At 35.0% G+C, this 115,343-nt stretch carries 101 protein-coding genes and 1 pseudogene; 55 read left to right on the forward strand and 47 right to left on the reverse strand.

The window, feature by feature from the left end:
* Window positions 1-224: hypothetical protein (locus tag ACU1LP_RS02100; protein WP_445735434.1), on the reverse strand; the 224-nt coding region annotated here is incomplete at its 3' end.
* A 229-nt stretch (window positions 225-453) separates the two neighbouring features.
* On the opposite strand from ACU1LP_RS02100, the gene ACU1LP_RS02105 reads away from it, so the two are divergent.
* The 16 genes and pseudogenes from ACU1LP_RS02105 to ACU1LP_RS02180 all read left to right on the forward strand — a co-directional run bounded on the left by ACU1LP_RS02105 (window position 454) and on the right by ACU1LP_RS02180 (window position 25,597).
* A complete protein-coding gene (locus ACU1LP_RS02105) occupies window positions 454-1,938 on the forward strand; it encodes an SLC13 family permease (RefSeq protein WP_445733565.1) in 1,485 nt (494 codons plus the stop codon).
* 19 nt (window positions 1,939-1,957) lie between these two features.
* Window positions 1,958-3,172: an aldolase/citrate lyase family protein gene (locus tag ACU1LP_RS02110; RefSeq protein ID WP_445733566.1), complete on the forward strand. Its 1,215-nt coding sequence runs from the start codon at window positions 1,958-1,960 to the stop codon at window positions 3,170-3,172.
* Between the two features lie 9 nt (window positions 3,173-3,181).
* Complete coding sequence (citF, locus tag ACU1LP_RS02115; RefSeq protein WP_445733567.1) at window positions 3,182-4,744, forward strand: citrate lyase subunit alpha; 1,563 nt, start codon at window positions 3,182-3,184, stop codon at window positions 4,742-4,744.
* Window positions 4,745-4,923: 179 nt separating this feature from the next.
* Window positions 4,924-5,835, forward strand: a complete 912-nt coding sequence (gene rbsK / locus ACU1LP_RS02120) for a ribokinase (RefSeq protein WP_445733568.1) — start codon at window positions 4,924-4,926, stop codon at window positions 5,833-5,835.
* A 38-nt stretch (window positions 5,836-5,873) separates the two neighbouring features.
* Window positions 5,874-8,816 carry a SusC/RagA family TonB-linked outer membrane protein gene (locus tag ACU1LP_RS02125; RefSeq protein ID WP_445733569.1) on the forward strand — a complete coding sequence of 981 codons (2,943 nt, stop codon included), beginning with the start codon at window positions 5,874-5,876 and terminating at the stop codon, window positions 8,814-8,816.
* 15 nt (window positions 8,817-8,831) lie between these two features.
* The gene (locus tag ACU1LP_RS02130; RefSeq protein ID WP_445735435.1) at window positions 8,832-10,340 is read left to right on the forward strand and encodes a RagB/SusD family nutrient uptake outer membrane protein; all 1,509 of its coding nucleotides are present in this window, start codon (window positions 8,832-8,834) and stop codon (window positions 10,338-10,340) included.
* 2 nt (window positions 10,341-10,342) lie between these two features.
* Window positions 10,343-12,343 (forward strand): ADP-ribosylglycohydrolase family protein, encoded by a 2,001-nt coding sequence (locus ACU1LP_RS02135; RefSeq protein WP_445733571.1) that lies wholly within the window; start codon window positions 10,343-10,345, stop codon window positions 12,341-12,343.
* 95 nt (window positions 12,344-12,438) lie between these two features.
* On the forward strand, window positions 12,439-14,013 hold the full coding sequence (locus tag ACU1LP_RS02140) for an ADP-ribosylglycohydrolase family protein (protein WP_445733572.1): 1,575 nt from the start codon (window positions 12,439-12,441) through the stop codon (window positions 14,011-14,013).
* Between the two features lie 12 nt (window positions 14,014-14,025).
* The gene (locus ACU1LP_RS02145; RefSeq protein ID WP_445733573.1) at window positions 14,026-15,594 is read left to right on the forward strand and encodes an ADP-ribosylglycohydrolase family protein; all 1,569 of its coding nucleotides are present in this window, start codon (window positions 14,026-14,028) and stop codon (window positions 15,592-15,594) included.
* A 23-nt stretch (window positions 15,595-15,617) separates the two neighbouring features.
* Window positions 15,618-17,234: an alpha/beta hydrolase-fold protein gene (locus ACU1LP_RS02150; RefSeq protein WP_445735436.1), complete on the forward strand. Its 1,617-nt coding sequence runs from the start codon at window positions 15,618-15,620 to the stop codon at window positions 17,232-17,234.
* A gap of 15 nt (window positions 17,235-17,249) precedes the next feature.
* Window positions 17,250-18,797: an alpha/beta hydrolase-fold protein gene (locus tag ACU1LP_RS02155; protein WP_445735437.1), complete on the forward strand. Its 1,548-nt coding sequence runs from the start codon at window positions 17,250-17,252 to the stop codon at window positions 18,795-18,797.
* A gap of 48 nt (window positions 18,798-18,845) precedes the next feature.
* Window positions 18,846-19,646 (forward strand): hypothetical protein, encoded by an 801-nt coding sequence (locus ACU1LP_RS02160; RefSeq protein WP_445735438.1) that lies wholly within the window; start codon window positions 18,846-18,848, stop codon window positions 19,644-19,646.
* A 70-nt stretch (window positions 19,647-19,716) separates the two neighbouring features.
* Window positions 19,717-20,715 (forward strand): GRP family sugar transporter, encoded by a 999-nt coding sequence (locus tag ACU1LP_RS02165; protein WP_445735439.1) that lies wholly within the window; start codon window positions 19,717-19,719, stop codon window positions 20,713-20,715.
* Window positions 20,716-20,789: 74 nt separating this feature from the next.
* Window positions 20,790-21,427 (forward strand): annotated as a pseudogene (locus ACU1LP_RS02170) (transaldolase family protein).
* Window positions 21,428-21,618: 191 nt separating this feature from the next.
* On the forward strand, window positions 21,619-22,677 hold the full coding sequence (locus ACU1LP_RS02175; RefSeq protein WP_445735440.1) for an ISAs1 family transposase: 1,059 nt from the start codon (window positions 21,619-21,621) through the stop codon (window positions 22,675-22,677).
* A 496-nt stretch (window positions 22,678-23,173) separates the two neighbouring features.
* The gene (locus ACU1LP_RS02180) at window positions 23,174-25,597 is read left to right on the forward strand and encodes a CehA/McbA family metallohydrolase (protein WP_445735441.1); all 2,424 of its coding nucleotides are present in this window, start codon (window positions 23,174-23,176) and stop codon (window positions 25,595-25,597) included.
* A gap of 33 nt (window positions 25,598-25,630) precedes the next feature.
* On the opposite strand, the gene ACU1LP_RS02185 is transcribed toward ACU1LP_RS02180, so the two are convergent.
* On the reverse strand, window positions 25,631-30,649 hold the full coding sequence (locus ACU1LP_RS02185) for a LamG-like jellyroll fold domain-containing protein (protein WP_445735442.1): 5,019 nt from the start codon (window positions 30,647-30,649) through the stop codon (window positions 25,631-25,633).
* 230 nt (window positions 30,650-30,879) lie between these two features.
* Between ACU1LP_RS02185 and ACU1LP_RS02190 the strand changes: the two genes are divergently transcribed.
* Together ACU1LP_RS02190 and ACU1LP_RS02195 are read left to right on the forward strand one after the other, a co-directional pair.
* Entirely contained in the window at window positions 30,880-31,839 is a 960-nt protein-coding gene (locus tag ACU1LP_RS02190) for a tetratricopeptide repeat protein (RefSeq protein ID WP_445735443.1), read from the forward strand.
* A gap of 452 nt (window positions 31,840-32,291) precedes the next feature.
* The gene (locus tag ACU1LP_RS02195; protein WP_445731125.1) at window positions 32,292-33,281 is read left to right on the forward strand and encodes a tetratricopeptide repeat protein; all 990 of its coding nucleotides are present in this window, start codon (window positions 32,292-32,294) and stop codon (window positions 33,279-33,281) included.
* A 14-nt stretch (window positions 33,282-33,295) separates the two neighbouring features.
* Here ACU1LP_RS02195 and rsmG read toward each other — a convergent pair whose 3' ends face one another.
* Window positions 33,296-33,937, reverse strand: coding sequence for a 16S rRNA (guanine(527)-N(7))-methyltransferase RsmG (gene rsmG / locus ACU1LP_RS02200; protein ID WP_445734941.1), 642 nt, complete (start codon window positions 33,935-33,937; stop codon window positions 33,296-33,298).
* A 128-nt stretch (window positions 33,938-34,065) separates the two neighbouring features.
* Between rsmG and ACU1LP_RS02205 the strand changes: the two genes are divergently transcribed.
* Both ACU1LP_RS02205 and ACU1LP_RS02210 read left to right on the forward strand, forming a co-directional pair.
* Window positions 34,066-35,166 carry a fatty acid desaturase family protein gene (locus ACU1LP_RS02205; protein ID WP_445735444.1) on the forward strand — a complete coding sequence of 367 codons (1,101 nt, stop codon included), beginning with the start codon at window positions 34,066-34,068 and terminating at the stop codon, window positions 35,164-35,166.
* Window positions 35,167-35,184: 18 nt separating this feature from the next.
* Window positions 35,185-36,369, forward strand: a complete 1,185-nt coding sequence (locus tag ACU1LP_RS02210; RefSeq protein WP_445735445.1) for a pyridoxal phosphate-dependent aminotransferase — start codon at window positions 35,185-35,187, stop codon at window positions 36,367-36,369.
* Window positions 36,370-36,478: 109 nt separating this feature from the next.
* Here ACU1LP_RS02210 and ACU1LP_RS02215 read toward each other — a convergent pair whose 3' ends face one another.
* From ACU1LP_RS02215 to ACU1LP_RS02290, 16 genes are all read right to left on the reverse strand, one after another.
* Complete coding sequence (locus tag ACU1LP_RS02215; RefSeq protein ID WP_445731121.1) at window positions 36,479-36,634, reverse strand: hypothetical protein; 156 nt, start codon at window positions 36,632-36,634, stop codon at window positions 36,479-36,481.
* A gap of 32 nt (window positions 36,635-36,666) precedes the next feature.
* Window positions 36,667-36,828, reverse strand: coding sequence for a DUF1328 domain-containing protein (locus tag ACU1LP_RS02220; RefSeq protein WP_445731120.1), 162 nt, complete (start codon window positions 36,826-36,828; stop codon window positions 36,667-36,669).
* 89 nt (window positions 36,829-36,917) lie between these two features.
* Window positions 36,918-37,376, reverse strand: a complete 459-nt coding sequence (locus tag ACU1LP_RS02225) for a ferritin-like domain-containing protein (RefSeq protein WP_445735446.1) — start codon at window positions 37,374-37,376, stop codon at window positions 36,918-36,920.
* 82 nt (window positions 37,377-37,458) lie between these two features.
* The gene (locus ACU1LP_RS02230; RefSeq protein ID WP_445735447.1) at window positions 37,459-37,950 is read right to left on the reverse strand and encodes a hypothetical protein; all 492 of its coding nucleotides are present in this window, start codon (window positions 37,948-37,950) and stop codon (window positions 37,459-37,461) included.
* Between the two features lie 31 nt (window positions 37,951-37,981).
* Entirely contained in the window at window positions 37,982-38,647 is a 666-nt protein-coding gene (locus ACU1LP_RS02235) for a hypothetical protein (protein WP_445731117.1), read from the reverse strand.
* 83 nt (window positions 38,648-38,730) lie between these two features.
* Window positions 38,731-38,988 carry a YtxH domain-containing protein gene (locus ACU1LP_RS02240; protein ID WP_445731116.1) on the reverse strand — a complete coding sequence of 86 codons (258 nt, stop codon included), beginning with the start codon at window positions 38,986-38,988 and terminating at the stop codon, window positions 38,731-38,733.
* 61 nt (window positions 38,989-39,049) lie between these two features.
* Window positions 39,050-39,202, reverse strand: a complete 153-nt coding sequence (locus tag ACU1LP_RS02245; protein WP_445731115.1) for a lmo0937 family membrane protein — start codon at window positions 39,200-39,202, stop codon at window positions 39,050-39,052.
* 13 nt (window positions 39,203-39,215) lie between these two features.
* Window positions 39,216-39,755, reverse strand: coding sequence for a DUF4142 domain-containing protein (locus tag ACU1LP_RS02250; protein ID WP_445731114.1), 540 nt, complete (start codon window positions 39,753-39,755; stop codon window positions 39,216-39,218).
* A gap of 198 nt (window positions 39,756-39,953) precedes the next feature.
* Entirely contained in the window at window positions 39,954-41,738 is a 1,785-nt protein-coding gene (locus ACU1LP_RS02255; protein ID WP_445735448.1) for a CHASE3 domain-containing protein, read from the reverse strand.
* Window positions 41,738-42,184 carry a response regulator gene (locus tag ACU1LP_RS02260; protein ID WP_445735449.1) on the reverse strand — a complete coding sequence of 149 codons (447 nt, stop codon included), beginning with the start codon at window positions 42,182-42,184 and terminating at the stop codon, window positions 41,738-41,740. Before ACU1LP_RS02260 ends, ACU1LP_RS02255 begins: the two co-directional genes overlap by 1 nt.
* 21 nt (window positions 42,185-42,205) lie before the next feature.
* Window positions 42,206-42,769: a helix-turn-helix domain-containing protein gene (locus ACU1LP_RS02265; RefSeq protein WP_445735450.1), complete on the reverse strand. Its 564-nt coding sequence runs from the start codon at window positions 42,767-42,769 to the stop codon at window positions 42,206-42,208.
* Between the two features lie 63 nt (window positions 42,770-42,832).
* The gene (locus tag ACU1LP_RS02270) at window positions 42,833-43,951 is read right to left on the reverse strand and encodes an AI-2E family transporter (protein ID WP_445731110.1); all 1,119 of its coding nucleotides are present in this window, start codon (window positions 43,949-43,951) and stop codon (window positions 42,833-42,835) included.
* A gap of 207 nt (window positions 43,952-44,158) precedes the next feature.
* Window positions 44,159-44,344: a CsbD family protein gene (locus ACU1LP_RS02275; RefSeq protein ID WP_445731109.1), complete on the reverse strand. Its 186-nt coding sequence runs from the start codon at window positions 44,342-44,344 to the stop codon at window positions 44,159-44,161.
* Window positions 44,345-44,452: 108 nt separating this feature from the next.
* The gene (locus ACU1LP_RS02280; protein ID WP_445731108.1) at window positions 44,453-44,656 is read right to left on the reverse strand and encodes a hypothetical protein; all 204 of its coding nucleotides are present in this window, start codon (window positions 44,654-44,656) and stop codon (window positions 44,453-44,455) included.
* Window positions 44,657-44,923: 267 nt separating this feature from the next.
* On the reverse strand, window positions 44,924-45,943 hold the full coding sequence (locus tag ACU1LP_RS02285) for an FAD:protein FMN transferase (RefSeq protein ID WP_445734384.1): 1,020 nt from the start codon (window positions 45,941-45,943) through the stop codon (window positions 44,924-44,926).
* Window positions 45,944-45,998: 55 nt separating this feature from the next.
* Entirely contained in the window at window positions 45,999-46,376 is a 378-nt protein-coding gene (locus ACU1LP_RS02290; RefSeq protein WP_445731106.1) for a Na(+)-translocating NADH-quinone reductase subunit F, read from the reverse strand.
* 85 nt (window positions 46,377-46,461) lie between these two features.
* On the opposite strand from ACU1LP_RS02290, the gene ACU1LP_RS02295 reads away from it, so the two are divergent.
* From ACU1LP_RS02295 to ACU1LP_RS02345, 11 genes are all read left to right on the forward strand, one after another.
* Window positions 46,462-47,151 carry a hypothetical protein gene (locus ACU1LP_RS02295; RefSeq protein ID WP_445731105.1) on the forward strand — a complete coding sequence of 230 codons (690 nt, stop codon included), beginning with the start codon at window positions 46,462-46,464 and terminating at the stop codon, window positions 47,149-47,151.
* Window positions 47,152-47,308: 157 nt separating this feature from the next.
* A complete protein-coding gene (locus ACU1LP_RS02300; RefSeq protein ID WP_445734385.1) occupies window positions 47,309-48,565 on the forward strand; it encodes a hypothetical protein in 1,257 nt (418 codons plus the stop codon).
* Between the two features lie 166 nt (window positions 48,566-48,731).
* Window positions 48,732-49,064 carry a hypothetical protein gene (locus tag ACU1LP_RS02305; RefSeq protein ID WP_445731103.1) on the forward strand — a complete coding sequence of 111 codons (333 nt, stop codon included), beginning with the start codon at window positions 48,732-48,734 and terminating at the stop codon, window positions 49,062-49,064.
* A 165-nt stretch (window positions 49,065-49,229) separates the two neighbouring features.
* Window positions 49,230-49,868, forward strand: coding sequence for a porin family protein (locus ACU1LP_RS02310; protein WP_445731102.1), 639 nt, complete (start codon window positions 49,230-49,232; stop codon window positions 49,866-49,868).
* A gap of 115 nt (window positions 49,869-49,983) precedes the next feature.
* Complete coding sequence (locus tag ACU1LP_RS02315) at window positions 49,984-51,069, forward strand: hypothetical protein (RefSeq protein WP_445731101.1); 1,086 nt, start codon at window positions 49,984-49,986, stop codon at window positions 51,067-51,069.
* Between the two features lie 90 nt (window positions 51,070-51,159).
* The gene (locus tag ACU1LP_RS02320; RefSeq protein WP_445735451.1) at window positions 51,160-51,732 is read left to right on the forward strand and encodes an RNA polymerase sigma factor; all 573 of its coding nucleotides are present in this window, start codon (window positions 51,160-51,162) and stop codon (window positions 51,730-51,732) included.
* 6 nt (window positions 51,733-51,738) lie between these two features.
* Window positions 51,739-52,470, forward strand: a complete 732-nt coding sequence (locus tag ACU1LP_RS02325; protein WP_445735452.1) for a tetratricopeptide repeat protein — start codon at window positions 51,739-51,741, stop codon at window positions 52,468-52,470.
* A gap of 670 nt (window positions 52,471-53,140) precedes the next feature.
* Window positions 53,141-55,699: a CHAT domain-containing protein gene (locus tag ACU1LP_RS02330; RefSeq protein WP_445735453.1), complete on the forward strand. Its 2,559-nt coding sequence runs from the start codon at window positions 53,141-53,143 to the stop codon at window positions 55,697-55,699.
* Between the two features lie 165 nt (window positions 55,700-55,864).
* Window positions 55,865-57,304 (forward strand): SLC13 family permease, encoded by a 1,440-nt coding sequence (locus tag ACU1LP_RS02335; RefSeq protein WP_445735454.1) that lies wholly within the window; start codon window positions 55,865-55,867, stop codon window positions 57,302-57,304.
* A gap of 62 nt (window positions 57,305-57,366) precedes the next feature.
* Entirely contained in the window at window positions 57,367-57,828 is a 462-nt protein-coding gene (locus ACU1LP_RS02340) for a Na(+)-translocating NADH-quinone reductase subunit F (protein ID WP_445735455.1), read from the forward strand.
* A gap of 530 nt (window positions 57,829-58,358) precedes the next feature.
* Window positions 58,359-63,158 carry a RecQ family ATP-dependent DNA helicase gene (locus tag ACU1LP_RS02345; protein ID WP_445735456.1) on the forward strand — a complete coding sequence of 1,600 codons (4,800 nt, stop codon included), beginning with the start codon at window positions 58,359-58,361 and terminating at the stop codon, window positions 63,156-63,158.
* A gap of 466 nt (window positions 63,159-63,624) precedes the next feature.
* Here ACU1LP_RS02345 and ACU1LP_RS02350 read toward each other — a convergent pair whose 3' ends face one another.
* Both ACU1LP_RS02350 and ACU1LP_RS02355 read right to left on the reverse strand, forming a co-directional pair.
* Entirely contained in the window at window positions 63,625-64,668 is a 1,044-nt protein-coding gene (locus ACU1LP_RS02350) for an RluA family pseudouridine synthase (RefSeq protein ID WP_445735457.1), read from the reverse strand.
* Window positions 64,669-64,711: 43 nt separating this feature from the next.
* On the reverse strand, window positions 64,712-65,317 hold the full coding sequence (locus ACU1LP_RS02355) for a PASTA domain-containing protein (RefSeq protein ID WP_445735458.1): 606 nt from the start codon (window positions 65,315-65,317) through the stop codon (window positions 64,712-64,714).
* Between the two features lie 209 nt (window positions 65,318-65,526).
* On the opposite strand from ACU1LP_RS02355, the gene ACU1LP_RS02360 reads away from it, so the two are divergent.
* The 3 genes from ACU1LP_RS02360 (at window position 65,527) to ACU1LP_RS02370 (ending at window position 67,685) form a co-directional block, all read left to right on the forward strand.
* Window positions 65,527-66,507 carry a D-alanine--D-alanine ligase gene (locus ACU1LP_RS02360; RefSeq protein WP_445735459.1) on the forward strand — a complete coding sequence of 327 codons (981 nt, stop codon included), beginning with the start codon at window positions 65,527-65,529 and terminating at the stop codon, window positions 66,505-66,507.
* 91 nt (window positions 66,508-66,598) lie between these two features.
* Window positions 66,599-67,054, forward strand: a complete 456-nt coding sequence (gene coaD, locus ACU1LP_RS02365) for a pantetheine-phosphate adenylyltransferase (protein ID WP_445735460.1) — start codon at window positions 66,599-66,601, stop codon at window positions 67,052-67,054.
* A 46-nt stretch (window positions 67,055-67,100) separates the two neighbouring features.
* Window positions 67,101-67,685, forward strand: a complete 585-nt coding sequence (locus tag ACU1LP_RS02370; protein WP_445735461.1) for a DUF4256 domain-containing protein — start codon at window positions 67,101-67,103, stop codon at window positions 67,683-67,685.
* A 121-nt stretch (window positions 67,686-67,806) separates the two neighbouring features.
* Here the strand turns inward: ACU1LP_RS02370 and ACU1LP_RS02375 are convergent, their stop codons facing one another.
* A complete protein-coding gene (locus tag ACU1LP_RS02375) occupies window positions 67,807-69,474 on the reverse strand; it encodes a SulP family inorganic anion transporter (protein WP_445735462.1) in 1,668 nt (555 codons plus the stop codon).
* Between the two features lie 263 nt (window positions 69,475-69,737).
* Between ACU1LP_RS02375 and ACU1LP_RS02380 the strand changes: the two genes are divergently transcribed.
* From ACU1LP_RS02380 to ACU1LP_RS02390, 3 genes are read left to right on the forward strand one after another with little or no spacing between them, the layout of a single operon-like run.
* Window positions 69,738-70,322: a zeta toxin family protein gene (locus ACU1LP_RS02380; RefSeq protein ID WP_445735463.1), complete on the forward strand. Its 585-nt coding sequence runs from the start codon at window positions 69,738-69,740 to the stop codon at window positions 70,320-70,322.
* The gene (locus tag ACU1LP_RS02385) at window positions 70,309-70,455 is read left to right on the forward strand and encodes a hypothetical protein (protein ID WP_445735464.1); all 147 of its coding nucleotides are present in this window, start codon (window positions 70,309-70,311) and stop codon (window positions 70,453-70,455) included. The genes ACU1LP_RS02380 and ACU1LP_RS02385 overlap by 14 nt, the downstream gene beginning before the upstream one ends.
* 40 nt (window positions 70,456-70,495) lie before the next feature.
* Window positions 70,496-70,984 carry a hypothetical protein gene (locus ACU1LP_RS02390; RefSeq protein WP_445735465.1) on the forward strand — a complete coding sequence of 163 codons (489 nt, stop codon included), beginning with the start codon at window positions 70,496-70,498 and terminating at the stop codon, window positions 70,982-70,984.
* Here the strand turns inward: ACU1LP_RS02390 and ACU1LP_RS02395 are convergent.
* A complete protein-coding gene (locus ACU1LP_RS02395; protein WP_445735466.1) occupies window positions 70,981-71,562 on the reverse strand; it encodes an NUDIX hydrolase in 582 nt (193 codons plus the stop codon). The genes ACU1LP_RS02390 and ACU1LP_RS02395 overlap by 4 nt on opposite strands.
* A 172-nt stretch (window positions 71,563-71,734) precedes the next feature.
* Here ACU1LP_RS02395 and pyrE point away from each other — a divergent pair, with 172 nt between their 5' ends.
* Together pyrE and ACU1LP_RS02405 are read left to right on the forward strand one after the other, a co-directional pair.
* Window positions 71,735-72,382, forward strand: a complete 648-nt coding sequence (pyrE, locus tag ACU1LP_RS02400) for an orotate phosphoribosyltransferase (RefSeq protein WP_445735494.1) — start codon at window positions 71,735-71,737, stop codon at window positions 72,380-72,382.
* A gap of 112 nt (window positions 72,383-72,494) precedes the next feature.
* Window positions 72,495-72,890 carry an SRPBCC family protein gene (locus ACU1LP_RS02405; protein WP_445735467.1) on the forward strand — a complete coding sequence of 132 codons (396 nt, stop codon included), beginning with the start codon at window positions 72,495-72,497 and terminating at the stop codon, window positions 72,888-72,890.
* A gap of 105 nt (window positions 72,891-72,995) precedes the next feature.
* Here ACU1LP_RS02405 and ACU1LP_RS02410 read toward each other — a convergent pair whose 3' ends face one another.
* Window positions 72,996-73,727: a biotin--[acetyl-CoA-carboxylase] ligase gene (locus tag ACU1LP_RS02410; RefSeq protein WP_445735468.1), complete on the reverse strand. Its 732-nt coding sequence runs from the start codon at window positions 73,725-73,727 to the stop codon at window positions 72,996-72,998.
* Between the two features lie 93 nt (window positions 73,728-73,820).
* Here ACU1LP_RS02410 and rsfS point away from each other — a divergent pair, with 93 nt between their 5' ends.
* The 6 genes from rsfS to ACU1LP_RS02440 all read left to right on the forward strand — a co-directional run bounded on the left by rsfS (window position 73,821) and on the right by ACU1LP_RS02440 (window position 78,752).
* A complete protein-coding gene (rsfS, locus tag ACU1LP_RS02415; protein WP_445732778.1) occupies window positions 73,821-74,192 on the forward strand; it encodes a ribosome silencing factor in 372 nt (123 codons plus the stop codon).
* Window positions 74,193-74,198: 6 nt separating this feature from the next.
* On the forward strand, window positions 74,199-76,142 hold the full coding sequence (gene ftsH / locus ACU1LP_RS02420) for an ATP-dependent zinc metalloprotease FtsH (protein ID WP_445732777.1): 1,944 nt from the start codon (window positions 74,199-74,201) through the stop codon (window positions 76,140-76,142).
* A 170-nt stretch (window positions 76,143-76,312) separates the two neighbouring features.
* Window positions 76,313-76,921: an LUD domain-containing protein gene (locus ACU1LP_RS02425; protein WP_445732776.1), complete on the forward strand. Its 609-nt coding sequence runs from the start codon at window positions 76,313-76,315 to the stop codon at window positions 76,919-76,921.
* 104 nt (window positions 76,922-77,025) lie between these two features.
* A complete protein-coding gene (locus ACU1LP_RS02430) occupies window positions 77,026-77,847 on the forward strand; it encodes a phosphatidate cytidylyltransferase (protein WP_445732775.1) in 822 nt (273 codons plus the stop codon).
* Complete coding sequence (locus ACU1LP_RS02435; protein ID WP_445732774.1) at window positions 77,837-78,493, forward strand: phosphatidylserine decarboxylase family protein; 657 nt, start codon at window positions 77,837-77,839, stop codon at window positions 78,491-78,493. Before ACU1LP_RS02430 ends, ACU1LP_RS02435 begins: the two co-directional genes overlap by 11 nt.
* Window positions 78,486-78,752: an acyl-CoA-binding protein gene (locus ACU1LP_RS02440; RefSeq protein ID WP_445732773.1), complete on the forward strand. Its 267-nt coding sequence runs from the start codon at window positions 78,486-78,488 to the stop codon at window positions 78,750-78,752. The genes ACU1LP_RS02435 and ACU1LP_RS02440 overlap by 8 nt, the downstream gene beginning before the upstream one ends.
* A gap of 20 nt (window positions 78,753-78,772) precedes the next feature.
* On the opposite strand, the gene argS is transcribed toward ACU1LP_RS02440, so the two are convergent.
* The gene (argS, locus tag ACU1LP_RS02445; RefSeq protein ID WP_445735469.1) at window positions 78,773-80,548 is read right to left on the reverse strand and encodes an arginine--tRNA ligase; all 1,776 of its coding nucleotides are present in this window, start codon (window positions 80,546-80,548) and stop codon (window positions 78,773-78,775) included.
* A 451-nt stretch (window positions 80,549-80,999) separates the two neighbouring features.
* On the opposite strand from argS, the gene ACU1LP_RS02450 reads away from it, so the two are divergent.
* The gene (locus ACU1LP_RS02450) at window positions 81,000-83,051 is read left to right on the forward strand and encodes a tetratricopeptide repeat-containing sensor histidine kinase (protein ID WP_445735470.1); all 2,052 of its coding nucleotides are present in this window, start codon (window positions 81,000-81,002) and stop codon (window positions 83,049-83,051) included.
* Window positions 83,052-84,132: 1,081 nt separating this feature from the next.
* Here the strand turns inward: ACU1LP_RS02450 and nqrF are convergent.
* From nqrF to ACU1LP_RS02485, 7 genes are all read right to left on the reverse strand, one after another.
* Window positions 84,133-85,440: an NADH:ubiquinone reductase (Na(+)-transporting) subunit F gene (nqrF, locus tag ACU1LP_RS02455; RefSeq protein WP_445735471.1), complete on the reverse strand. Its 1,308-nt coding sequence runs from the start codon at window positions 85,438-85,440 to the stop codon at window positions 84,133-84,135.
* A gap of 1 nt (window position 85,441) precedes the next feature.
* Window positions 85,442-86,188 carry an NADH:ubiquinone reductase (Na(+)-transporting) subunit E gene (gene nqrE, locus ACU1LP_RS02460; RefSeq protein ID WP_445733651.1) on the reverse strand — a complete coding sequence of 249 codons (747 nt, stop codon included), beginning with the start codon at window positions 86,186-86,188 and terminating at the stop codon, window positions 85,442-85,444.
* Between the two features lie 135 nt (window positions 86,189-86,323).
* Complete coding sequence (locus ACU1LP_RS02465; protein WP_445733652.1) at window positions 86,324-86,992, reverse strand: NADH:ubiquinone reductase (Na(+)-transporting) subunit D; 669 nt, start codon at window positions 86,990-86,992, stop codon at window positions 86,324-86,326.
* 84 nt (window positions 86,993-87,076) lie between these two features.
* Window positions 87,077-87,430, reverse strand: coding sequence for a four helix bundle protein (locus ACU1LP_RS02470; protein WP_445733653.1), 354 nt, complete (start codon window positions 87,428-87,430; stop codon window positions 87,077-87,079).
* 152 nt (window positions 87,431-87,582) lie between these two features.
* Window positions 87,583-88,332, reverse strand: coding sequence for a Na(+)-translocating NADH-quinone reductase subunit C (locus ACU1LP_RS02475; protein ID WP_445732339.1), 750 nt, complete (start codon window positions 88,330-88,332; stop codon window positions 87,583-87,585).
* 129 nt (window positions 88,333-88,461) lie between these two features.
* Window positions 88,462-89,688 (reverse strand): NADH:ubiquinone reductase (Na(+)-transporting) subunit B, encoded by a 1,227-nt coding sequence (locus tag ACU1LP_RS02480; RefSeq protein WP_445732340.1) that lies wholly within the window; start codon window positions 89,686-89,688, stop codon window positions 88,462-88,464.
* Window positions 89,688-91,043 (reverse strand): Na(+)-translocating NADH-quinone reductase subunit A, encoded by a 1,356-nt coding sequence (locus ACU1LP_RS02485; RefSeq protein WP_445732341.1) that lies wholly within the window; start codon window positions 91,041-91,043, stop codon window positions 89,688-89,690. Before ACU1LP_RS02485 ends, ACU1LP_RS02480 begins: the two co-directional genes overlap by 1 nt.
* A gap of 155 nt (window positions 91,044-91,198) precedes the next feature.
* Between ACU1LP_RS02485 and ACU1LP_RS02490 the strand changes: the two genes are divergently transcribed.
* The 3 genes from ACU1LP_RS02490 (at window position 91,199) to rlmN (ending at window position 94,163) form a co-directional block, all read left to right on the forward strand.
* Window positions 91,199-92,452, forward strand: a complete 1,254-nt coding sequence (locus tag ACU1LP_RS02490) for a type IX secretion system plug protein (protein WP_445732342.1) — start codon at window positions 91,199-91,201, stop codon at window positions 92,450-92,452.
* A 105-nt stretch (window positions 92,453-92,557) separates the two neighbouring features.
* Window positions 92,558-92,944, forward strand: coding sequence for a Co2+/Mg2+ efflux protein ApaG (apaG, locus tag ACU1LP_RS02495; RefSeq protein WP_445732343.1), 387 nt, complete (start codon window positions 92,558-92,560; stop codon window positions 92,942-92,944).
* 178 nt (window positions 92,945-93,122) lie between these two features.
* Entirely contained in the window at window positions 93,123-94,163 is a 1,041-nt protein-coding gene (gene rlmN, locus ACU1LP_RS02500) for a 23S rRNA (adenine(2503)-C(2))-methyltransferase RlmN (protein ID WP_445734223.1), read from the forward strand.
* A 55-nt stretch (window positions 94,164-94,218) separates the two neighbouring features.
* Here the strand turns inward: rlmN and ACU1LP_RS02505 are convergent, their stop codons facing one another.
* A complete protein-coding gene (locus ACU1LP_RS02505) occupies window positions 94,219-95,247 on the reverse strand; it encodes a T9SS type A sorting domain-containing protein (RefSeq protein ID WP_445734224.1) in 1,029 nt (342 codons plus the stop codon).
* Window positions 95,248-95,400: 153 nt separating this feature from the next.
* Here ACU1LP_RS02505 and ACU1LP_RS02510 point away from each other — a divergent pair, with 153 nt between their 5' ends.
* The 3 genes from ACU1LP_RS02510 (at window position 95,401) to ACU1LP_RS02520 (ending at window position 98,374) form a co-directional block, all read left to right on the forward strand.
* Window positions 95,401-96,378, forward strand: coding sequence for a polyprenyl synthetase family protein (locus tag ACU1LP_RS02510; RefSeq protein WP_445732346.1), 978 nt, complete (start codon window positions 95,401-95,403; stop codon window positions 96,376-96,378).
* A gap of 56 nt (window positions 96,379-96,434) precedes the next feature.
* Window positions 96,435-97,049, forward strand: coding sequence for a SprT-like domain-containing protein (locus ACU1LP_RS02515; RefSeq protein WP_445732347.1), 615 nt, complete (start codon window positions 96,435-96,437; stop codon window positions 97,047-97,049).
* Window positions 97,050-97,291: 242 nt separating this feature from the next.
* A complete protein-coding gene (locus ACU1LP_RS02520) occupies window positions 97,292-98,374 on the forward strand; it encodes a mannose-1-phosphate guanylyltransferase (protein WP_445732348.1) in 1,083 nt (360 codons plus the stop codon).
* 383 nt (window positions 98,375-98,757) lie between these two features.
* On the opposite strand, the gene ACU1LP_RS02525 is transcribed toward ACU1LP_RS02520, so the two are convergent.
* Both ACU1LP_RS02525 and ACU1LP_RS02530 read right to left on the reverse strand, forming a co-directional pair.
* Complete coding sequence (locus ACU1LP_RS02525) at window positions 98,758-99,525, reverse strand: ABC transporter ATP-binding protein (RefSeq protein ID WP_445734225.1); 768 nt, start codon at window positions 99,523-99,525, stop codon at window positions 98,758-98,760.
* The gene (locus ACU1LP_RS02530) at window positions 99,525-100,262 is read right to left on the reverse strand and encodes an MlaE family ABC transporter permease (protein ID WP_445735472.1); all 738 of its coding nucleotides are present in this window, start codon (window positions 100,260-100,262) and stop codon (window positions 99,525-99,527) included. The genes ACU1LP_RS02525 and ACU1LP_RS02530 overlap by 1 nt, the downstream gene beginning before the upstream one ends.
* A gap of 108 nt (window positions 100,263-100,370) precedes the next feature.
* Here ACU1LP_RS02530 and pafA point away from each other — a divergent pair, with 108 nt between their 5' ends.
* The gene (pafA, locus tag ACU1LP_RS02535) at window positions 100,371-102,029 is read left to right on the forward strand and encodes an alkaline phosphatase PafA (RefSeq protein ID WP_445735473.1); all 1,659 of its coding nucleotides are present in this window, start codon (window positions 100,371-100,373) and stop codon (window positions 102,027-102,029) included.
* 1 nt (window position 102,030) lies between these two features.
* Window positions 102,031-102,840, forward strand: coding sequence for a DNA/RNA non-specific endonuclease (locus ACU1LP_RS02540; RefSeq protein WP_445732436.1), 810 nt, complete (start codon window positions 102,031-102,033; stop codon window positions 102,838-102,840).
* Window positions 102,841-102,885: 45 nt separating this feature from the next.
* On the opposite strand, the gene ACU1LP_RS02545 is transcribed toward ACU1LP_RS02540, so the two are convergent.
* From ACU1LP_RS02545 to gcvP, 5 genes are all read right to left on the reverse strand, one after another.
* Entirely contained in the window at window positions 102,886-103,734 is an 849-nt protein-coding gene (locus ACU1LP_RS02545) for a glycosyltransferase (RefSeq protein ID WP_445732437.1), read from the reverse strand.
* Between the two features lie 23 nt (window positions 103,735-103,757).
* Window positions 103,758-104,279: a methyltransferase gene (locus ACU1LP_RS02550; RefSeq protein ID WP_445732438.1), complete on the reverse strand. Its 522-nt coding sequence runs from the start codon at window positions 104,277-104,279 to the stop codon at window positions 103,758-103,760.
* Window positions 104,280-104,410: 131 nt separating this feature from the next.
* Complete coding sequence (locus ACU1LP_RS02555) at window positions 104,411-104,596, reverse strand: hypothetical protein (protein ID WP_445732439.1); 186 nt, start codon at window positions 104,594-104,596, stop codon at window positions 104,411-104,413.
* A gap of 233 nt (window positions 104,597-104,829) precedes the next feature.
* Window positions 104,830-105,888: a 3-oxoacyl-ACP synthase III family protein gene (locus ACU1LP_RS02560; RefSeq protein ID WP_445732440.1), complete on the reverse strand. Its 1,059-nt coding sequence runs from the start codon at window positions 105,886-105,888 to the stop codon at window positions 104,830-104,832.
* 99 nt (window positions 105,889-105,987) lie between these two features.
* Window positions 105,988-108,837, reverse strand: a complete 2,850-nt coding sequence (gcvP, locus tag ACU1LP_RS02565; RefSeq protein WP_445732441.1) for an aminomethyl-transferring glycine dehydrogenase — start codon at window positions 108,835-108,837, stop codon at window positions 105,988-105,990.
* Window positions 108,838-108,957: 120 nt separating this feature from the next.
* On the opposite strand from gcvP, the gene ACU1LP_RS02570 reads away from it, so the two are divergent.
* Window positions 108,958-109,791 carry a hypothetical protein gene (locus ACU1LP_RS02570; protein ID WP_445732442.1) on the forward strand — a complete coding sequence of 278 codons (834 nt, stop codon included), beginning with the start codon at window positions 108,958-108,960 and terminating at the stop codon, window positions 109,789-109,791.
* On the opposite strand, the gene ACU1LP_RS02575 is transcribed toward ACU1LP_RS02570, so the two are convergent.
* From ACU1LP_RS02575 to purE, 7 genes are all read right to left on the reverse strand, one after another.
* Window positions 109,784-110,050 (reverse strand): hypothetical protein, encoded by a 267-nt coding sequence (locus ACU1LP_RS02575; protein WP_445732443.1) that lies wholly within the window; start codon window positions 110,048-110,050, stop codon window positions 109,784-109,786. The genes ACU1LP_RS02570 and ACU1LP_RS02575 overlap by 8 nt on opposite strands.
* On the reverse strand, window positions 110,050-110,607 hold the full coding sequence (locus tag ACU1LP_RS02580; RefSeq protein ID WP_445732444.1) for a sigma-70 family RNA polymerase sigma factor: 558 nt from the start codon (window positions 110,605-110,607) through the stop codon (window positions 110,050-110,052). The genes ACU1LP_RS02575 and ACU1LP_RS02580 overlap by 1 nt, the downstream gene beginning before the upstream one ends.
* A 226-nt stretch (window positions 110,608-110,833) precedes the next feature.
* Complete coding sequence (locus ACU1LP_RS02585) at window positions 110,834-111,532, reverse strand: DUF2071 domain-containing protein (protein WP_445735474.1); 699 nt, start codon at window positions 111,530-111,532, stop codon at window positions 110,834-110,836.
* Window positions 111,519-111,872, reverse strand: a complete 354-nt coding sequence (locus ACU1LP_RS02590; protein ID WP_445735475.1) for a hypothetical protein — start codon at window positions 111,870-111,872, stop codon at window positions 111,519-111,521. The genes ACU1LP_RS02585 and ACU1LP_RS02590 overlap by 14 nt, the downstream gene beginning before the upstream one ends.
* 53 nt (window positions 111,873-111,925) lie before the next feature.
* Window positions 111,926-112,429 carry a GbsR/MarR family transcriptional regulator gene (locus tag ACU1LP_RS02595; RefSeq protein ID WP_445735476.1) on the reverse strand — a complete coding sequence of 168 codons (504 nt, stop codon included), beginning with the start codon at window positions 112,427-112,429 and terminating at the stop codon, window positions 111,926-111,928.
* Window positions 112,430-112,559: 130 nt separating this feature from the next.
* The gene (locus ACU1LP_RS02600) at window positions 112,560-114,596 is read right to left on the reverse strand and encodes a M3 family metallopeptidase (RefSeq protein WP_445735477.1); all 2,037 of its coding nucleotides are present in this window, start codon (window positions 114,594-114,596) and stop codon (window positions 112,560-112,562) included.
* Window positions 114,597-114,743: 147 nt separating this feature from the next.
* Window positions 114,744-115,226 carry a 5-(carboxyamino)imidazole ribonucleotide mutase gene (purE, locus tag ACU1LP_RS02605; protein WP_445735478.1) on the reverse strand — a complete coding sequence of 161 codons (483 nt, stop codon included), beginning with the start codon at window positions 115,224-115,226 and terminating at the stop codon, window positions 114,744-114,746.
* Window positions 115,227-115,343: the final 117 nt, after the last annotated feature.

Raw genomic sequence — 115,343 nt, forward strand, 5'->3', positions numbered from 1 at the left:
CTAGCCTTGGCAATATTATCAAATAATAAAAAATTTGGATTTTGATATTTTCGTAATTCTAAAATAGCGTTTAATAAATGCTTATGAAGGTAAATTACAGAGGTTTCAAAAGATGTGTTTTCACAAATAGTATCATATTCTTGTCGAACCAAATCTGCTGTAATATTTTTCTTTTTTAGAATAATGTTATACAGCTTCTCGAAGTTTGATGTGGAGTTCATCATAGAACTACTAATGGATTTCTTTTCAGCCTTTGTTAGCGAGTTTATTAAATATATTAGAGATTCAGTTTTTGTCATCTTAGAAAATAATTATATTGAATATATTTTATTTAAATAATTGTTTTTCAGTATTTTGTTTAAAATAGCCTTTGTTTAAAAATATAAAAATAATTTATTTTTTGATGATTATTGGTGTTTATTTCAAATATATTTGAGAATAAACATATTGATTTTGAAAAAAAATATAGGAATAATTGTAGGTGTTTTGCTTTTTATTATCATTCTGCTTTTGCCTACTCCAGATGGTATGAGTGATGTAGCGAAAGCTGCAGCTGGCGTAGTCGTGCTTATGAGTGTTTGGTGGATTACAGAAGCTGTTCCTGTTTATGTAACTGCTTTTGTGCCTCTAGTGCTATTTCCCTTTTTTAATATATTAACACCAGCAGAAACGGCTTCAAATTACGGGCATAATTATGTGCTCATGTTTTTGGCAATCTTTTTTTTGGCTAAAGCTATAGAGATTCAAAACTTGCATAAAAGGATTGCTTTGAAAATTTTAAGTTTTTTTGGCACAAGTCGTTCGCGTATTATTTTAAGCATGATGGTGGCTACTGCTTTTATATCCATGTGGATTGCCAATATAACAACTGCCTTAATGATGCTTCCTATAGGGTTGTCTATTATTGAAAAAGATGAAAATATTACTGCGGGTAAAAACCGTTTTGCACCCGCTTTGATGCTTGCTATTGCTTATTCTGCTTCCATAGGTGGGCTTGCTACTCTAATAGGATCTCCAACAAATATGATTTTTATTGGCATTTTTGAAAAGCTTTTTCCTGATGCTCCGACATTCAATTTTTTTAAATGGTTAAAAATAGGAATGCCTGTTGTATTTATATTTCTACCTATATTTTGGTTGTTTATAATCAAGTATTTTAAAATTGATGGTAAATTAAGTGATAATTTAAATGTGGTTAAAAAAGAATTAGTAAGTCTGGGTGCTATGAAATTAGGCGAAAAACGTGTGCTATTTGTAGCTGTTTTTACAGTTTTAGCTTGGGTTTTTAAAGATGCCATTTTTATTGGAGATTTACATCTATACGGTTGGACTGAATTGTTTGGCGTTTCAGGAAGAATCCATGATGGCACTATAGCCATGACTTCAGCAATATTATTATTTATTATACCCGCCAATAAAGAAAGGAAATTATTAAATTGGAAAGAGGCTAGTCAAGTGCCTTGGGGAGTTGTTATTATTGTTGGTGGTGGCTATGCAGTTGCTAATGGATTCGATTCTACTGGTTTGGCGAATTGGTTAGGAAATCAACTCACTTTTGTGAGTAATTTTTCTTTTTTCACCATTCTAATTGTTATAATTGCGTTTGCTTTAATATTTACAGAATTTAATTCTAATACAGCTAGTGCAAATATTCTTTTACCTATTCTGGCAAGTACAGCTTTGGCGGCTCACATGAACCCGTTGCTTTTCATGATTCCGGCAACTGTGGCATGTTCGAGTGCATTTATGATGCCAGCTGCTACAGGGCCAAATACTGTCGTTTTTGCTAGTAATCGTGTTTCGGTTCCTGAGATGATTAAATGTGGATTTTGGCTGAATATAATAACCATGATATTGTTACCTTTAATATTCTATTTTGTTATTATTCCGTGGCTTGGGATTGAATTAGAAATGCCTGTTTGGGCGTTGAAAGAGTAAAATAGTATTTAAACTTATTATGAAAAAAACCAATATATATTCTGTAGGAAATAAAGGCGAGAGGGTAAGGTCTGATTGTTTTATTACTTTAGAATTAAAAGAACAGGGTGGTATTAAAATAAATTTAGTAAGCAAGGTTAAATCTATTTACGGTAAACATATTGAGTCTATTTTTTTTGAGATTCTTGCTTTTTTTGAAATAAATCATGCTGTTTTAGATATAGAAGATAGTGGTGCTTTAGATTTTGTAATAGCAGCAAGACTAGAGGCTGTTATAAAACTTGTTAAGCCTAGCGATAAAGAATTTTTGTTAAATCAGATTTCACAAAATAAACTACCATCTCTAAAAAAAGGACCACGAGTTACCAGACTGTATCTGCCAGGGAATACACCAAGTTTAATGATTAATTCTGGTATTCATAAACCGGATGGTGTCATTTTAGATTTAGAAGATGCGGTCGCGTTTTCAAAAAAGCATGAAGCCCGTTTCTTAGTTAGAAATGCATTAAGAAATCTGGATTTTTTAGGTGTGGAAAGAATGGTTAGAATCAATCAATTTCCAGAAGGTTTAAAGGATTTATCATTTATTGTACCACACAACGTTAATCTTATTTTAATACCTAAATGTGAAAGTGCGCGCCAAATAACTACGATTATTGAGCATATTGAAAAAATTCAGAAAGCATCAAATTCCAATCATCCCATTTGGTTAATGCCTATTATTGAAAGTGCTAAAGGCATATTGAATAGTGTTGAAATTGCTAAATCTTCAGATTTAATTATAGGAATGGCGATAGGCTTAGAGGATTATACTGCAGATCTTGGTGTAAAAAGAACGCCGTTAGGTATGGAATCATTATTTGCAAGAATGCAACTTATTACAACATGCAAGGCATTTGGAATACAGCCTATAGATTCTGTATTTAGTGATGTTGAGGATTTGGACTCTTTAAAGGAAAATGTTTTAGCATCAAAAGCAATTGGTTTTGAAGGTATGGGGTGTATTCATCCTAGACAAATAGAAATAATTAGTGCGCATTTTGCACCAACTGAAGACGAAATAGAAGAGGCAAAAACTATTGTTTTAGCATTTAATGAAGCTACTAAAAATGGATTTGGTGTGGTCTCACTTGGTACAAGAATGATTGATGCTCCAGTAGTCGAAAAAGCCAAATTTATAATTGAACAAGCGATTGCTTTAGATAAATTGAATAAAAATTGGACCAGTATTTAGCTTAAGCGTATGGAAAAAGAGAATAATATACTTGTAAATGCTGTCAATAGGGAAGTGCCTCGTTTTGTAAACGGGCTTAAGGTTATCCCTTATAAAGGGGTTAATAAACACAAACCAGAAGGTTATAAGCATGCGCCTAGAATTCCTACTTGTGTAGACTTTCCGTCAGATGGAAATAAGCAGGTTTCAAATTTAAAAGATGCGTTAATCAAGTCAGGTTTAAAAGACGGCATGACAATTTCTACACATCACCATTTTAGAAATGGAGACCTTATAGCTAATCAAGTTTTTAAAATAGCATCAGAATTTGGTATTAAAGATTTAATTTGGTTTCCGTCAGCTTCTTTTGAGTGCCATTCAGAGCTTATTAAATATTTAGATAATGGTACAATCCATCATATTGAAGGCAGTTTAAATGGTACGCTAGGGCGTTATGTGTCTCAGGGAAAAATGAAAGGACTTGGTGTACTTCGCTCTCATGGTGGACGTTATCAAGCAGTTCAAGATGGAGAAGTTAAAATAGATATAGCGGTAATTGCTGCGCCAACAGCAGACGCTTTTGGTAATGCAAATGGTGTTAATGGACCTTCCGCATGTGGATTGTTGGGTTTTGCCTTAGCAGATTCTCAATACTCAAATAAAGTCATCGTAGTTACGGATCATCTTATACCTTTTCCCTGTTTGCCTTGGCAGATTCAAGGTAACTATGTAGATTTTGTTGTAGAGGTTGATAAAATCGGCATCCCAGAAAAAATATTATCTGGAACCACAGCCATTACAAAAAGTCCAGACCGCTTGTTTTTAGCGAAACTTACTGCCCAGTTCTGTGATCAAGTTGGTATTATTAAAAACGGATTTTCATTTCAAGCAGGAGCTGGAGGAACTTCTCTTGCAGTCGGATATTATTTTGCCGAAATCATGAAAAGAAAAGGCATTAAAGCACGTTTTGCTAGAGGTGGCAGTAATAAATTTTTAGTAGATATGCTAAATAAAGGTTTAGTGGAATTTATTTTAGATGGCCAAACTTTCGATTTAAATGGCGTTGATTCTATGAGGAAAAACCCAAACCATGTTGATACAAGTCCATTTACAAGTTATAATTTTCATGGAAAGGGAAATTTTGCTCAATTGGTAGATGTCGTTGTTCTAGGTGCTACTGAAGTTGATGTGAATTTTAATGGTAATGTAGTAACACATTCTGATGGTTTATTACTACACGGCTTAGGGGGCTGGCAAAACTGTTTATTCTCTAAGTGTACCATTCTGCCAATCCCACTGTTTAGAGATCGAATTCCGGTAATTAAAGATCAAGTTACAACAATATGTGGTCCTGGGGAGTTAATCGATGTTATTATAACAGAACGCGGTATTGCAATTAACCCATTGCGAACTGACTTAATTGAGCAAACAAAGGGTTTAGGATTGCCTATTAAAACCATTTATGAATTAAAAGAAGAGGCTGAAAGAATTTGTGGTGTGCCACAAAAACCAAAATTTCAAGATGAAGTAGTGGCTGTTATTAAATGGGTTGATGGTACAGTGATAGATGTTGTTAAAAAAATTATTGAATAACTATAATTAAGCCTATTAATAGGTTTTAAATTATTTTTTATTATAAAATATAATCATTTAATTTACTGAATATCATATATTTAAAATTAATTTAATGATTTTATATATATATTTTTAATACAATATATGTTATTTAATTATTAAATAAAACAATAGATTTATTGATAATAATATAACATATGGATAAGAAAAAAATACTTGTTGTAGGAAGTTGCAACACAGATATGGTTATTAAAAGTGACCGTTTGCCAACACCTGGTGAAACAGTTATAGGAGGTACATTTTTAATGAATCCAGGAGGTAAAGGCGCTAACCAAGCCGTGGCCGCAGCAAGACAAGGTGGGCTTGTTACATTTATTGCAAAAACGGGAAACGATGTTTTTGGGAAACAATCCGTAGAGCTTTATAATTCTGAAGGCATTAATACGGATCTCATATTATCCGATCCAAAAAACCCATCAGGAGTAGCACTTATAATGGTTAATTCACATGGTGAAAACTGTATTACGGTCGCCTCAGGTTCTAATGGTAATCTTATGCCAAAAGATATTGAAAAATTTAAAACTCAAATTAATAGTGCCGATTTTATATTGATGCAATTAGAGATTCCAATAGAGACTGTAGAGTACGTTTCAGAACTGGCTTTAGAAAAACAAACGCCAGTTATTCTAAACCCAGCTCCTGCAAGAAGTTTACCTGAAAAATTATTAAAGGGTCTTTATCTAATAACACCAAATGAAACCGAAGCTGAAATACTTTCAGGTATTAAAGTGACAGATTATGAAAAAGCAAAAGAAGCAGCCGATATTATTAGCGGTAAGGGTGTTGCAAATGTGGTAATTACCATGGGGGCTTTAGGGGCATTTGTGAAAGAAGGTAATCAATATTCTACTATTCCAGCAAATAAAGTGACTGCTGTAGATACTACCGCAGCAGGCGATTGTTTTAATGGCACATTATGCGTTGGTTTGTCAGAAGGTAAATCCATTACTGAATCTGTAAAGCAAGCAGTAAAAGTTTCAGGGCTTTGTGTTCAAAAAATGGGAGCACAATCTTCAATACCTTATAAAAAAGAATTATCGGTTATCTAAAAAATAAACTAATTAAAAATAAACTAAAAAAGAAGCATATGATACCTAAACTATTTTCTAAATCACCACGTTTTAAAACATTAGCATGCTTGCTAATAATTGTTTTTATAACAACTAATTTGTTCGCTCAAAATATTGATATAAGCGGCCAAGTAAAAAGTAATGAAGGTTTGCCACTTACAGGTGTTAATGTAATTGTTAAAAACTCACAAATAGGAACACTTTCAGATTTCGATGGAAATTATAAATTAAAAGCGCCTGTATCATCTACATTAGTATTTTCTTATCTAGGTTATAAACCTCAGGAAGTTTTAGTAACTTCTTCGAACACTACATATAATATTACTCTTGAAGAATCTTTAGAAGGTTTAGATGAAATTGTATTGATTGGTTATGGCCAATCTACAAAAAAGGAAAGTACTGGAGCCGTAACGTCTATTAAATCAGAGGAATTTAACGAAGGTTTTTTTACTGATCCTGTAGGGTTAATTCAAGGTAAAGTTGCAGGTTTGTCTATAACACAACCTAATGGGGCAGACCCGCAATCTGGTTATCAAATTCTATTAAGAGGTGCAAATACGCTTACTTCTGGCCAACAGCCTTTAATAATAATAGATGGTATGATAGGGGCAGACTTGCGGAATGTAAATTTTCAAGACATAGAATCTTTCGATGTATTGAAAGATGGTTCTGCGGCGGCAATTTACGGTACTAGAGGTACCAATGGTGTTATTATTATTACAACAAAACAAGCTAAAGGAGGAAAGAGTACTTTTGAATATTCTTCTCAAGTCTCCACTCAAATAAATCCACAAGGTGTAGAAAATCTTACAGCAGACGAGTTTGTAGATGCTATTAACAGATACGAACCTTCTAAAACAGGTAGTCTTTATGGCAGTAAAACAGATTGGTTTGATGAGGTTACAAGATCATCTCCAATAAGTACACAAAACACTTTTTCAGTTTTTGGAGGAGATGAGCGTTTCTCGCATCGTACTTCTGCTACATTCAATACCAGTGAAGGCTTGCTGAAAAGGAATGAAACTGAAAGGTTATTAATTAAAACAAATATCATTACCAGCATGTTTGACGATATCGTTAAATTCAACTTTAATATAATTAGAGGAAGTAGAAAATACAGTCCTGCGAATTATGATATTTTTAGACAAGCATTTATTCAAAACCCTACACAACCTGTGTTTGATGATAGTGATCCGGATACTGGAGGTTACTCATTCGTGCCAGGTATAGATTATTATAACCCAGTAGCTTTGTTAAATGAAAGAACCAGAGATGGCAAAACCAACGATTTATATACAAATTTACGTATCACTACAAAAATTACAGATAACTTAACTTGGGATAATTTTATATCTGAACAAACATCAGAATGGGAAGATAATTCGTATAGGACTAACTTTTATCCAACGTCTTTAGGAGCTGGTGGAGAAGCCGAAATTTCAAATGGAAGAACTACAGATGTTCAATTTGAAAGTATTTTGAATTACAACAAGGATTTTGGAGATCATAACTTAGGACTTATTGGGGGATATTCATTTCAGGAAAATATATTTAATAATTCTTTTTTGAGTAATACAGAATTTGATTCAGATACTTTTTTGTATAATAACATAGGTGCTGGTTTAGGGCTTTCTGAAGGAAATGCTAGTGTTGGATCTTATAAGAGTAAAAATACATTAATTTCATTTTTTGGAAGGGCTACTTACAATTATAAAGATAAATATTTGCTATCGGCTTCACTTAGACGAGAGGGTTCATCTAAATTTGGTAATAATAACAAATGGGGTCTTTTTCCTGCTGTAAGTATAGGTTGGAGAATTAATGAAGAGCAATTCTTAAAAGATGTGGATTGGGTAAATGGTTTAAAACTGCGTGTTGGTTATGGTGTTACTGGTAATCAAGCTTTTGATCCGTATCAATCCCAGATTTTATTAAGACGCGTTGGAAGCATATTTTATAATCAACAATGGATTAATTCTTACGGACCAGGGCAAAACCCGAATCCTGATTTAAGATGGGAAAAGAAAATAGAATATAACTTTGGATTAGATTTTTCTGTCTTCAACCAAAGGTTAAGTGGTAGTATTGAATACTACGAACGTAAAACAGAAGATTTATTATGGAATTTTGATGTGCCTGTACCACCGTATTTGTTTAACCAATTATTTACAAATGTTGGTACAATTAGTAACAAAGGTCTAGAGCTAACCTTAAATGCTTTGGTTGTGGATACGCCAAATTTTAAATGGAATACCACATTTACGGCAAGTACGAATAAGAACACTTTAGATAGAATTTCTAACAGTGATTTTACGCAAACCTCTTATGAGCGTGGCTTCTTAGGAGGTTCTGTAACTGTGAATACACAACGTATTGAAGAAGGTCAAGAACTTGGGTCTTTTTACGGCCCTGTTTGGCTAGGTGTAAGTGAGGATGGTGTAGATATTTTTAAAAATCAAAATCCACTAGGGGAAGTTGATAAGAGCGATTGGGAAAAAATAGGAAATGCAAATCCAGATGCTATTCTTGGTTGGAGTAACGCATTCGATTACAAAAATTGGAATTTAAGTTTTGCAATGCGTGCAGGAATTGGTGGAGATGTATTAAATGCATACAGGTTGTATTATGAATCTTGGAGCGTTATTGGACTTAGAAATGTAGTCCGAACTCAATATGAGAATCCAGAATTTACAGGAAATATTACATACTCTTCAAAATATATTGAAGATGCATCATTTCTAAAAATGGATAACATAACACTTAGTCATAATTTTAATATAAAATCAAGTTTAATATCAAGCCTTAGCATATTTGGTTCCGCTCAAAATGTCTTTACCATTACAAAATACAACGGTATAGATCCTGAAGTTAATTTAGGAGGTATAGAGCCAGGTATCGATGCTTTATCATATTATCCAAGAACAACTACCGTTGCTTTTGGAGTAAACGTAAAATTTTAATAAAAAAAAACTATCATGAAAACGAATATTTTAAAAATAGCATGCTCAGTACTCCTAATTGGTTTAGGGTTTTCTTGTACTGATCTATCTGAAACAGTGTATTCAGAATTAGAAGCCAATAAATTTTTTAATAGTGAAAAGGACTTGGTAGCATATACTGCTCGTGCTTACACTAAATTACAAAAGTATCCTGGCGAACAATATTTATGGGCACTTAGCGAAAATGCATCAGATGAGTTGGTGATTCCCGCTAAAGACAATGGGGATTGGTATGATCAAGGCCGTTGGGAGATGATCCAAAAACACACCATGAACAGTTCTACAGCAAATAATAAGATTCTACAAAGGTCTTGGGATAATGTGTTTGGTGCTATTGGTGATTGTAATGAAATTCTATCTGTAATAACACCTATTGAATTTGATAGTAAAGCACGTGTTGAGGGAGAAATTAAAATCCTTAGAGCTTTTTATTACTACTGGGCTATAGACAATTGGGGGAACGTACCATACTCGGTGGATTTTGGAGAAGTAGAATTGCCAAAACAACCTGGGCGTAAATTTATTTTCGATTTTATAGTGAAAGAAATTACCGATAATGTAGGGGCGTTACAAGAAACTCCTACTCCAGAATACTACGGTAGAGTAACGCAAGGTATGGCTTATACGCTATTAGCTAAAATGTATTTAAATGCTAAAGAATGGACTGGTGAAGATAAATTTGTTGAAGCCATAGCAGCTTGTGATGCTGTTATTGCAACAGGAGGCTATTCTTTAGAGAATGATTATTTTGCTAATTTTAAAGTTAAAAATGAAAACTCTTCAGAGAATATTTTTGTGATTCCATTTCATCCTAGTCTTACGGGAGATGGTTTTTATTGGGGGTATTTGTCATTAAATCCATCTAGTAAAAAATCTTTTGACATGATTGCAGATCCATGGGATGGTTTTGTAGTACAACCAGATTTTTTCGCAAAATATGATGTTAGCGATTTAAGACGCAATTCATTTTTATTTGGACAACAATTTGATAGCAATGGTAACCCTATAGTAGATGGTGGGGAAAATTTTATATACACGCCAACTATTGCAGATTATAATTCAAGAAAAAAATGGGAAGGTGCCAGAATTGCTAAATACGAGTATCAAAAAAATATAAATTATGGAGCCGATATGGAAAATGATTTTGTTCTTTTCAGATATGCAGATGTACTTTATATGAAACTAGAAGGGCTTTACAGACTAGGAAGAGCTGGCGAATTTATTAATGATTCAGAGCTACAAAAAATACGAACTAGAGCTGGGTTAACACCTTATACTACTGGCGATCTGTCTGATACAGAATTGCTAGATGAATTTGGAAGAGAATTTGCTTGGGAAGGAAGAAGGAGACAAGACTTAATTCGTTTTGGTGTCTATGGCAATGCTTGGTGGGCAAAACCAGCATCTTCACCTAGCAAAAAATTATTCCCTATTCCACAATCGGCAATAAACACCAATCCAAACTTAACACAAAACCCAGATTAATAATGAAGAAACAAATCTCAATTTTAATATATCTATTAATACCATTTTTAGTTGTTAATGCAACTAATAAAAATGTAGATCCGCCATCGAAATTCAAATCAATATCAGTTGATGAATTAAGAGATAAGATAGCAGGCGCTTGGATAGGTCAAATGATAGGGAATATCTATGGCCTACCACACGAAAATAAATATATAGATGCTCCAGGAAAGGAGAATTGGCCATATGGTTATACAAAGAACCTTGATAAGCTCAAGCAATACAATGGTGCGTTTTCTGACGATGATACTGATGTAGAGTATATGTATTTGTTGAATATGGAAAAATATGGAGTGGAACCAACTTATGAACAAATAAGAGAGTCTTGGATGTATTATATCAGAGATCGTGTTTGGCTTGCTAATCGAGCAGCTTTAGGGCTTATGCACTATGGTTATACCCCTCCTTTTACAGGGAATAAAGAAATCAACCCGCATTGGTTTCAAATTGATCCCCAGTTAATAAATGAAATATGGGCTTACACAGCCCCTGGCATGATTGACTATGCTGCTCAAAAATCAGATTGGGCGGCTCGTGTAACGAGTGACGATTGGGGTACTGAACCGACAATACATTACGGCGCCATGTATGCAGCCGCTTTTTTCGAAAAGGATATTAATAAATTAATCGAAATTGGTCTAAATGCTCTACCGCAAGATGGAAGATATGCACAGACTGTCCGTGATATGATTGCCCTTCATAAAAAGTATCCAAAGTGGCAAGATGCAAGGAAAGAAATGGCATTAAAGTATTATATAAACGAACCTGACTTGACTAAGACAATTTGGAATGCCAACCTAAATGGGGCAAGTGGGATTTTAGCAATGCTTTACGGGAATGGAGATTTTCAACGCACACTCGACTTATCCTGTGCCATGGGTTTTGATGCGGACAACCAAGCAGCAACTGTTGCTGGATTGTTAGGTATTATTTCAGGATTTAAGGAATTACCTAAAGATTTGTACTTACCTATAGAAGGCTGGACGAAACCTTTTAATGATAAATACATAAATATTACACGTTATGATTTGCCAGATGCCAGTATTCAGGATATAATTGATAGAACGCTTGCAATGACCCTTAAACTTATTGAGGAAAAAGGAGGTTCAGTATCTGAAAATACTAAAACAGTAAAAATTAATACCAATGTACAGTTTAAAGCCCCGCTAGAATTCTATATAGGCCCTCCTGCAAAAATGGAAGTTAACCAACCTGTGGATTTTACATTCTATAGTGATGCCAATAAAGTATATAATTGGTCTTTAGTTAGTGGGGAACTTCCGCCAGGGACTAATTTTGAAAAAGGAAGGCTCAAAGGAACTCCACAAGAATATGGCGTATTCCCGATTAAAATACAACTGGACAATGGTAAAACCATTTTGTCAAAGACATTTGATTTATTGGTTAAAAACGAAAATCTTGCTAAAAAAACAGATTCTATAATTGCTAATGTTAACAATCTAAATGAAGCAGTTTTGGATTCGAGTTGGACAACTTTTGGTCATTCTATGTATGCCAAAACGCCTAAAATTATAAATGATGGTGTGTTTAACGGTGCAAATTCTGTCTTTTATAGTTTAGCTGCAAAGGCAAAAATACCTAAGGTCGATTATTATGGGTATGCATGGAATGAAGCACAAACCATGGATATGATTGTATTCAATACAGGTGGGATGGAAGAATTTGGAGGATGGTTTACATCCTTAAATGTTCAATACAAAAACAATGAAGGTAAATGGGTTGCTGTTGAAAAACAAAGTATAAATCCTAAATTACCAGAAACGGATATTATTTTCTTTCAACCGCATTTTGCAGAATACATTTTGACTTTTCAACCTGTAACGACAAAGGCAATCCGAATTATTGGAGATGCTGCTATTCAAGATCATTGGAATAAATACACTAAAAACGTATCAGGCTTCACGTCAATAACTGAATTAAGTGTTCATAATTCACAAAAATAAAAGTAGATATGAATTTAATAAAACATAATTTTTTAAAAGGACTGATGATTATCTTGATTTTTAGTGTTCTAGCATGTAATGATAAAACGTCTAAAATGTCAGATTCCAAAGATGTTAACGAAACAATTACAAAAGATTCACTCGTAATTTCTAAGCAAGAATTGCAGAACAAAATTAAAGGAGGATGGGCTGGACAGACCATAGGAGTGGTTTATGGAGCACCAGTGGAATTTAAGTACAATGGCTCTTTAATCGATGAATATCAGAATATACCATGGCATGAACATTATGTGAAATATTGGTGGGACAAAAAACCAGGGCTATTTGACGATATTTATACTGATTTGAATTTTGTAAGTGCTTTTGAAAAGTTTGGCATCAACGCTAGTTCTAAAGAAATAGCAGAACATTGGTCCAACACAGCATACCATTTAGCACATGCTAATCAAGCCTCGCGATATAACATTTTAAACGGCATTTTACCGCCAGAATCAGGTAATTGGAAAAACAATCCACATGCAGATGATATTGATTTTCAAATCGAAGCAGATTTTATTGGCTTAATGGCACCAGGAATGGTTAATAAAGCCACAGAAATAGCAGATAGAGTAGGCCATGTTATGAATAGTGGCGATGGCTGGTATGGGGGTGTTTACGTTTCGGCACTGTATTCATCGGCGTTTATTTCTGATAACCCAACTCAAATCGTTGAAAACGCTATTAAATCAATCCCAAAAGGGACTAAGTTTTATGAATGCATAAGCGATGTTATAGCATGGAAAAAACAATTTCCCGATGATTGGAAGCAAACTTGGTTTGAACTACAAAAAAAGTGGAATAAAGATATCGGTTGCCCTAAAGGGGTTTTCTTAGGGTTCAATATTGATGCTAAAATTAATTCTGCTTATGTAACAATTGGTTTGTTGTATGGAAATGCAAATTTTTCAAAATCTGTAGATATAGCCGCGCGTTGCGGACAAGATGCCGATTGTAACCCTGCAACAGTAGGTGGTGTGCTAGGGGTAATGACGGGGTACGATAATATTCCGGATTTTTGGTTGAAACCACTCCAAGAAATAGAAAAGGATAATTTTGAAAATACGGATATGTCTTTGAGTAAAGCTTATGATTTAAGTATGAAACATGCTTTGCAAATTATAAAGGATTCAGGAGGGAAAATAGAGCAAGACCAATTAACAATTCCATTAGAAGAACCTGTTGCTGTGGCCTTTGAGCAAAATTTTGAAAACACCTATCCCATTGAGCGAAAAAAAATAGACGAATCTTTTACGGATGAAATCAATTTTGAATTTACCGGTAATGGGTTTTTACTCTATGGAAATATGGCAAAACGATCAAAGGTTGATGTAAAATATATAGATAGGGTTTCTAAGCGTACTTATGGTTCTGAATCTTTTGGATTGGCAGAACCGGATGACCCTTATGTGGCATTGATGGAAGTTTACATAGACGATAAGTTAGAAGAAACTGTTAAGTTGCCTATGAAGAATTCGGCAAGAAGATTAGAACCCGCTTGGAAATATAACCTGCCGGAAGGTAAACACACTTTAAAATTAAAGTGGACAAATCACAAGCCTGAGTACGAATACAGGATTAATGATTTAATTGTTTTTTCAGAAAACAAACCAGTGAGCAATTTACCCATGTAAATAAATATGAATATGATAGCTAGATTTTTAAAATACGTTTTCTTCACAACCGCTATTGGCTTTTTAGTTAGTAGCTGCAATAAAGGGAATTCTCAAGTTTCGAAATCCAAAACACCTAGTGAGACTTATAAAGTTTTTTCAAAAGAGGAATTGAAAGATAAAATAAGGGGCGGTTGGGCAGGACAGACTATAGGCGTAACATTCGGAGGTCCCACAGAATTTAGATTTAAGGGGACCATGATTCAGGATTATCAAAAAATAGTTTGGCATGACCACTATATTAAAGAAACTTTTGAGGCAGATCCGGGACTTTATGATGATGTGTATCTTGATCTTACTTTTGTGAATATTTTAGAGAAAGTGGGACTAAATGCCCCTCAAGATGCATTTGCATTGGAATTTGCAAATGAAGATTATAAATTATGGCACGCGAATCAAGCGGCGCGATATAATATACTAAATGGAGTCATGCCTCCTGCTTCTGGCCATTGGATGAATAATCCCCATGCCGATGATATAGATTTTCAAATAGAAGCGGATTTTGCAGGAATGATGGCGCCTGGAATGACAAACACAGCCTCAGAATTTTGTGATAAAGTTGGTCACATCATGAATTACGGGGATGGTTGGTATGGTGGTGTTTTTGTTTCTGCCATGTACACACTCGCTTATGTGTCTGACGATATTGATTATATCATTTCAGAATCTTTAAGCACAATTCCTAAAGAAAGCCTTTTTTATAAAACGATTGCGGATGTCATTCAATGGCACGAAAAATACCCTGGTGATTGGAAGGAGACTTGGTTTGAGATACAAAAGACCCATTCATCAGACAAAGGGTGTCCTGAGGGGGTTTACAATTCTTTCGATATAGACGCTAGGCTAAATGCTGCGTATGTTGTAGTTGGTTTGCTTTATGGAGAAAAAGATTTTTTTAAAACCATGGATATTTCTACAAGATGTGGCCAAGATTCAGATTGTAATCCAGCTACTGCTGCGGGTATTTTAGGTGTGATGTCTGGTTACGATGGCATACCAGATTATTGGAAACCAGCAATAGAAGAAGTAGAAGGATTGAAATTTCCTTATATGGAGATTTCCCTGAACGAAGTTTATGATTTAACCTTTAAGCACAGTCTTCAGTTAATTCAACAAAATGGAGGAAAAGTTGATGGTGAAAATATAAAAGTAAAAATACAAAAACCTGAAGCAGTAAGATTTGAAGAATCTTTTGTTGGGCTTTTTCCATCCGAGGAACGCTATTTAAGACAGTATTATACTGATAAAAATATCAATATAGATTTTACGGGAAATGGTATTGTGGTTCTTGGAAATGTAAACAGTATTTGTAGTGTGCCGACAAGTGATTATGTAGCTCTTTTAGATGTTTATATTGATGGCAAAAAAGTGGAGCAGGTCAAGATGCCCTATGATTACATAGTTCGTAAATATGATATTTTTCACAAATACTTATTAGAAAATAAAGACCATCATGTAGAAATTAAATGGGTAAATAAAAACCCTGATTTTAGTATCTATATGAAATCCATTGTCATTTATGCTGATTCCCCAAGTATTTAAAAAGACAATAAACTAGAAAAGCTATGTATAACCTAGATTTAAAATATCGATTTTATAAACCCTTTTGGGTTTTTGCACTCTCCATAGCCATTTTTGGTTGTTCTAGTGACAGTTCTGTTTCTGAGCAGAACCCATTCCCAAAGGAGGAAGAGGTCCCGTTTTCGAGATTGCTGACTAATCAGAAATTTTATAGTACCATGTTAGGCGAAGATGTTAAATACGCCGTTTTATTACCTGATGGATATGATACATCGAAAGATGATTATCCTGTGGTTTATTTATTGCATGGTTTTGGCAATAATGAAAAGGCATGGTACACAGACGGCATGATACAGTATTATTCCGATCAATATAAAGGGGAGATTGCTCCTATGATTTTTGTTATGCCAAATGCCTATAATACATATTATGTCAATAGATATAATGGGAGATATCCCTTTATGAATATGCTTACCATTGAAATGGTTCCTGAAATAGATAAATTATTTAGAACGAAAAGTGATAAAAATAATAGAGCGGTCATGGGGTATTCTATGGGTGGTTATGGAGCATTGATTCTTCCGGCCTTAAATCCAAATGTGTTTTCAGTTGGTGTTCCTTTGAGCATGTCTTTTAGAACGGACGAACAATATATGGCAGAGCCACAAAGCGTTTATGATTATCAATGGAGTCCTATTTTTGGAGGAATAGGGGCAAATGGTCAAAATCGAATTACAGATTATTTTAAAAAACACAGTCCTTTTTATTTTTTTAAAGACCAAGGTGCAAGTAATTTTTCTAACCTAAAACTACTCATTGATTGTGGTGATGACGAGGAGTCGCTTTCGGTTACAAATGATAAATTACATACTGTGCTTAGAGATTTAAATATTTCTCATGAATATCGTGTAAGAAACGGCGGACACTCATTTGATTATTGGAAAAAATCTTATCCAGAAGCTTTAAAGTTTATTAGTGCTGCTTTTCAAGAAATGGAATATCCCATAGAGCCTGATCCAGCAATAATAGGGGAATCTATTAAAGAAACAGATTATGAAACCAAAAATGTTTCTGGAATTCAAATAAACATCCTTAAAAATAAAAGTTATGGCGATTCAGAAACTTCAAAATTCCCTGTTTTGTATTTTATACATGATACCAACGCTCGAACACCCGTAAATAAATTAAGCGCGTTGTCTCTATTAAATAATACCATGAATAATTTAACGATGCCATCTGCTATTGTTGTAGAAATTCCATCAACAAATGATTTGAGTTCAACTAATATAAAAGAAATAATTACTTATGTAGATTCTAATTACCGCACGTTTTCACAAAAAGAAAAAAGAATCTTGATGGGAAATTCAAAAGGCGGTCTTAAAGTGGCTCAATTTGTAAATGAAGAACCCTCTTTTTTCAATGCATGCTTTTTGTTTAGCGCCAATCTAACGGAAAATAATGTGTCTCCAACTCCAGGAACTTTTTATTATCTAGATATTACAGACGATAGCGAAGAATATACTGGTTATAATAAAATGTACGCCGCTATTAGAGAACAAAATATAGGTTATGAATATAGAGTAAGACAAGGTATAGATGGATATCAATCATTTTTAAACGGATTGAGTAATTCGCTTTCCAATCTTAGTAAAAAATTATAATTTAAAAAATAGTTAATGAGAACTTTCATAATAATCTTGCTGTTTCTTTTGCAATCCTCATTGGGTTTTGCACAGGATATGGTTGTTACTTATGAGGGTAAATCAATCGATAGTAAAATACTCAATCAACCCGTTAAATATTCAATCATTCTTCCAAAAGATTATTTTGAAAGCAAAAAATCGTATCCAGTTGTTTATCTTCTTCATGGATTAGGAGGAAATGATTATTCCTGGTTAGAATACGGCAGGTTGAGTCAGCATATAGAAGATGCGGTAAGCAAAAACAAAATCCACCCCATGATTTATGTGATGCCCGAAGGTTACAGAACTTATTATGTGAATGATTTTTATCGCAAATTTTTATATCAAGATATGTTCGTGAAAGAATTAGTTCCTTTTATAGATGCTAATTACAGAACGATTCCAAACAACAAAAATCGGGCTACTATTGGGTTTTCTATGGGCGGTTTTGGAGCTTTAATACTCCCTTTAAAGCATCCTGATGTGTTTTCTGTTGCTGTACCATTAAGTATTTCTGTACGAACCGATGATCAATATATGACAGAAGACCGTAAGGAATGGGACGACCAGTGGGGGCGACTTTTCGGTGGGATTGGATTGTATGGAGAAGAACGTATTACACCTTATTATAAAAATAACTCCCCTTTCCATTTATTTAATAAAGCGAACTTAAACCAATATAAAGATTTAAAGATTTTTATTGATAATGGAGATGATGAACAAACACTAAGCAAAAGCAACGAAGCCTTACACATATTATTAAGAGATTTAGATTTTGATCATGAATTTAGGGTAAGAAATGGCGGTCATACTTTTGAATACTGGAGAGCTTCTTTAATTAACGGATTACATTTTATTGATGATGCTTTTAATCAAAAACCATATCGTGGTGATGAAAATGACAATACAATAGACAGTACGTATATAGAAAAATCAACCTTGATAAATAATGGAGGATTTGAAGTTTTATTACCAAAAGATTATGAAACTTCTCAACGGTATTATCCAGTAATATATTTCACAGGAAAATTTAATGATGCTACTAAAACAAAAATAATAAGCAAAGTAAAATCGCAAACTAAGGTGGGCGAGTTTCCACCTAGTATTTCAGTTTTTGTTGATTTAGAGTCAGGATTAAATTTCGATTCGATTATTAAGGAAGCAAAGGCAAAGTATCGCATTAGAGATGGACGCCGGTTTCAGTCTATTATAGGATTTGATTCTAGTGGAGCTAAAGCATTAGATTATGCTTTGAAAACAGCCGATTTTACATCGTGCGTAGTATTTAATGCTCCAATTGATACGGAAACTTTAAATACCCGAAGCGATTCCCAAATTGAAGAATTAAAACGTAACTGGTTCTTTATTTCTACAACCGATAAGAGCAAAAATTATAAATCCAATGGTTTAGCACATATTATGATGAAAGCGAAAAATATATACCACGAATACCGAGTAGATCAAGGAGAAAGCACAATAAATTGGTTCTTAAAAGAACTTCCAAACGCTTTAGATTTTACACAAAAAAAAATTCACTATTAAAAGGATTACAAGTAAAAAATTAACTATAAACATAAAAACTAAAAAATTATGAAAAATTCATTAAAGTATTTAAAAGCGATTGCGATATGCTTCACTTTTATTTTCGTTTCATCTTGTACTAACGAAATAGACGGAACCTCAGAATACCCTTTCGTTCCAGATTCAAAAATTAAAAAATTAAGCTTTATTGCTAGTTGGGGAACAGAAAGTTGGGAATTTACTTATGACGATAATGATCGTGTAACCAGTATAGCTAATTCATGGGAGGGTGGTGCTCCCGATATGATTACATACGATTATTCTCAGGCTGGAAAATTAACAATTACAAAAGGTGGGTATGATACTAATTATACGCTTGACTCAGAAGGACGTGTAAGTAAAGAACTATGGAATAGTTCGGGAACAGAATATGCGGAATTTAAGTATGACGAAGTTACGGGTATTTTAAGTAAAATAATTGAGTATTATGGAGGTGAGGATCATTTAAAATACGAAAACATAATAAATAACGGTAATATTACTAATAGAATTAGGTATTATGACGATGGAGTAACAATTAGAGAAGATAGAGTATTCGAATACACTATTGCAAATAACCCAAGTGGTATTCAGCAAGTATTTACTGTAGATTCTCAATGGAAAAATACAGGAGGTTTATTTGGTAGTCCTACAAAAAAATTAGCCAAGAACTATGTAAGGAAAGTAGATTCAGACCCAGATTCTAGATATGGGGCGACTTTTGATTATACCTTCGATGAGCAAAATAGAGTAGCAACATTAACTAAAAATGGAACAAGTAGCGGTGGAAGCTTTTCTGAGTCATGGTCTTATACGTATTATGAAGATTAATTAAACGGCATGCATTTTAAAGAAAATATTAATATTTTTTAATAGAACTATTTAACTAAATAACCAAACTATGTTTATAATAGATAACTATATTTTAGCTGTATTCTTTTTAGTAATAACGATGTTGTGTTGGGGGTCATGGGCAAACACGCAAAAATTAGCTTCAAAAAAATGGGGTTTCCCTCTTTTTTATTGGGATTACACTTTAGGTGTTGTATTACTATCACTTCTTTTCGGTTTAACATTAGGAAGCTATGGAGATAGTGGGCAAGCATTTCTGCCCAATCTAGGAGACGCGTCATTAAGTGCTATATTTTATGCTTTTTTAGGGGGTGTCGTATTTAATATTGCGAACTTATTGTTAGTTGCAGCTATAGATATAGCTGGTATGGCAATTGCTTTCCCTATTGGAATTGGCATTGCTTTAGTGTTGGGTGTAGTTGTTAATTATATTGCTTTGCCTGTAGGAGATCCTGTTTTGTTGTTTGTTGGAGTTGGTCTCGTTGCATTAGCAATCATCGTAGATGCTTTAGCTTATAAACGGATTTCAAAAGGAGCAGCAACTACAAAAGGCATAGTTATTTCTTTAGCAGCAGGTGTTTTAATGGGTTTCTTTTATAGATTTGTGGCAGCATCTATGTCTTCAGATTTTTCAAACCCAATAGAAGGGATGCTAACACCATATACTGCTGTATTTGTTTTTTCAATAGGAATTTTTATTTCAAACTTTATTTTCAATACATTTTTTATGTATAAACCTATAAGTGGAGAAAAAGTAAGCTACAGTGATTATTTTAAATTAGGAACACCAAAGCTTCATTTTATTGGAATTTTAGGTGGTGTTATATGGTGTCTTGGTTTTATTTTAAATATGATCGCTGCTGGAGAGGCTGGTTTTGCTATTTCCTATGGCTTAGGGCAAGGAGCTACTATGATAGCGGCTATTTGGGGGATATTTATATGGAAAGAATTTAAAGATGCTCCTAAAGGCACTAATAAATTATTGGCTCTAATGTTTTTACTATTTATAGTTGGATTGTCATTGATTATTATGGCTAAAAACATATAAGTTTATGTAACCAGTATTAGAATATTTAAACGAACCCGTTTTAACAAAATAAAAACCAAAACACGAAATTTTTTATAGATACAGCCAACCTTGAAGATATAGCAGAAGTACAAGCTTTAGGTGTTTTAGATAGGGGCACGACAAACCCATCATTAATGGCTAAAGAAGGTATTACAGGTGATGAGAATATATTAGCATATCAGAAGATATGTAATATAGTTGAAAGCGATGTGAGTGCCGAAGTTATTTCAACCGTTTTTGAAGGTATGGTTTCAGAAGGAGAAGCTTTAGCAGCATTACATCCGTAGATTGTGTTAAACTTCCAATGATGGCTAATGGAGTTAAAGCTCGTAAGTACTTTTCAAATAAAGGAATCAGGACAAATGTAACTTTAGTTTTTTCAGTAGAACAAGCATTATTAGCTACTAAAGCTGGTGCAACTTATGTGTCTCCTTTTTTAGGAAGGTTAGATGTTATCTCTACAGATGGTTTGTATTTTATTTATGAAATAAGACAGATTTATGACAATTATGGTTTTGAAACTCAAATTCTTTCGGCATCTGTAAGAAACACAATGCATGTAATCAATTGTGCAGAAATTGGTTCAGATGTCAAAACAGGCCTTTATCATCAATTACAAGATTATTAAAAACATCCATTAACAGATTGTAGATTGGCCAATTTTTTGCGAATTATAAAAAATGAGAATTAAATTAAAGGATATTTAAAGATTTGAAGAAACCGCTTCAGATTAAAAAAGTATAATCGTTCATTTGTTGTTAAAAAGAAATGAGTTTCCTATTTAAGATAAATTCAGGGCAAACGCTTTTAAAAACTTTGTCATTATTAGTAAAAACAGTATATTAGCATGTCAAATGGTAGAAGGTCTGCCATATAAAAAAAATGACCACAAACGGGCCCAAAACAACTTCCAACTCATTATTTACCCAGTACTTTAGCACTTTGAAAGAACCTAGAAGAACCACGAAAGGCAATTTCCAATACCCACTGGAAGAGATTCTGTTTCTTACGATTTCATCCATTATTTCTGGTTGGCACGAAGACTGGGACGACATCATTTACTTTGGCGAGAACAATTTGGAATGGCTGCGGAAATTTTATCCATATAAAAACGGGATACCTTCGCACGACGTGCTCAATAGATTGTACAACAGGCTGGACACCAAAGAGTTCAACCAATGTTTCATGAAATGGGTCAGCTCCATTGCAACAAAAACAGAAGGCCGGGTAATTCCGATAGACGGCAAGACCGTTAGAGGAAATGCATCTAACCTCAACAGTTCCAAATTGCACATTGTATCAGCTTTTTGTACTAAAAACGCACTATGTTTGGGCCAGGTAAAAGTAGGCTCAAAGTCCAATGAGATTACGGCAATCCCAGAACTGCTGGACTTGGTCGCCGTAAAAGGGTGCATCATGACCATAGATGCAATGGGCTGCCAGAGAGCGGTCGCAGAGAAGATAATCGACAAAAAAGCCGATTATATTTTAATGGTAAAAGAGAACCAGTCCGAACTAAAAGAACAGATAGAAAAAGTTTTTCGAATCCAAAAACCGGAAAAAACCAATATCCAAGAAGACCTGGGACACGGAAGGATAGAAAAACGAACTTGTGAGGCCATCACAAAACTGGATTTTTTGGATACCAAAGAAAATTGGACGGGGCTGCGGTCGGTCATAAAAATCACCTCGGAAAGAACCATAAAAAAAACAGATGCGTATAGTTCTGAAACAAGATATTACATCAGTTCTTTACTTGGGGACGCAGCATTGATGAACAATTCCATACGTAGCCATTGGGCAATAGAAAATAATCTGCACTGGTCTTTGGACGTAACCATGAAAGAAGATGGGCAACTCAATTATGTCGCAAATGCCGCAGAAAACATGAATATGATGAAAAAAATGGCTTTGGGTATGATAGTCAATGAAAAAGCATAAAAAAGAGCAAGGCCAAAAAAATGAAAAAAGCATTGATGGACGAGAGTTACAGAGAATTATTGCTCAAAGTTTAAAAGCGTTTGCCCTGAAGATAAATTATACAAGGTATTTAATTGAAATAGTATCTTTACATACCCAAATACAATTTGCCTTCAAATATTTCTTTTTGCCTTTAGTGTACCATTAGGTGAGCCGTACTAATATGAACTACCTCGACCCAAGGGCACGAGATATCAATAAGAATTCCCTTTTTATTTCGACGCAAGTGTCGGGAATTAAACCCGAAAAATGATTAAAAGTGTTTAAAATACTGATTTATAGCGTGTTGTTAGATTACAAATAATCCTGTCATCCCGATATACCGGAATCCGGTTAAATACAAAAAATCAAGATGAGCTCTATAAATCAAATAAACTTAATAATGAACTGGTTTAAACTTTTTTCAATTGGAAATATTCATACCTTAGTTGAGTTTATAATTATTAACATTAAGACTATGAAAGTTCATTTAGTATTATTATCAATAGTTCTTTTCAATACCTCAATTGTTTCAGCGCAATGGACAAACAGATACCCAAAAGTAGATGGTTTTGGACACCATGTTTATTTGGAAGGCTATGAGCTACCTGTTTTAAATGCAGGTCCTACAGATCCTGCACCATCACCAAAAAACAACCAAATTGTATTTTCAGCAAAGGGATGGCTGTGGCTAATGGATATGGATTCCTCAAAAGCAAAAAGAATAACGTTTTCGTCTTACATGGATTCCAGTCCAAACTGGTCGCCGAAGGGTAATCAAATAGTATTTGTAAGAGACACTGGTTTAGATACTAAAATTGTTGTTCTAGATTTAATCTCAAATAAAGAAAGTGTACTGATAGATACAAAAGCTTTGGATTTAGATCCCATATTCTCACAAGATGGCAAGTTTGTTTATTATGCGTCTGCCGAAAATGGATCTATTGATATTTGGCGCATGGAATTATCAACCCTCGAGAAAAAAGCAATTACAAAAGAAGGAGACTTGGAGCGTCTTCCAATATTCATTAGCCCGGAAAAAGGAATTATTTATCTTAAGAAAAAAGGTTTTTCTTATGATTCTATAGAATTGCTAAACTTGAATAACGGAATATCGACACCTTTGGCGGAAGAAAATTTTACATCACAAGCTGCGTTTACGCTTTCGCCCGATAACCGTACTCTCGCCTATACTTGGCCCAAGGATGATTGTTATGAACTGCGTTTACTGGATATATTAATTCCTGAAAGCAACTTATTACTTACAAAAAGCAACAACTTACCCTTAAACCCGAAGTTCAGCAGTGATGGTAAATGGATATATTACAACGAATACAACAATGATGAAAGAGCAGAATTAAAAAGGATTAGTGTAAATGGTGGCTCTCCTGAGAAATTGGAAATAAACGATTGGAATTGGAACATGCCAACCGGGAAACTAAAAATTATAAGTAAAGTTGATGATGAAGTAAAACCTGCTAGGATGAGTATAACGGATGCTTCCGGGCATCCTATAATTCCTGAAACGGGCATTGTTCATTCAGACGGACAAAATGGAATGGTTTTCTTTTATTCCGGTGGAGAGATTGAAATAGAAGCACCTTTGGGAGAAGTAACCATTACTGCGGTCCATGGTTTTTCTACGGTAAAAACAATTAAAAATGTTATATTAAATGAGCCGGCAAACAAGACTGAAATCAATTTAAAACGTATTTGGGACGCCCGTTCGAATGGCTGGTATTCAGGCGACAACCACTTCCACCTTAACTATGGAGGCACTAACCAATTAGATCCGCCGGATATTGTTCTCGATCTAAAGGCTGAAGATTTAGATATTGCATTCCCTTTGTTGGCAAATCTAGGGAATAGGTTTCTACAACAAGACCTTTGGAATTGGAAACGTGAAGAAGCTCCTATAATCCAATTTGGGCAGGAAGTACGGTCACATTTTCTTGGTCACTTGGGATTAATAGGTACTAAGGAGCTTTATTGGCCTTGGGTTTGGGGGCCTAATTACGATATTTATGGACGTGATGACCGATCAAATTCAGAGCCTCTGCGCTTTGCCAGAAGTCAAGGAGCACTGGGAGGCTATGTTCACCCTGTAAGTGTTAGAGACCCGTTTAGCGAAAGTGGATCTAGACGAATACCTATTGCACTTATTGCCGATTGTGTTTTAGGCGAATCGGACTTAATGGAATTAGGCTGTTTATGGTCTGATGAAATTGGAACTGCTGCCCTTTGGCATCAAATTCTTAACCTGGGAGTCCCTTTAAACATATCGGCAGGAAGCGATGTGATGAATGATCTATATAGAACCATGGCCATAGGAGCGACCAGGGTTTATGTAAAACCTAAGGGGAACTTGACGGTTGAAAGCTATTTGGAATCTTTAAAAAATGGTAAAAGTTTTGTTTCCAATGGTCCTTTGATTGAATTTCGAGTACATGAAAAAGAAGTGGGCGATGTTGTAAAAACAACCAATAAAAAAGTATCGTGGACTTTAGATGTGCATGCTGCCGTACCTTTTGAAAAAGTGGAACTTTTTGTTAATGGAAAGGTGGTTTCAACAAAAAAAGGTAACAAAAAAACAGGAAGCATATCTTATAAAGGCACTATAGAGGTTCCCTCTGGCGGCTGGGTAACTGCTCGTGTATCTGGGGGCGTTGTAGAATGGCCATTAATGGATAGCTACCCTTTTGCTGAGAGCAGCCCTATTTGGTTCAATAAAATTGGCAGTACCGATCCACCTGTTTCTAAACAAGCAGCGAAAGATTTACTAACCCTGCTTTTAGTTTCAGAAGCACGTTTAAAAAATGGCTATGGAGAAAACCCCATACCCAACCTTTTATCCCATTTTGATAAAGCAAAACAACGGTTATTGGAAATTATTGATGATTAGGCAAGTTTTCTCTTAACAATAAAAACAATCTAATTATTTAGAAATAATAACCTTTGTATTTATAGTACCTTTTTCCGTTTTTAACTTAACAATATAAGCCCCGGTACTAACCGATACGGGCATTACGGCATCTGAAGTTGTATTTAACTTTAATTTTTTCACCTCTTGACCCAAAAGATTGTACAAAAATATAGTTGATAGGTTCAAACTGGTTTTATTTACCACTTTAATATCCGATGTATTCGCATCGTAATAAATAAATACATCATCCATCTTAACGTCTTCCATATCTAAGGATTGATCTTGGCTGGATTGAAACACCATTTTGAATCGATCGTTATAAGTACCTTTTTGCAAATAAACCTCAAACGTATTATTATTATTGATTTTATAGGTTTCTTGCGTACTCTCATCTTTGATGTATATATCCTGCGAATTTGGAACATTTTCTAAAACGTCAACTCTAATTTTTGCTATGCCGCTGTTTTTAACAATCAATCCTAATGGAAATTCCTGTGAAGTATTAAAATCGGCCACGCCCTGAATAACGAATTTGCTATTGTTTAAATTCCAATACATATCTTCTACATTAACATCCAGCATAAAAGCATCATAACCCAAATCGAAGTTATTGGATGCATTAGTGTTCGCTCCTAGCACGATTTGTCGGTGATAGCCCGATGGGGAATCATACATCAAACGAATAGTGGGCGTGTTGTCTTTAAAGTTATTATTCGTCATTTTGTTAGCCGTTTTACCTTTGGCAGATTTCATAAAAACAGAAATGGGTACCCCTGACGATTCTTCCAATTCGGTAACAAACACACGTTGACTGTTTTTAAATACGATATTGCCACCATCAACGGTTGCTATGGGTGAAACAGGGTCACTATTATTTGGATTGGCTGCAAGTGTGGTATTAACAAAAAAACCTTGATTTAACGGAATGTATTGCCCCGGTACTTTAGTCCCTTCATCTGGATTACCTCCATTTGAAGTATTATTAATTCTAATATCATTGGATATGGCAGCAGCACCGCCCGTTAAATTACGCGTGGCATAGCCGCCAATATATTCTTTTAAGTAATGCGAATTGGCTGGTCCAAAATGATCCCAGAAATAAAGCGCCCCATTAATAACCGTTCCATTGGTATTAGTGCCACCATCGGCAATACTGATGTTATCTAAAATAAACTCGTTAGCATCAATGGCTGAAGGATATGGGTTTCCTACAAGGCGTTCTACATTCCCAGAAGGATTTGTTCCTGTAATATTTTTAATTAGAGGTAAGGTGATATCACCATTATTGGGCAGCCCTTTAAATACGTAATTTTGTTTCATTGAAATTGGCGCGGTACCCAATGGCCCTTTCATTGTAAAACCTTCTCCTGCAAGTAAATATGACTTTTCATCTATTTTTATCCAATCATCATAACTGTCAGCGGGACCATTAAATTTATATAACCAGTAAGTAAAAATAGTTCTTATTAAACCTGGCGGTCCTGTTGGGGGTGGAATATTATATGCAACGTCATCGAATAAAAAAGAAGTATAAGATGAAGATTGGGTTCCATTATTGAGAAAGTCTTCTATTTTATTACTGGCATTTTCACTTGAAACTCCAGTGCCTAATCCTGCCACATTCCCTCCAATGGGCCCTACAGATGACGACCAATAGTTATAATTGAATCCATTGGCAGTACCTTGTTGGTCGCGTTCAATATAGCCACCACTATCGGCATCTATGATACTCCCTTCACTTTGCAGCAATTGCGATTCGCCCACCAAATCGATTACCCCATCCATTTCCAAATAATGGGATATCGCCAATCCGTGACCGGAATTATTTTCATCTTCGAGTTCTGATGGGTTTGCAATAGTTAATTTCCCTGCAGTTTGCACCAAACCTAAAAGCGCAATATCATTATCGCCGGAAGTGATATCATGGGAAATTTTGGCAATGTTCCAATCCACACGCCTTACGCCGTTCAAACTTAGGGCGTTTGGTATCATTTGGTCTGCACCATTTTTCCAAGTATTAGGATTGTCCCACGCTAAACTGGCAACAGACACATAGGGCAAAGGTGCTGTTTGAGTGCTTAAAACATCTTTATTATTGCTTAAATAATTAATCCGTATAAAATAGCGGTCGGTTGTTGAGTTCTGTACGTTTGCTTGTCCTTCTACAGTTGTTCCATAAAAGGAATTAAAATCATAATACACCCTTAATTTACTCCAATCAATAGTTTTCACCTCATTGCTTGAAGCACTGAATGGAATGATTTTGCCTGAAACCTTGTTTGCAGCAGTGCGCTCAATTTCCTGATTCATGAGGTAGCGCACTTGATCGCGTGTAAGTCCTTGATCCCAAATATAAACTTCATCTATTTGACCTAAAAAAAAGTTGGAAACGGAAGCATTGTTTATATACAAAGCGCCAATACAATAATTATTAAAATTGGGAGAAGGCGCCAACACATTTTGTTCAGACTTGTCTAAAACACCATCAATATATAAAAACACCGTTCCACTATCGTACACAAACGTAATTTGATGCCACTTGTTATCGTCTAAACCCATAGTTGATGTAAACCGTATGGCGCCATCAATTACAATTTGAACCTTGTGGGAAGCATTTAAGCGCATCTGTAACTTTTCGCCTTTAGACATCACATTTCTAAAACCGGTGGTTTGAGAGGCATCTGCTTTAACCCATGCAGAAATGGTAAAATCATTTGGATTCAAATTAAGAGCATAATCTCCCAATAAATATTCGTTAGGGCCAAGTGTGGCTGCATGTTTTCCTTGAATCTTTGCAACTTTCCCGAATGTAAAAAATTTGGTGCTATCAAAATTATACCAGTTATATAAATTTCCTGCGCCATCTGGCCTTAATGGAATCACATCTCTAATATCATTGAAATTTTCAGTTTGTGATACTATTAAAACATATTCTTCATTAGTCGCTATTGTAAAACCAGGTATTGTTAAGGCAGTTTTAGGAATGGAAATATATACATTTCCTACATCTCCTCCTGATTGATTAGTTTCTACAATTTTCCATTTTCTATCTATGCGGGTAAGTGTAGAGGTAATTCCTGCTCCCAGATCAATATTGCTAGTAGTACTACCTGTAAAAGGCAGTTGATTATTCCCCCAAACCAAAAAGTCACCATTTTGAGTAAACTCATTAGGGTTCAAACTATTCTTATCAAAAATACCACCCAAGCCAATGGTAACTTCATTCGTTCTATTAACAGTTCTGGACTGTTTTTGGTTTAAATCGGATGCATCATCCCTTCCTATGCCAGCAACATCAAAATTAAACCCTGCGTTTGAAGTAATACTCCAAACGATATTATTAGAAGCAAATGAATTTATATAATTTTTTGAAGCTACAGTTGTACTTCCTAAAGTAATCCCGTATTTTATGGCTAGATAAGATTCTACTTTATTTCTATCTGCATCACTTAAACGGTTTGCAAATGTGAAAATTTCCGCCACACGCCCATTCAGGTTTCCTAAAGGTTTGTTTTTATTTTTTCCAATATTATATGGCGTACCATAAACAACACCTGTATTTACATATCCTACATTCTGAAAAGGGGCAACATTAGTTACAGGTGCAACAGCATCAAGAATACCGTTGTAGATAATACGCATACCATCTGAAACCGTGGTTGTTTTGTTTCCTGCGTTAATAATACCTGGCAAATTATAGGTTCTTGATGCTGCTGGTAATGCATAATACTTATTTGTTGTTGTTGAAGAGCCTTGATTGTACCACAACTTTTCCCCTGTTAAATTAGTCCTATATTCTCCCAAGCCAACCCCTGTAACATCATTTACATCATCTGTGTAACCTCCAGAAGCCGTTAAATCAGAAATAGAACCTGAAAAAATAGTCATTCCAGAAGTTAATGTTGTTACATCTACATCTGGTTGCATGACAATAAATATGTCTTGGCTGAAAAAACCATTAACAGTATTCTCTAAATATTGACTTATAGAACTACCGTTATTTTCAAATTTTATTACGGGGTTGAAATTTATGTTTGATGCAACGGCATCAAAATAAGTTGGTTGGTTTGCTGGAGTTAATTGACTGGCATCTTTTGGATTTGCTCCTAAATCGGCCCATTTAAAAACTTTTGAGTTTACATCTCTTGTAACTCCTCTTGTTGCCTTTAACCACAATCTAAAATCGGCAGTAACACCTCCAGGTCCTGGAATATTGAAATTAAATACTTCAGCACTAACATTAAAAGTAAAAGGAGTATTAGCAGCATCAGAATTCACAATACTAACCGTTGCTGTTCTTGTTCCGGGCGCACCAGAGGGTGCGAATTTAATTGGCATAACAGTAGATGAACCTGAGGCTATAGTAGCCGTAAAAGATGATGGTACAACATTAAAGTCTCCTGCTGTAATATTAACAGCAGTTATATTTAAAGGACAGCTTCCCGTATTCGCAATGATATAATTTCTTGTTACGGTAGCACCTACTTCTACCGCACCAAAATACGTACCATTGCTTGCTTTGGGAATTGATGCAGGAAAAATATCTGCTAACGGACTTCCTCCCAATACATTGATTTTTGGAGATGAATTAACTGCTAAAGTGAATTTAAATGGAGTAACTATACCTTTAATTTTAATAGAAACTACGGTGCTTGCCGTTGAACAACTAGCACTGTTATTTTGTACCTTGAAATCTAAATATGTTTTATATCCAAAAAAAACCCACCACCATTGCGCACAACTTGTGGGCCTCACATCGCCACTTACACTTGTTGGTGTTAGACTAAATGCGGGCGTATTTGTAATAGCGATACTCTGTATCTCTAAAACATCACAGTTACCCGCCTCGGTATTTGTAATTCTAAAATTAAGGCTTGTACCAGCGGTAATGGTAGTTGTAGTATTATTGATAATAGTGCCACCACCAATAATTTCAACTTTAGCAACTTGGGCAGCTACATGATATCCACTGCATAAAAAGAAGACAAAAATTACAGCACGTAACACGTTAATAGATAGACTTTTCCCCATTTAATTACTTTTAAAGGTGTTAAATTTTAATGGAGAGACTAACAATTTCACGCAAATTGCTAAGCAAATATAACATAAATATAGACATAGCGCAATTTTATCCGCCAAAACGCACTGTATCTAAATCTTTGGTAACATATAACACTAAAAAGATATTTCACTAAACCACTAATGACAAAAAATATTGCTAAATTTAATGTTTCAAACTCAAATCTATTACATTAGCTAAAATGAAAAGAATTATTATCATATCCCTATTTGTCATTTACAATTCCCTTACCTACGGACAAGCCAATAAATTATACAGACAGGCTACAAGAGCTACCGATTTAAATGAAAAAATAGCCCTTTTTACACAAGTTATAGAATTGGAGCCCAACAACCTGGATGCTTATTTTTATAGAGGCATTGCCAAAAATGATTTAGGCGATTACTCGGGAGCCATTGTAGATTATTCGAAAATAATCCTCTTACAACCCGATGCCGACACCTATTACAACAGAGGAAACTCCCGCTACAGTTTAAAAGATTTTGTGGGCGCACAAGAAGATTACCAAAATGCTTTTAAACTGGACCCAAACTTTCTGGACGCCCTTTATAGTTTGGGGTGTGTTAAATATGAACTTGGCAATTTTGAAGGTGCCATAAAAGATTTTACCTCATTGATCACTGCCGTACCTAACGATGCAAAAACCTATTTTTTTAGAGCCTCTGCTTATACTGCCCAAGAAAAATATACCTTGGCTTTAAACGATTATTCCCGTGCTATTTTAGCCGACCCAAGTTCCGATTCTTATTATAAAAGAGGGGTGTTTTACATGGATATCAATTATTACCAAAACGCAAACTCCGATTTTTCAATCGCCATAAAACTGAATGAGAACAATAGTTACGCTTATTTTTACAGAGGCACCTCCTATCTGCTGTTAGGCAAGTACAAGGAAGCTATTTTGGATTTCAGTACGGCACTACGTTTTGATGCTTTGGATTTTGATGCCCAAATTGGGTTGGCATTAACCTATTATAAAATGAATGATTTAAATAATGCTAAGTTGTATTTTCAAAAAGCAAAAAATATTATTTCTCCCGACGAAAATATACAGACCATTGAGCAGTTAAAAAATACCTACTGGTTTCAAAATCAATACTTTTTTTTCAATGATAATTTTAAAGAATTAAATGGTTTATAAAACTATTCTTTAAATGAGTTCAATTTTAAAAGTTAGCAGCACACCATATTCCATACAGGTAACTATTTGGGTTTGGTTTTCAAAAGCCCAACGCTCGTGTTTCCGTTGAATAATTTATAAACAATTCCTTTACAGTTTTCCGTATTACAAATTATAAAAATTTTAAACGAGTTTAATATGAATTTTATATTCATTGTCTTTGAACTCATCTTTACTTTTTCTATTTCCTAAAAAATGGCTGAAATTTGCCTATATTTCGTCTATTTTCTTATGCGTAGCGATGCTATGCCTTTCAAAAATAGTCTCATCTGAACTCCCGATATCTATCGGGATCAACTCATTTTCGGTTAAAAACAAAAAGTCAAGATGAGTTCATTATATTTAGAACATTTTCATTCCAAGATATTGAAAAAATCAATTGAAATGGCATGCTTTTTGTAAAATAATCTCTAATGAAAAAACCACTTGCCATATCAGTAACACTTATTTCCTTGCTTTCATTCGGACAAGCAAATAAGCTTTACAGAAAAGCAGAAAAGACGACGGATTTAGCAGAAAAAATCACGCTATTGTCGCAAGTAATAAGTCTAGAACCAAAAAATTTAGATGCTTATTTCTACAGAGCCATTGCAAAACACAATTTAGGAGATTATGGGGGCGCTATTGTTGATTATTCAAAAATTATTGTTGATGAACCTGATGCAGATACCTATCTTAATAGAGGAAACTCAAGATATAGTATGGAGGATTATGAGGGCGCAAAACAAGATTACCATAAAGCCTTTGAACTAGACAAAAATTTAATTAACGCCAAATATGGTTTAGGATGCGTTAAATATGATTTAGGTGATTTTGAAGGTGCATTTTTGGATTTCAATAGTATAATTCAAAATTCTCGACACCAACAAAATACTCCATTTGCACTAATTCATATCTACAAATCATTCTTAATGAGAGCCTTGGTTTATGAAACGCTGGGGAATTATGTAAAAGCCCTAGAAGATTATTCAACAGTTATTTTAATTGAACCAAGTGCTGAAAATTATTACAATAGAGGCAAGCTATTAATAAACATGAAATTCTACGAAGAAGCTCATACCGATCTTACAAAATCGTTGGCATTAAATAAAAATAATGCTTATGCCTATTTTTATAGAGGAGCGTCCAATTTGTTTTTAGGCAAATTTATGGATGCTATTTCTGATCTTTCAAAAGCGGTGAAATTTGATCCCAAGGATTTTGATGCCTATCTTGGATTAGCGATTGCTTACAATAAAGTTAATGACCCTGATAATGCAAGAATAAATTTTGAAAAAGCAAATGCTATTCTTTCAATAGGGGAAAACATCAAAACTATTGAGCAATATAGAGAGACGTTCTGGTTTCAAAATCAGTATTTCCATTTTAACAAAAATGTTACTAAGTTGGTAAAACTTAAGTAAAATAAGTTATGTGATCAAAAACGGTATCCGGTTCTATATTTTAAAGGTAGATGCACTAATTTTTTGGTTTCGAAAAAATCTTCCGTATAAAAATCGCTTAAATTGTAAACGGTCGCTGTTTTATAATCTTGAAGTTCTTCGGTTAGGTCGCCCCCTTTTAAATACAGAATACCATTTTTAAGGTCGTTTTTTTGTTCTTTAGCTATTTTGCCTTTTACCCAATGCGTAAATGTGGGCATAATGGCAACAGCGCGACTTACAATAAAATGGTAGGTGCCATCAATGTCCTCAACACGGCTATGGGTTGTTTTTACATTGCCCAACCCTAAACCTTCAACAACCTGACCAACTACTTTTAACTTTTTGGCAATACTATCTACCAAATGGAACGAACAATTTGGGAATAAAATAGCCAACGGAATGCCTGGGAATCCACCTCCGGTGCCAACATCCAAAATGTTGCTGCTTTCTTTAAAACCAATTACTTTTGCAATGGCCAACGAATGTAACACATGCCTTAAATAAAGTTCATCAATATCTTTACGGGACACCACGTTGATCTTTAAGTTCCAATCTTGGTAGAGCGCTTGTAATTGCTCGAATTTCTTTATTTGGTCATCAGTAAGATTGGGGAAGTATTTTAATATCAGGTCCATTCTTGTTAAATTTTCAACAAAAATATACTTTTTACCTGCATATTTTCACAAAAAAATGGCATTATTTCAGTTGGTTTATACCTATCTTTGCCGCAGGTATGATTATTGATCATATTATAATTAATAGCATGAAAAAACAAACCCTCTCTTTCTCAAGAATAGATTCTGCAAAGTTTTTTAGAACGCTCAACAAACGCGTTAATGATTACTTTAAGGATAACGGCATAAAAAGAACGGGCAACTGGAAACTATGGGTAAAAACAATCGTTATGTTCTCCCTGTTTTTAACCCCTTATTTTTTATTGCTCACTTTAAACATACCTGGTTGGGCACAACTTTTACTCACCATTGTTATGGGAATAGGAATGGCCGGTGTTGGCATGAACGTGATGCACGATGGCAACCACGGCTCGTTTTCCAATAAAGAATGGATCAATCGGTTAATGGGAAGCAGTATTTATATTCTTGCCGGAAACGTATATAATTGGCAAGTACAGCATAATGTATTGCACCATACCTACACCAACATCCATGGGCATGATGAAGATTTGGAAGCTGGCCGTATTATGCGTTTTACCGAACATTCCGAATGGCGTTGGTACCATAAATTCCAACAGTACTATTCGGTCTTGCTCTATGGATTGTTAACTATAAATTGGGCAATCACCACCGATTTCCAACAAATGAGCCGTTATATGAAACGCAAATTATCGTATGGAAAATACCCGAACCCCGTTTGGAACTGGAGCAAATTAGTGATTTCCAAAGCTATTTATATTGGTATGTGGATTGTACTTCCTATGCTCATTTTAGATATTGCCTGGTGGAAAATTTTGTTGGGTTTCCTTTTAATGCATTACACAGCAGGTTTAATATTGAGTGTTGTTTTTCAATTGGCACATGTTATGGAAGATGCTGAAATGCCTTTACCGGAACAAGATGGCACCATGAAAAATACTTGGGCAGTGCATCAACTTAAAACCACCATCAATTTCAGTACTAAAAATAAAATTGTCAATTGGTTTACCGGCGGTTTGAACCATCAAGTGGAACACCATATTTTTCCCCATATCAGTCATGTCCATTATACTAAAATCTCAAAAATAGTAAAAGAAACGGCCAAAGAATTTAACTTACCCTACAACGAATATAAAACTACCCGTAAAGCCATTATGGCCCATTTTAAACATTTGAAGGAAATGGGCACAAAACCTGCTTTACACGTTTAACCACTATTATTTATTTAAATGCAATTACTATCCGATAGAATTTTAAATATGGCTGCCTCTGCTACGTTAGCTATGGCCGCAAAAACAAGAGAATTAAGAGCCGAAGGCAAAGATATTATTGGCTTAAGTTTGGGAGAACCAGATTTTAATACGCCGGATTTTATAAAAGATGCCGCTATTCAAGCCATTAATGATAACTATAATTCGTACTCGCCAGTTGATGGTTATGTGGAATTAAAGCAAGCCATCATCACTAAATTTAAACGCGATAATGGGTTGGCATACACTCCAAACCAAATAGTGGTTTCTACCGGTGCCAAACAATCTTTGGCGAACATTGCTGCGGTTATGACCAACAAAGGCGACGAGGTGATCATCCCGTGTCCTTATTGGGTTAGTTATGCCGATTTGGTAAAACTGAATGATGGTATTCCCATAGAGGTTAGAACCACCATTGCTACGGATTTTAAAATTACCCCAGCCCAGTTGGAAGCTGCCATTACACCAAAAACCAAGATGATCTGGTTCAGTTCGCCCTGTAACCCCAGTGGCTCCATTTACAGTAAGGAAGAACTAAGAGGGCTGGCAGATGTATTGGTAAAATACCCAAACATTTATGTGGTTTCTGATGAAATTTACGAACACATAAACTATGTTGGTGGCCATGCAAGTATGGCGCAGTTTGAGGATATGTACGATAAAACCATTACCGTAAATGGTGTATCGAAAGCTTTTGCCATGACGGGATGGCGAATTGGCTACATTGGTGCTCCTGAAAAAATTGCACGTGCCTGCAACAAAATGCAAGGGCAGATAACCAGTGGCGCTAACTGTATTGCACAGCGTGCAACTATTACAGCGCTTAACGAAGACCCTAGTCGTGTACAGTATATGATAGACGAGTTTAAAGTGCGTCGCGATTTAATTGTAGGTTTATTAAGCGAAATAGAAGGTTTTATAACCAACGTTCCAGAAGGTGCTTTTTATGTATTTCCAAATGTTTCTTATTTCTACGGAAAAACGCTTCGCGGAAAAACCATAAACAATGCTTCCGATTTTTCTTTGTATCTGTTGGAAGAAGCTTTGGTTGCTACGGTTGATGGAGAATCGTTTGGAAACCCCGATTGTATCCGGATTTCTTACGCAGCTTCACAAGAACAAATTATTGAAGCTATAAAACGCATCAAAGCCGTGGTAAGTTAAAAAACTTAGTTTTAATATTATATAATAACAAAGACTGCCTTTTTCAAGCAGTCTTTGTTGTTATATAAAGTTATTTTATATTTGATTATCAATCGGCAGCATCTTCAACTTAATGTGAAACATCATGGGCTGCGTGCTCAATACCGTCTCCTACTTCCTCAACGCCATCCTCTATTTTTTCCCCTGCTGTTTTTTTCTCTCTACAGCCGGTTAAAATGGTTCCTGCGGTTACTAATAATAGGAATGTATATGCTAGTTTTCTCATCTTTTTGTTTTTTTAAGGTTAATAAAATTGGGTTATCTTCTTATGCCGCCTCGAATAAGCGCTAATATAAAAAGTACTATAAATATGAAGAAAAGCACTTTAGCTATTCCCGCAGATGCTCCTGCAATACCACCAAATCCGAGAATTCCGGCTATTATTGCAATAATTATAAATGTGATTGTCCATCGTAACATAATGTATTGTTTTTAATTAATTAATGGTTTTTGTGATCTAACACGTTATTTTAATTTTGAACTCATTCAAACTTTTTTAATTCTAGAGATTATTTTTCAATATCCTCAAGTCTTTTTACGGTATTCAAAGCCGTTTTTATACTCACTAATTGGCTGTATATTAAATTATTTATATCGGAATAAGCACTGACCTTTTCAAGCTGGGTTTCATATTCGCTCAGGCTTGCCTTTTCGCCTCTAATACATTCTTCTAAAATGGCTTCGTCTGTGTTGCTGCCTAAAGTTGTTTTTAAATCGATCCAAGCTCTGTGCGCAGTTCCCAAAAGGGTACCGTCGCTTGCCGGTGTTGCGTTTAAATCCCTGATCAAGCTATCCAATTGGTTGGCAAAATGGCTCCGTTGTTTAGCTTTGAGCTGTAGCCAATTTTTTAAAAGCTTATTTTCAGCTTTTAGCATGACCTGCTTGTAACCTGCTTCTGCATCATAATTTTTTTGCAACAGTTCCTGTAATATGCTTACGGTTTCTTTATTTACATTTGTAAGTTCCATAATATTCAATATTTTGATATTTCTAAAAAACCCACCTTGATTGTCCGCTTATGAAGATATCAAGATCAAGATGGCACCTTATTTAAAACTGGTATCTAATACCCAACGCAATGTCAAAATCCAGATCATTGTTATCATAAGTTTCATTGCCAAAACCAATTTCGGGTCTAAAATCCAAGGATATTAATAACGGAATGTCAAAATTGTATTCGATACCAATATCGCCGGCTATGAAAGCAAATGTATCGGTATAATCATTCCCATTGTTGTTGTTAAAACTATAGGAGCCTAAGCCGCCACCTGCACCGGCATACCAATTGAATCCATCTTCAATGTTCCAAACCCATTGGTGCAATGCCGCCAATTTAAAACCGTCGTAGTTTTTGCCATCTCGCCAACCCAGGTCAAACTCCAATCGTTTGTTTTCGCTTAAAGCGTGTTGGTACGAAACCTCTGCACCAAAACCATCATTACCACCTAATCGTAATCCTAATGCGTTTTTTGAAATATCCTGTGCATTTAATGATATACTTGCTATGAATACGAGAATACCTGTTATAAAATATGTTTTCATTTCTTTTCTTTAAAGTGTTTAAGCTAGATTATTATTGTTTTTTGGCTTCTGCGTTTTCATCTGATTTTGCTCCCATTCTGTTTAGAGTGTACATTGGTGCAAATTTTAATTTTAAAGCAGCGATCTTTCTGTTGTCTGCACTTGACAAACCTTCTTTTTCAACCGTGTTTTTTCTGGTATCGATCGCTTCATAAAGCAACTTGATCTCATCCCAATCTTCACGAGAATACGAATCCTTATTTTTTTCAACGGTATCAACAAAATTTTGGTAAACACCTAAAATGTTATCTTTATTGATCCATTCAAATTTCATGTCGCCACTTTCGTGTTCACTTCCAAGCAACGAATGGTGTATCATCATTTTATCATTTTCCATCTCCATTCTTTCATGTTCCGCAACCACTTCCGCTTTAAAATTTTCGTATTTCAAAGTGGTTTCGTCAACTTCTTTCTGTAATTCTGAATTTTCCTTAACAGATGCAATGGCATTATTGGTTTCCGTTTTCATTTGCTGATAATTTCTTTCAATGGCCTCCCAATTTTCTGAGGCTTTATCGGCAGAAACCCTACTTACAGAATCTACATAAGACTCATAATTATTGACCTGTTTTTTTGCCATGTCATTTTTTCCATCGTTACACCCTACAAACATTGCTGCAGTGGCAACTATTACTACTGTTGATTTTAATGTTTTCATTTTTATAAGTTTTAAATTAATATTTTGGTTAACTGTGTGGTGGACTGCCTGTGCAAAGCCTTTGCAAATCCACTATTTGTAATCTATTTGTAATCTATGTTTTTATCCATTTTTCTTTTTCCTTTTTCAAGAATTTCTTCCCCATTTTGAATTATGGATTCGTAAGTCTTGGATACGGTATCTAAAAAACTATCAAACTCGCCCTTTAAGCTTTCCTTGGCTTCTAAGGATTTCGCCTTGATTTTATTTCTTGTTTTCGATCCCTTATCTGGGGCAAATAATACGCCTAATACTACGCCGGTGGCAACTCCTGCCAATATTCCTAATGCACTCGTTTTCATAATTTAGATTTCGTTTGATTTATAATTTTTATTTTAAATTGATTGCTGTTCTGTACAATTTTTATACGCCCCTACCACCTATAATTCTTATTAATATGGCTATTACAGCAATTACCAGTAAAATGTGGATCAACCCACCTGCGCTGTAAACAAAGAACCCTAAGGCCCAACCAATTATAAGTATAACGGCTATTAGATATAATAAACTTCTCATAATTTCTGATTTTTTAAATTGTTAGTGATTCTATTTTTGTTATTTGATTTAAGTTATAATTTAACTTCACTAATACTTTTACGGTCAATACCTTAAAATCCACGTCGTTTGTTATGGCAGATAAGTATTGCAATTGTTTTATTTCACTTTTCAATAGCTCTTCAACTTTGTCCAAATAAACTTCAGAAAAATTTCCATCATCCATGTTAGATAGGGCATTCCGTTGTTTTTCATCTAAACTATTTGGCAGAAGGATTAATTTTTTTTCTGCCAAATTATTCAACTGGTTGTTGATTTGTATATTATCTTTTTTAAGGTTGTTGGACATCGCTTTTATGCGATACGCAATGTTTTTTTCTAAAGACAATTGACTTAGAAAGATGATGGATTGATTTAACGCGGTTATTTTAGACAGTGTTTTCGCTTCCTCAATATTGACTCTCACACTTTTGTTTTCAACTTCATTGTTATAACAATAAGAACCTTTTTGGGTTACGCCAAAATCGCACGAACTGCTACTAACACTTATTACAATGATGAGTGAGAGTGCCATAATCTTTTTTATGTTTGTATTAATTATCACCTTTTATCAAATTCTACTTTACAAAGATGCAACCCCTCCCAAGGTTTTGTGTTACAGCATTTCAAATGATTGTTATAGAATTCCAACACCTTTACGAGCCCTATAAAAAAGCCTTAAGACCAATGGTTTTAAGGCTGTTACAACTATTTTTTTTTGTTGAAATAAACTTTATTCGGGAAGATAGATTGTAAAGGTGGCGCCTAATTGCAATTGGCTTTCCGCAAAGATAAACCCCTGATGGTTATCGACTATTTTCTTGCAGATAGAGAGGCCAACGCCCGTGCCGGAATACTCGTGTTTGTTATGGAGCCTATTAAACAATTCGAATATCCGATCGGCATATTTCTGTTCAAAACCTATACCGTTATCTGAGACCGTTATTTTATGGTAATTGTTTTTGGGCACTTTTATCAAATGGGCTTCATCTTCAGAATTAACCTTTCTGTAGGCAATTTTAATTACCGGCACAGTATCTTTTTTACTGTACTTTAACGAATTGCTGAGTAAGTTTAAAAACAATTGCTGTATTTGAAACGGAATAGCCTGTAGTGTTGGGAGGGCATCGTTAGAGATCAGGGCGATCTTTTCCGAAATGGTCTCTGCTACATCTTGCTTTGCGTTTTCCAGGATTTCATTCAAATTGGTTGTTACAAATTCTTTATCCGGTTTATTGGTTCTAGAAAACTGGAGCAAATCGTCTATGAGCAAACGCATTCTGGTGGCGGCCGAGGTAATGCGCTGTAGATATTGAATTCCGGTACTTGAAAAGTTTTTGGATTCCTTGTCTTCCAACCTAGAAATAAAGGTCTGTATTTTTCGCAGCGGTTCTTGCAGATCGTGGCTGGCTACATAGTTGAACTCGGATAGCTCTGCATTGTTTTTCTCCAGTTCCCGGTTTCGGTCTTCAAGCTCTAAATAGTTTTTGATCTCGTCTGAAATATCGGTAATGTTTCCAATGATTCGCTTTTCGCCATCTTCACCTATCAAAAGTTTACCGTAAGATTTTATATGCTTTATGGTGCCGTTTTTTTGAACGATCCGGTAGTATATAAATGGCAAGTCCTCATTCACCATCATATACTCTACGTCTTTATTGAACTTTTCTTTATCGTCTGGATGCACAAACTCTATAAAATCCTTTAAGGTTGGTTTAAAGGCCGCAGGTTTTTCGCCCAATACGCGATAAAAATTATCTGAAAAAGTAAATGTATTGGTATTAACGTGCCAGACCCAATTACCATGTTTCCCAATGGTTTCCAATTGAATAGTGGCTTCCTTAAATATGGATAATTGGTTATTGAACAACTTAATATTTTTAAAATCGTTGCTTATCCTATTGTATGAAATTATGATTAACACCAAGGTAAACAACAACAATAAATACAAGAAAAGCGGCGTAAACTGCAAATTACTTTGATATTGTTTGTTGTGCTCTTCAAGTAGCTTATTTTCAAGGGCAACCATCTCATCAACTTTTTGCCGAATGGAATCCATGATTACTTTTTCTGCAAAGAAATTGGACTTGAATTCCTCAGTCAATGTTAGCTCGTTTTCTATAAAAGCATTGGTTTGTGTGAAATTGTTGAATAAGGCATCAATATATTTACTTAAGGTTTTTAAATTTTTTTCTTGGGCCTCACTGTGGCTTGCTATTTCTTTTAATTCGGCAAAAGACTCATTAACCTTTTCTCTGGCGGACAAATAGGGCTCTAAGTGTGAAGCATCTTTTGTTAGTATATAGTTTCTGTGACCGTTTTCGGCATCTTTTAAATACGAAATTACCTGCTCTAACTCTACATTCACTTTATAAGTGCTGACCACCAATTTGGTGGAATCTGTTAAATTAGAAATATGCTTATAGGTAAACCCGCCTATTACAAGAATAAGAAACACGCTAACCAAAAAAACGATTCTTAAAAATAAAGCTGATTTTGAAAATACTTGTCCCGCCATCACAGCCTCATTAAAAAATTGTCTTTATTTAAACTGTTGGTGTGGTATTGCCAATTGATGGACACGACATCCGAAAGCACCTTTTTAAGTTGTTTAAAGCTGCTTGGTTTTTTTATGTAGATGTTGGCACCTAGCACAAAGGTTTCTTCAATATCTTCCTCGGAGGCGGAAGTTGAATAAATAACAACGGCAATTTCAGCCATTTTACCATTGGCCTTAATTTCATTTAAACATTCCATGCCGCTCTTTTTGGGCATATTCAAATCCAAAAAAAGAACGTGCGGCAAAACGGCATCGGGTTTGTTCAAATAATCCATGAGCTCTACCCCATCGTTAAAGGTATTTACCTTGGTGTTCATGTTAAGCTCTTCAAAAGCATCGGTAAAAAACAGTCGGTCATCTTCATCATCATCAGCAAGGATAATATATATATAATCGTTCGGCATAAGTGGGTTTGTAAGTTCTGGTTAGTTTTTTTGTTGTGCAATACTTCTCCTTTTTAAAATAATGCGCTGGAACGCCGAAGGTGTAATGCCGGTAGTGTTTTTAAATTGTGTGCTTAAGTGCGCCACACTGGAATAGTTGAGTTTAAAAGCAATTTCGGTTAAGCTTAGATCGGTACTTAACAATAATTGTTTGGTGTATTCTATTTTTTGGATGATGATGAAATTTTCAATGGAGGTGTAGGTAACTTCTGAAAATAAATTTGAAAGGTACCCATAACTGTGCTCTAATTTTTCCGATAGATACACAGAACTTTTAACGTTTACATTAGAATCTTCGTTAAAAACCATATCTGTGATGGCGTCTTTAATTTTTTGGACCAAGATGCTTTTTTGGTTTTCCACTATTTCTATACCATATTCATTCAAGGTGACATTCAAGGCTCCATAGGTTTCGGCAGACACTTTTTCCAACAATTCCACCTCTCCAAAAGCCAAGGTTCTGTATTTTATGTTGAGTTCGGCAAGTTTTGTTTCTAAAACTTTTTTGCAAATACTGTTAAAATCGAACTTTAAAAATAATTTCATATACACTTTTAATTAATGTAAAGTTAAGAAAGGATTTTGTTTTAACCACAAAATTATTTTAAATCATGAGTATTTAGCTTTCCTAAGGCTTTTCCATTTTTTTAAACGAAGTCTCGCTCTACTTTGAAGATGCTTATCTACGGGTTCGCCTATAAGAAACCCGTAGGCTTCGTACCCTGGCGTACTGTCGAACAGTATTTTTAAAGTGGCGGTAATGGGCAGTGCCAAAATCATGCCTGTAATGCCCCAAAGCATAGAAAACAGTACCAATGATGAGATGGCTACAAACGCATTGACGCTTACTTTAGAGCCGGTAACTTTAGGGGTAATAAAATTGCCCTCCAAAAATTGAATGAATCCAAAAACGCCAATAACGCCTATGGCGTACCACGCAGAATCTTTGGTTGCCAAGGCAATTATGGCTGGTAACAACGACCCAATAATAACCCCTATGTAAGGAATTAACAATAAAAAGGCTGCCAAAAACCCGAAAAAGAACGGATTTCCTATTCCTAAGGCCAACAATCCCAAACTGTTTAAACAACCAACTATGAAAATGACAGTAATTAGACCCAACAAATAATTTTGCTGTATTTCATAGATCCGGTTCAAAACATTATTTATAAATGATTTTGATTTTGATTTGAATGCTTTATATATAAAAGTTCTAAAAAAGGCCCTGTAATACAGAAAGAAAAATACGTAAATGGGAATTAAAACCAAATCGCTTATAATACTGCTGGATTCCGTTAAAAGAATAACTATTTTATCCAGGTTGGCTTTTATAATGTTTTCGGCTTTCAGATCTTGCTGGGAAAAAAGGCGGTTATTACCTATGTTGAAGGTATGCTCTAAACTGTTTACGGATTTTTGGAACAGCTCTCCCAATTTTTGGGAGTAAAGCTCACTATTGTCCATAAAATACATTAACCGTGAACTGATTAAAAAAAAGACCAATCCTACCAAAAAAATCAAGGCTATTACACAGGTAAGTGTTGCAAACAACCTATTGCAACGCCATTTTTTTTCGAGGAACCTTTGAAGAGGGAATACCATAACGCTAAGAATGATAGCGAACAGAATGGGGACTATAAAAGGCTTCAATATATATAATATAAAAACCACGGCAATAAGTGCCAATAAACTTAAAGCACTGTGATTGACGTGTTTTTTTGCATTCATATAATACGTTTAGATTCCGGTTCTTGCTTGCCGACAGGCATGTTCACGGAAATGGCAAATTTAACAAAAACCCTGGAGTAGAGCCTCTAGGGTTTCTTTCTTTGTTAAAAAAACTGTCTAGAGATTACAAAGCACGATTCACTAACCAACCAAACAACCCACTTGTAACCAATTCTAGACAGTATTTTTTTATAAATTCAGGAATTATTATATATCAGAAATAAGAGTATGTATTTCTTCTTTAGTCTTTCCAAGCTTTTCTTGCAACCTGCCAACCAACTCATCTTCTTTTCCTTCTGAAAACAATAGATCATCATCCGTTAGTATCGCATATTTTTGTTTTAATTTTCCTTTTAACTCGTTCCAATTTCCTTTAATCTGTGTCGTGTTCATATTGCAAATTTTATTTGATGTATCTATTTCCTAAGCATCCAGCCTTTTGATATTAATTTTTCTCTGTGATTCCAATGTCTGTTTTATAAATACTGTTCAATATTTTTTTCATTTTTTTCCGCCTAAAAAACCAATAAGTATCGCCACAAGCCCTAAACCTATTATTATAAAGGCATTTGTATTATCTTGTTCTTTAACAAGGTCCAAATCGCCAATACTTAATTGGGTTTCCGGGATTATCATGGCATAAATACCATAAACCAATAATCCTACCCCTACTACCATTAAAATGGTTTTTATACTTTTGGCCATAACTTTTAATTATAAAATGATACGTTTATCTTACCATTGATACAAAGGTAGAATGGCAGTAAGCCTTTGGCGTTACACAATTATGGCCGATTATTATAGAATTTTAATAGGACGTTTATTTTGGAAGAAAAACAACTTTCTTTAACCATTACTTATTTATTACACAGGGATGCACAGAGGCCCACAAAGGTTTTTTCTCGCAAAGGCGAAAGGCGCAAAGGCGCAAAGCATAACGTAACCTTCTGAAAACTGGGACTGGGACTGAGTTTAATTTTCCGGAAAACCATTTAAGGACAAGGTTTCGAATTCCTTTTTATCGTTTTCAAAAACGAAGAACACTTTAAGTTCTGGGTGTGTTTTTAAAAAGGATTTTACTCTCTCAATCCCCATGGCTTTAAAGGCCGTGGCATACCCATCTGCCATCATGCAATTTTCAGCAATTACCGAAACACTCAATACATTTGTTTTACTGGGATATCCTGTTTTAGCATCAATAATGTGGGCATATCGATTCCCGTCTTTATCTACTTTAAACTTTCTATACGTTCCTGAAGTTGCCATGGCCACATCGTTCAGGGAAATAGCTTTTAAAATAGATTGTGTCCCATCAAAATGTGGCATTTCCACGCCCACTTTCCAAGGGGATTGCTTTTCTAGGTTTTTTCCTCTGGCCCTAATTTCGCCACCAATTTCAACTAAATAATTCTTGATATGTTTACTTTCTAAAAACTCTCCTATCACATCAACACCATAGCCTTTTGCTATGGCATTAAAATCTATAAAAGCACCTTTGGGCTTGCTGATTTTGTTATCTATCAATTTCACTTTGTCCAAACCCACCGAAAGCATCAAACTATCTATTTTTAAACTATCCAAATTGGCTATTTTTCCTTCCGGTCCAAAATCCCAAGCATTTACAACAGCTCCTATAGTAGGGTCGAAAATGCCTTCCGTGTTTTTATAAATTTCTTCCGAAGCCTTAAAAACATTAACAAAATGGGCATCTACAACATTGCTTTCATTTCTGTTTAATTTTGAAATATCAGAATTGAATTGATAAGTGGACATGGATTTATTGAGGACATAAAACAAACTGTCAAACTGTGTTTCGTAGTTAATGTCGGAACCATAAACCACATGATAACCGGTTCCAAAAACAGATCCTGAAAGTTTAGTGTTTTTTATTTCTTTTTTACAGGAAATAAAAACACTTAACAACAGGATTAAAAAGGGTAATGAATGAAACGATTTCAAATTACTAAATTTTATTTGTCTATTTTCTGTCATCTATTTTCTTTCGTCTTTTTGTTCAAGCATCAGTCTTCCGTGATTGGTCTTCATTCTAATTCAAATTGGTTTCTAAAACCTGTATGCCATTGTACTCCATCAGATAATCCTGATTTAAGTAAATAGGCTCTTTTTCGCCATCAATATTACCAATGCCAACACCTGCATAAAGCACTTTGGCATCTTTTTCCCTAGCATGCTTTTTAAAGGCTTCCATCCAAATAACATCATAATTATTAGGATTATCAGGTAAAATAACAACGCGAACAATTACAAAATAGTATTGTTTGTTTTTATCGATACATACAAATTGCGGGTGCTTTTTTAGTTTACTGTTCACGGCAATGAACTCGAAACCACGTTGCTCTAAATCTTTACCAACATGGTTCATGGCTAGATTATGTAGTTCTTGTTGTGTAAGTGCTTTGTTCATAGTGCAAAAATAAAATAAATGTTTTTAATGATGATGACATTTTATGATTGTTTCGATGTAATTAAAACCATTAAATAATTTCATTATGAGTCCTTTTAATAAAATTAGTAAAAATATTCATTTTTTAAAATCTATAAAAACCACTATGGTTTTGTTGATACTTGTATCTGCCTGTAAAAAAGAGGACGATATTCTTGACGAAGAGTTTCCAGTTTTCGGAACGTGTGAAGCTGTAAATCCTAAAGGCAATCTTAGTTTTATAGATTTAAGCAAAGGAATATTTACTTATGAAACTAGTGGAGGTGGCAAAATAGTAATGGACCAATATTTACTTACTATCACCCATAAAGATTATCCTGGTTTTTCAATACAATTTTGGGGTATAACGCATGAGAATCTGAATGCCAAACAGATAAAGGATTTTTCAACTAATCGGCGATCTTTAATTTTTCCTGATGGAACCAAAATCACCATAGTTAACGGTAATCTTGATGATTCTAGAATATCTATTGACATTCGAGAGAATAATGATTACCACCACATTAACTCTGTTTGTAAAACACTGGAATACAGTGCCGTCAATTCTCCGTATGCGCAAAAACTCGATGATATGCTAGCTGACGGTGAAACATGCACATTTGAATTTACTGAAACGGGACTGCTCTTTCTAAATATATATACGGAAGATACTGTTGGCATAAAAGTGGAAAAGCGTGTGCCACTTGGTGAACTATTCAAGAATGAACCTAATATGGTTGCTGATTATTGGCCATAATGTAAAGGAAGTATCTATTCTAAAACCTAATGAGTGATGACATATTTATTAATTAGCGATGTATAATAAACAACCCTTTAATATTTGAATTTTATGTTGTGTTTATTATAACACATCTAATTGATATAAACCACAGCATACATTAAAATAATTCACTATGAAATGTAAAGATTTATTTATTCTAATTATCAGTGCCAGCAGTTTGCTGCTTATAAGCAGTTGCAACAGCCAAACAAAAACTAGCACTAGCAATAACACATCTAATAATTCAGGAAATTTACCTAAGATGAATACAGAATCCACAAAATATATTGCTGGCAAAGACTATACTGAATTTGTTAGGGCCAGGATATTGGATAAAGTAGGATTTCAACAACCGGTAGAAGCGTTTAGCCTTTTAATCCCTCAAAACTGGAAATTTGATGGAGACATCATGTGGAATCCACCAGGTAGCACTTGTGCAGGAAACAATCTTAAAATGAAAGCTGTTTCTCCCGATGGCAAGTATAGTTTTGAAATGCTACCCAATTACATGTGGAGTTTTATTAGCGACCCCCAATTAGCACAATTTATGCAACAACAACAATATCCAAAATACTGTTCGTTTGGTGAGCCTATGAATGCAGACGCTTATTTTAAGAATGTTTTCATCCCTAATGAACTAAGAAATCCGAAAATAGTAAGCATAAAAGAAAGCAGTAGCGGGGTAGAATCTCTAAAAGAAAACGGCGAGAAATCAAGGCAAGAAATGATACACTATGGTGCCAGTCAAGTAAACTTTTACCCAAGCGGCATTAATGCGAATGTAAAGTGGGATAATGGCTCTGAAGCCATCGTTTTATGCGGGGTAATTATTATGGAAACCACAATACCAAATAATTATAACGGCACGTATAGCAAAAGTTTTACAAGTGTGGCATCAGAACGGGTTGTATTTATGTACCCAGCGGGTGAATATGGAAAAGCTGCAAGTATGCTTAGTGTTGTTATGGGGAGTATAAGAACCAATCCTTCATGGAAAAATACAGTAGATAATTTCTGGCGAGAGGTAAGAGAACAAAGCAACCGTGTTAATATTGGTAGAATAAGCATGATTGATGAACAAACCAGACACATGGGTGAAAACGCCATTAAAAAAGGGAATGCCAATTTAAATGCCATGGATGCCAATATGCGTAGTTGGGAAGCGTCTCAACAATCGCAAGATCGTATTCATACCAATTTTATAAAAACCATTCGTGAAGTAGAAAATTATAGGGATGAAACAGGAAAAGTAGAAATGGTTTCAGGATACAATCATGCTTGGAGCAGAAGTGATGGCAGCAGTTTTATTATGAGCGACAATCCTAATTTTGATCCTTCCTCAGTTTTTCAAAATCAAAGATGGAAAGAAATGAAAAAAGTAGACAATTAACGATTTAAATATCCAAACCTAACATAAATAATTATGAAACTATAAAATATGTAAAAAGACGAAAAGCACAAGAAAGCTTTAGAAATAACTTCAATAAAAAATTAATTAATTCAAAATCAAACACATGAAAAAACAAATTTTACTTATTACAATTATTTTAGGACTTATGACATCATCCTGCTCGAAGAATGATGATAACCAAGATTCTAAATTTCAAGGCACATGGACAGGAACTTACACTGGAGCCCAAGACAATGGAAGTTGGACAGCCAATATTGATACGAATGGCAAAGTAACGGGAACCACAAGCTCAACTGTTTATAATAATTCGCTGCAGCTAAATGGAAACATATCCTCAAGTGGTGAATTTATCGCAACTGCTGGCTCTGCTTCCAACGGCGCAGAATTTAATGGACAAATGACTACTACATCTGTCACTGGAACATGGTCTAATACCACCGCAGGAATAAACGGGACTTGGAGCGGGAACAAACAATAGCTTTTATTTGAGTTAGTCAAAAAACATGCACGTATTCCATTATAAATTAAACCTATAAAATAGTGCATGTTTTATATTTTAAAAACGCTACATAAAAATGATGATATTTTACAACTAATCCGATGAACATAAAACATATTAAATAACCAATTAAAAATGAAAAAAATGAAAAAATTAAGTATCGCAATCGTAATCATTTTAGGCTTTAGCCAATTAATGAAAGCTCAAGACATTAAATTTGGCGCAAAAGCCGGTTTAAATTTGGCAAACATGAGTGGTGATGTAGAAGACAATTCTATGAAACTCGCATTCCATCTTGGTGGCATGGCAGAAATTAAAATTTCCGAGCAATTTGCCGTACAACCAGAATTGCTTTATTCTGCCCAAGGCGCCAAATTTTCTGATGGCACGCTGTCCTTAAACTATCTTGCGCTTCCTGTTATGGCAAAATATGCTGTAACCGAAAATTTCAGCATTGAAGCAGGCCCTCAATTTGGCTATTTATTATCAGCCAAAGCAAAAGACACTTCTAATGATAATAGCGAACCCACCTATGAAGCTACAGCTAAAAGTAGCTCAAGTAACAAAGCACAAGCAGTACAAGCGAATTCAAGGGATATTAAGGAAAATTTCAAATCGTTTGATTTAGGATTAGCATTGGGAGGAAGCTATCTTTTAGGCAACGGTATGAACGTGGGCGTTCGGTATATTATGGGCTTATCAAATACTCCTAAAAACGACGATGGTGATTTTAAGTATAAAAACTCAGTTTTTCAATTGTCGCTAGGCTATTATTTCAATTAAAACCAAGAGCATTTTTAGCTTCAACTTTTCAAATATAAAACACGTTTAAAAGTTGAAGCTATGATGACATTTACCAGACAAATCGATGTTCTAAAAACAGTTAATAATTATAAAAATGAATAACTCAATTATCAAACAAATTAAAAAAGGATTGCTTTTACTGTTAATTTTTATTACCACATTTTTCTCTTGCAGTAAAGATGATAATAATCAGGAAGAAGAAGAAGATCCTACAGGACTTACCGTATATGTGGCAGGTTATGAAAATAAAAACAATGATTTTTCAAGTCCAACCTATGCCAAACTTTGGAAAAACGGCAAATCTACCAACCTTACGGATGGCACAAAATCTGCTACAGCACAAGCTGTATATGTATCAGAAAACGATGTGTATGTAGCTGGAGAAGAGCTAATTGGTTCAAAATACATCGCTAAAGTTTGGAAAAATGGGGTAGCTACTAATCTTACAGATGGCTCTAAAGGCGCTAATGCTTATTCTGTTTTTGTATCAGGTAACAACGTGTATGTAGCTGGTAGTGAAGAAGGATCTATTGGATTTAATGCCAAAGTTTGGAAAAATGGTATCGCTACAGATCTTTCAGATGGGGAACAGTCGTATGCAAATTCTGTCTATGTTTCAGAAAACGATGTGTATGTTGCTGGCGTACAATTAAATTTAACAACCTTTATGGCAGTGGTTTGGAAAAACGGTGTGGCTACTAAACTTACAGATGGTTTAAAAGAGGCGACTGCAAAATCTGTATTTGTTTCAGGTAACGATGTATATGTAGGCGGTTCAGAATATGTTAACAACACTTCCAATCAAACAGCCATTGCCAAAATATGGAAAAATGGCGTAGCAACTAATTTATCTGATGGTATAAAACCAGCGTATATAAATTCGGTTTTTGTTAAAGATAATGATGTGTATGCTGCTGGTTTCCAAAGTACGGAAAATAATTACTATTCTAATTTCATGGCTGTGGTTTGGAAAAATGGCGTACCCAACTATCTTACAGATGGTACCTATTATGCAATAGCAACTGGTGTTTTTGTAGTAGGAGATGATGTTTATGTATCTGGGAGAGAACAAAGCGGAGTAAATGGAACCGATATCGCCAAAGTTTGGAAAAATGGCGTAGCAACTAATCTTACAAATGGTAACCAATTAGGAAGAGCATACTCTGTTTTTGTAAAATAAACTGAATCAAAAAAATATATAAAACTAAAATAATTTTAAGAACGATTTGATTGTCCTGAAAATTTGTATATTCCCTTTAGCTATTAAGGTATGGGGGAACTACACAAACTAGACAATCAGTCTCAACTTATTGTTGCAATAAAAACGAACGATTCGGTTGCTTTAAAAGCGCTGTATATATCAAATTATGCAAAAATCGAATCGTTGGTTTTAAGCAACAGTGGCACTAAAGAAGATGCCAAAGATGTCTATCAAGATGCCTTTATTGTTGTTTGGAACAATATAAAAAATAATACGTTTATTCCATTGAACGAATCAGCCATACAAGGCTATTTATACACGATCGCAAAAAATAAATGGATGGATATTATAAAATCATCTCGATTTAAAAAAACAAAGTCAACTTATGAAGAAAAATCATTTGCATATAAAAGCGATGAAGTACATGAAGACGATTCATCAAACGAAAAAATGAAAGCAACGATGGATGCCTTTAAAAACTTAGGAGAACCCTGCAAACAATTGCTCACTAGTTTTTATTATGAAAAAAAGACTTTAAAAGATATAGCTTCAGCATTAAATATTGAAGAAAATACCGTAAGAAATAAAAAATACCGTTGCATGGAAAAATTGCGCACCATGGTACTGCCCCAAAAAACCTAAATAAAAGTGAAAGATAACAGCAACATAACCCAAGATTTATTAGAACGTATTGAACGATATTATAACGATACGATGCCTAATGATGAACGTGAAGCATTTGGAAATAAACTTCAAAGTGATGAAGCATTCAAAACTCAGGTTGAAGATGTAAAAACCTTACTACTTGGTATAGAAACACAATCTTTAAAAGAGCAAATGGATGTCTTTCATTTAGATGTTCCAGAACCAACTACAATATCTAAATCGTCAAAAATCAAATTATTAAACTTCGCAAAATACGCCGTTGCCGCAATTTTAGTGATTGCTTTAGGCCGTTATTGGTTTTTTGGAACGCCTACTAACGAAAAACTTTACGCTAAATATTACACTCCAGACCCTGGATTACCAACAACTATGAGTGCCTCCGATAATTTTGAATTTTATGATGCCATGGTAAATTACAAACATGGCGACTACAAAATCGCTATTTCCAAATGGAAAAAAATTCAACAAAAAAAGCCTACTAACGATACTATTAATTACTTTTTAGCGGCTGCTTATATGGCTAACAATAATATAGAAAATGCCATTCCACTATTTAAAATAACAACTAATAAATTCAAAAGTGCATTTAAAAATGATGCTAATTTCTATTTAGGATTAGCCTATTTAAAAACGAATAATAAAGAGCAAGCTATTAAATATTTAAAATTAAATCATTCAGAAAAAAGTAATGAGCTACTTGATAAATTAAAATGACAATATGCATAAATTTAAACTAACATACCTCTTACTTTGTTTTAGTTTAAGCTATATTTCATTTGCTCAAAATACACATTTAGAAAATTTAAAAACGTTAGACCAATTATTAAGTGATAAAAAATTCACACAAGCTCAATCCGTTTTAAAACAAAATATCGACTATTTAAAATCCAAAAAATCATACTATCTCTTAACAGATTATATTTATTATACTGGCAAAATTAATCTTCAATTAAAAAATCCAACAGCTGCTACAACTTATGTAAATACGTTTATAAAATCTATAACCGATTTAACAGATTCTATAAAAGTATTACGACAGGTAAAATTAGAATTAAGTACATATTATGAACTTATTGGCGACTCACAAAAAGCCTATGATGCCAATTTGGATGCGCTAAAGTTAACTTTTAAATGGAGCAAAACTACACCAGAAGATTATGGTTTAATTGAAAATAACCTTGGGACTTTAGCAAATAGAAAGGGGGATTTAAACTTAGGGTTAAGGCATCATAGAAAAGCTCTTAAATATTATGAGTCCTTCCCAAAAACAAATAAAAAAAGCTTATATATAATCTATAACTCGCTTGGAGGCTCGATGTGGAACGTTTCCAAAATTGACAGTGCCCTTTTTTTCTATCAAAAAGCTGAAAAGACATTAAAATCTATGGAAACAAACCCCATGAACTCGTATTATAGACCTGCCTTACTCAACAATAATATAGCAGGAATTTATGGAAGTCAAGGCAATTTAGAAAAAGCATTGGAAGCTATGAAGCTAGCCATAAACTATCTTAATCAATTTATTAAAACGGATGCTTCTGATGCAAAAAAAGAAAGAGCCAAAGAGTTTTTGTATATGTCCATTGAAAATTATGCAGGTATTTATAAAGATATTGGCGACTTTGAAAAAGCAAAAGAGCTTATTGAATATTCGTATAAAGAAAAACAAAAACACTTTGATGTTAACAACCCTGAACTATACAAAGCAAAAATTTTATTAGGCCAAATATATTTATCATTAAAAGATTACAATCTTTCAGAATCCTATTTAGATGCTGGTATTTCTCATATCAAAAAAATAGATAAAGGCAATAATTACTGGTCTGCTGATGCGCACTATTCTAAAGCTATTTTAAATGAACAGTTAGGAAAGGTTGACACTGCAAAATATTATTATAAAGTAGCTGAACGTCTTTATGAAAACTCTTTAGATGGTGCATATGATGAATTATACTTGGACTTTACATTAAAAGCTTCACATTTTTATGCAACACATCAAGAAAAAGAAAAAGCATTATCTATATCTAAAAACGCATATAATTACATACTAAAAAACCAAGGTTCGACAACATCATTTGAAATTCAACAATGTTTAAATCTTGGAGAGATTTATTATGAATTAGGCGATTTTACCAAGGCTTTAGAAAAAGCATATTCCACAGAAAAATTATTAAAAAAAAGATTACCTACTCAAACTAATTCATCAGATTCCATTGAAATTACCCTATACAAACCACAAACCATACTATTAAAAACACAATCGGCATATAAACTTCAAAACCAAAAAGACGTTTCATTCTTAAAAAAAGAATTTAAAGCTATTAAAGAAGCTATAACAATTATAGAACACCAAAAAACGTTAATTGGCGACGATACTAATACATCTATTTTGATTGAGCAAAATTCTAAAATTTTTGAATTTTCAAAACTATTAGCATTAGAATTATATAAAGAAACAAAAGACAAAGCCTACCTAAATGAGGTTCTAAGTTTACACGAATCAATTATTTATAATCGTATACGAGCAAGATTAAATTCTAAAACCTCAATTACATACGCCAATTTGCCAAAAAAGATATTAGAACAAGAAAAAGCAATTAAAAAAGATCTAAAAATCACCTTAAATGAAACTGATAATATTGATGCCTATATAAAAGCCAATGAGAAATGGAATTTATACTTAAAAATGCTAAAGAATAACTATCCAAAGTATTACAAATTGCGGTTTGCCTCTATTTCTAAATCATTAAAAGATATCCAGCAAAAACTTCCGAATAACACCACTGCAATTAGATATATTTATACAACTGAACAATTATATGCTGTAGTAATATCTAAAAATGACACAAAACTATTTAAAATTAATCAAACAAGTGTCAAAGAACAGATTTTAAAACTAATAGATGAAAAATCATCCTTCAAAAATAATTTTTCCATTTTGAACAACCTCTATACAACCCTATGGAAGCCTTTTGAAAATCAAATTAAAACCAATAATGTTGTTATAATTCCAGATAGAGATTTATTTAATTTAAATTTTGAAATGCTAACAACAAAAGTTATAACATCTAATAAAGAATTAGCAATTAGTAGTTTATTGAAAAAATATACTATTTCTTATAATTATAGTCTATTTTTAATTGATAACAAAATTAAAATAATAGGTTATAAAGATAATTTTGTTGCCTTTGTTCCTGAATTTAACGATAAAATGAAGTCAGATTACAAAGTTTTAATTCAAGATTCTTTATCGTTAGACAAAACATATCTCACACTTTTGCCGCAGCCTTTTTCAAAAGATTTAGCTCAAAATTCAACACGATTATTTAGTGGCATTTCTTTTTTAAACGAAAAAGCTTCGAAACAGATTTTTACTAATGAAGCCAAAGAGCATAAAATTATTCATATTGGCACTCATGCCGAATCAAATAATATATCGCCAGAATTATCTCGATTAGTATTTGCAAAATCTTCAGATTCTATAAATGATAATTACTTATACACTTATGAAATTTATAATGAAAATTTAAGTTCAAATCTAGCCATTTTAACTGCATGCGAAACAGGGAAACCCACCTATCAAGCGGGTGAAGGCATGATATCTTTGGCCCATGCTTTTAACTATGCCGGTAGCGAAAGCATTTTAACAAGCTTGTGGAAAATTGACGAACAATCGAGTGCTAAAATCATCGAGCTGTTTTACCAAAACATTAAAAAAGGATTGCCAAAAAACAAAGCGTTGAAACAAGCTAAACTCGATTACCTTGCCACTGCCGAAGGGAGGACGTTACACCCACAATATTGGGCTGGTTTGGTTTTAATTGGAGACACTTCTCCTATTCAATTACAATCCAATTTAAGCTTGTTTTTATGGATTGCTGGCGGTTTGCTCGCTATTGTATTGATTGTGTTATTTTTAAAAAAACAAACCAAAAACAAATAATTTCCATATTGCTTCACATTAGTCATTCATTTTCTTCTATTTCTTTTACTTTAAAAAATATAATTTGTCATTAATAATCATCCCATTAAAAAAAGTTTAACTTTAAAATCTAAATCTAACTTTTTTCATATTAAAAGAGATTCATCTATTTAGTAGATTACTTCTATGACACACCAACCAACTTCAAAAATAATGGGTCTTTTTTTAGGGCCTATTTTATTTATCTCCATTCAATTATTACCATTCGATATCATTTCCAACAAAGCAGACACGGTTATAGCCACTGCCTTATGGATGGTTTGCTGGTGGATTACCGAAGCGGTTTCAATTTCGGTTACCGCCTTGTTGCCTTTATTATTGTTCCCGGTTTTTAAAGTGATGCCCATCGCCGATGTAGGTGCCAATTACGGAAGTCCCATTGTATTTCTGTTTTTTGGCGGATTTGTTTTGGCCCTGGCATTGGAAAAAGTAAACCTTCACAAACGCATCGCCTTAAACATTATTAAAAAAACAGGCACCACGCCCGATAAAGTGATTCTGGGTTTTATGATAGCTACCGCTTTTTTGAGCATGTGGATAAGTAACACGGCATGTGCGGTTTTTATGCTTCCCATTGCGTTATCGGTCATACATTTACTTATTGACGATGCCGATGGTTTTACCAAAAACGAACAAAATTTCGCCATTAGCGTGATGCTAGGCATTGCATTTGCCGCCAATGCTGGCGGTATCGCCACCGTTATTGGTACACCGCCTAATTCCATCTTAATCGGACTCCTGGAAAACGAATATCAGATAGAAATTTCCTTTTTCAAATGGATGCTTATTGGGTTGCCATTTTCAACTGTTTTGATTGCCGTCATCTATTTTGTTATGGTAAAATGGATATTCCCAAGTAAAGATTTAAAATTTAATGCTTCCAAAGAGGTTATTGATTCCGAAATTAAAAAACTAGGAAAAATGACTGCAAAAGAAAAGCGCGTTTTAACCATATTTGGCATCACCGTTTTTCTTTGGATTTTTAGAACCGTGATCAATTCAATTATTCCCAATCTGGATTTATCGGACACTATGATCAGTATTTTTGGCGCATTGGCACTTTTTACCATTCCGTTCAATTTGAAGAAAGGCGATTTTATTTTACAATGGAACGACACCCAAAAACTGGCTTGGGGCATTTTAATTTTATTTGGCGGTGGTTTGGCATTGGCAAACGGCATGTCTGAAAGCGGCATAGTGGATATGATAGCAACGAGTATATCAAATAGCAATATCAGTATTTTACTAACCGCAACGTTGTTAATAGTTTTGATGCTATTTTTAACGGAGTTAATGAGCAATGTAGCCTTAACCGCTGTTTTGGCACCTGTTGTGGCAGGTATCGCCATTGGGTTAAACATCCCAATCCTTTATTTGTTAATTCCGGTAACCATAGCCAGCAGTTGTGCGTTTATGCTTCCAATGGCAACACCTCCCAACGCCATAGTGTTTGCCAGTGGCTACCTTAAAGTAAGCGAAATGGCACGGGTGGGTTTGATCATCAATTTAATATCGGTTATTTTATTGGTGATTATGTTTAAATTTTTCGTGCCACTTGTTTTTTAGAAATTTAATTTTTTAGGAAAAGTCCAAATTTTTCAATAAATTAGGAAGAAAATCACAACGCTATGAAAACTTCCATAAGGCTAGATGCGGCCATAAAAAAATTATATAACGCCTTTCACAACAACACTTTGCACCCAGAATGCTGTACGCAATGTGCCGTTGGAAATATACTTGATAATAAAGACAGTTGGAAACATTTATCGGACCAACACGGTGCTTTGCAACTAAACTATGTTGGCAAGGTACACCAAGCCTTGGGGCGTACTTTTAATGGCTATTCCCCCATGGAATTATTGCACATTGAAATAACTTTTTTAAAGGCTTGCGGGTACACCGTACCACTTTACCATAAAAACAAGAAGCCTAAAAACCCCACCGATAAAGATGTGTTGTTTAATGGCCTTTCGGCTGTCATTACTTATTTATGTTGCTTAGATGGTGTTTCAAACATTATGGATTACACAAAATTGTTTGAATACAAACAGGATAAAACAAGTTTTGAAACTGCGGAAACAATAGGATAAAAAACAGTGTTTTTCTTGTACCGTTTTAAAAAGCAGTATTCTTTTTAAGTAATGTATGGATGTGTTCCGATTGCCTTAAAACCCAGCTTCAGAATATTGGTATTGGTAATGCACTTTCAAAATCGAGCGACTTTGCGAGGCATCAGACAAAAAAATTATCAAGCGATATTGTTGACAATTAAATTGAATTTGAAACTGAAAATTTGAAAATATGGATTGTCCCCTAGAGGGGACTTTAGGCGTGTTTTTAAAATTTGAGTGATATTTAATTATATTTGAAAAACAAACATATAAAATACTTGTCAATGGTAGCGATAATACTAATTTCATTGATTTTCTTTTATAAACCAAAGTTACATTTACTAAAGGACTTTTAAAAGTGATTAAAAAATGAAAATATAACACTTGATTTTGTGAGAAAAAAAAGATATATTCGTTTTGACTGTTTACATATAAAATTAAAAACTGATTTTATCTTTAAATCATGCGCAAATGGAGAAAAACATTCAATACAGGAAAATGACGATTAAATGAACTCCATTGCTTTCATAGATACAGAAATTGACCCGAAAAGCAAAAAGATAACTGATATTGGTGGGATTAAAGACAATGGCAATTCTTTTCATTCAAATTCTATTTTAGGCTTCATTAATTTTCTTAATGGCACTCAGTTTATTTGTGGCCATAATATTTTCAACCACGATTTAAAGTATATTCATAATGCGTTGATTGACGCTGGGGTTAATATATCAAACGCCATTGACACCCTATATCTTTCCCCCTTACTATTCCCTACAAAACCTTATCATGCTTTACTTAAAGACGACAAGCTACAAACAGATGACATCAATAATCCGCTTAATGATTCAATAAAAGCAAAAGACCTTTTTTTTGATGAAGTAGCCGCTTTTCAACAAACTGACGAAAAATTAAAACAGATTTTGTACTTACTGTTGCATGACAAAAAAGAGTTTCTTTCTTTTTTCCGTTTTATTGATTACAATTGCAAGCATACAAATCTTGAAAAATCAATACAAGAAAAATTTTATTCTGAAATTTGTGAACAAGCCAACCTAACAAAAATAATTTCGGAATATCCAATTCAATTAGCTTATTGCTTAGTCCTTATAAATTGCAGAAATCGATATTCAATTACCCCACCCTGGGTACTAAAAAATTATCCTGACGTAGAAAAGGTAATGATTGCTTTAAGAAATAAACCATGCCTTACGGGGTGTATGTATTGTGACCAAGCACTCGACATTCATCTGGGACTGAAAACATATTTCGGTTTTGATTCTTATAGAACTTATGATGACGAACCTTTACAAGAGAAGGCAGTTAAGGCTGCGATTGATAATACATCCCTTTTAGCCGTTTTTCCAACAGGTGGAGGCAAATCAATTACATTTCAAGTCCCTGCTTTAATGAGTGGAGCTGCAACAAAAGGCTTAACCGTTGTAATTTCTCCTTTGCAATCCCTTATGAAAGACCAAGTTGATAACCTTGAAAAAAGCGGAATTACCGAAGCGGTTACCATAAACGGTTTGCTTGACCCAATTGAAAGAAGCAAGTCTTTTGAAAGAGTAGAAGCTGGTTCTGCCTCTATACTTTACATTTCGCCAGAATCATTACGTTCAAAAACAATAGAACGACTATTATTAGGAAGAAAGATTGTTCGTTTTGTAATTGATGAAGCACATTGTTTTTCTTCTTGGGGACAAGATTTTAGAGTTGATTACTTATATATAGGCGATTTTATAAAACAAATCCAAAAAAAGAAAAATCTTGAAGAAACAATTCCAGTTTCATGCTTTACTGCAACTGCCAAGAAAAAAGTAATAGAAGATATTAGTGAATATTTCAAAGAAAAATTATCAATTAATTTAGAAGTTTTCCGTTCAAAAGCCACAAGAACCAATTTAAAATACAAAGTTTTCGAAAAGGAAAATGAAGAAGACAAATACAATGCAGTTCGTGATTTGATAGAAGAAAAAAACTGTCCAACAATAATTTATGTGTCTCGAACACGAAAAGCTTATTTATTGGCTGAAAAATTAACTCAAGACGGTTTTCAAGCAAAGCCATATCATGGTAAAATGGACAAAAATGAAAAGTCGGCAAACCAAAATGCTTTCATTGCTGGTAAAATTCCTGTAATGGTTGCTACTTCTGCATTTGGAATGGGAGTTGACAAAAAAGATGTTGGAATGGTAATTCACTACGACATTTCAGATTCATTAGAGAATTACATCCAAGAGGCAGGTAGAGCGGGACGAGATGAAAAAATAACAGCAGATTGTTTTGTGCTTTTTAATGAGGAAGACCTTGGTAAACACTTCATATTACTTAATCAAACCAAACTTTCCATTAAAGAAATACAACAGGTGTGGAAAGCAATAAAGGAAATAACAAGATTTCGTAACACTGTTTCCAATTCAGCATTAGAAATTGCTAGGAAAGCAGGTTGGGATGACAATGTTGTTGAAATTGAGACAAGGGTAACAACAGCCATTGCTGCACTTGAAAATGCAGGTTATTTAAAAAGAGGGCAAAATATGCCAAGGATTTTTGCAAATAGCATTTTGTCAAAAACAGCACAGGAGGCTATTGATAAAATCAATGCTTCACAAAGGTTTGAGGAGAAACAAAAAGAAAAAGGCATTAGGATAATCAAGAAATTGATTTCGGGAAAAAACAGAAAACAATCAAACGATGAAGTTGCAGAATCGAGAATAGATTATATTTCAGACCACCTAGGGATTGTTAAGGAAGAAGTAATAAATATTGTGAACCTTCTTCGTGAAGAAAAAATTTTAGCAGATGCCAAAGATTTAACCGCTTTTATCAAGAAAGGTGAAAACATAAATCGTTCATTAAATATTGTTGAGTCATTTAGCAAAATAGAAAATTTTCTTTTGCCATTGTTTGAAGAAAAGGAAAAGACTTTTCATATAAAAGTGCTTAATGAAAAAGCCGAGGAAAATGGCTGTAAAGATGCAACACCAAGCAAAATTAAAACGCTTATTAATTTTTGGGCAATCAAAAATTGGATTAAGCGACACAGCACGGGATATTCTAATAATCATGTTGTAATACTTTGTATTCAACCAAAGGAATCTTTGAAAGAAAAGTTAGAAAAACGGCATGAGATAGCAAAATTTATAGTTGAGTTGCTTTATGAAAAAAGCAATAAAAACATGGTTCAAAATGATACAGAAGAAATATTGGTTGAATTTTCTGTTCATGGATTAAAGGAAGCTTATGAAAAACGGATTCAACTCTTTAAAAGGGACATTTCAATTGAAGATATTGAGGACACACTTTTCTACCTTTCAAGAATTAATGCCATAAAAATTGAAGGAGGGTTTCTAGTCATTTATAATCGACTCACAATTGACAGGGTTGAGCAAGACAATAAGAAAAGATACAAGAATGACGATTATCAAAAATTAAATCAGTTTTATGAGAATAAAATTCAGCAAATCCATATCGTTGGTGAGTATGCCAAGAAAATGATTGGTGATTATAAAGGGGCTTTACTTTTTGTGGATGATTACTTTCAATTGAATTACAATTCATTTCTCAATAAATATTTTCCTGGCAGTAGACAAAATGAAATAAAAAGAAATTTAACCCCAGCCAAATTCAGGCAATTGTTCGGTTCATTATCTCCAATACAATTAGAAATCATTAAGGATAATGAAACAAAATATATGGTTGTTGCCGCGGGTCCGGGGAGTGGAAAGACAAGAGTTCTAGTCCATAAATTAGCATCACTGCTTTTGATGGAAGATGTGAAACATGAACAACTATTGATGGTCACATTTTCGAGAGCGGCAGCAACAGAGTTTAAAAAGCGTTTACTTGAACTTATTGGTAATGCAGCCAATTATATAGAAATAAAAACTTTTCATTCTTACTGTTTTGATTTGCTTGGGAAGGTTGGAAGTTTGGAAAAGTCTGATGCCATTTTAAAAAGCACGATTGAGAAAATAAAAAATGGAGATGTTGAACCTAATCGAATAACAAAAACTGTTTTGGTTATTGATGAAGCACAGGATATGGATGCCGATGAATTTGCTTTGATAAATGCCCTAATTTACCAAAATGAAGACATGAGAGTTATTGCCGTTGGTGATGATGACCAAAATATTTATGAATTTAGGGGTGCGAGTTCAAAATATATAGAGCGTTTTATTACCGAAAGGAATGCCGTAAAACATGAACTGATAGAGAACTATAGAAGCAAACATAATTTGGTTGAATTCACAAATAGTTTTGTAAAAACGATTAGCCACCGATTAAAACAAATTCCTATTATTGCTAAACAAAAAGATAATGGGAATATTAAGTTAGTGCGTTATCAAAATGGAAATCTTATTTCCCCTTTGGTACAAGACATACTTTTAACCGAATTATCAGGAACTACTTGTGTATTGACAAAGACAAATGAAGAAGCATTACAAATTACAGGTTTGTTGTTAAAAAACGGAATGCAATCAAAGTTGATTCAAACCAATGATGGTTTCAGTCTTCAAAATCTTAAAGAAGTTCGGTTCTTATTGAATCAAATTAATTTAGGGGATGATGTATTTATTATCACTGACGAGGTTTGGGAAACTGCAAAAAGGAAACTAAGAAATAAATTCCAACAGAGTTCTAAATTGGAAATATGCAATAACATCATTAGAGATTTTGAAGCCACCAATCCAAAGAAGAAATACAAATCAGATTTGGAAGTATTTATACGGGAATCCAAACTTGAAGATTTTTATAATGAAAATGGCGAAACAATTTTTGTCTCTACTATACACAAAGCAAAGGGCAAAGAGTTTGATAATGTTTTTATCATGCTTGAAAATTTCAACCCTTCAAGTGATGAGGCAAAACGACAACTATATGTTGCAATGACTAGAGCTAAACAAAACTTGACCATTCATTTAAATGGAAATTATCTTGACAACATAGACGCTGAAAACATAATTCTAAGTGAAGACCAAGAGGAACATTCACCTCCAAACCAATTAGTAATGCACCTAACCTTTAAAGATGTTTGGTTGGATTATTTTTCAACGAGGCAGCATTTAATTTCACAACTCACAAGTGGAGATGTTTTGACCATAAAGGGTGATGAATGCACAAACTCAAAAGGTCAATCATTATTAAAATTTTCAAAGCATTTTCAAAATATTATTGAACACAGAAAACAGGAAGGATTTCTATTAAAAGAAGTGAGGGTAAATTTTATTGTTTATTGGAAAAAAGAAGATGCTGAACAAGAAATACAAATTATTTTGCCCGAATTATTTTTTGATAGAACTAATTGAAAATCCAAAGAAACCTTTGAAAAAAAGTCGGAATTCTATATTAAAAACATAAGTACATGACAAAAATTGAAACATACATTTTTAAATGACTGATTGTCAATAGCTCTATAATATTTGGCGTTTCAGACCTGTCAGGTTTTTAAAACCTGACAGGTCTTGATTTCAGTAGGCTTAATAGAGTTTAATAAATGTTAATATAATTTTTTGTCATGTACTAAAATTAAAAACTTAAAGACTAATTCATCTGCGTTAGGGATTGGAGCGATATCCTTTTGGTTTTTCATGGGTAGGAAAAGACCTTTAAAAACAAATCCATAGATTTAATTGTGGATTTCTGCTTTCTCAGGAATGACAAAAAAGCAAAAGATTTAGCGTAAAGCCCGACCCGATAGGGTAACGCCCAACTTCACACTATTATTTCTGTATTTTTAATGAAGAGATTCCTGCCTACGCAGGCATTGCAAAACTACTCCTCTGCCCCTTGGTGCTTTGAGTAGTTTCTCCATTTTTCAATACATTGTACCATATCATCTGGAATGGGCGTATTAAAACTCATGAATTCTCCTGTTTTCGGGTGTTTAAACCCCAGTGTTTTGGCGTGTAGTGCTTGACGCGGCAATACCTTAAAACAGTTATCTACAAACTGTTTGTACTTGGTAAAGGTGGTGCCTTTTAACACTTTTTCGCCACCGTAGCGTTCGTCGTTAAACAGCGTATGCCCAATGTGTTTCATGTGCACACGTATTTGGTGGGTGCGCCCCGTTTCGAGCTTGCAGGACACCAAAGTAACGTAACCCAAGCGTTCTAAAACCTTGTAATGGGTAACGGCGGGTTTGCCTTTATCGGCATCATCGCCAAGAAAAACGGTGTTTTGCAATCGGTTTTTGGGGTGCCGCCCAATGTTGCCTTCCACGGTGCCTTCCTCGGCTTCCATATTTCCCCAAACAAGGGCAACATACTCGCGTTCGCTGGTTTTTTCGGCAAATTGTAACGACAAATGCGCCATGGCGTGTTCGGTTTTTGCAATCACCAAAAGGCCGCTAGTGTCTTTATCAATGCGGTGTACCAACCCTGGGCGTTCGCTGGAATTGTTTGGCAGGTTTTCAAACCTGTAAATCAAGGCATTAATGAGTGTGCCGGAATAATTCCCATGTCCTGGATGTACCACCATGCCGGCTGGTTTATTTACAACGAGCAAAGTGTCGTCTTCATAAACAATATCCAACGAAATATCCTCACCAACCAACAAATTTTCATGTGGTGGATGCGTGAACAATACCCGAATTTTATCGTGCGGTTTTACTTTGTAGTTCGATTTTACGGGTACGCCGTTTACAAAAATGCTTCCGTTTTTAGCGGCCGTTTGTATTTTGTTTCGAGTGGCATTCTCGACAAAATTCATTAAATATTTATCGATGCGAAGTGGATTTTGGCCTTTATCTACGGTAAACGCATGGTGTTCGTAAAGGTCGCTTTCATCATCAATAAAATCTGGTGTATAATCTTGCATGGTAAAAACTATGGAAAACCACAGTAGTTTTAACTATAAGTTCTTAATTTATTTCTTCGGCAACGGGTTCATCAGATGAAGATGAGTCGTCATATCCCGGTCTGTTGCCATTCCCTAAAACAAAATCGATAGAAGAGGTCATTGCCAATTTATCGCCTTCTTTTAAATCTTCACCCTTAAACGACATTTGCAATACCAAATCTTTAGCAATATTATCAACATACGTTACCTTTCCTACTTTAAAACCTAAAGCTTCCAAGGTTGGTTTTGCTTGTCTAAAAGTACGTTCCCTTAAGTCCGGGACCGTGATTTTCCGGTATCCTGATGGGTTAACGGTAATGTATATTTTACGTTCTTCCTTAACTTGGGCTCCTGCGTTGGGGTCTTGGTCAATCACCGAAAACTTCGGATAATCGGGGTTGTAATTTGCAGAGTCCTGAACTTGCATCACTAAATTATTGGAGTTCAATTCTATGGAAGCCACACTCACGGATTTTCCTTTTAGGTCTGGCACCGTTTGAAAATCGCCATGGTTTGTTGTGATGTTCAACCATTTTAAAACAATAAAAACCAATACAATAATGGCAGCTATGGCCAATAGTATTTGTTTTAAAAACACTTTACTTGTTAGAAATTTAATAACGCTCATCTATAAAATTTTCGATTAGGCAAATATATAAAAACAGAACTGTTTTTTCTTTTGCAATATATGTGATATTTTAGCTTAACTATTAATAGATACGTTTTATTGTGGTTTTTAGACCGATGACTGGTAACTCGAATACCAATAAGAAATAAAAAAAAGATTCCCTCCCGTATTCTATCGGGATTCGAGGGAATGAAAAAAATATATAATTTATGAAAAAGAATATTGCGATTATTATGGGTGGTTATTCCAGTGAATACCAAATCTCATTGAAAAGTGGAAATGTGGTGTACCAAACTTTGGATACTTCAAAATACGATGCTTACCGAATTCATATTTTTAAGGATAAATGGGTGTATGTTGATGGTAGCGATGCTGAATTTCCTATGGATAAAAATGATTTTTCGGTAACGGTAAACAACTCTAAAATTACTTTTGATTGTGTTTTTAACGCCATACATGGGTCGCCCGGAGAAGATGGTTTTATGCAAGCTTATTTTAAGTTAATTAACTTACCACACACCAGTTGCGATATGTATCAGGCCGCTTTAACCTTCAATAAGCGTGACTGCCTAAGTACTTTAAAACCTTACGGGATAAAGACTGCGGAATCGTTTTTCGTCAATTTGGGCGATGCAATTGATGAAGATGCTATTGTTGCCAAAGTAGGTTTGCCTTGTTTTGTAAAAGCCAATAAGGCTGGAAGTAGTTTTGGGGTGACCAAAGTGCACAATAAAGAAGATTTACAAAACGCCATTAATGTAGCATTTAAGGAAGATGATGAAATTATTATTGAATCCTTTTTAGATGGTACCGAAGTTTCGGTTGGCGTGATTACTTATAAAGGGGAAACCAAAGTATTGCCCATTACCGAAATTGTTAGCGAAAATGATTTTTTTGATTACGAAGCTAAATATTTAGGAAAATCACAAGAAATAACGCCGGCAAGATTAACTAAAGAGGAAGAAACCAAAGTAAATAAAATTGCCAAAAAAGTGTACGAAGTTTTAAAAATGAAAGGTTTTAGCCGAAGCGAATATATTTTTAAAAATGGCGAGCCCCATTTATTGGAGGTAAATACCGTACCCGGATTAACACTGGCAAGTATTTTACCGCAACAAGCCGCCGCCGCCGGTATTCCTTTAGCGGAGTTGTTTGAGAATGCGATTGAAGCCTCCCTTAATCCCTCCTAAGGAGGGAAACTGTTGTGGAAACAAATTATAAATAAACTTTGTATATTTACTATTATTAATTTCTCCCCTTTGGGGAGATTAAGAGGGGCAAATGAAACGAGCCATATTTCCGGGGTCTTTTGACCCGATTACATTAGGTCACTACGACATCATTAAACGTGGTGTCACGCTTTTTGATGAAGTTATTGTGGCCATTGGCATCAATGCCGATAAAAAATATATGTTCTCGCTGGAAGAACGTAAAAAGTTTATTGAAGATACTTTTGCCAATGAACCTAAAATAAAAGTGGTTACTTATAAAGGCTTGACGGTGGATTTTTGCAAAGAAGTGGGCGCTAAATTTATTTTACGGGGGTTGCGAAATCCTGCCGATTTTGAGTTTGAAAAAGCCATTGCGCATACCAATCGCCATTTATCAACTATCGAAACCGTTTTTCTTTTAACGGCTTCCAAAACATCCTACATCGCATCTTCCATAGTGCGCGACGTTATTAGAAACCATGGCGATTACACCAAGTTTGTACCTGATAGTGTTCGGGTAAAATAATTTGTTAATTATTCAGCCCTTTTTAAGTAAATAAAAACAATTCCCCATGGCATCATCAAATAAAAAAGAGTTGTTAACAGAGCAACGCGACACATTGCTCCATGTTTTAAAAGTTCGTTTTGAGAAAAACATGAACCGTCATAAAGATATTGAATGGACAAAAGTGCTTGCTAAATTAGATGATTCTCCAGAAAAACTTTGGTCTTTAAATGAAATGGAACGCACGGGCGGTGAACCTGATGTGGTAGTCCCGATAGCTATCGGGAACGATAAAAAAACGGACGACTTTATTTTTTACGATTGTTCCGCCGAAAGTCCAAAAGGACGTAGAAGTGTTTGTTATGATCGGGAAGCGTTGGAATCCAGAAAAGAATACAAGCCCGAAACCAGTGCTGTTGATATGGCAGATGACATGGGTATCGACATCTTAACAGAAGAACAATACAGAGAATTGCAAACATTGGGGGATTTTGATATGAAAACATCGAGCTGGTTAAAAACCCCTGATGCTATCAGAAACCTTGGCGGTGCCATTTTTGCAGATTTCCGTTACGGGCATGTTTTTGTGTATCACAATGGTGCGCCCTCGTATTATGCAGCAAGAGGGTTTCGTGGTTATTTAAGAGTTTGATAGTTGTAATTGTTTCACAAAAAGCTCACAAAGGTTTTTTCGCGCAAAGGCGCAGAGCCGCAAAGCTTATTAGTAAACACACTCTGAACTTTGAACTTTGAACTTTGAACTTTGAACAAAACTAAAACTTATACTCCGACAGACCTTTGGTAAACGCCTCTGGGTTTTCAGCTAAATGGTAGCGTGGGTCGTCAATGTCTTCAACAATAACCTCTCTAAATTTAGGACTTGATTTGTATAAAAGCTCTTTACAATCTTCACTTAAATGCTTTAACTTAATTGTTTTTCCTTCAGCTTCATATTTATTTACCAAATTGAATATGGCTTCAATGGCGGAATGGTCAGAAACTCTCGATTCAACAAAATCGACCTCAACATTAACAGGATCGTTTTTAGCATCAAATTTATCATTAAAAGCAAGAATAGACCCAAAAAATAACGGTCCCCAAATTTCATAAACTTTAGTGCCATCTTCACGCATGCGTTTTCTGGCACGAATACGTTTGGCGTTTTCCCAAGAAAAAACCAAAGCACTTATTATAACACCCGCAATAACGGCAATGGCCAAATCGAAAATAACGGTTAAGGTTGAAACCGCTACTAAAACAATAACATCGCTTTTAGGTATTTTATTTAAAATTCTAAAACTACTCCATGCAAACGTGCCAATAACCACCATAAACATAACGCCAACCAAGGCCGCAATGGGTACGCGTTCTATAAGTCCGGATGCAAAAAGAATAAATATCAATAGTAAAACTGCTGCCACAATACCCGATAATCGTCCCCTTCCACCTCCTTTTATATTAATCAACGATTGCCCGATCATGGCGCAACCTCCCATACCACCAAAAAATCCCGTAACGATATTTGCTCCACCTTGGGCTAGACATTCTCGGTTGGTATCGCCTCTGGTTTCGGTTAATTCGTCAACAAGATTTAAGGTCATTAAGGATTCTATCAAACCAATCGCCGCAAGTATTAAGGCGTAAGGTCCAATGAATTTTAAAGTTTCAAAAGTAAACGGTACTTTACTGAATATATCCGTTTGAAATTGTGGCAAACCCCCTTTTAAACCGTCGCCACCACCATCACGAATAAAACTTCCAACGGTAGCAACATCTAAATTTGCAAAAATCGCAATGGCAGAAACCACTAAAATAGCAACCAACGCTTCGGGCAGCTTTTTAGTCAGTTTTGGCAAACCAAACATGATTGCCATGGTTAAAGTTACTAAAGCAAGCATTATCCAAAACTCTAAACTTGATCCAAGATTATGAAATAGTTCTGTAAACCAAGCCTTGAAATTCCACCAAAATGGTGTTTTCTCTGAAATTATTTTCGGAAACATGTTTAGTTGCGACAAAAATATCACGATTGCCAATCCATTTACAAATCCCATCATGACGGGGTGCGGAATCAATCGAACGAATTTCCCCAATTTAAAAACACCCGCCAACATTTGGACAATACCCATTAAAATAACGGTAGCGAATAGATAGTACAATCCTAAATTTTCTCCTTCAGCACCCAAAGCGTTTCCCTCAGCTACCAAACTTACCATAACCACAGCTAAGGCACCAGTGGCACCACTTATCATACCCGGACGACCCCCAAAAATAGAGGTGATTAAACCAACCATAAAAGCGGCATACAATCCAACCAATGGGTCAACACCAGCAACAAAAGCAAAAGCAACGGCCTCTGGCACTAAAGCCAAAGCCACCGTAATGCCGCTTAAAATATCATTTTTTGCATTGGCTGCACGCTTTCTGATAAATTCGGTCATGGTTTATTTTTTGAAGGTGCAAATTTACATTTATTATATGTAGGAGCAAGATTGAATATCTCTTTTATAGTATATTGGCACTAAAACGTTTGAAATATAGACTTGATTTTGAAAGAAAAACAAGTTATCTTCGTTTTTAAGTGCAGATAAGCAGATAAACATTAATACGATTTGATGTTTTTATGGTTTTGAAAACTACTTTTAAAGAAGATAGTAACTTAGAAACATAGGTTAAAAACTGAATTTAATTACATTTGTTTCTTATGAAAAAGAATCTTTACATAATTGCAGGTTGCAACGGAGCAGGAAAGACGACTGCCTCTTTTACTATATTACCTGAAATATTAGACTGTAAAGAATTTGTAAATGCTGATGAAATTGCTAAAGGCTTATCTCCGTTTCAACCAGAAAAAGTTTCATTTGAAGCGGGCAGAATAATGCTTAAAAGAATAAACGAACTTTTAGAAACAGACAAAAACTTCGCTTTTGAAACTACATTGGCAACAAAAAGCTATAAAACAAAAATTACTGAAGCTAAAAATAAAAACTATCATGTTATACTTTTATTCTTTTGGTTACAAAATGTGGATTTGGCTATTGAAAGAGTTAAAACCAGGGTTTTAGAAGGAGGTCATAATATTGAAACTGAAATTATAAAACGCAGATATTTTAATGGAATAAAAAATCTTTTTGAAATTTATCTTCCAATTGCTGACGAAGTTATGATATTTGACAACTCAGAAGGGAGACATGATTTGATTGCTAAAAAAACTTTAAATACTGAAATCGACATTTTTAACGAAATCAAGTTCAACAAACTTAAAAACTATTATTATGGAAACACATAAAATGACTCCAAACCAAACTAAAATTTTAGAAGGCATGGATAAAGTTTACGAAAAATTAATTGAGTTCAAAAAGAAAACGAACAGTGAACTCGTGATTCTAAAAGACAATAAAATTACGAGGGTGAAACCTTAACATGACTTTAAAAAAAACTAATAATCTAAAACACAGAACCATGAAAAACACCATTCTATTAATCGCACTCACTTTAATTTCAACTATTGGCTATCCCAGTTATGCCCAAACGAATTCAAAAAAAGAAATGATGGCTGAAAAAACATTCATAAAACATGCGGACGACGCTTTAACCATCATGCAAAAAGCAGCGGCAGATATGGAGGTTCAAGGTGTTGCTATGGTTTTTTACATTCCCGGAGAGTCTACACAATCTTGGATTTCTAAAATGAAAGTAGCAGGCATGTTAACTAACGAAAAAGCTAATTTTTTAGCCATAGCAAGCTCTAAAGCTGCTGAAATGGCTGAAACTTTTAAAAATAGTGGCGATAAAACCCGAGAACCAAAAAAGGGCGAATTGGGTTATATTGGTGGCGTAATTAAAAAAGTGGGTTCTGGATATCTTTTAGCTACTTTTTCGGGGGCTACAGGTCAACAAGATGCTGAAATTTCCACTAAAGGATTGGAACATTTAAGTAAATTCTATTAGACCAACAATTTAATATTAGCATACGAGTTTTCCAGTGCTTCCTGCGTTTGCTCTGGGTTTAACCATTCCACTTTGGTAATGCCTTCTTCTTCTTGGGCATACAAATCGCCTTTAAAACTGGTTTTCATTTCAAACCAATAGGTCACTTTTATGCTATGGTTTCCGTTGCGCTTAAAAATATGGTAGGTGGTTTCCAAAGGTTTTGTTATTTCCAATCCGCCAACTCCTGTTTCTTCGGTAACCTCTCGTATAGCCGTTTTTTCTATACTTTCGGTGCCTTCAATTTTCCCTTTGGGCAAATCCCATTTATCATTTCGGTAAATAAATAAAATATCGTTGTTCTCATTAAAAACCTTGCCACCACCAGCAACCACGTTGGGCAGCTTTTTCAAAAACTTTTTTAGAAGTTTCTCCCCGTTTTTATGAATGAGCCTCGCTTCTTCCAATGGCGTAGTATTAAGATCCTTTATTACTTTTCCAATATGTACTGTATCGAGCAAATAATTTTTAAAGTTCGTTTCTTGTTCCACTATTGTGGTTAATATGATGGGTTTATCGCCTACAAAAATTTTATGCATGCCTATCTAAATAAATTTATCCGTTAAAAATACTTTATCGATTCTTAATGATGCTTGTTTCGTTTTTGTAAAAATATCATTTTTAGGCACACTCCATGCATTGTTGAAAAAAATATTTTTTATTCCATGCCCCAAATGATGAAAAACTAAATTTATGTTTATTTTTGTCGTTATGATTTTTAATGAAGACATCGCTAAAAAAACCGCTGAAGTTTTATTGCAGGTAAATGCTATAAAATTGAGCCCTACCACACCTTTCACGTGGGCTTCGGGATGGAAATCGCCTATTTATTGCGACAACCGTATTGTATTATCATTTCCCCCCATTAGAAACTATATTCGGGAAACCATGGCTAAACAAATTGAAAAGCAATATGGAAAACCCGATGTTATTGCTGGTGTGGCCACAGGTGCCATTGGGATAGGGATGTTGGTGGCAGAATATATGGGACTTCCGTTTGTTTATGTAAGACCGGATGCCAAAAGCCATGGACGTAAAAACCAAATTGAAGGTTTTATTGAAAATGGGCAAAATGTGGTAGTGGTTGAAGATTTGATAAGTACCGGCGGCAGTAGTTTAAACGCCGTGAAAGCTTTAAAAGAAGCACGCGTGAACGTTAAAGGTATGATTGCCATATTTACTTATGGATTTGATATTTCGAAACAAAATTTTGAAGAGGCTGGTATAAAATTGCAAACTTTAAGCGATTACAACAGTTTGTTGGAACAGGCTTTAAAAACCAACTATATTTCCCAAAAAGAATTGAAAACCTTATTGGAATGGAACACCAACCCCAGTGAATGGAAGTATGGTGTTTAGTTGTGAAGCTGTTTGTTGTGAAGATGTTTAGATGTTACTAACAACTCAACAACAAACCCCTCAACATCAAACCCCTCAACGCCAAACAACTCAACAACAAACACCAAACAACATGAATTTAGAATCCCCAAAAATAAGTGTAGAAAAATCATCTGAAGAGGTGTTTGATTTTTTATCTGAAATTAAAAACTTCGAATCCTTAATGCCCGATAACATTAGTAAATTTGAGGTTTTAAGTGAAGATAAATTCTTATTTGCACTAAAAGGCATGCCGGAAATCATTCTTAAAAAGAAAGAAGTGATGCCTCCCAATAAAATTATTTTGGGTGCAGCTGGTGGGAAAATCGATTTTTCGCTCATTGCCAACATTTACCAAAAAGACACTAATTCCAGCGAAGTACAATTGGCATTTTCCGGTAATTTCAACCCCATGATGGCCATGATGATAAAAGGCCCTATCAGTAAATTCATCGAAACATTGGCTACGAGTATTCCTGAAGCTATTTAAGGCTTAATGCTGAATTGTTGAGGGATTAAAAAATAACTTCGTGCAACTCTGTGATCCTTTGTGCTAATTAGTGATATAGCTTTTACACAAATATCCAGAAGCTATTCAATACAAAAGCGTAATGGTTTTAAAAGCAAATTCTTTTTTAACATCATTTTCAAGAAGTACTTGAAGGCTTCCGGAATCGGAAACATTTTTTATAAAACCTGCAAACACAGAACCTTCGGCATCTTGAAATGTGGAAGGTTTGTCTTTTCTGAAAAGATAGGATTCATATTCATCCTTCAAAACATCAAACTGTTCGTTTTTCAAAACATGGAAATAGTATTTTAAATTTTTGATAACTACATGCGCTATTTCATCTAAATCATAAACGCGCCCGGATATTAGTTTTAATGAGGAAGCTTGCGGCAAATTATCAAACTCCGTTTGGTTTACATTCAACCCAATGCCGATAAAAGATGCATGGAATTTATTTTGTTTCACCACATTTTCAATCAAAATACCGCAAATTTTCTTGTTTTCTGACAAAATGTCGTTAGGCCATTTCACGCTTAATTTGCTTATTGAAAAAAACTGCAAGCTTTTAATCAATGCCAACGCGGTAACCATACTGATGTAAAAAGGATACTCTAAATTAAACTTAGAAACATCCTTATACACACTGAACGTGAGGTTTTTAGCCGTTTGAGAACTCCACACCGTACCCATTTGTCCCCTACCCTGTGTTTGCTTTTTAGCCATTACCGCGGTGTAATCGGCAATAGGTTCCTGTACGCAAAGGTTTCTTAAATAGCTGTTGGTGGAATCGATGGCATTAAGTTTGATTATAGGCATCTAGCAGTTATTATGGGTCTTTAAAATCTTATGATTATTTTAAACTATAAAGAACTAAAAAAATAATAACTTTGCAAAAATTAAAAAAACTTAATGGCGAAAGAAAATATAAGCGCAGACCAATTAATATCTGTAATAATAAGTGGCATTGAAGACGTTAAAGGCAAGGAAATAAATATTCTGGATTTAAGGGACATTGAAAATACGGTTTGCGATTATTTTATAATTTGCGAAGGCACTTCAAACACGCAAGTAAACGCTATAGTCAATTCAGTACAAAAAAAAGTGAGCAAAGCGCTTAAAGATCATCCTTGGCACACCGAAGGTATGGATAATGCCGAATGGGTGCTCATGGATTATGTTAATGTGGTAGTGCATGTGTTCCAAAAGCATATCAGACAGTATTATGATATTGAAAGCCTGTGGGGCGATGCAAAAACAACGGTTATAGAAACAAGTTACTAAGAAAGAATGGCAAACGACAAGAAAAATATAAATGACAACAAGCCTAAATTCAGTCCGTACTGGATTTATGGTATTTTAATAGCCCTGTTTTTAGGGTACCAATTATTAAATAACAATTCCTACCAAGAAGCTAATTTAACTACCCCTTCGGAATTTTATAAATTTTTGGAAGACGGCGATGTTGCACAAGTCGATATTATAAAAAATACGCGTGTAGCAAAAGTTTATTTAACGGCAGAAGCTGAAAATAAAGAGATCCATAAAAAGTCGAGACCTACTTCGCTTTTACCATCGGCAACCAAATTGCCAAATTATAAATTTGAGTTTGGCGATCTTCAAAATTTTGAAAACCAGTTAAATGAAACCATTAAAGATTCCAATAACAAACCGGTTATAAAATTTGATACCGAAACCAATGATTGGGGCAACCTTTTAATGGGATTACTTCCCTTTATTTTGCTTATTGGCGTTTGGATTTTTATCATGCGCCGTATGTCTGGTGGTGCTGGAGGAGGTCCTGGTGGTCAAATTTTCAATATCGGTAAATCGAAAGCGAAGCTTTTTGACCAAAACACCGAAGTTAAAACAACTTTTAAAGATGTTGCCGGATTGGAAGGTGCCAAAGAAGAAGTTCAGGAAATCGTGGACTTCCTTAAATACCCTGAAAAATACACGTCGTTAGGTGGAAAAATCCCTAAAGGCGCCTTATTGGTAGGCCCTCCAGGAACCGGGAAAACGTTATTGGCCAGAGCCGTTGCCGGTGAAGCTAAAGTACCGTTCTTCTCATTATCTGGCTCCGATTTTGTGGAGATGTTTGTGGGTGTTGGAGCTTCCCGGGTTCGGGATTTATTTAAACAAGCTAAAGAAAAATCGCCTTCCATCATTTTTATTGATGAAATTGATGCCATTGGTCGCGCCCGTGGAAAAAACGCCATGTCTGGAAGCAATGATGAACGCGAAAATACCTTAAACCAATTACTTACAGAAATGGACGGTTTTGGCACCAACACGAACGTGATCGTTCTTGCTGCTACCAATAGAGCCGATATTTTAGATACCGCCTTAATGCGTGCGGGACGTTTTGATAGACAAATTTTTGTTGATTTACCAGACGTTCGTGAGCGTAAAGAAATTTTTGAGGTGCATTTAAGACCCCTTAAAAAAGATAAAGATCTGGACTTGGATTTCCTTTCAAAACAAACCCCAGGCTTTTCGGGCGCCGATATTGCAAACGTTTGTAATGAAGCCGCTTTGATTGCTGCCAGAAATGGTAAAAAATCGGTTGACAAACAAGATTTTCTTGATGCCGTAGATAGAATCATTGGCGGATTGGAAAAGAAAAACAAAATAGTAACACCAAGTGAAAAAAGAGCGGTCGCTTTTCATGAAGCGGGTCATGCCGTGGTAAGCTGGATGCTGGAACATGCGGCACCACTTGTAAAAGTAACCATTGTTCCGCGTGGTCGTTCCTTGGGCGCTGCATGGTATTTGCCCGAAGAGCGTTTGATTGTACACCCAGAGCAAATGCTGGACGAAATGTGTGCCGCTTTAGGAGGTAGGGCAGCCGAAAAAGTGATTTTCGATAAAATTTCCACTGGAGCGTTGAGCGATTTGGAAAAAGTGACGAAGCAAGCCCGGGCCATGGTTACTATTTATGGCTTGAGTGAGAAAGTTGGAAATTTAACCTATTATGATTCTTCGGGACAAAACGAATATGGTTTTACAAAGCCATACAGTGAGCGAACAGCTGAATTGATAGATAAAGAAATTTCAGATATTATTGAAAACCAATATATACGTGCTATCAAACTTTTAGAAGAAAACAAAGATAAACTTACAGAACTGGCCGAAGTGCTTCTGGAAAAAGAAGTTATTTTTAAAGATAATCTTGAAAAAATATTCGGTAAACGTGCTTTTATAAAAGAAGAGATTGAAGACAAGCAAAAATAAGTGTTAACTGTATTTTGTTAAGTAACAAGGAAAAATCTTAAATTAACGTTATGGTTAATTTAAGATTTTTTATATTTGATGAACTGGTTTAAATTTTTTTCGCTTCAATTGAAAAAATTTAAACCAGTTCCGTAACTTCAAAAAGAATTACATTAATAGCAGCTTACCAAATGAGCCTTTTTAGAAAAATTTTTGGTCTTAAATCCGATCAATCATCCGAAGAAGTAAAATCGGGAGACCGGGGCAAATATATGCCTGAAATAAAACTTCCTATAGATGAAAAGTTTACCATAAACTTTAAAGCCAATGGGGGTAAATTTCTGTACTGCGAAAATTTGAACGAAATATTCAATAATCTACAACAGATTCTGGAAGAAAATAATTGGGAAGACGACAGCGCCTTGATATTGGACCCCAACATAAAGGATAAATTTAAAAACTCCAACCTAAAACCTACAACCAGTATAAACGACGCTACATTTTTCTTAACAACCTGCGAAAATTTAATCGGTAATGATGGGTCTCTGCTTATTTCTTCAAAACAAATATTTGAAAAAAAACTAACAGAATTACCCGTAAACTTTATAGTGTTTGCTACCACCAGTCAAATTGTTGAAAATATTGGCGAAGGCTTAAGAGGCATCAAATCTAAAAACAGACAAAAAATCCCAACAAACATTACCACCATCAAACACTTTAAATCCAACGACGAGAAAGATTTTTTAAGTTATGGCAGTAGTGCTAAAAACCTCTACCTACTCCTTTTGGAAGATTTATAGAACGAAACGGGCATGTTAAAAGTTTATCCCAAAAAAAAAAGATTAATAGCGAACAGTCCCGATAGCTATCGGGATGACCATTAAAAAAACAATAAATATAAAACATGAAAGAAATTATTACTCGATCGCTTTCAGGTTTACTCTATGTCTTGCTTTTAATTTTGTCCTTAAAATATGAACAACTGCTTATCGCCTTGTTTTTTGTATTTGGCATTATTTGTTTAGGAGAGTTTAAAAAACTCATCCAGTTAAAAAGCAACATCCCTTATTTTATCTTTATAGTCCTATATGCCATTTTTGTTTATTGGCAATTACTCTTAAATTCCAACCAAGGCATTGATGAAGCCACACAAATACTCATGGTGCTCACTATTTTTGTTGAATTGTTTTTGATAAAGGATTTATTTTCCGAAAAAACCATTCCGCTTTTTGTTACCAAACGATTTTTACTCACCACCTTTTATATCTCCAGTTCTTTCATTTTTTTGATTTTAATTGCCGATTATCATGAAAATTACAACCCAAATATTCTTTTGGGCACTTTTATTTTAGTTTGGACCAACGACTCATTTGCCTATTTGGTGGGCAAAAATATTGGCAAACAAAAGCTGTTTGAGAAAATTTCACCCAAAAAAACGGTGGAAGGATTTTTAGGCGGGTTATTTTTTTCGTGCATCGCAAGTTATTTTATTGCTACCTTTACACATACGTTGGACTTTACAAGTTGGTTGATCTTAAGCATTGTCATCAGTGTGTTCGGCACCTTGGGCGATTTAATAGAATCGAAGTTTAAAAGACAGGCAAATGTTAAGGACAGTGGTGTTATAATGCCAGGGCACGGTGGTTTGTTGGACCGGTTGGATAGCATTATTTTTGCTGCTCCTTTTATATATTTATTTTTAAGAATTATACATTATGTTTCATAAAGAAGGTCGTAAAATTATATTGGTAACGCTTATAATGGTTGTTGGTATCTCTCTGTTAGTTGATAATTTTATTCCTATCCAATGGTTGCGCACCATCCTATTGATTGTTCTACTTATTTTTTTGGTGCTTATTCTTCAATTTTTTAGAAACCCGAAGCGCCGTACCGCATTGAACAACGATCATGTGGTGTCGCCAGTTGATGGAAAGGTGGTGGTTATAGAAGAGGTTTTTGAGAAAGAATTTTTCAACGAAAAACGCTTGCAGGTCAGTGTGTTTATGTCGCCAATAAATGTGCACGTTACGCGCTATCCTATTGGTGGAAAGGTTATTTTCAGTAAATACCATCCAGGAAAATATTTAGTGGCATGGCACCCCAAAGCAAGTGAGGAAAACGAGCGCACCACTGTAGTGGTAGAGAACGATACCTATGGCAAAGTATTGCACAGACAAATTGCAGGTGCTTTAGCAAAACGCATTGTAAACTATGCCAAGGTAAATGACCAAGTGGTTCAAGGCGGCGAATCTGGTTTTATTAAATTTGGTTCCCGAGTTGATTTGTTTTTACCAGTGGACACCAAAATAAAAGTAAAACTTAACCAGAAAGTCCGTGGAGGCGAAAGTATTATTGCACAAGCAAATGACTAGTGAAGATTTAGAAATAGAATTTCAAGATGCCGTTGAACGTGTTAACGCTTACGACAAACCGTTTCCTGCCGATGTGCTCTTAAACTTGTATGCCTATTATAAAAAGGCCACCAATAATTACAGTCGCCCCAGTAGCAAAAAGGCGATTATCAATGCTTTTAAAACCAATGCCCTGTTTCAAGTAAAAAATATTTCGGAAGACGAAGCGAAACGTTTGTATATTGATTTAGTGAACAAGTATTTTTTATACGGGAAGTAAACCCGTTCTTTTTTTAGCATTTACATCCTCTCCGGAACCTCAATCCCCAAAATCCCAAACGCATTTTTAATGGTGGATGCCACTTTTTTGGAAAGCTGTACCCTGAATATTTTTTCGTCTAAATTATCGGTGCCCAAAATAGAAACGTTTTGATAGAACGAATTGAATTCCTTTACCAAATCATAGGTATAATTGGCCACTAAAGCGGGACTGTGTTGTGAAGCCGCATTTTGAATAACCTCTGGAAACAATTCCAATTGTTTTAAAAGTTCTTTTTCTTTAAGGTGCAAAGGAATTTCAATATGAACATCCAAATCAAAATCTGCCTTTCTTAGAATAGCCTGGATTCTTGCATAGGTATATTGAATAAACGGACCTGTATTGCCTTGGAAATCGATGGATTCCTTAGGGTCGAATAAAATACGCTTTTTAGGATCTACTTTCAGTATGTAATATTTTAAGGCGCCCAATCCAATGGTTTTGTATAAGGATTGTTTTTCTTCTTTGGAATAGCCATCCAATTTCCCCAATTCTTCTGAAATCTCTCCAGCTGTTGATACCATTTCATCAATTAAATCATCGGCATCCACCACGGTACCTTCCCTACTTTTCATTTTTCCGCTAGGTAAATCCACCATCCCATAACTTAAATGGTACAGGTTTTTTGCCCATTCAAACCCTAGTTTCTTCAAAATTAAAAACAGTACCTGAAAATGGTAGTCTTGCTCGTTACCAACGGTATAGACCATGCCGCCAACATCAGGAAAATCTTTGATGCGCTGTATGGCAGTCCCGATATCCTGCGTCATGTAAACCGCTGTACCGTCAGAGCGTTGTACAATCTTTTTATCCAGTCCGTCTTCGGTTAAATCGCACCACACCGACCCATCGTCTTCTTGTACAAAAACACCCGATTTCAATCCTTCAACCACAAATTCCTTTCCTAACAAATAGGTGTCACTTTCATAATATAAGGTATCGAAATCAACGCCCATATTTTTATAGGTTTCATTAAAACCTTCATACACCCAACCGTTCATCATGTTCCAAAGCGCTACAGTGTCTTTATCGCCTGCTTCCCATTTTAAAAGCATTTGTTGGGCTTCCAATAATATAGGTGCCATTGTTTTAGCTCCTTCAACAGAAAATCCATCGGCGACTAAAGCTTCAACTTCCTTTTTATATTCCTGGTCAAACTTCACATAATAATTACCGACCAATTTATCGCCTTTTAAACCTGTTGACTTTGGAGTTTCCCCTTTTCCAAAACGTTTCCAGGCCAACATACTTTTACAAATATGAATGCCTCGGTCGTTAATAATCTGTGTTTTATACACTTTTTTACCCGATGCTTTCAATATTTCGGCAACACTGTAACCCAATAAATTATTCCGGACATGCCCTAAATGCAATGGTTTGTTGGTGTTGGGCGACGAATATTCAACCATAATGGCTTTGTCATCCGCCTTTGGTAACATAAAACCATAGTTTTCATTATCTTTTATGTTATTAAAAAAATTTATATAATAGGTGTCGCTAATCTCAACATTCAAAAATCCTTTAACAACATTAAACGCTTTTACCTCTTCAACATGTGCTACCAAATAATTGCCTATAGTTTCCCCAATTTGGACCGGATTTCCTTTAACAAACTTCAGCATTGGGAAAATGACCACGGTAACATCGCCCGCAAATTCTTTTCTGGTGGCTTGAAATTCTACCGTTTCCAATTCGATATTAAAAGATTTAAAAACTGCTTGTTTAACTTGGTATGATAAAGACGCTTGAAGGCTCATTAATACTTATTTTTTAGGTGGTCAAAGATAAAACTTTTATTAAAGCATTAAGTTAAAATTCATTTTATAAAAAAGGACAACTTTTAAAAACGTTTTTAAGATAAAAGCCAAAATATAGAAATCAACTAATTAAAAATTGATAAATATTAAAAAAAAGCGGTTTACCTTTTGTCGATAAAAGTGCTCTTATTCTATAATATCTGCCGTTAATCTATTCATCGGATTTATGCCCTAAAACCTAAAGTCCTTTCAACTAATTTATTGGTATTAAAACGCCAAAATTAGATTTTAAAGATGCTTTTTCCAATTTTTGTTCAGTAAAGCTATTAATATCCAGTTTTTGGAAAATCAAAACATTAACACATAGTATTGCTTAATTAAAGTCATTTTATTTCCCTCGAATAAAATATACTTGGTTAATGCAAGGTTACTGTTTTTATTTAAACATTGTATGAGGAAAATAATTACTCTTTCTTTTATTTTATCTGTCTGCTTCGGTTTTTCCCAAACCAAAGAGCTAGATAGTCTTTCCATACAACTTGCTTACGAAACCCAAGATTCATTAAAAGTACAAACCTCTTTAAAGCTTATTAAATCGCTTTACGAAATAAACGATTACGATAGGGCTTTAAAGTATATCATCCAAAGTGAAAAACTTTCCAATAGTTTAAAATACACCAAAGGAATTGCGGAAGTAACGTATTACAAATCACAAATATATGCTCAAAAAGGAGACTATATCAATGCGGTAAGTGGCTATGTAAAATCCAAAGAGCTATTCAAACAGCTAAAAGACACGTTAGGTGTTGCAAAAGTTAATAACAGTATTGGATTGATTGAAATAAAACGTGGCAATTACGCCAAAGGTTTACAATACTCGCTTGCTGCCATAAATGAATTAGAAAAGCAAAACCTTATTAAGGAACTTAGTTTAGCTTATAGCAATTTAGCTAAGGCTTACTATAATATGAATGCTGTTGAAAAAGCCATAGAGTTCAATTTAAAAGCTGTTGAAATCCAAGAACAATTAAAGGATGTCAAAGGGCTTATACAATCAAACTGTCAATTGGCCGAATTGTATTCCTTAAAAAATGAAAACAGAAAGGCCATTGAATATTACGAAAAGGTTTTGAATGTTAAAGATTCCAACAACGATTCTTTACGGGGTCGAATTTACCCAAAATTAGGTGCGGAATATTTAAAATTCAATGATTTTAACAAAGCCTCGCAATATTTGTTGGAAGGCTTGAACATTAACAGAAAATCGAATAACAAAGCAGGCATTTTATTAGCTTTAAACAGTCTTGGGGAATTGAATTTGGAAACAAACCGATTAAAAATAGCCGAAGAGCAGCTTTATGAAGCGGGAACCATTGCTAAAAACACCAACAACAAACCCGAGTTACTCAGATATTATAAATTAATGACCGCCTTAGACTCTACGCAAAGAAAATTTGACAGGGCCTTTATGTGGCAACGGGAATATTTCAACCTAAAAAACAGTCTCAACAATAATTTGCCTAAATCAGAAGCCATTGAATTGGAATTCAATCCAGATTTTGAAAAAGAACTGGCAAACAATAACGCCATCGATCCCATTGTGCGCGAAAGTTATCCTGAACACAAAGAAGAATTCGATAAATTCAAATTGATATTTTACGGCTTGTTAGCCGCCTTGGCCATTGTTTCTACGTTTTTGATTTTAATTTATTTAAAGCGAAACAGCAACATAAAGTACACACAAGAATTAGAAGAGAAAAATCTTAAGATCGAATTACAAAACGAGGCCATTTTAGAGCAGACCAAGCATCTGGAAAACGTTAACAACGTAAAAGATAAACTGTTCTCCATTGTTTCACACGATTTAAAAGACTCCCTATCATCCATTAATGGTTTTATAGATTTATTGAAAGACGGCTCCTTGTCAAGAGAGGAATTTGACAATTTAATTCCAGAACTAAGTGAAAATGCCAACAATGCATCGTTGCTATTGTTCAATTTATTAAACTGGTCCAAATCGCAAATGCAAGCGTTGGAACCAAAACCAACCCTATTTGATGTTCAAGAAGTTTTTGAAGATAAAGTGAAGTTGGTAGAACAGCGCATGGAAAATAAGGGCATCGAATTGATAGACCATTCCCTTCGGGATTTTGCTTATGCAGATAGAAGTATGTTTGAGATTGTTGTTCAAAATTTACTTGCCAACGCCTTGAAATTCTGTAGAAAAGGAGATTCCATTACCATTTCCAACCACATTAGCAACGGTAGCTGTATTATCAGTATTGCCGATACCGGTATTGGTATTTCTAAACAAAACTTAGATAAATTATTCAAAAGCAGCACCTTTACAACTGTTGGCACCAATAACGAAAAAGGCACCGGTTTGGGCTTATCAATCTGTAAAGAATTGGTGGAATTGAACCATGGTAAAATTTGGGTAGAAAGCACTCTTAACGTTGGTAGTACATTCTTTGTACAATTACCCAAGTCCAGACCATCATAATATTTATTTTCGCGTTAGCAAACCCTTCAACTAGGTCCAGGGCAAAAGTTCATTCTAAAAAATATTTTAAAACGTTATTGTCGATACAATGGTTAAAGAATCTACTAAATTTCAGATAAGTACATGCCAAAAATTGAAACATACATTTTAAATGACTGATTATCAATATCTTTATAATCTTTGGCGTTTCAGACCTGACAGGTCTCGATTTCAGTAGGCTTAATAGAGTTTAATATGATTTTTTGTCATGGACTAAAAAATTTCAGTTATCCATTACCCTAATTTTGATATCATTATTAGGAGTATATAGCTTTGTGAAGTCTAGTCTCTAGATATCTTCTATAATGGATACACCCCTATGAGCTTCGCTCGGTAGCTTCAAAAACAAAATATATTTTGTTTCTCGCTAATCCTCAAGGGGATAATCCAACGTATACAAACACTGGAGATATCTTGTTTTAACCAACTAAATTTAAACTCTTACCGAATTCACATTGTTAGTAATAACCTGAGTTCGATATAAGCAAGAATCAAAATAACTGAATATCAATCACATTCGTCAATGGTAGGAGGCACGACGAAGCAATCCGTTTAATTTATAAATAAAATCCAATAAGTTCAATTTAAAAGATTGCTTCGCTTTTTTTCTAATGAAAAAGCTACCATTGACGTCATATTTAACTAATATTTAAATATCAAATTTTAAAAACACCCCTAAAGTCCCCTCTAGTGGACAATCCATATTTTCAAATTTTCAGTTTCAATTTAATTGTCAACAATATCGCTTGATAAATTTTTTTATCTGTTGCCTCGCAATGACAAAATTATTAAACTTATGATTATCAATAGTGTGCACTGATTCTTATGTCGAACTCAGGTTAATAGTAAGTTCAAAAATACTCTCATTCGTACGTAGTCTTTCTTATGTCTAACTCAGGTTATTAATCTGGAAAACAATATTTTGATAAGGACTCTTTAATTTAAAAAATAACAGAAAGTAAATTTTAAAGCAATACTAAATTAGCAGTCATAAAAAAAGGACTTAAAATTAAGTCCTTTTTTTATTATTATATGGGAATTTTTATCCTCCAAAGTCATCAAAACGGATATGCTCATCTGGGATACCAAAATCCTCGCCCATTTTTTGAACGGCTTTGTTCATTAATGGTGGGCCACAGAAATACAGTTCGATATCTTCTGGCGACTCGTGTTTGCTCAAATAATTATCGATGACACAACTGTGTATAAATCCAACGAACCCATCTCCTGGGGCATCTATATCTGCTTTTACTTTCCAGTTATCTTCCGGTAATGGTTCAGATAGGGCTAAATAGAACTTAAAGTTTGGAAAGTCTTTCTCTAATTTATGGAAATGGTCTAAATAGAACAACTCACGTTTGGAACGTCCTCCATACCAATAAGTAACTTTACGTCCAGTTTTTAAAGTTCTGAATAAGTGATATAAGTGTGAACGCATGGGTGCCATACCCGCTCCACCACCAACATATAACATTTCTGCATCAGACTCATTAATGAAAAATTCGCCATAAGGTCCAGAAATTGTTACTTTATCTCCCGGTTTCTGATTGAATATATAGGATGATGCAATACCTGGATTCACATCCATCCATCCGCCCTTAGCACGATCAAAAGGAGGTGTGGCAATACGTACATTGAGCATAATTTCACGACCTTCTGCCGGGTAAGAGGCCATAGAATATGCGCGCTCCACGGTCTCTGTGTTTTTCATGACCAGCGACCACAGTTTGAACTTATCCCATTCATCCTGAAATTTATCGGGCCTTTCGTGTTCATCGGGGTGTGCGGTAATATCCATATCGGCATATTTTACCTCGCATGGTGGTATTTCAATTTGAATATAACCTCCAGCCTTGTATCCCATGTCCTCTGGAATCTCCACAACAAATTCTTTAATAAATGAGGCTACATTATAGTTTCTTACCACGGTTGCTTCCCATTTTTTAATCCCAAAAACCTCTTCTGGAATGCTAATAACCATGTCTTGTTTTACTTTGACCTGACATGCCAAACGGATTCCTTCTTTCAGTTCTTTTCTTGTGAAATTAGGCGTTTCAGTAGGTAAAGCTTCACCTCCGCCCGATAATACATGGCATTCGCACTGTAAACAGGTACCGCCTCCACCACAAGCTGATGGCAGGAATATTTTTTGATTGCTTAAGGTTGTAAGCAATGTGTTTCCAGAAGCTACTTCAATTTCCTTTTCGTCATTAATTGTAATTATTACAGGGCCTGAAGGTGCTAATTTTTGTTTTACAAACAATAGCAATAGTACCAGTAACAATGTCACTACTAAAAAAGCTATTACTGTGGTTATGACTGTTCCTAATGTACCTACGGTTAAGATCATGTTACTTTATTGCTTTAATATTATTACCAGCTATTGATTTTGTTTCTTTTACTTGTTTGGTCGTCTCATTTCCATCTTCACTTGGGTTACTTTCAATGGTTGCCGTTTTAACTTCTTTTGCCTCTTCACTACCACCGGTCAACATACCTCCAAAACTCATAAAACCTATGGCCATTAAACCCGTGATAATAAAAGTAATTCCCAATCCTCTTAATGCTGGTGTCACATTTGAATATTTGATTTTTTCGCGAATGGCCGCTATGGCCAAAATTGCCAAAAACCAACCAATACCAGAGCCCAAGCCATAAACAGTTGCTAAACTTAACGTAGGAATTTCACGTGATTGCATAAATAACGACCCTCCTAAAATAGCGCAGTTTACGGCTATAAGTGGTAAGAAAATACCTAATGAATTATATAATGCCGGTGAAAATTTTTCAACAACTATTTCAACCAACTGCACCATAGTAGCTATGGTTGCTATAAACAATATAAAAGACAGAAAGCCAAGGTCGTATTCTGCATATTCAGGCCCTAACCAAGCCAAAGCACCTTCCTGCAAGATATATTGATCCAATAACCAGTTTAAAGGTACGGTTACTGCCAACACAAATATGACGGCCGAACCTAAACCAATGGCTGTAGTAACTTTTTTAGAGACTGCAAGGTATGAGCACATCCCGAGGAATGTGGCAAATATTAGGTTGTCTATAAAAATTGATTTTAAAAATAACTCTATATGTTCCATGTTTTTATGTATTGCGCCAGCATTATAATTAAAGAAGTTAATGGCTGTAATTCACTTTCTTCTTAATAATTGCTGCTCATTTGTTTTTATTTGTTTAAAATCTAAAACTTAATACTCTTCTGGTATCATTGTTTATTATATGTCACAATGTCCAACGAGTTCGTCTTCAATCAAATCTTTATTTCTTGAGCGCTGTATCCAAATAATAATACCGACCACTATGAGTGCCATGGGTGACAGCAGCATAAATCCGTTGTTTTCATAACCTAAGGCATAGAGTCCTGTTTTTTCGATAGGATCTCCCAAAACTTTAAACCCAAGCAAGGTTCCTGACCCCAATAATTCCCTAAAGAACCCTATTGTAACCAGAATAATACCATATCCTAAAGCATTTCCAATGCCATCAAGAAATGACGGCCAAGGTTTGTTGCCCAGAGCAAAGGCTTCAAAGCGTCCCATAATGATACAGTTGGTAATAATCAGCCCTACAAATACCGATAGTGTTTTACTCAACTCATAAGCGTAGGCTTTCAGTATTTGATCTACTATAATCACCAGTGTAGCAACAACGATCAGCTGAACTATGATCCTGATTTTTGATGGAATGATATTTCGCATCAGTGAAATGATCACATTCCCTATAGCCAACACAAATAGTACTGAAATTGACATGACAATAGAAGCTTCCAGCTCTGCGGTAATTGCCAATGCAGAACAAATACCCAAAACTTGAATGGTTATTGGATTATTATCTGCTAAAGGGTCCAGTATTAGTCTTGCGTCTTTTTTTGATAAAAGTCCCATATTTTAAGTGTCTAAAGTTTTAAGTGCCAAAAGTGCACTAAAGTTAAGTTTTAAGTAATTGAAATGTCTAAAGTTTTTAAGTGTCTAAAGTTTGCTTGCAATAGATGTGAAAATTGCCAATAACTCCTTTGCCTCTTTCCTTAAACCATTAATTTCATTTTTATTTATCCAGTTAATTTCTTCAATAATCTCCAACCAATAATCCGTTTCACTTGCTTCTCCTAAACTGATTCTAATTTTATTTTTAAAATCCTTTTTACTTCTACTTCTATTGGCTTCTTTATAATTTGCACCTATACTGGTTCCAGATTTAGTTAGTTGATTTTTTATAACTAAAGATTCTGTTGTTTTAGGCAAACCCGCTGACAAATTTATAACATCAATTGCAAATTTTATGGTTCGTTTTTCTAATTTTTCAGCAAATTCTTTATTTGTCATATTAAGTATCTAAAGTTTTAAGTACTTGGAGTGCCTAAAGTCTTTCTAAGTGTCTAAAGTTTCAAGTATTTAGAGTGCCTAAAGTCGTTTAACCGTTTTTATTAACTTTAAGTACTTTAGTGCACTTAGACACTTCAAGTACTTTATTTACTTCATTTCTTTAAATTTTCGAAATAAGGTAGGTATAGTTTTAATTCAGATTTAAGCATTGCCGATACACCATTTCCTGTTATGGTTGCTCCTGCAATGGCATCGACCTCATTGTCTGTTTTATCGCTATTTTTTGGATCGTTATTACTTTTTGAAACATCAATGCCTTTGAAGTTATTGGATTTATCAAATAAATGTTCCCCAATAAAATCATCCATAAAAAAACGTTGGTTTATATTGGCACCCAGACCTGGGGTTTCTCCTTTATGGTCGAAAAATGCACCTTGAACCACCATATTTTTATCCAATGCGACATAGCCCCAAATGGCATCCCACAAACCTTTCCCCCTTATTGGTGCGATATAATATGTTTTTCCGTCTTTTTCCCCTATGAGTAAAGGCAGGCGTCTTTGATGGCCTGGTTTTTTGGCCAAGGCGTGTTCTTTTTTAAGGTCCAGTAAATAAGCATTATTATCTTCACTGATTTTATCTCCTTGTATTATAAACTGTTTGGTAATATATTTTTTAAACTCGTCTTCAACTTTATCTTTTGAAACAAAGCTCATTTTACTCCCTTCGTTTTCATTTACACCCATCGCATACAAAATATTAAGTTGTTTTTCGATACGCTTATTTTCGTCTATTTTATCTTTAAATCCTGATGCAGCAAAAGCCAGTATTGAGCCTACCACTACAACCATTCCAATGGCGAAAAGCAGGGTGTAAGAATTTTTATCGGTTGTCTTTTCCATTTTTTAGTGTCTAAAGTTATAAGTAATTAAAGTGTCTAAAGTTACTTCTATCATTATATTCGGTTTTACTTTACTGACATGTCTCAAATTTTTATTTTTTAGTTTTAACTTTATGAAATTAAGTGCATTTTAGGCACTTTTAACTTTTATACGTTTCAATCTACGCTTAACATTGCCTTGAACCACATAATGATCAATTGTTGGGGCAAACACATTCATTAATAAAATGGCAAGCATGACGCCTTCTGGATACGCAGGATTGAACACACGGATCAATATTGAAATAAAACCTATTAAAAATCCGTAAATCCATTTCCCCCTGTTGGTTTGTGATGCCGTTACTGGGTCGGTAGCCATAAATACAATACCAAAGGCAAGACCACCTATTAATAAGTGGTGCCAATATTGAGTACTCATCAAGCCGTAAAACTTGCTGCTTTGCGTAACCCAACCGGCATCGACAATACTATTGAAAATAAGGCCCATTACTATGGCTCCAATGACTGCAGATAGCATAATACGCCAGCTTCCTATTTTTGTAAAGATCAAAAACAGGCCTCCCAATAAAATCAGCAGGGTTGAAGTTTCGCCAATGGAACCTGGAATAAACCCAAAGAACATATCTGAAATGGTATGGGTCACTGGGTTATTTTGGGCAATACCTCCAAGTATGGTTTCACCGGAAATGGCATCTAAGTTGGCGCCTTCTGCAATCTCCTGTGCTCTTTTTACGGCACCATGGACCCAAACTTTATCGCCACTCATCCAAGTTGGGTAAGAGAAAAACAAAAAGGCCCTAATGGTCAGGGCAGGATTTAAAATGTTCATTCCTGTACCTCCAAACACTTCCTTGCCAATTATAACCCCAAAAGCTATGGCCACCGCAAGCATCCAAAGTGGAATATCGATAGGCACTATTAAAGGCACCAGCATTCCGGTAACTAAATACCCTTCCTCTACCTCGTGTTTTTTAATAATAGCAAATAAAAACTCAATACCCAAACCAACACCATAAGACACAAGGACCAATGGAATAATTTTCCAGAAACCAATAAAGAAATTGTCTAAGGTCCAAAACTCGCTACTGAAAAAGCCTCCGCTAGCCGCTTGAATATCGCCTAAAGCTAAATAGTGCTGATAGCCTGCATTGAACATCCCGAAAATCAAACAAGGAATCAACGCCATAATCACGGTGTTCATGGTTCGTTTCAAATCGTCGGCCGCTTTTATGTGTGTACCATTATGGGTCGTCTCATTTGGTAAATAAAGAAAGGTATGAATTGCGTTGAACGCCGGTGCAAATTTTGACCCTCTATACTTTCTTTTTAAAATATGTAATCTCGTTTTTAAATCCATTATCCTATCTCTTTAAGCATGACGTCTAAACCTTTTCTAATAATTTGCTGATGGGGTTGTTTGGACACACAAATAAACTCAGTAAGTGCAAAATCCTCTGGTGCTACTTCATACATTCCTAAAGATTCCATTTCATCTAAATCCTGGTACATGCAAGCTTTCAGAATTTGCAACGGATAAATATCTAAAGGAAACACTTCTTCATAACCACCTGTTACCACAAAGGCACGGTGCTCACCATTGGTATTCGTATTCAAATCGTATTTTTTATTCGGGTTCAACCAAGAAAATGTCAGTGCTCTGGAAGTGGACACTTTGTCGAAAACAGGTTTTGTCCATCCAAACAACTCATAATCATCTCCTTCAGGAATTATGGTAATAACATTGTTGTAATAATCTAAACTGCCGTTTGGCTTTATTTGTTTACCGCTAAGCACATTGCCACAAATAATACGGTCATGAGCTGCTTTTGAAATACCTTTGTCGTAAATGAGGGTAGCTATTTCACTTCCTATTTTAGTGATAAAATATCGTGGTTTTTCTACTGAAGATCCCGCTAAAGCTACCTTACGTTCCGCATTGAATTTACCCGTTAAAAGCAACTCGCCAATAATTACCAAATCTTGCGCAGCCACCGTCCAAACTACTTCCCCTTTATTAACAGGGTCCACTTTATTGATCAATGTACCCACGTTTCCTGCAGGGTGCGGGCCCGAAACTTTATGTAAAGTAATACCAGACAGACCCGCCAACGGCGAATTGGATTTGGCACTTACAGAAACATGTACTTTGCCCTCGGTTAGTTTACCCAGTGCCTTTACCGCAGCCTGCAATTCGGCTTCTTTTCCTTTTAGGGTAAAATCTAAATCTGCTGCCAAGGGCGCACTTGCATAACCGGAAATAAAAACAGCTTTTGGCGATTCTTCCGGATTTGCAATCACATCATACGGGCGCTGTTTTACAAAGGGCCAACAACCAGAAGCCAATAAATGTGCTTTTAACTCGTTTGGTTTAGCCACATCTAAATTAAACTTACCATGGTCTAGGTAGGTTTGTGTCTTGTCTGCTTGTATTTTAATGGATATTATTTTGCGTTTCTCGCCCCGTTCAATTTCTATGACCTCTCCAGAAACCGGTGAAACAAACTGGACGTTTTCGTTGGATTTATCAAAAAAAACAGGCTCGCCCGCTTTTACTTTAGTTCCTACTTTAGAAATTAATTTAGGTATAACGCCGTGGAAATCATCAGGTCTTAGAGTATAAAAGTTACTTAAAACTGCCCTTTCAATGGTTTTTTCAGCCTCACCCTTAAGTTTAATGTCCAGACCTTTTTTAATGCGAATGTCGTTTGACATATTTTTTTTATTGAAATTAGTTGTCTAAAAATCGGGGCAAATTTACGAATTAAAAATGCAGTTTTCATAATAATTATGCAGAATTTTTACAGGACAAACAGAATATAAATTTTAGGCATTAAATTTGCTATATTTACAAAAAAAACACTATCAAAATGCCATTGTCAAAGCATCCATATCCATTTATTTTACTGCTCTTGCCCACGCTTTTATTTTGTCAGGTCAAAGAAACAAACCCGCCCAGCTTTATTAAAACCATCAATTTTAAAGGCAACACGCCCGAAACACAATTGCCCATTTTAAAATTAGGCGAATATGTGGTTTTGGAATTTGATGCCCTTAACGGAAATGAAGATGATTATTATTATAAAATAGACCATTACAATTATGATTGGACGCCTTCGGTCTTAATGAAATCGGAATTTATGGATGGTTTTGATAACCAACGCATCCGGAATTACGAAAACTCATTCAACACTTATCAAATCTACTCGCATTACCAATTAACCATTCCCAACGAGCAAACCAGACGCCTCAAAGTTTCCGGAAATTACCTTTTAAGTGTTTTCAATAATAATGGCGACCTGGTGTTTTCAAGAAAATTCATGATCTATGAAGACCAAACAGCAGTTGGAGTCAGCATAAAACGATCGCGCGATGTACAGTTTATAGAAGAAAACCAACGGGTTGAAATTATTGTAACTTCCAACAACATCCAGCTCAATAATCCCACACAAACCATAAAAGCGCTTATTGTTCAAAACAATAATTTAAACACCGCCATTTCAAACTTAAAACCGCAATACACCCTTGGCAATCAGCTTATTTACAGGTACGATACCGAAACCAGTTTTTTAGGCGGCAACGAATACCTGTTTTTTGAAAACAAAGATGTTCGGGCAGCCAATACAGGCATCCGCACCATCGATTTACAGGACCTTTACCACAATTATCTGTTTACAAACATAGAACGCGCCAGTAAACCATACACGTACAATCCGGACATTAACGGCAATTATGTGATCACCGTTTTAGATGCTGAAAACCCCAATATTGAAGCCGATTATGTTTGGATACATTTTTCATTAGTGCCCAACGAACGGTTTAAAAACAAAAATGTGCATGTGTACGGTAATTTCAACAATTATGTGATTGATGAAAGCACCCGATTGCTGTACGACCAACGCAGCAATGTTTTAAAAAACGCCATACTGTTAAAGCAAGGGTTTTACAATTACAAATATGTGGTGGTAAACAAGGATGGCAGCTTAAACGAAGGCGCCATAAGCGGTAATTTTTACCAAACCGAAAACAATTATAAAGTCATTATATATTACAGGGATCTAGGGGCACGTTACGACAAGATTATTGGCATTGGCGAAGGCAGTTCGGTTAATATCTCGAACTAAACGCACCGTTCAACTAATATTTTAATCAATCGCGTTAAAATGGGGCGTGTACCACATAAATTTAGTATTTTAGCCCCATAAATATATTGAATATCAATAGTTAACATGGTTCAACAAGTTACAAGAGGCATAAAAATTTCGGTAGAAACCACCTACGAAGGCTCGTTTTATAAAAATTATAAAATACAGTACGCATTTGGTTACACCGTAACTATTGAAAACCAAAGCAAAGATTCCGTGCAACTTAACGCACGCCACTGGGAAATTCTAGACGCATTGAACAATGTAGAAGTTGTTTCCGGCGAAGGCGTTATAGGCAAAAAACCCGTGTTAAAACCGGGCGAATCGCACACCTACACTTCTGGCTGCTTGCTTACCTCGCCATTTGGCGCCATGCAAGGGCATTACAGCATGGTAAACTTTACCACTACCAAAAACTTCAAAGTTACCATACCAACGTTTAAGTTAAGCGCCCCGTTCGCTATCAATTAGTATATCTCACTTCGAGTGTAACTTTTTTTGGGATGTATCCAAAAGTGGGCGCTACCCAAAAGGGTCGCGCTATAGAAAAAACCAAAGAAGCTTTACTCCATGAATTACAAACGATTATGAAGTATTACTAACTAAACGACATTGATTTATAATTCGTTTCCCTATTTTTGCATCACTTATGGCAACAGCAAAAAAAGACATTCGCGCATTAACAAAAGAACAACTCCGGGACTTTTTTGAAAAGCAAGGCGATAAAGCGTTTCGGGGCAATCAAGTGTATGAATGGCTTTGGCAAAAATCGGCGCACTCTTTTGAGGATATGACCAATATTTCAAAAGAAACACGCGAGATGCTAGAAGCTAATTTTGTTATCAATCACATTAAAGTGGACACCATGCAACGTAGTAACGATGGCACGGTTAAAAACGCAGTGCGACTGCACGATGGTTTGATAGTGGAATCGGTTTTAATTCCAACGAAAACCAGAACTACGGCATGTGTATCGAGTCAGGTAGGTTGTAGTTTAGACTGTAAATTCTGCGCCACGGCACGTTTAAAGCGCATGCGAAATTTAAACCCCGACGAAATTTACGATCAAGTAGTTGCCATTGATAACGAAAGCAAACTTTATTTCAATCGCCCTTTAAGCAATATTGTTTTTATGGGTATGGGAGAACCTTTAATGAATTATAACAATGTTATAAAAGCCATTGATAAAATCACGTCTCCAGAAGGCTTGGGTATGTCGCCAAAACGCATCACGGTTTCAACATCTGGTGTTCCAAAAATAATTAAAAAAATGGCGGATGACGATGTTAAATTCAATTTAGCGGTGTCCTTGCATTCTGCCATTGATGAGGTTAGAACATCCATTATGCCCTTCAATGAAAACTTTCCACTAGAAGATTTAAAAGAATCTTTAGAATATTGGTACGCCAAGACCAAACGCAAAATCAGTTACGAATATGTGATTTGGAAAGGAATCAATGATTCTCAAAAAGATATTGATGCCTTTGTGAAATTTTGTAAATATGTGCCTTGTAAGGTTAATATTATTGAATACAACCCTATTGGTGATGGCGAATTTCAGCAAGCATCAAACGACACTTTGGAAAATTATATTTCCTCATTGGAAAAAAACCGCATTGTGGTTAATGTACGCCGAAGCAGAGGAAAAGATATTGATGCCGCTTGTGGGCAATTGGCCAATAAAAGTTAAAAAGAGCCACTTTATGCGGCTCTTATAATATAAAATAAACGTTAAAAACGTTATTTTATTTTTTTATAAATTTTTTAGTGGACTTTCCTTTATCAGAATAAATATTCAGCATATACATCCCCTTATTTAAATCAGATGTGTTTACTTCTTTATCAAAAACTTTTTCAGCAGATATAGTTTTAATTAATCTTCCGTTAATATCTACAATTTCCAACTTAGCTAGGTTAATGTTATCTGACAAAGACAAACGAAGTACATCCTCAACAGGATTTGGATAAATATTGATTATGTTAGAAATAGTTTTAACATCATTATTTATACTCAATAAATCTTCAGTTGCTATAGCTCTCGCTCTATAATCATCAACAAACATAAATGATGACACCGTATTTCCTGTACCTGCATATAATGAAAAATCTACCTCAAATGGGGCAATACCAGCTCCAGAACCTGTAAAACCAATATAAAAACCTGGTCCCTTCCATATAACTTCACCTGTAACAACATTAAATGCTACACCTAACCTAACCCAAACATTTTCAGGTAATATTAAATCTGTGTCAGATGGTCCTAAAAAAATTAAATATGTCCCTAATCCACTACTACCATTAGCATACGCTAATCCTGTTAAAACTTTCGTTTCTGGCAAATAACTAAAACCTGCAATTACAATAGAATAGTCTGAATTATATATTTCCACATCGGCTTCATTTTTACTTGTAGTTGCAGGACCGGTAAAGAAGTTGAATTCAACTTCAACAAAGTTATTACCTAATGTTCGCGAAGCCCAATCCGTTTTTAATCCGTTTTGCCATATGAATCTCGAACCTGTAATACTATTTGATCCAGTAATCTGTAATACATTTCCAAGTGACCCGCCCGAATCAACAATTTGAAAATCAGAATTTGAAGCAGCATTTGCTTGAGTAAACAAACCACCCTGACCCGCCGTAGCACCAGTTACATCTGTACCAACATTGCCAATATTTAGGCCGTCAAAATTCTCATTTTCAAAAACCTGGGCATTTGAAGTGAAAACCCCAAATAACATAAATGTTAAAATAAATAAAGTAATTTTTTTCATAAGCGTATAAATTTTAATGGATTAATAAGTAACAATATATAAAATATTGGCTAGCTTTCATAATTAATAATCCTATTGTAAGCAGTTTGCGATTATTAATGGGATTATTGTAATTTTTTAGTACGTTTGTTGCCATAAAGTATTTTTTTTGATTTGAAAATTGAAGAACAAATAAAAAAACCCATAGCCTTTGAAATGGATCTTTTCGAGCAAAAGTTCCTATTGTCAATGTCCAGCAAAGTGGCTTTACTTAACCGAATTACTACTTATATAGTAAACCGAAAAGGGAAGCAAATGCGCCCGATGTTTGTTTTTTTGGTGGCCAAAATGGTATCGAACGGCGAAATAAGCGACCGTACCTATAGAGGCGCTTCGGTTATTGAACTGATACATACGGCTACTTTGGTACACGACGATGTGGTGGACGATAGCAATAGACGCCGTGGGTTTTTCTCAGTAAACGCCCTTTGGAAAAATAAAATAGCGGTTTTAATTGGCGATTATTTACTTTCTAAAGGATTGCTTTTAAGCATTGACAACAACGATTTTGATTTGCTCAAAATCATCTCCATAGCCGTAAGGGAAATGAGCGAGGGCGAATTATTGCAAATAGAAAAGGCCAGGAAATTGGATATTACTGAAGCTGTTTATTACGAAATTATCCGTCAAAAAACCGCCACTTTAATTGCCGCTTGCTGTAGTTTGGGTGCGGCATCGGTAAAACCAGAATCGCAGCACGTGGAAGTGATGCGCAAATTTGGTGAACTTATTGGCATGGCGTTTCAAATTAAAGACGACTTGTTTGATTATGGTGATGACCAAATAGGAAAACCCACAGGCATTGACATTAAGGAACAAAAAATGACCTTGCCTTTAATTTATGTGCTTAATACGGTTGAAAAAAAGGATAAAGACTGGTTGATCAATTCCATAAAAAACCATAATAAAAACACTAAGCGTGTTAAAGAAGTAGTTGCTTTTGTAAAAGATAAAGGGGGACTGGATTATGCGATTTCCAGAATGAAGCAATTTCAAGAAGAAGCATTGCAAATCTTAAAAACCTACCCGGATTCGGAGTACCAAAAATCCCTTGAGCTTATGGTCAATTATGTTATTGACCGAAAGAAATAAAATGACCCACCAAACCAATTCTTTTACTTTTAAAGAATTCATGTATTTTTGTGCCAATGCAAAACACACTTCAACATTACATTTCGCCCAAGGCCATGCCTCAAGTCTTAAAACTTTTGGAGCACGAGCATTTGGTGGTCAAAATTAAAAACGAGCGCAAAACCCGCCATGGCGACTACATGCGCCTGCCCAACGGAAAGCATCAAATTACCATCAACTCCAACTTAAACGATTATCGGTTTTTAATCACGTTAATCCACGAGATTGCCCATTTTGAAGCGTACAAAACCTATGGCAGATTTATAAAACCCCATGGCATGGAGTGGAAAAAAACATTTCAATACTTAATGTTGCCATTCTTAAACCCGGAAATTTTTCCAAACCATGTATTGCCCTTGTTGGCAAAACATTTTAAAAACCCCAAGGCATCCAGCGATAGTGATGTTAAACTAGCCTTAGCCTTAAAGCAATTTGACGAACCTAATGATAAAACCTTTATTTTTGAAGTACCTTTAGGGCAATCTTTTAAATTATATAATGGAAGAATATTTAAAAAAGGCGAAAAAAGGACCAAGCGGTTTGAATGTACGGAAGTTAAAACAGGAAAGTTGTATCTTTTTAACCCAAATGCCGAAGTGGAACTAATTCCTGCGAAAGCAGGAATCTTATAAATGGTAACGAGAATTTCAATTGAAAAACATTCGCGTATTCGTGGCTTATAAAATTATAAAGAATCAATATTAAACAGATTCCCTCCTTCGAGGGAATGAAAACAGGTTCTGCGAAAGCAGGAATCTTATAAATGGTAACGAGAATTTCAATTGAAAAAAAACCGTATTTGGGATAACTGTTGTAACGACAAAAATTGAACAAAAAAACAAACAGATTCCCTCCTTCGAGGGAATAAAAAAATATGAAAAACAAAAACTATTACGCCATATTAATGGCAGGAGGCGTGGGCTCTCGTTTTTGGCCCATTAGCACGCAAGATTTCCCAAAGCAATTTCACGATATGCTGGGAACGGGCGATACCCTGATCCAAAAAACATTTCAGCGTTTGTCCCTTTTAATCCCCAAGGAAAATATTTTTATATTGACCAACGAGCTTTATAACGATTTGGTTTTTGAACAATTACCGGAAGTTACAAAACGCCAAGTGGTTTTAGAACCCGCTATGAGAAACACGGCACCGTGTATTTTATATGCATCATTAAAAATCCAGAAAGAAAACCCAGATGCTTTAATAATTGTGGCACCCAGCGACCATTGGATTGAAGATGAAGCTACTTTTTCGAAAAATGTGCAACAAGCCTTCGATTTTTGTTCACAAAACAATGCCTTGATGACGCTTGGTATCCAACCAACATTTCCAAATACGGGTTATGGCTATATTGAATTCGATAAAACTTCCGCGAAAGCGATAAAATCGGTCCATCAATTTAGAGAGAAACCAGATTATGAAACCGCAAAGCAGTTTATAGACCAAGGCAATTTTTTATGGAACGCCGGTATTTTTATGTGGAGCGTAAAAAGTGTGGTACAGGCTTTCCAAAACAATCAACCAAAATTGTTCAGTTTGTTTGAAAAAGGAATCAGTGCTTACAATACACATTCGGAAGAAGCATTTATAAAGGAAAATTATCCGAAAGCCGAAAACGTATCGGTAGATTATGCCCTAATGGAAACCTCTAAAAACGTGTATGTGATTGCTGCGGAATTTGACTGGAACGATTTAGGCACCTGGGGCAGTTTGTATGATAAGCTCAATAAAGACAGCAATGAAAATGCCGTGGTAAATGCCAGAACCTTGGCCGAAGATGCCTCAGGCAATATGATACGTACCAAAAAAGACAAAATAGTGGTAGTTGATGGTTTGCAAGATTATATTATTGTAGATAAAGAAGATATTCTGCTTATTTACCCCAAAACCAAAGAACAAGATATTAAAAAAGTGCTCCAAAAAGTAAAAGACAAGTTTGGGGTGCAGTACGGGTAGTTTAGTGTTCAGTTTACAGCATCAATATTCAGTAAAAAAACAGTGGATTTATTTATATCCGTGTTTCGAATCAGGACAGGATAGTGGCTAATTTTTAAAAAATAAAAAGCTTCCCTTCACGATAGCATTAAGCGCGCTAAAGACAAAGAATTAAAAACCTGGCTAAAAAAACAGCTTAAAATAGACACGTTGCTCATTGAAAGATAAATTAAAAAGGTTTTAGTCTTTATTAAAATTCTGTGTAGAGAAATTTTGTTTTTATTTCCAAAAAGCGGATGCTTTTTGGCTTAAAGAAACATGATGGAAAAATTAATCCACACTAGAAAAGTGCAAAAAAACTGAAACTTTATTTAGATAATTTGGCAACTGAAAGTAAAATTGATTTATCCCTTCTCCTCAATATACATTTGCCGGACTTTTTTCATCAGTTCAGAAGAATAAACGAAATCGGTCACCACCTCATTGTCTGTTTTAAAAATGGTTTTATTGGAGCCTTCCCAAGCCTTAAACCCATTTTTTAAAAACACAATCTTGTCGCCTATTTCCATTACCGAGTTCATGTCGTGCGAATTTATTACGGTCGTAATATCGTATTCTTCGGTTATTTCCCTTATCAAGTTATCTATAACTATGGCCGTTTTTGGGTCTAAACCAGAGTTAGGCTCATCGCAAAACAAGTATTTTGGTTTGTTTACTATGGCCCTGGCTATGGCTACGCGCTTTTGCATGCCCCCTGAAGCTTCACTTGGTTTTTTGTTGTGCGCATCAGACAGATTAACACGGTTTAAAACAAAGTCAACACGGTCTTCCATTTCACTTTTACTCTGTTTGGTAAACATGCGCAAAGGGAACATCACATTTTGGGCAATGGTCATGGAATCAAATAAAGCACTTCCTTGAAAAACCATTCCTATCTCGCTACGTAAATCGCGCCTTTCATCTTCTGATAATTTAGAAATTATTTTTCCATCATACGAAATACTTCCTTCTTCATAAGAGAACAACCCTAACAAACATTTTAAAAACACCGTTTTACCAGATCCACTTTGCCCTATAATTAAATTGGTTTTTCCTTTCTGAAAAGTAGTACTGATGCCTTTTAAGACTTCTATATTACCGAACGATTTGTGTAAATTTTCAACTTCAATCATTAGCTTAAAAGCATTTGGGTTAGAAAATAGTTTAAGAAAATAATTACAACACTGGTCCATACAAACGATGTGGTACTTGCTTTGCCTACCTCTAGCGCGCCACCTTTCATATAGTAACCATGAAAAGCGGGAATGGTTGCCAATACAAAGGCGAACACAAATGTTTTTATAAAGGCATAGGTAACATGAAAAGGGATAAAATCTGTTTGGATGCCATAAATATAATCTTCCAACGTGCTAAAACCGCCATATACAGAAGCTGCCATACCACCAAGTATGCCCAGAAACATACCAATAGCAATGGCAAAAGGGTAAAGCATTAAGGCCACTGCTTTTGGAAAAACCAAATAGTTTAATGAGTTGATGCCCATGACTTCCAAAGCATCAATTTGCTCTGTAACTCGCATGGTGCCAATACTAGAGGTAATATACGAGCCCACTTTTCCTGCCATGATAATGGAGGTAAAGGTTGGCGCAAACTCTAAAATAACCGATTGCCTGGTAGCAAATCCTACTAAATACCTAGGAATTAACGGGTTGCTTATGTTTAATGCTGTTTGAATTGTAATTACCCCTCCAACAAAAAAGGATATAAAAGCAATAATGCCCAAAGAACCAATAACCAAATCATCAATATCCTTAAATATTAAGTTTTTCATCACAGACCACTTGGTGGGTTTGCGGAACATTTCAGCTATCATTAAAAAATAAGCACCAATATTATGTAGATAGGTCATAACCAATTTTAATACCGCTAAAGTAAAAAAAAGTTAGAGGTATTTAACTTTAATTTTAAATTAAGATATTTTTAAAAGCCGTATTTTTGAAACAAATACAATATAGTTATGTTAAAAAATGTAATTTCCGGTTTACTTGGGCTTTTCTTGGTATTTTCTTGTCCAGCCCAAAACAAGATAGTTTCAACTAAAAGTGCAGATTCCAATAGCAAACCAAGGTTGGTGGTTGGTATTGTAATCGACCAAATGCGGTATGATTATTTAACGCGGTTTTATAACAAATACGGCGAAGGTGGTTTTAAACGTATGATGAACGAGGGCTTTAACTGCAAGAACAACCATTACAATTATGTGCCTACTTATACAGGCCCAGGGCATGCATCGATTTATACAGGTACAACTCCAAAATACCATGGTATAATCGCTAATGATTGGTACGATAAAGAGATTAAGAAAAGTGTGTATTGTACCGGTGATGATAGTATGAAATCTGTTGGGACCAACACTGAAGATGGACAAATGTCTCCACACCGAATGAAAACCACCACTTTTCCTGATGAAAACCGCCTATTTACACAAATGCGTGGTAAAACCGTTGGCATATCCATAAAAGATAGAGGTGCTATTTTGCCTGCGGGCCATACCGCAAACGCAGCCTATTGGTTTTATGGAAAAGATAAAGGCTATTTTATTAGCAGCACATTTTACATGGACACTTTGCCTAATTGGGTAAATGAATTTAACAACTCAAATGTTGTAGCATCCTACTTAAAACCATGGAATACCTTATATAACATTGAAACTTATACTGAAAGCGGAAACGATTTAAATGATTTTGAAGGCGGTTTTAAAGGAAAGGAAACCGCAAGTTTTCCTTATGACTTGAATGTTTTAAAAGAAAAAAATGGAGGCTTCGATATTTTAAAAGCAACGGCTTATGGCAATAGCATTATAGCAGATTTTGCAATTGCCGCATTAAATGGCGAACAATTGGGGCAAGACAACATGACCGATGTGTTGGCCGTAAGTTTTTCAAGCACCGATTATGTGGGGCATAATTTTGGGGTAAACTCCAAAGAAATTGAAGATACTTACATTCGATTGGATAAAGATCTAGAACGTTTGTTTAAAGCACTGGACACCCAAGTTGGTAAAGGAAATTATACCGTGTTTTTAACCGCAGACCATGCCGCAGTAGAGGTGCCTTCGTATTTACAAAGTGTGAAAATACCAGCTGGTTATATAGATTCTAAAGCTCAAAAAAATAGGTTTACTGAATTTATGGAAATTAAATTTGGAACGTCCGACTTAATTGAAAACGTAAGTAACAACCAAGTGTTTTTAAACAGAGCGAAAATTGAAGAACTGGATTTGGATTTGGATGATGTGCAAGAAGCCCTAGTAAACGAAATAATAATGTATCCTAATATCGACAAAGCTTACACGGCAACAGCCATGAGCTCCCAAGAGTTTAATACTGGAATTGAAGCTTTATTGCAAAAAGGCTTTAACCAAAAACGTTCCGGCGATGTGCTTTTTGTTTACGATCCTGCTTTTATTTCCTACGGAAAAACAGGTTCTACACATGGCACGGGTTTAAATTACGATACCCATGTGCCCTTATTTTTCTTCGGAAAAGGCATAAAACATGGCCAAACCTTGCAAAAAACCGAGGTAACCGATATTGCTCCAACCATGTCGGCACTTTTAGGCATCAGTTTTCCTAACGGCGCCATTGGGCAACCATTAGAATTTGTATTGGATTAATTTGAACAAAAGAGCGAAATATACCGTACTGGCTTTATTGATTGTGCTTACAGTTTATGGTTACGGGCATTTTTTAAAAACTGAAGAAAAGGCTGAAATTGTAAATGCAGGTGAAGAAATAAAGCAAAACACCAACGCATATTTTTTACCAACAAGTACTACGGGGCAAATTGTACACCACGAAGGCTATTCGCTCTCTTATAGCGAACCACACGAACAAGCCGAATGGGTAGCTTACGAATTAAAAAAGTCGCATTTATTGAACACCCATTTTAAGCGCCCTTATTTTGAGGTAGACAAAGCGGTTAAAACAGGAGCTGCAGATTGGCGGAATTATAAAAACTCTGGTTATGACCGCGGCCATTTATGTCCTGCAGCCGACAGAACCTACAGTAAATTCGCATACGATGAAACTTTTTTAACCAGTAACGTTACCCCACAAGAACACGCCTTTAATTCTGGTATTTGGAATACTTTAGAACAAAAAGTAAGATATTGGGCCAGTAAATATGATGGTGTTTTTGTGGTTACGGGTGGTATTTTAAAAGGAAACATGAAAACTATTGGAAACGAAAAAGTGGCAGTTCCCAACCAATTTTATAAAGTGTTGATGGATGCAAATTCGGGTAAAGTAAAAATGATAGCATTTTTGATGCCTCATGAAAATTCAAGTAAACCGTTGTATGAATTTGTTGTTTCGGTGGATTCTATCGAAAAATTAACGGGGATTGATTTCTTTCCGCAATTGGAAGATGCTTTAGAAAATAAGCTGGAAGCTTCTAGTAGCTATAAGGATTGGAGTTTTAAATAGTATTGAGATCGAGACCTCACAGGTTTTAAAAACCTGTCAGGTCTTTTATTGGAATTTATTTTTCATGCCTTTCCAACGCAATTCCCGAATAAAATTCCCTTCTTCTTCAGTTACCAAAAAACCAACCTTGTTCTTTTTTGCTTTAAAATAACCTGTCAAATAATCTTTAAACAGACCAAAACTCCCTTTTTTATAGGCTAATTTTAAAGCCGAAATAAAGGTAATTACAAAACCATAACGCATTTTATACATGGCTTCACCTTGCAAATATTTTGAGGCTTTGTTATAACTAATCCCTGTAGGTTTTAAATGTTTTACATGTAAAGATTCGTCTGTTAGTATGTCCCAACCATAAAATTTAGCAAGTAATTCATCAACCGTATCCCAACCCATGGAAGGTTTTAATTTTCCAATCTTTAAAAAACATGTTTTTCTGTACGCTTTTAAAGCGCCTCGAATATGGTCCTTGCGTGTTAAATTTTCCAATACCCATTCCCCATTTTTTTCAATGTAACAAAACCCAGATGCCATACCTAGTTTTTTATTGACATTAAAATGAATCGAAAGTTGTTTTAAATAAGTATTTGGAAAAATTAAATCGGCGTCAAACTTACATAATACATCATAATGCGCATCTAAAGTTTCATAACCTTTATAAAACGCATTGATGATTTTTGAACCCGGTAAATGTTCGTTTGAAGATTTTGAATTGATTAATTGAATCCACGGATGTTTCGCAGCATAGCTTTCAACAATATCTTGGGTACTATCCGTTGAATTATCATTTACCACCACCACCCGTTTTGGCTGAAGTGTTTGGTTTATTAAAGAATCTAAAGTTAAACCAATAGAGCTTTCTTCATTATGAGCGGGAATGATGATGTAAAAGTTCAAAGTTTAAAGTTTAATATTCAAAGTTAAACTCTTTCCGCATAAACAATATAATATCTAGGGGTAAACCAACGCAACATAGGCCGGATACCCATTTTTTTCGTGGGGTTTGTCCATTTTTGACGGTCTATTATTTTCCAACCCGCTTTTTCCAATAACCAATCGAACTGCCAATCTTCAAATTCGTGGTAATGTCTATCAAACATATCCGATTTACTTCTATAGGCTGAAGAAAACCATAATCTTAAAGGTACGCTAGCAACTAATTTATCGGCTTTTATGGATTGAAGTACGGTAAAAGGTGATAATAAATGTTCGAAAATCTCAAACGCAGTAACTACTGTAGCGTCAGATTTTGTAATATTAGATGTATCAAAATCCAAATCTTCACCTTTCGTATTTACTACAGAATAACCATGTTTGACCATAATATCCGTAAACGGATTTACAACGCCCAAATCTAAAATAGTTTCGGTTTTAGGAACATGTTTTTCTAAAAATTGAATAGTATGCTTAAAACGTTTGTTAGGAAAAGTTTTTTCGTACATGAACTAATTGTATTTTTTCATGCGGTTCATATTATTTTTTTAAGGAATTTTAATTTAGAACTTGTTTAGGCATCCAAATAGCGCTTTCTGAAATCACTCATCACATTTTTTTATGATTCCGACCCTCTCCTTTATCCAATCTGTTCTATTCCAATATGTATGGCCCTTTGTTGCTCAATGGTTAGACCGTCCCATTCGTTAATCTCACTTTTACTATTGATGAGATTTATGGGTGTTCCATATACTTCTTCTAACCTACTTTCTTTTAAAGAATCCAGTTTTATGAATAGATCAAGTTTTATTTCTGACGCATTCATTATTCTTATATTTAAAGTAAAGTTAAAAATAAAGATTACTATTAAGTTGAGTAAATGACAAAAAATAGCTCATACTTCAAAATAATCAGTATTGTTTGGACCCCTCCGCCTGCGGCACCTCCCCTTGAAAAAAGGGAAGGACTTATCGAGGGCGCTTTTCCTTAAACTATTCTGTTATAAATTGATGATTTGATTTATGACTAAATAACTTAATGACCCCAGTAACTGTTCTCTCAATATTTATAAGCAATGGCATTGATATGCATACCGGCACCAACGCTTGCAAATATAATCACATCCCCTTTTGTAAGACTATGGTTTTCCAATTTATTGTTTCTAACCAAATCAAAAAGTGTGGGTACGGTAGCTACCGAACTGTTTCCCAGTTTTTGAATGCTCATGGGCATGATACCTTCAGGAATCTCGGTTCTATAAAGTCGGTACAAACGTTTTAAAATGGCTTCATCCATTTTTTCGTTGGCCTGATGCAAAAATATTTTTTTCACGTCTTTAATGTCTAAACCACAATTATCTAAACACGTTTTTATGGCTTGAGGCACATGAACAAGGGCAAATTCGTAAATTTTACGGCCATCCATTTTTATGTATCGGGTGTCTTTGCTCAAATTTTGGTTGTTAGAGTTTCCAAAATATAAATAATAGGCTTCATCATAAGTGAAACTTGATGTTTCATGGGCCAAAATACCACCTGCTTCCTCAGTAGCTTCAATAATAGTAGCTCCAGCCCCATCAGAAAAGATCATGGAATCCCTATCGTGCTTGTCAACAACCCTAGACAGTGTTTCAGAGCCTATAACCAAACAGCGTTTTGCCATACCCGCTTGAATATAGGCCTTTGCCTGAATGACTCCTTCAATCCATCCCGGACACCCAAACAGAATATCGTAAGCCACACATTTGGGGTTTTTAATGCGCAAACTATGTTTTATTCTTGCAGCTAAACAAGGCACCAAATCGCTCTGGTTCATGTTATATTTAACATCTCCAAAATTATGGGCCACAATAATATAATCAATCGTTTCGGGATCAATTTTAGCATCGTTTATGGCTCTTTCGGCTGCAAAAAATCCTAAATCGGAAGAGTTTAAATGCGCTTTAGCATAACGCCTTTCAGCAATACCCGTAATGGCTTGGAATTTTTCAATAATAACCTCGTTGGGGGAGTTAATTACCGTACCATCGTTATTTAAAAATGTATGTTCGTAAAAAGCGGTGTTTTTTTCAATGGTATCTGGTATGTAGCTTCCAGTACCTGTAATTTTAATGTTCATAAAAAGAAATTTTGCCTTTTTTAATCACCCATAAAATTACAGGTTTTTAACAAAAGGCACATTTTAAAATTCGGTTGTTTTACGACGTTCAACGCCTATTTAAGCTTGGGCATAAGCCTCGATTGGGGCACAGGAACAGATTAAATTTCGGTCTCCATAGGCATCATCCACGCGTCTTACACTTGGCCAAAATTTATTGTTTCTTACATAGTCCAAAGGAAATGCAGCTTCTTCACGTGAGTATGGAAAATACCATTCGTTGGCCGTTATCATTTCTAAAGTATGCGGAGCATTTTTCAAAACATTATTTTCATCATCCTTTGATGCCTTATCAATTTCTTTTTTAATGGAGATCATGGCGTCACAAAAACGATCCATTTCAGCTTTGCTTTCGCTTTCCGTTGGTTCAATCATCAAGGTTCCTGCCACGGGGAAGGATACCGTTGGCGCATGAAAACCGTAATCCATCAAGCGTTTTGCAATATCAGTAACTTCAATGCCATGGGCTTTAAAAGGGCGGCAATCCACTATCATTTCGTGTGCTGCACGTCCGCGTTCACCGGAATAAAGCGTATCAAAACTACCTTGTAAACGGTACTTGATATAATTGGCATTTAAAATAGCGACTCTGGTAGATTCCGTCAACCCTTCAGCGCCAAGCATTTTAATGTAGCCATAGGAAATTAAGCATACTAAAGCAGAACCATAAGGCGCTGCAGATATGGCGGTAATAGCTTTTTCTCCACCAACTTTTACAATAGGATTTCCGGGTAAAAACGGCACTAATTGTTTAGCAACACAGATGGGACCAACACCAGGACCACCACCACCATGAGGGATGGCGAATGTTTTATGCAAGTTTAAATGGCATACATCGGCACCAATATTTCCAGGGTTTGTGAGACCTACTTGAGCGTTCATGTTGGCGCCATCCATATAAACCTGCCCGCCATTATCATGGATAATTTTGGTAATTTCCTTAATAGCAGATTCGTAAACACCGTGCGTAGATGGATAGGTAACCATTAAACACGATAAATTATCTTTGTGCAAAATGGCTTTTTCACGTAGATCGTCCACATCAATATTTCCTTCGGCAGTCGATTTGGTTACAATCACTTTCATACCCGCCATAACCGCACTTGCAGGGTTTGTGCCATGTGCCGAGGATGGTATCAAACAAATATCCCTATGCCCTTCGTTACGAGATTCATGGTACGCTTTAATGACCATTAAACCTGCATATTCGCCTTGGGCGCCAGAATTTGGTTGTAAAGACGTGGCAGCAAAACCAGTGATTTCGGTCAATTGATCTTCCAATTCCTTTAAAACGGTTAAATAGCCTTGCGCTTGTTTTTTAGGTACAAACGGGTGGATATTAGCCCATTTGAAAATACTTAATGGTAGCATTTCTGATGCTGCATTGAGCTTCATGGTACAAGAACCCAACGAAATCATGGAGTGGTTTAAAGCCAAATCCTTATGCTCTAATGATTTTATATAACGCATCAATTCGGTTTCAGAATGGTACTGATTGAAAACATCCAGTGTTAAAAAATCGGATTGTCTTTTTAATGATTCCGATATATTATTACTTTCTGAAATTGAGGCAATTATGACGGTTTCTTTTTCAGCACCTTCAGCAAAAACGGAAATTAAATAATTGACGTCCCTTACCGAAGTAGTTTCATTTAAGGAAACAGTGACCGTTTCGCTATCCGGATAAAACAAATTTACCTTTTTGGCTTTAGCAATCTTCTTTATTTTTTTAGAATCGGTTTTTATCTGAAGCGTGTCAAAAAACGAGGTATTTATTTGATTGTATCCTAAAGTCTTTAAAACAGTAGCTAATGTAGAAGCTGTATTATGCACTTTATTGGCTATAAATTTCAAGCCTTTTGGCCCATGATACACTGCGTACATACTCGCCATAACGGCCAATAGAACTTGGGCAGTACATATATTTGACGTTGCTTTATCGCGCTTTATATGTTGCTCGCGGGTTTGTAGCGCCATACGCAAGGCACGGTTGCCATTAACATCTTTGGTAACGCCAATAATACGTCCCGGAATATCGCGTTTGTACGCTTCCTTGGTTGCAAAATAAGCGGCATGTGGTCCGCCATAACCCATCGGGATCCCGAAACGTTGGGTAGTACCAACAACTACATCGGCACCAAATTTACCAGGAGCTTCCAATTTAACCAAGCTTAAAATATCGGCAGCTACGGCTACTTTAATTTGGGAATCATTCGCTTTGCTTATAAATGTTTTTATATCGGTTACTTGGCCATCTTTTCCCGGATATTGAAGAATGGCTCCGAAAAATTCTGAAGAAAAATCAAAAGTTTCTTCATTCCCAACAACCAATTCAATGCCAATGGGCGTCGCTCTGGTTTGTAGTAACGACAACGTTTGGGGCAGTATATTTTCAGAAACAAAAAACTTGTTAACGTTATTTTTCTTCTGGTCACGTTCGCGAACAGCAAACAACAAACCCATAGCTTCCGCCGCAGCGGTACTTTCATCAAGAAGCGATGCGTTGGCAATTTCCATTCCTGTAAGATCCATCACCATGGTTTGGTAATTTAAAAGTGCTTCCAAGCGGCCTTGGGCAATTTCCGCTTGATAAGGCGTGTAGGCCGTGTACCAACCCGGGTTTTCGAGAATGTTCCGTTGAATGACAGCAGGCATTATGGTTGGGTGGTACCCTAAACCAATATATGTTTTATAAGCTTTATTGAGTTTGGATAATTCGTGAATATGAAGTAAATATTCATATTCCGTCATGGGCTCCTCTAAATTCAAGCCATTTTTTAAACGGATATCGTTGGGAATGGTTTGGTAGATCAACTGGTCCAATGAGTCCACTCCAATGGTTTTCAACATACTTTTTTGGTCGTCCTCTCTGGGACCAATATGACGTAATGCAAACGCGTTTGTATTCATTAAGCTGTAATTGTTTAATAATTTTGCAAAAATAAGCAATAATAAACGTGTTTTGTTGAATAAAATGTAAAGTTTTTAACCGTTTGAAACCGTTATTAACAGTTTGCTTAATTTTGCTGAATGAAGATGTTGAAGCAGCTTTTCAATTTTTACATAAATAGTAGTATCCATGTGGCTTTATCGGTGTTTTCGTTAACATGGATAACACTTTCGGAGTATGGTTTGCTTTCAGATAAAACCATATTGTATTTCGTGTTTTTCGCCTCCATTTCGGGTTATAATTTTGTGAAGTATTTTGGAATGGTAAAACTTCATCATAGAAATTTGGCAAGCTGGCTAAAAGCCATTCAGGGTTTTTCAATCTTCAGCTTTTTGGTTATGTGCTATTACGCCAGTCAATTAAACATGGGCACGTTATTTTTTATTGCTGGATTCGGACTCATCACTTTTTTTTACGCCATTCCTTTTTTTCCAAAGCATGTGTTTTTAGGCCCTCAACATAATTTAAGAAGTGTAGGCGGATTGAAAGTGCACTTAATAGCATTGGTTTGGACAGGTGTTACCGTATTTCTTCCTGTAATAAACAACCATTATGATTTGAATGTTGAGGTTATGGTTACGGCGATTCAGCGATATGTTTTTATTGTCGTTTTAATGTTTCCTTTTGAAATTAGGGATTTACGCTACGATAGTTTAAAACTTGCCACCATTCCACAGAAAATAGGTGTAAAACAAACCAAAATAATTGGTGTTTTGTTATTGCTGGTATTTTTTTTCTTAGAGTTTCTTAAAAATGAAATAAGTACTGGAAATATTTTCATTTCGGCACTTTTAACGATTATAACAAGTTTGTTTTTAGTGTATTCCAAAAAAGAACAAGGAACATATTACAGTTGTTTTTGGGTAGAAGGATTGCCCATTTTGTGGCTTTTATTGGTGCTTATGTTTAGTTGATTGGGGTTTCTTTAATAGCGCTATCCAAATCCAACCTCATTTTTTCTTTGCAATTTTTATCCAGACACTCAATATGCGCTTTTTTAATGGTTTTTGTAAGCTTCGTGTTGTTTTTAGTGTACTCTCTGCAAGCCCTACAATAAATTAAATGGATGTTCAGTTTTATTTTTTCACATAACGTCGCATTTTTATACTGTGTTTTATCACACACATGGTTTGCTTCATCACAAGGAATTACAATTTTAATTTTATTGCCCATTATTTAAACCAATTTTCTTTTAAGCATGCTGCCATAGCGGTTCTGGCTCTATGGATAATTACCCAAAGGTTAGACGCCGTAATATTAAGTTCATTACAAATAACTTCAGTTTCATAACCTTCAATGGTTTTCATTTTAAAAACCTCTGCCTGTTTTTCTGGCAATTTGCTCAAACAATTAAAAATGGCATCCCCTAGTTCACTGTTTTGCATGGTGTCTTCGGCAGTTTTATCAAAGGGGTCTGCAACACGTTCTTCCAACCAATCACCTTCACTTTCAGAATCGTCATTATAAGTGATCCGTACTTCGGCTTTTCCCTTTTTTGAGTTTATTTTGCGGTAGTGGTCAATAACCTTTCGCTTCAAAATAGAAATCAACCAGGTGCGTTCACTGGCTTCACCTTTAAAATTTTTCATGGATTTTAACGCAGCCAAAAACGTGTCCTGCACCAAATCCTGCGCAATCTCTCTATCACTAACGCGCGAAATGGTGTAGTTGTAGAGGTAATCAGAGTATAAATCGACCCATTTATTTGGATTAATTTCATGGTTGGACATATAGCAAACTTTTCTTTTTTCAAAAATAAGGTAAAAATGTGAATAAATTTATAAATCATTTTTGGGCGTTACCACAAGTGTCAAGCTTTACGCTATATCTTTTTTGCTTTTAATGGCAAAAAAGGATGCAGCTACAAATGCGAAGCATTAACGATTTCCAAATCAACAATAAAATATATGAGTAATCCTTAACGCAATACCAGTTTTCAATTAAAGCGCACAACTATTAAACAGATTGTAAAGTTCCTTTTTGAACCGACACCGAAGAGCCATCAACAAAACAAGTTGAAACGTGCTTTAGGTTTTTAAACGTTTTGGGTAACAGATTGAGGAGTTCTTTGTCAAAATACGATGTATCTAAATTATAAAGCTTCCAAGGTTTATGGTGTATTTTATATTGCAATGTTTCACTTTTTTTATTCTTTATAAACGCTACATATCTATCAACTACAAAATGTTCTAAGCTATTTTTAGTCAATTCGTCAGTTACCAAACTACCTTTTGCACCTGTTTTCGAACCCTTAAACTTATACTCTAAAGCAATTTCATTGTCTTTAATAAATTTATTGTAAGTAATATTTTTAAAATGATAAGGTTCGTTATAGAATATATTTGCAACAAGAGTAATTAATGGTTTTGGAGCAAATTCTTTTATAAAAACGACTCCTTTAGTGTTGTCAATTTTAGATTTCACATAGTACCTGAAGTTTATTTGTCCGAAGTTTTGATGCATAGGGACTTTAAAACCAAAAAAACTCACTTTTGAAAATGTAAAAGCTACCATACTCAAAATTGCTTTATTCTTAAAAAAGTCTATTTCGGTGTCCTTAGGCAAATAAGGTTCAAGAATGGCTTTGTCTATTTGAAAATTGGTGATGATTAAATCTTCCCAATGTCCTCGCATGAATATATTAGTTTGTTTCATCTTGGTTTGGTTTTCTTAGTAAATAAGTGATATTTAAATGAATGAAGGCTAATAGTATGGAGGTAACAATAACTATCATGAATAAAGCATCTTTATAATACAACACGCCAGTAAATGATATAATTGTGATAATCAGAATAGTTGCAGTAGCGACACTATAGATGAGGAATTGTGTTTTACCACTTTTGTCTAAACTACTATGATTGTCTGCTATTATTAAATACATAATGAGTTGAATAATTCCTAAAACAATCAAGAACATCAACCCAAAATAAGGTATAATGAAAAGAATAGCATTTATGATTACTAGCCATTTGTTAGTTTGATATAAATATTTCATATTATTATGTTTTTAAACTTTCAGAAATTTTTGAAAGTATATTTTAAATTTTTTTAGGTAAACAATTTCAATAACGATTTTGTAATCCAGTTTTGTTCTTGGCTCACAAGTTTGTTAATTATAGCATCAGCATTTTCGGTTAAATCGTGTAATGCTTTGGTTTGCTTGATTAATTCCTTGGTTTTTTCAGTGCCATCATCATCAATCGATGACACATCCTTTAACACTTTAATTACGGGTTTAATTTCTCTTCTGCTTCGCTCTTTAGCAACAATTCTAGCTAATTCCTGTACATCTTTTTCAGTAGAGAAATATTCTTTACGTTCACCCGGAATTAGCTCTTTGGTAACTATACCCCAATCCATTAATTGACGTAAATTCATGCTCGTGTTTCCACGTGAAATTTGAAGCTCTTCCATAATTTCTTCCATGGATAAGGGCTTGGTTGAAATAAAAAGTAATGCCTGTATTTGAGCCATGGCTTTGTTGATGCCCCATAGCGTACCTAAACTTCCCCAAGTACTTATAAATTTTATTTTTGCTTCTTCGTAATTCATAGTACAAATATATAATAAGTTTTAAACTTTCAATAATTATTGAAAGTTTATTTTGTCGATATAATTTGTAAGTCAATAGTTTTCTTTATTTCGATGGAGCATCAGACCTGACAGGTCTCTTAGAGTATCATTATTCCAACAATCCCGCCCGCCTCAACAAAGCCTCAGGTTGCGGTTCTTTTCCGCGAAAGCGTTTATAAAGTACCATCGGGTCTTCTGTTCCGCCTTGTGAAAGTACATGGTCTTTAAACTTAATTGCAACTTCTTTATTAAAAATGCCGACTTCTTTAAAGTACTCAAAAGCATCGGCATCCAAAACCTCCGCCCATTTGTAACTATAATACCCCGATGAATATCCGCCTTGAAAAATATGTGAAAACGAGGTGCTCATGCAGTTTTCAGCAACTTCAGGATATAACGTTGTGTTACTAAAAGCTTCTACTTCATATGCTTTTACATTGCTTATTTTTGACGGATCTTGACCGTGCCAACCCATATCCAATAAACCAAAGCTTATTTGTCTCAACGTTTGCATCCCTTGTAAAAAGGTTGAAGATTCCTTTATTTTTTTTACCAAATCCATGGGAATGACTTCTCCTGTTTCATAATGTTTCGCAAATAACGACAAAGCGTCTTTTTCGTAACACCAATTTTCCATAACCTGACTTGGTAATTCCACAAAATCCCAAAACACACTGGTTCCCGACAAGCTAGGATACGTGGTGTTTGCCAACATACCATGCAATGCATGCCCAAATTCATGAAACAAAGTGGTTACTTCATTAAAAGTTAACAGCGATGGCTTGCTTTTGGTTGGTTTGGTAAAGTTACAAACGATGGAAATATGTGGTCTATCATCCAAACCGTTTTTTATAGATTGTGGTTTGTATGAAGTCATCCACGCACCATTTCGTTTTCCTGTTCTTGGGAAGAAATCGGCATAAAAAATAGCTGCTAAACCACCATTATTGTCGGTTACTTTATAGGTTAAAACGTCTTCATGATATTTGTCTATATTATTGATTTCCTCAAAATTCAAATCGAACAGTTTATTGGCAACCGTAAATGCACCATCTATCACATTTTCCAGTTTGAAATAGGGTTTTAACAACTCGTCATCTAAACTAAACAATTTTTGTTTTAATTTTTCGGAATAATAGTGGCCATCCCATTTTTCGAGTTGCTCGATGCCATCCAAATCTTTGGCAAAATTTTGAAGATTTTGGAATTCTTTTTCAGCTGCGGGTTTTGCTTTTTCAAGTAATTCATTTGAAAACCCTAAGACTTTTTCAGGCGTTTTTGCCATGCGTTCTTCTAAAACAAAATGCGCATGGGTTTTGTAACCTAACAAATTGGCACGTTCAAACCTTAACTTAGTTATTTTCAAAACAATATCTTGATTGTCTAAAGCGTCGTTGTTAAAACCCTTACTTCCAGCCGCAAGTGTTATTTTTTTACGAAGTATTCTATTATCAGCATAAGTGACAAACGGAATATAACTTGGATAATCTAACGTAAACAACCAACCTTCTTTTTTTTTGCTTTCTGCTAATTGTTTTGCTGCTTCCATGGCACCTTCGGGTAATCCTGAGAGTTCATTTTCATCAGTAATTAGCATTTCAAATTTGTTGGTTTCGGCCAAAATATTTTCGCCAAACTTTAACTTTAATTTGCTGAGTTCCTTATCAATTTCGCGCAGTTTTGCTTTTTTATCTTCTGGTAAATTAGCACCATTCCTTGAAAAACTTTTATATTTTTTGTCGAGAAGGGTTTGTTGCTCAATAGTTAAACTTAAATGGTCTTTTGAGTTGTAAACCGATTTTATACGTTTGAAAAGTGCTTCGTTTAAGGTAATATCATTACTGAATTCTGATAGTAAAGGTGATACTTCTTGAGCAATCTTTTGAATGGCATCGTTGGTTTCGGCAGAATTCAAATTAAAGAAGATACTCGAAATTCTATCCAATTGTTCCCCAGCAAATTCCAAAGCTTCAATCGTGTTTTTGAAAGTCGGTTTTTCCGTATTATTTACAATAGTATCAATTTCAGCCTTGGAATCTTCTATAGTTTGTTTAAATGCTGAAAAAAAATCGGCCGTATTAATTTTCGAAAAAGGTGCTGAATTATAAGGGGTTTCAAACGGTTTTAGTAGAATATTTTGTGTCATTATTAAAGAAAAGTATTAAAAAACGTTATTTATTATGTGTGCATAATAAAATTTTATTATTTTTGTCATTGAAAATTTGAAGAGTGACTAACTCAATAAAATTATTCTTAATAGCTGGAAAACCTCGAGATTCCCCTCGAGGTTTTTTTATTTTAAATCTTTGGCCGATTCGTGCACCTTTTGTTTTAAGGCTTCTTTATAGTCCATTATTTTATCTAAAACGTCAGGATTGCTGGAGCCTATAATTTGGGCCGCTAAAATTCCTGCGTTTTTTGCACCATTTAATGCCACTGTAGCTACGGGTACGCCTCCCGGCATTTGTAGAATGGACAAAACGGAGTCCCAACCATCAATGGAATTACTGCTTTTTACAGGAACACCAATAACCGGCAAGGGGGATAACGAAGCAATCATGCCCGGTAAATGTGCCGCACCACCAGCACCTGCTATAATAACCGCGAAGCCTCTGGTATGTGCATGTTTGCCATAATCGAATAGTTTTTCTGGGGTACGGTGTGCCGAAACAATATCAACTTCTACATCTATATTAAAATCTTTTAAAATATCAATGGCGTCCTGCATTACTGGCAAATCGCTTTTGCTTCCCATGATGACTCCTACTTTATTCATTTTCAGAATTAATTAAATTTATAATTATGTTTATTATTAAATCTTTTTCTTTAGGACTACTTTCTGCAATCATTAAAGTTAATGCTACTAAGGTACTATTTGTTATTTTTTTGTTGA

The sequence above is a fragment of the Mariniflexile sp. genome (assembly GCF_052728615.1).

What these genes read in the sequence shown, in the direction of transcription:
- ACU1LP_RS02110 (WP_445733566.1), top strand. Translation starts at nt 1,958, where the DNA reads ATGAAAAAAACCAATATATATTCTGTAGGAAATAAAGGCGAGAGGGTA.
- citF (WP_445733567.1), top strand. Translation starts at nt 3,182, where the DNA reads ATGGAAAAAGAGAATAATATACTTGTAAATGCTGTCAATAGGGAAGTG.
- rbsK (WP_445733568.1), top strand. Translation starts at nt 4,924, where the DNA reads ATGGATAAGAAAAAAATACTTGTTGTAGGAAGTTGCAACACAGATATG.
- ACU1LP_RS02125 (WP_445733569.1), top strand. Translation starts at nt 5,874, where the DNA reads ATGATACCTAAACTATTTTCTAAATCACCACGTTTTAAAACATTAGCA.
- ACU1LP_RS02130 (WP_445735435.1), top strand. Translation starts at nt 8,832, where the DNA reads ATGAAAACGAATATTTTAAAAATAGCATGCTCAGTACTCCTAATTGGT.
- ACU1LP_RS02135 (WP_445733571.1), top strand. Translation starts at nt 10,343, where the DNA reads ATGAAGAAACAAATCTCAATTTTAATATATCTATTAATACCATTTTTA.
- ACU1LP_RS02140 (WP_445733572.1), top strand. Translation starts at nt 12,439, where the DNA reads ATGTCAGATTCCAAAGATGTTAACGAAACAATTACAAAAGATTCACTC.
- ACU1LP_RS02145 (WP_445733573.1), top strand. Translation starts at nt 14,026, where the DNA reads ATGATAGCTAGATTTTTAAAATACGTTTTCTTCACAACCGCTATTGGC.
- ACU1LP_RS02150 (WP_445735436.1), top strand. Translation starts at nt 15,618, where the DNA reads ATGTATAACCTAGATTTAAAATATCGATTTTATAAACCCTTTTGGGTT.
- ACU1LP_RS02155 (WP_445735437.1), top strand. Translation starts at nt 17,250, where the DNA reads ATGAGAACTTTCATAATAATCTTGCTGTTTCTTTTGCAATCCTCATTG.
- ACU1LP_RS02160 (WP_445735438.1), top strand. Translation starts at nt 18,846, where the DNA reads ATGAAAAATTCATTAAAGTATTTAAAAGCGATTGCGATATGCTTCACT.
- ACU1LP_RS02165 (WP_445735439.1), top strand. Translation starts at nt 19,717, where the DNA reads ATGTTTATAATAGATAACTATATTTTAGCTGTATTCTTTTTAGTAATA.
- ACU1LP_RS02175 (WP_445735440.1), top strand. Translation starts at nt 21,619, where the DNA reads ATGACCACAAACGGGCCCAAAACAACTTCCAACTCATTATTTACCCAG.
- ACU1LP_RS02180 (WP_445735441.1), top strand. Translation starts at nt 23,174, where the DNA reads ATGAAAGTTCATTTAGTATTATTATCAATAGTTCTTTTCAATACCTCA.
- ACU1LP_RS02185 (WP_445735442.1), bottom strand. Translation starts at nt 30,649, where the DNA reads ATGGGGAAAAGTCTATCTATTAACGTGTTACGTGCTGTAATTTTTGTC.
- ACU1LP_RS02190 (WP_445735443.1), top strand. Translation starts at nt 30,880, where the DNA reads ATGAAAAGAATTATTATCATATCCCTATTTGTCATTTACAATTCCCTT.
- ACU1LP_RS02195 (WP_445731125.1), top strand. Translation starts at nt 32,292, where the DNA reads ATGAAAAAACCACTTGCCATATCAGTAACACTTATTTCCTTGCTTTCA.
- rsmG (WP_445734941.1), bottom strand. Translation starts at nt 33,937, where the DNA reads ATGGACCTGATATTAAAATACTTCCCCAATCTTACTGATGACCAAATA.
- ACU1LP_RS02205 (WP_445735444.1), top strand. Translation starts at nt 34,066, where the DNA reads ATGAAAAAACAAACCCTCTCTTTCTCAAGAATAGATTCTGCAAAGTTT.
- ACU1LP_RS02210 (WP_445735445.1), top strand. Translation starts at nt 35,185, where the DNA reads ATGCAATTACTATCCGATAGAATTTTAAATATGGCTGCCTCTGCTACG.
- ACU1LP_RS02215 (WP_445731121.1), bottom strand. Translation starts at nt 36,634, where the DNA reads ATGAGAAAACTAGCATATACATTCCTATTATTAGTAACCGCAGGAACC.
- ACU1LP_RS02220 (WP_445731120.1), bottom strand. Translation starts at nt 36,828, where the DNA reads ATGTTACGATGGACAATCACATTTATAATTATTGCAATAATAGCCGGA.
- ACU1LP_RS02225 (WP_445735446.1), bottom strand. Translation starts at nt 37,376, where the DNA reads ATGGAACTTACAAATGTAAATAAAGAAACCGTAAGCATATTACAGGAA.
- ACU1LP_RS02230 (WP_445735447.1), bottom strand. Translation starts at nt 37,950, where the DNA reads ATGAAAACATATTTTATAACAGGTATTCTCGTATTCATAGCAAGTATA.
- ACU1LP_RS02235 (WP_445731117.1), bottom strand. Translation starts at nt 38,647, where the DNA reads ATGAAAACATTAAAATCAACAGTAGTAATAGTTGCCACTGCAGCAATG.
- ACU1LP_RS02240 (WP_445731116.1), bottom strand. Translation starts at nt 38,988, where the DNA reads ATGAAAACGAGTGCATTAGGAATATTGGCAGGAGTTGCCACCGGCGTA.
- ACU1LP_RS02245 (WP_445731115.1), bottom strand. Translation starts at nt 39,202, where the DNA reads ATGAGAAGTTTATTATATCTAATAGCCGTTATACTTATAATTGGTTGG.
- ACU1LP_RS02250 (WP_445731114.1), bottom strand. Translation starts at nt 39,755, where the DNA reads ATGGCACTCTCACTCATCATTGTAATAAGTGTTAGTAGCAGTTCGTGC.
- ACU1LP_RS02255 (WP_445735448.1), bottom strand. Translation starts at nt 41,738, where the DNA reads ATGGCGGGACAAGTATTTTCAAAATCAGCTTTATTTTTAAGAATCGTT.
- ACU1LP_RS02260 (WP_445735449.1), bottom strand. Translation starts at nt 42,184, where the DNA reads ATGCCGAACGATTATATATATATTATCCTTGCTGATGATGATGAAGAT.
- ACU1LP_RS02265 (WP_445735450.1), bottom strand. Translation starts at nt 42,769, where the DNA reads ATGAAATTATTTTTAAAGTTCGATTTTAACAGTATTTGCAAAAAAGTT.
- ACU1LP_RS02270 (WP_445731110.1), bottom strand. Translation starts at nt 43,951, where the DNA reads ATGAATGCAAAAAAACACGTCAATCACAGTGCTTTAAGTTTATTGGCA.
- ACU1LP_RS02275 (WP_445731109.1), bottom strand. Translation starts at nt 44,344, where the DNA reads ATGAACACGACACAGATTAAAGGAAATTGGAACGAGTTAAAAGGAAAA.
- ACU1LP_RS02280 (WP_445731108.1), bottom strand. Translation starts at nt 44,656, where the DNA reads ATGGCCAAAAGTATAAAAACCATTTTAATGGTAGTAGGGGTAGGATTA.
- ACU1LP_RS02285 (WP_445734384.1), bottom strand. Translation starts at nt 45,943, where the DNA reads ATGACAGAAAATAGACAAATAAAATTTAGTAATTTGAAATCGTTTCAT.
- ACU1LP_RS02290 (WP_445731106.1), bottom strand. Translation starts at nt 46,376, where the DNA reads ATGAACAAAGCACTTACACAACAAGAACTACATAATCTAGCCATGAAC.
- ACU1LP_RS02295 (WP_445731105.1), top strand. Translation starts at nt 46,462, where the DNA reads ATGAGTCCTTTTAATAAAATTAGTAAAAATATTCATTTTTTAAAATCT.
- ACU1LP_RS02300 (WP_445734385.1), top strand. Translation starts at nt 47,309, where the DNA reads ATGAAATGTAAAGATTTATTTATTCTAATTATCAGTGCCAGCAGTTTG.
- ACU1LP_RS02305 (WP_445731103.1), top strand. Translation starts at nt 48,732, where the DNA reads ATGACATCATCCTGCTCGAAGAATGATGATAACCAAGATTCTAAATTT.
- ACU1LP_RS02310 (WP_445731102.1), top strand. Translation starts at nt 49,230, where the DNA reads ATGAAAAAATTAAGTATCGCAATCGTAATCATTTTAGGCTTTAGCCAA.
- ACU1LP_RS02315 (WP_445731101.1), top strand. Translation starts at nt 49,984, where the DNA reads ATGAATAACTCAATTATCAAACAAATTAAAAAAGGATTGCTTTTACTG.
- ACU1LP_RS02320 (WP_445735451.1), top strand. Translation starts at nt 51,160, where the DNA reads ATGGGGGAACTACACAAACTAGACAATCAGTCTCAACTTATTGTTGCA.
- ACU1LP_RS02330 (WP_445735453.1), top strand. Translation starts at nt 53,141, where the DNA reads ATGGAAACAAACCCCATGAACTCGTATTATAGACCTGCCTTACTCAAC.
- ACU1LP_RS02335 (WP_445735454.1), top strand. Translation starts at nt 55,865, where the DNA reads ATGACACACCAACCAACTTCAAAAATAATGGGTCTTTTTTTAGGGCCT.
- ACU1LP_RS02340 (WP_445735455.1), top strand. Translation starts at nt 57,367, where the DNA reads ATGAAAACTTCCATAAGGCTAGATGCGGCCATAAAAAAATTATATAAC.
- ACU1LP_RS02345 (WP_445735456.1), top strand. Translation starts at nt 58,359, where the DNA reads ATGAACTCCATTGCTTTCATAGATACAGAAATTGACCCGAAAAGCAAA.
- ACU1LP_RS02350 (WP_445735457.1), bottom strand. Translation starts at nt 64,668, where the DNA reads ATGCAAGATTATACACCAGATTTTATTGATGATGAAAGCGACCTTTAC.
- ACU1LP_RS02355 (WP_445735458.1), bottom strand. Translation starts at nt 65,317, where the DNA reads ATGAGCGTTATTAAATTTCTAACAAGTAAAGTGTTTTTAAAACAAATA.
- ACU1LP_RS02360 (WP_445735459.1), top strand. Translation starts at nt 65,527, where the DNA reads ATGAAAAAGAATATTGCGATTATTATGGGTGGTTATTCCAGTGAATAC.
- coaD (WP_445735460.1), top strand. Translation starts at nt 66,599, where the DNA reads ATGAAACGAGCCATATTTCCGGGGTCTTTTGACCCGATTACATTAGGT.
- ACU1LP_RS02370 (WP_445735461.1), top strand. Translation starts at nt 67,101, where the DNA reads ATGGCATCATCAAATAAAAAAGAGTTGTTAACAGAGCAACGCGACACA.
- ACU1LP_RS02375 (WP_445735462.1), bottom strand. Translation starts at nt 69,474, where the DNA reads ATGACCGAATTTATCAGAAAGCGTGCAGCCAATGCAAAAAATGATATT.
- ACU1LP_RS02380 (WP_445735463.1), top strand. Translation starts at nt 69,738, where the DNA reads ATGAAAAAGAATCTTTACATAATTGCAGGTTGCAACGGAGCAGGAAAG.
- ACU1LP_RS02385 (WP_445735464.1), top strand. Translation starts at nt 70,309, where the DNA reads ATGGAAACACATAAAATGACTCCAAACCAAACTAAAATTTTAGAAGGC.
- ACU1LP_RS02390 (WP_445735465.1), top strand. Translation starts at nt 70,496, where the DNA reads ATGAAAAACACCATTCTATTAATCGCACTCACTTTAATTTCAACTATT.
- ACU1LP_RS02395 (WP_445735466.1), bottom strand. Translation starts at nt 71,562, where the DNA reads ATGCATAAAATTTTTGTAGGCGATAAACCCATCATATTAACCACAATA.
- pyrE (WP_445735494.1), top strand. Translation starts at nt 71,735, where the DNA reads ATGATTTTTAATGAAGACATCGCTAAAAAAACCGCTGAAGTTTTATTG.
- ACU1LP_RS02405 (WP_445735467.1), top strand. Translation starts at nt 72,495, where the DNA reads ATGAATTTAGAATCCCCAAAAATAAGTGTAGAAAAATCATCTGAAGAG.
- ACU1LP_RS02410 (WP_445735468.1), bottom strand. Translation starts at nt 73,727, where the DNA reads ATGCCTATAATCAAACTTAATGCCATCGATTCCACCAACAGCTATTTA.
- rsfS (WP_445732778.1), top strand. Translation starts at nt 73,821, where the DNA reads ATGGCGAAAGAAAATATAAGCGCAGACCAATTAATATCTGTAATAATA.
- ftsH (WP_445732777.1), top strand. Translation starts at nt 74,199, where the DNA reads ATGGCAAACGACAAGAAAAATATAAATGACAACAAGCCTAAATTCAGT.
- ACU1LP_RS02425 (WP_445732776.1), top strand. Translation starts at nt 76,313, where the DNA reads ATGAGCCTTTTTAGAAAAATTTTTGGTCTTAAATCCGATCAATCATCC.
- ACU1LP_RS02430 (WP_445732775.1), top strand. Translation starts at nt 77,026, where the DNA reads ATGAAAGAAATTATTACTCGATCGCTTTCAGGTTTACTCTATGTCTTG.
- ACU1LP_RS02435 (WP_445732774.1), top strand. Translation starts at nt 77,837, where the DNA reads ATGTTTCATAAAGAAGGTCGTAAAATTATATTGGTAACGCTTATAATG.
- ACU1LP_RS02440 (WP_445732773.1), top strand. Translation starts at nt 78,486, where the DNA reads ATGACTAGTGAAGATTTAGAAATAGAATTTCAAGATGCCGTTGAACGT.
- argS (WP_445735469.1), bottom strand. Translation starts at nt 80,548, where the DNA reads ATGAGCCTTCAAGCGTCTTTATCATACCAAGTTAAACAAGCAGTTTTT.
- ACU1LP_RS02450 (WP_445735470.1), top strand. Translation starts at nt 81,000, where the DNA reads ATGAGGAAAATAATTACTCTTTCTTTTATTTTATCTGTCTGCTTCGGT.
- nqrF (WP_445735471.1), bottom strand. Translation starts at nt 85,440, where the DNA reads ATGATCTTAACCGTAGGTACATTAGGAACAGTCATAACCACAGTAATA.
- nqrE (WP_445733651.1), bottom strand. Translation starts at nt 86,188, where the DNA reads ATGGAACATATAGAGTTATTTTTAAAATCAATTTTTATAGACAACCTA.
- ACU1LP_RS02465 (WP_445733652.1), bottom strand. Translation starts at nt 86,992, where the DNA reads ATGGGACTTTTATCAAAAAAAGACGCAAGACTAATACTGGACCCTTTA.
- ACU1LP_RS02470 (WP_445733653.1), bottom strand. Translation starts at nt 87,430, where the DNA reads ATGACAAATAAAGAATTTGCTGAAAAATTAGAAAAACGAACCATAAAA.
- ACU1LP_RS02475 (WP_445732339.1), bottom strand. Translation starts at nt 88,332, where the DNA reads ATGGAAAAGACAACCGATAAAAATTCTTACACCCTGCTTTTCGCCATT.
- ACU1LP_RS02480 (WP_445732340.1), bottom strand. Translation starts at nt 89,688, where the DNA reads ATGGATTTAAAAACGAGATTACATATTTTAAAAAGAAAGTATAGAGGG.
- ACU1LP_RS02485 (WP_445732341.1), bottom strand. Translation starts at nt 91,043, where the DNA reads ATGTCAAACGACATTCGCATTAAAAAAGGTCTGGACATTAAACTTAAG.
- ACU1LP_RS02490 (WP_445732342.1), top strand. Translation starts at nt 91,199, where the DNA reads ATGCCATTGTCAAAGCATCCATATCCATTTATTTTACTGCTCTTGCCC.
- apaG (WP_445732343.1), top strand. Translation starts at nt 92,558, where the DNA reads ATGGTTCAACAAGTTACAAGAGGCATAAAAATTTCGGTAGAAACCACC.
- rlmN (WP_445734223.1), top strand. Translation starts at nt 93,123, where the DNA reads ATGGCAACAGCAAAAAAAGACATTCGCGCATTAACAAAAGAACAACTC.
- ACU1LP_RS02505 (WP_445734224.1), bottom strand. Translation starts at nt 95,247, where the DNA reads ATGAAAAAAATTACTTTATTTATTTTAACATTTATGTTATTTGGGGTT.
- ACU1LP_RS02515 (WP_445732347.1), top strand. Translation starts at nt 96,435, where the DNA reads ATGCAAAACACACTTCAACATTACATTTCGCCCAAGGCCATGCCTCAA.
- ACU1LP_RS02520 (WP_445732348.1), top strand. Translation starts at nt 97,292, where the DNA reads ATGAAAAACAAAAACTATTACGCCATATTAATGGCAGGAGGCGTGGGC.
- ACU1LP_RS02525 (WP_445734225.1), bottom strand. Translation starts at nt 99,525, where the DNA reads ATGATTGAAGTTGAAAATTTACACAAATCGTTCGGTAATATAGAAGTC.
- ACU1LP_RS02530 (WP_445735472.1), bottom strand. Translation starts at nt 100,262, where the DNA reads ATGACCTATCTACATAATATTGGTGCTTATTTTTTAATGATAGCTGAA.
- pafA (WP_445735473.1), top strand. Translation starts at nt 100,371, where the DNA reads ATGTTAAAAAATGTAATTTCCGGTTTACTTGGGCTTTTCTTGGTATTT.
- ACU1LP_RS02550 (WP_445732438.1), bottom strand. Translation starts at nt 104,279, where the DNA reads ATGTACGAAAAAACTTTTCCTAACAAACGTTTTAAGCATACTATTCAA.
- ACU1LP_RS02555 (WP_445732439.1), bottom strand. Translation starts at nt 104,596, where the DNA reads ATGAATGCGTCAGAAATAAAACTTGATCTATTCATAAAACTGGATTCT.
- ACU1LP_RS02560 (WP_445732440.1), bottom strand. Translation starts at nt 105,888, where the DNA reads ATGAACATTAAAATTACAGGTACTGGAAGCTACATACCAGATACCATT.
- gcvP (WP_445732441.1), bottom strand. Translation starts at nt 108,837, where the DNA reads ATGAATACAAACGCGTTTGCATTACGTCATATTGGTCCCAGAGAGGAC.
- ACU1LP_RS02570 (WP_445732442.1), top strand. Translation starts at nt 108,958, where the DNA reads ATGAAGATGTTGAAGCAGCTTTTCAATTTTTACATAAATAGTAGTATC.
- ACU1LP_RS02575 (WP_445732443.1), bottom strand. Translation starts at nt 110,050, where the DNA reads ATGGGCAATAAAATTAAAATTGTAATTCCTTGTGATGAAGCAAACCAT.
- ACU1LP_RS02580 (WP_445732444.1), bottom strand. Translation starts at nt 110,607, where the DNA reads ATGTCCAACCATGAAATTAATCCAAATAAATGGGTCGATTTATACTCT.
- ACU1LP_RS02585 (WP_445735474.1), bottom strand. Translation starts at nt 111,532, where the DNA reads ATGAAACAAACTAATATATTCATGCGAGGACATTGGGAAGATTTAATC.
- ACU1LP_RS02590 (WP_445735475.1), bottom strand. Translation starts at nt 111,872, where the DNA reads ATGAAATATTTATATCAAACTAACAAATGGCTAGTAATCATAAATGCT.
- ACU1LP_RS02595 (WP_445735476.1), bottom strand. Translation starts at nt 112,429, where the DNA reads ATGAATTACGAAGAAGCAAAAATAAAATTTATAAGTACTTGGGGAAGT.
- ACU1LP_RS02600 (WP_445735477.1), bottom strand. Translation starts at nt 114,596, where the DNA reads ATGACACAAAATATTCTACTAAAACCGTTTGAAACCCCTTATAATTCA.
- purE (WP_445735478.1), bottom strand. Translation starts at nt 115,226, where the DNA reads ATGAATAAAGTAGGAGTCATCATGGGAAGCAAAAGCGATTTGCCAGTA.